Consider the following 115343-nt stretch of genomic DNA (forward strand, 5'->3'; position numbering starts at 1 on the left):
TGCCGAGGCTTCTCAGAAGACGACGTCGGCGACCAACGGGAACTCGGTGATCGGGTCGTCGCCGAACGGGGCGAGCTCCAGGTAGGTCGGGCGGTCGTCATCGATGAACACCAGGAGGAACGCGTCCGCGGTACTCGCCTCAAGCACCGTCCGACGGCCCGGGCTCGCACTGTCGGCCTCGGCGCTCGGAGCCAGATCGATCGAGGGGCAACTGCCGCACCCGCAGGTGCCGTGCACCATGGCCGCGGCGGCCTGCTCCGCCCACCGCTCCCGGTCTGACACGGCGATGGACTCGTCTGATCCGAACGCCGTGCCGCGAGTGAGCAGGGCGAGGAGGACGTCTCGCTCGCGAGCGGTCAATGGGCGCACCCATCGAGTGTAGGCGAGCGACCCGTGCTCCCCTCGACGTCGGTGGATGCGTCCCGTCGGCCTGGCAGCCCTGCACGGAGACGACACTTGTTGTCTAAAAGGCCCAGGTCAGCGCCATATTCGGCCGGAAGTCGAATGTCAGTGGCTCATGTTTGGATGTACCCATGTCCAGCAGCCCACGCGTTCCCCTCGGCCCGGTCTCGGCCGACCCCATGGGCGCGCTGAGCGAGACGATGTCGGACCTCCTCCGCACTTGGTCCGGGGCACTCGACCCCATCCGCCCGGGCGACGACGCCGTCGAACAACTCGCGGGCATGAACGACGCCGGCGTGGTCCGCGTGCTCGACCAACTCGGTGCGATGCAGCACCTGGTGGAGGTGCTGGCAACGCGGGTGATGGGATCGGTCGCCGAGCGCTCCCGCGGCGGCATCGTCGGACACGACCCACTGGCCCGTAGCCACGGATACGCTTCGCCCGCGGTCATGCTCTCCGAGCGTTGGCGCATCCCTCGCGGACGCGCCGCCACGATCACCGCGGTCGCCCAGGCCATCACCTCGAAGCGCGCCCTCACCGGCGACGTGATCGAATGCGACCGCCCGGAAATCGCCGCAGCCATCGAACCCCGGCCCGCCGTCGCTGGCGCCAACGCCTGCGAGCAGTTGTCGCCGTTCGACACCCCGACGTGCACGGTCGACCACGACGGCATCGACCCGACGGACCACCCGCGTCTCGTCCGCTCCGCACTCAGCGTGGACGGCGCAGGCGCACTCCTCCGCGAACTGCGGCTTGTCAGCTCAGGGGTCGACGCCGACCGGGTGCACATGGCCGTGAGCGCAGGCATCGAACACTGCGACGGTGCACCGCTCGCCGAGGTCAACAGCCTCGCGAGGCTCGTCCGCACCAGCCTCGACCAGGACGGCCCCGTGCCCCGCGAGATCGCCCTCCGCCGGCAGCAGCGCTGCACCCTGCGGGAGTTGCCGGACGGCATGACCGAGCTTCGCGCGTTCCTCGCTCCCGAGGCTGCCGGGTGGGTCCGTGCGACCATGGACGCCGTCGTCGGCAAGCAGCTCCGGCAGGTCCGGTTCGCCGACCAGAGCGCGATCGAGGCGGGCACGGAAGACCCGAGCGCAGTGCAGCCGTCGGCGGACCCGTTCGACGATGCCTACGTTCCGGCCGCAGAGATGCCCGACACCCGCACCATGGACGAACGACGCGTCGAAGCCCTCGTGGAGGTGTTCCGCCACGCAGCGGGCTGCGAGACCGCCGTCACCGAACTCGCGCCGGTCTCCCTCATCATCCGCATGGACGACGAAGACCTCGTCGACGACAGTCCGTGGTCCGACGGCAAGGCCTACATCGACGGGGTCTCCGAGCCCATCACCGCCGGAACCGCCCGCCGCATGGCTGCGGACGGCCGCATCATCCCCATGGTGCTCGGCGGGCCGTCCCAGGTCCTCGACCTCGGCGTCGGCACGCGGCTGTTCAGCAAGGCACAGAAGGTCGCACTGGCCGAACGCGACGGTGGCTGCGCCTGGACCGGCTGCACCCATCCACCGTCGTACACGGAAGCACATCACCTGCAGTGGTGGTCACGCGGCGGCCCGACCGACCTCAGCAACGGCATCCTCCTCTGCGGGTTCCATCACCATCGCATCCACAACGACGGATGGGAGGTCACCGTGCGCGACCACGTGCCCTGGTTCATCCCGCCTGACCACGTCGATCCCCACCGCATCCCGCGGCGGGGCGGTAAGCCGCGACTGCGGGTCGCGTAGAGCGCTCGTGCACGTGCACGTGCACGTGCACGTGCACGTGACCGTACGTACTGCGCGCGGTGAGATGTCTGGGGGAACGACGATGAGAACCCGACGACCAATCCACTCGGGAGAGCGCTCCGAAGCATCTATTCCGGTCGTTTTCGTCACCCGAATGCGCGAACGGCCGGTTGCATCACCCGATCCACCCCGATCGCGGTCGATGCGGCAGGGCGGAAGGCAGCAACGGAGCTGCACTCCGCCCGCCACACCTCGCGTGATACGGCTCACACGGACGTCGGGCCCTTCGGCAGGCTCAGGGACCGGAGATGGTCGCGACGCCCTTCGACAAGCTCAGGAACCGAGAGTGGTCGCAAGCCCTTCGACAAGCTCAGGGACCGGAGATGGTCGCGACGCCCTTCGACAAGCTCAGGGACCGGAGATGGTCGCGACGCCCTTCGACAAGCTCAGGAACCGAGAGTGGTCGCAAGCCCTTCGACAAGCTCAGGGACCGGAGATGGTCGCGACGCCCTTCGACAAGCTCAGGGACCGAGGGTGGTCACCGGGCTCTTCGACAAGCTCAGGGGTCGGGTACAGCACGAAGCCCCGCCGTCGACCGGAGTCGAGGACGGGGCTTCGCAGGGAGTAACTAGGCCGTGACTAGGCCGTGACCTGCCCGCCCTTGCGGCGAGCGGCAGCGAACAGCATGCCGGCAGCACCGAGGAGCAGCAGCGCAGCAGCGCCACCGACCAGGACACCCGAATCCGAACCGGTGTCAGCGAGCGTCGGAACAACCGGAGCACCAGCAGCGACCGGGTCAGCGATGACCGCGATCGAGTCAGCAGCGACCCGACCAGCGGTGTCCGTCACCGAGAAGGTGTACGTACCGACCTGGATGCCTTCACCCTCGAGGGTCAGACCCTCAGCGACGAAGCCACCGTTCTCGTCGGCGATGACCGTGTTGGCACCGTCAGCCGAACCGAAGATCTCACCGTTCGGGTCCGTCACCGCGATCGACAGGGTGTCGCCAGGCGTGAAGCCAGCAGCCGTGACACCGAAGCCGGCGCCACCGGGACGCACGTCGGAGAAGAAGATCGTGTCCGGGGTGACCTGGACGCTCGGGACTGCAGCGACGGGAGCCACGAAGGAGTACGTGTCGTTGAGGTAGGTGATCGACTGGACGACGTCGTCGCTGCCAGCAGTGGCCTTCACACCGAACCCGAGGATCTCGTAGTCGTTGCCGATCGCGGCGCTGATCTCTTCGATCGAAACGGGCGTGTTCGCGGGGATGCCCGGCAGGTCATCCGTGCTCGCCTGCCACGGCGGTCCGGGGATGTTCGCCGGGCCCGCGAGCGAAGCGCTCACGGTCGTGGTCGAGTCCACGTCACCGGGAATGACACGGACCTGAACCTGGAAGTACGCAGCCTTGAGCGACGAGACGAAGTCCGCGGACGTCAAGAGCGTCTGGAACGAGATCGTGGCGGGCTCCGGAGCGTCGTACGCGTACATGATCTGCGAGTCGCCGGTGAGCACGAGGCCGGCGTCGGTGATCTGGGCAGGCGCGCCAACCTGGTCGGCCGGCAGGGCCTCGTACCAGCCGGTGGCGGTAGCGGGGTCGATGCTGCCCTGGAGCTCGTCCGGGGTCACCTGGTAGTCGAACGCAGAGGCAGAGCCCGCGACGAGGAGGGTGGATCCGGCGACAACTGCGAAGCCGGTGGCGAGAGCCGCGATGCGGCGTGACGTCGTGATTTTCACTGAGAGGAGAACCTTCGTTTAGGGGTCCGATAGGCGCGATGCACCTGTTGGTTCTCTGAGACTAAGGGAACTCACAGAGAAACTGAATTAGGGGAACCACTGATTTTTGCGCAGGGTGGCGTGGAGTGCGCGGGAACCTGGTTTTGCAACCTTTCGACAGACTCAGGGACCGAGGTGGTTGCGACGCCCTTCGACAGGCTCAGGGACCAAGGTGGTCGCGCGCCCTTCGACAGGCTCAGGGACCGAGGTGGTTACGACGCCCTTCGACAAGCTCAGGGACCGAGGGTGGTCGCGACGCCCTTCGTCGAGCTCAGGGACCGGGGTGGCCGGGTGCAGCACGAAGCCCCGCCGTCGACCGGAGTCGAGGACGGGGCTTCGAAGAAGCGGAACGAGGCGGTGACTAGGCCGTGACCTGCGCGCCCTTACGGCGAGCAGCAGCTACCAGCATGCCGGCAGCACCCAGGAGCAGCAGCGCAGCAGCGCCACCGACGAGGACGCCGGAGTCCGAACCGGTGTCAGCCAGCGTCGGAACAACCGGAGCACCAGCAGCGACCGGGTCAGCGATGACCGCGATCGAGTCAGCGCGAGCGATGCCGGCACTGTCGGTCACGGTGAACGTGTAGGTACCGACCTGGATGCCCTCGCCCTGCAGGGTGAGGCCCGCAGCGGCGAAGCCACCGGTCTCATCGGCGATGACCGTGTTGGCACCGTCGACGGAGCCGAAGATCTCACCGTTCGGGTCGGTCACGGCGAACGACAGGGTGTCGCCCGGGTTGAAGCCCGTGACGGTCACGCTGAAGCCGGCGCCGCCGGGGCGGACGTCGGAGAAGTAGATCGTGTCGGGGTCGACGACAACCAGCGGGTTGAAGACCGGTGCGACAACAGGAGCGGCGAAGTTGTACGTGTCAGCACCGAACGTGATGGTCTGCAGCGTGTCGACCGTGCCTGCGTTGGCGAAGACACCGAACGCGAGGAGGTTGAAGTCTCCGAGCGCAGCGTCGACCTCGGCGACCGTGTAGTTCGTGTCGACGTCGAGGCCAGGAACGGCCTGGCTCACAACCCAGTCACCACCGAGGTTCTCGACACCGGGAAGCGCAGGACGCAGGGTGGTGAACGTCGCGTCCGTGCCGTCGGCGAAGACCGGGATCTGCGCGTAGAGGTCGTCCTCGACCGAGGTGTACGTGAGGCCGCCGGCGACGGTCGTGAAGCCGCCAGCCTGGATCGGCACGCCGGCGTCTTCGTTGAACCCGTAGATGATCTGCGAGTCACCGGTCATGGTGAGGCCGGCGTCGCTCAGGACGGCCGGAGCACCGGGAGCGGCAACGCCCTCGTGCCAGCCGGTGTAGTTCGTCTCGTCGGGCGCGATCTGGTCTGCGGTGACCTGGATCTCAGCTGCGGAAGCAGGGCCGGCGATGAGGAGGGTGGATCCGGCGACAACGGCGAGGCCGGTGGCGAGAGCCGCAGCGCGGCGTGATGACGTCTTCAATTTCACTGAGGTGAGTACTTTCGTCTAGGGGTCCGACAGGCGCGACGTACCTGTTGGTTTTCCGAGACTAAGGGAATTCTCAGGGAAAGTTAATAGGGGGAACCACTGATTCCTGTGTCCTCCGCTCGGGGGACATGCGCGGGTAGCGCGTCGGCAGGGTCAGTGACCGGTGCCGACAGCTAGGCCAGGGCGGCGACCGTCTGGCGGGCGATCTCGAGCTCCTCGTTCGTCGGGACGACGAGCACCGTGACCGGCGAGTCGTCCGTCGAGATGACCCGGATGCCACGCACACGCTCCGCGTTGCGCTCTTCGTCGAGGACGATGCCGAGCCCCTCGAGCCCCTGCACCGCACCGGCACGGATCTGCGGCGCGTTCTCGCCCACGCCGGCCGTGAACACGACGACGTCGAGCCCACCGAGCACCGCGAGGTACGCGCCCAGGTAGTGCCGCAGCCGGTGGACGGTCACGTCGAGCGCGAGCTGCGCCGCCTCGTCACAGTTCGACGCCGCATCCGAGACGTCGCGCATGTCGCCCGTGCCCGACAGGCCGAGCAAGCCGCTGCGACGGTTGAGCAGCGTGTCGAGCTCGTCGAACCCGAGCCCTGCCTTCCGATGCAGGTGGAACAGCACCGCCGGGTCGATGTCGCCCGAGCGCGTGCCCATCACGAGGCCTTCGAGCGGGGTCATGCCCATCGACGTGTCGACGGAACGGCCGCCGTCGACCGCGCACACCGACGCGCCGTTGCCGAGGTGGAAGACGATCTGCTTCAACTCACCCAGCGGGCGATCGAGGTAAGCGGCTGCCGCCTCCGACACGAACTTGTGCGAGGTGCCGTGGAACCCGTACCGACGGACCCGGTGCTTCGCCGCGAGCTCGGCGTCGATCGCGTACGTGTACGCCGCGGCCGGGATCGTCTGGTGGAACGCCGTGTCGAACACGGCCACGTGCGGGACGTCAGGGAACGCGGCCTGTGCGGCGGTGATGCCCTGCAGGTTCGCGGGGTTGTGCAGCGGGGCGAGTTCCGAGATGTCCTCGATGTTGATCTTCACGAGATCCGTGACGACCGTCGGCTCGAAGAAGCGCTTGCCGCCGTGCACGACGCGATGCCCGACCGCGATCGGTGCGTGCTCCTCGAGCGAAGGACCGTGCTCGGCGAAGGCGTCGAGCATGACGCGGAACCCGGCCGTGTGGTCGGGGATCGCCCGCTCGATGATCCATCGTTCCTCGATGGGCGTCGCGTCAGTGTCGGTCGCGTCGTCCTCGGTCTCGTCGGCCTCGCCCGAGTTCGTGTCCTCGTAGGTCATCGCGCGGTGCTCGGCCGCGCCCGTCGCATCGCCGATCCGTTCGACGAGCCCGCTAGCGAGCGTCCGCTCCGTCTCGACATCGATGAGCTGGTACTTGAACGACGAGGAACCGGAGTTCACGACGAGGACGGTGGGCATGTGCGTGTGGACCTATTCCTGCTCTTGCGCCTGGATGGCGGTGATGGCGACCGTGTTGACGATGTCCTGCACGAGCGCGCCGCGCGACAGGTCGTTGATCGGCTTGTTCAACCCCTGCAGCACCGGCCCGATGGCGACGGCACCGGCCGAACGCTGCACCGCCTTGTACGTGTTGTTGCCGGTGTTGAGGTCGGGGAAGATGAACACCGTCGCGCGGCCGGCGACCTGCGAGTCGGGCATCTTCGTCGCGGCGACCGCGGCGTCGGCGGCAGCGTCGTACTGGATCGGCCCCTCCACGAGGAGGTCGGGGCGACGCTCCCGCACCTGCCGTGTGGCCGAACGGACCTTCTCGACGTCGGCACCGGCACCGGAGTCGCCCGTGGAGTACGACAGCATCGCGATCCGCTGCTCGATCCCGAACTGCTCGGCCGTCTCGGCCGAGGAGATCGCGATGTCGGCAAGCTGGGCGTCCGTCGGGTCGGGGTTGACCGCGCAGTCGCCGTAGACGAGCACGCGGTCGGCGAGCGCCATGAGGAACACGCTCGACACGACGGAGACGCCGGGCTTCGTCTTGATGATCTCGAACGACGGGCGGATGGTGTGCGCCGTCGTGTGCGCGGCACCGGAGACCATGCCGTCGGCGAGGCCGAGGTGCACCATCATCGTGCCGAAGTAGGAGACGTCGGTGACGGCATCGTTCGCCATGTCGATCGTGACGCCCTTGTGCGCCCGCAAGCGTGCGTACTCCTGCGCGAACTTGAACCGCAGGACCGCGTCGAACGGGCTGACGATCGTCGCCTTACTGAGGTCGATGCCGAGCTCGATCGCCCGCGACCGGACCTCGATCTCCTCGCCGAGGATGGTGAGGTCGGCGACCTCGCGGGCGAGCAGGGTGCCGGCGGCGCGCAGGATGCGGTCGTCGTCGCCCTCCGGCAGGACGATGTGCTTGCGGTTCGACCGGGCCCGCTCGAGCAGGCCGTACTCGAACATGAGCGGGGTGACGACGTCGGCACGCGCGACGTTGAGCAGCTCGAGCAGCAGCGGAGCGTCGACGTTCTGCTCGAACAGGGCCAGCGCGGTGTCGTACTTGCGCTGCGAGTCGGCGGCGAGGCGTCCGCGGGTGTTCATGACGCGGACCGCGGTGTCGTACGTGCCGAGGTCGGTGCTGACGATCGGCGGGATCTCACCGAGACCCGAGATGAGCTCCTCGACGGCCGCCGGAAGGGGGAACCCGCCGTTCAGGACGATGCCGGCGATCGACGGGAAGGTGTCGGAGGCGTTCGCCATGAGCGCGGCCAGCAGGACCTCGGTGCGGTCGGCGGGGATCACGATGACCGCGCCCTCCGTCAGCCGCGGCAGCACGTTGACCATCGACATGCCGGCCACGACGACGCCGAGCGCCTCACGGGTGAGGAGTTCGGCGCTGCCCTTCACGAGGGTGCCGTCGACGGCCTCGAGGATGCTGTCCATCGTCGGTGCGATGAGGAAGGTGTCCTCCGGGATGGCCCAGACGGGCACCATCGCGGCGCCGGCCGCGTGCCCGGCCGGGGCGACGACGGACGCACCCGAGGAACCGTTGGGGTGGATCGCGTCGCTGATCGCCGCCGTGATCTCGAGCAGCTTGTCGGGGTCGGCGCGATTCGCGACGACGGCCAGCAGCTGGGCGTGGGCGTCGGCCAGCTCGCCGAGTGCGAGTTCTGCGATGTTGCGCATGTCGTCGGGCGTGCGCGCGAGCGACTGACCGAGCTGCTCCCCCGAACCCTGGCCGGCGCGTCCGCCGAGCACGAGGAGGACGGGCGCACCGAGGTTCGTGGCGATCCGGGCGTTGTAGCCGAGCTCCGTCGGGCTGCCGACGTCGGTGTAGTCCGAGCCGAGGATGACGACGGCGTCGCACTGCGCCTCGACGTGCTTGTAGCGCTGGACGATCCGCGAGAGCGCCGCCTCGGGGTCGGCGTGCACGTCGTCGTAGCTGACGCCGATGCAGTCCTCGTAGGAGAGGTCGACGCCGTCGTGCTCGAGCAACAGCTGCAGCACGTAGTCGGGTTTCGTCGTCGAGCGCGCGATGGGCCGGAACACCCCGATCCGCTCGATCTGATGACTCAGGGTGTCGAGGACCCCGAGGGCCACCGTCGACTTCCCGGAGTGTCCTTCGGCAGAGATGATGTAGATGCTTCGCGCCACGCGTTCCAGCCTACGGGGACGGGGTCCGTGGGGGCTGGGTAACCGCACAATGTCGGGTTGCACGGGGGCCGGGTAGCACGGGGGCGGGTTGCACGGAGGGCCGGGTCGCACGGGGTCGGGTCGCACGGGGTCGGGTCGCACGGAGGGCCGGGTTGCACCGGCGTGAGGCTGCCGGACGCACGAAAAGACTCCCCGCGCACCCGCCAGAGCCCGGTTACCCTTGCTGCGTTTCCGCCCTGGGGGAGTTGGCCTGGATGGCGCCACGCGGGGAGCCGTCACCCAGTGTACCCGAGCCGCGACCGGGTTGCGTACGCTCCGTCGGAGGCGTTGACTGGCGGATCTGGGGCCACCGGCCGCAGACCCTCGATCGACCGCCGCTCCCACGAACGGGCGGCGCGAGGATCGACACCGCATCGAACGAGAGGACTCACATGACCGACGTCGTCATCGCCGGAGGACACGGACAGATCGCGCTGCACCTGCAGCGTCTGCTCGCCGAAGCAGGCCACACCCCCGCGGGCATCATCCGCAACCCCGAGCAGGTGGGCGAGCTCCAGGGCATCGGCTCCCGCGCCATCGTCCTCGACCTCGAGCACTCCTCGTCGGCCGAACTCGCCGACGAGCTCGCCGGAACCGACGTCGTCGTGTTCGCCGCCGGGGCCGGCCCGAACAGCGGCGCCGACCGCAAGCTCTCCCTCGACCGCGACGGAGCCGTCCTCCTCGCCGAGGCCGCCGAACTCGCCAAAGTCCCGCGCTACATCATGGTGTCCGCGATGGGCACCGACGACTTCGACCCCGAGTCGGACGACGTCTTCCAGGTGTACTTGCGGGCGAAGTCCGAGGCGGACGCCGACCTGCGCGGCCGCGACCTGGACTGGACCATCGTCCGTCCGGGCGGCCTGACCGACGACGCCCCCGCCGGCACGATCACCGCCGCGACGACCACCGACCGCGGCTCGATCCCGCGCGCCGACGTCGCCGCCGTGCTGTTCGCGCTCATCGAGTCCGGTGCGGCCTCCCGCACCCAGTTCGAGGTCATCGGCGGCGAGACCCCGATCCGCGAGGCGCTCTCGGCTCTGTAACACATCTGCACCTCGACAGGCTCGGTGAACGGATCCCCGTTCCCGGGCCTGTCGTGGTTTCCGGCGCGACCGGTCCGCGTCCCGGTCCCTGAGCCCGTCGAAGGCTGGGCACCGCTGCAGCCTCGACCGTGTGCGATCGACCCCGAGCACATATGAAGCTCCTGTGCGGCATCGCCTAGGGGTGTTACCTGTTCGTTATCAGTCTTAGGATCGGGCAGACGGGTTCCGGCCCGGACGATGCACGCAGCGCGACGGAGGCCGACGATGGACCAACGCTACGACCCCGCGTTCCAGCGCGGACACACCGACCAGCGCTCCCGCCCGAACGCCGTCGACTCCTCAGGCCGTCGGAGCCGCCTCGCCTCCCTCGATGAGGTGGCACCGCAGCTCATCCAGCCGCCGACCGACGGGCGCCCGGTCCGTCCGCCCACCGACGACCGCTTCGACGACGGCCCGCGCGCCCGCGTCGAACCCTTCCGCCAGGGAACACCGACCGGCGCCGCGCCGGAAGCCGGCCCGTCCGCCGAGGACCTCGCCCGCTGGGCCGACGAGGACGAGGAGGCCCGCGGCGCCGCATCGGCCCGAGCCGCGCAACTGGAACGCGCACTGTGGGCGGTCGGTCTCGTCCTCGCGGTCGGCGGTGGCCTCGCCATCTGGTTCGCCACGAGCAACGGCTACCGCGGTTGGAACGGCACCGGCGACGGCCCGCCGATGGCGTTCCTCGTCTTCCAGACCATCCTGGCGATCGGTCCGTGTCTCGTGACCGTCGGGCTCGCCACCATCGTCGCGCTGCTGTTCAGGCGTTTGCACGACCACGACCGCAGGAGCCGACCATGACCGAGCAGAGCAGCCTGGGCCGCGCGACGAGGGACTCTGTCGCCGAACTGAACCCCGCGTTGACCGCCGTGGAGTTCCAACTCCTCGCCGAACGGATCCTCGACAACGTCGAACGTGTCATCGACGGCAAGCCGTTCGCCGCCCGCATGGCGCTCATCGTGATGCTCGCCGAAGGGCACCTGCTCATCGAGGACGTCCCCGGCGTCGGCAAGACGGTCCTCGCGAAGGCCCTCGCGGCCTCCGTCGGCAGCTCCGTCCGCCGCATCCAGTTCACGCCCGACCTGCTCCCCTCCGACGTCACCGGCGTCTCGATCTTCAACCAGGTGGACCGCGAGTTCGAGTTCAAGCCGGGCGCCGTGTTCGCGAACATCGTCATCGCGGACGAGATCAACCGCTCCTCCCCGAAGACGCAGTCGGCGCTCCTCGAATCGATGGAGGAGGGCCAGGTCACCGTCGACGGCGAGACCCACGCGCTGCCGTCACCGTTCACCGTCGTCGCTACGCAGAACCCGCTCGAGATGGAGGGCACCTACGCGCTGCCGGAAGCCCAGCGGGACCGGTTCATGGCGCGCATCTCCATGGGTTACCCCGACCCCGACGCCGAACTCGCGATGCTGCGCCAACGCGACACGGTGAATCCACTGGACACAATCGGTCCGGTCGCCTCGCGCGGCGACGTCGAGAGGCTCATCGCCTGGGCGCGAGGCGTGTTCGTGTCGCCCATCGTGGAGCAGTACTGCGTGTCGCTCGTGCAGGCGACGCGGGTGCACCCGGAGCTCCGCCTCGGCGCGAGCCCCCGTGCCACGCTGCAACTCATCCGCGCCGCGAAGGTCCTGGCGGCGCTCGACGGCCGCGAATTCGTCCTCCCCGACGACATCGACCAGCTGCTCGCGCCGGTGCTCGCGCATCGCCTCATCCCGACGCGCCGTGCGGTGAGCGCCCACGACCGCTCGGGCGTGCAGGCGGTCGCCGAGGTGCTCGTCGAACTCCTCGAACGGACCCCGGTACCGCACTCCGGCCGAGCCGAGGCGAGGTCCTGATCGTGCGTCCGCACGGCGAACGTCCGGCCCTTGGGACGCGTCAGGCGGTTCCGGGCCCATGAAGCGCCGGATCCCGCTGACGAGACGCGCCGTCGGCGTGCTCATCGCGGCCGGCGTGTGCCTCGTCTTCGCCCGCGGGATAGGGTCGCCCGAGCTGCTCGCCGCCGCGGGACTGCTCGTCGCCCTTGTGGCCGCCAGCTTCGGCGCCGTCTACCTGGAACGCCCCTCGCTCCGGGTCGACCGCACCACGAGGCCGGACCTCGTGGCCGTCGGCGGTCGGATCTCGGTCGAGGTCTCCATCGCGGAGACGAGCGCCCTGCCGCACGTGCACACGGAGTGGAAGGACCGCATCCCGTCCGGGCTCGACGGCGACGCGAGCGGGACACTCCCGAGCACCGGCGTCGCCGGCATCGGCTCCCGCAAGCGGACCGCCGACTACACGGTGACGGCGCTGCGCCGCGGCCAGCACGAGCTCGGTCCGCTCGGCCTGGCGGTCAGCGACCCGTTCGGGCTGGTCGTCCGCCGACGGAGCGTCGGTGGCACCCACGCGGTGGTCGTCCTGCCGGAGGTCGTGGTCCTCCCGGAGATCCCCGCGCTGACCGCCAGCCGCGACGGTTCCACCCGCCCGTCCTCCCTCCGCGCCGGTGCCGGAGAGGACGACGTCATCGCCCGCCCCTACCTCCCCGGCGACGCGATCCGACGCCTGCACTGGCGAGCGAGCGCGCACCACGGTGAGCTCATGGTCCGGCAGGAGGAGCAACGCAACGACCCCGAGGCGACCGTGCTCCTCGACACCGCGGCCGCCCACTGGGCCTGGCCCGACGACGACCCGTCCCACCTGCCGGCGTTCGAGCAGGCCGTCTCCCTCGCCGCGTCGATCACCGCCCACCTCGTCGACGCCGAGTACCGGGTGAACCTCGTCGGCGCCGGGAGCGAGGCCCTCGCCCGCGAGGTCGGAGCCGGCTCGGCGGCGAACGGCCTGCGCTCCAGTCCCGTCGGCGGCATGGGCGACGCGCTCGAGCGCGGCGGGCAGCACCTCGAGGACGACGACCTCGACGCCGCGCTGCTCGACCTCGCGCTCCTGCGTCCGTCGCACGAGCCGACCCGGTTCCTCGACCTCTCCCCCGTCATCGCGGCACGTCGCTCGCAGCCCGTCATCGCGATCCTCGGCGATGTGGAGGAGGGCGACCTCGGCGAGCTGACGGCGGTCGCGCGTCTCTCCCCGCTGCCCATCGCGCTGCTCCCGGCCGGCGCGCGACGCCGGACCGTCGAGCTCCTGGAACTCGCCGGGTGGCGGTGCCACGTCGGCGAACGCGGGGCGTCGTTCGCGGCGCTGTGGCTCGACAGCAGCGGCCCGGCGACCACCGCCGGGTCGTCCCGGTCGACGGGTCGGAACAGTCGTCGTGGGGGTGCGGATGTCCGTCACTGAGGGACGTCGCGCGGCCGAGACCGCCAGCGCCAGACGACGGGCGGTCGGCTCCGCCTCGCGCGGTCGGGCTCGCCCGACCGGACCCGGGCCCAGAGGCGGATCGTGGTCCGGCGTCGGCGGCGGTCGACCGGAAGATCCACGTGCCAACGCGACCACCGGAGACCTCCGACTCGCCCTCGCCGCGTTCGCCCTCCTCGTGACCGGCGGCCTCGGGTTCGGCCGCGTGCTCGACACGCTCGACTGGTGGGTCGTGGCGAACGTCGTCATCGCGATCGTCCTCGCCAGCGCCGTGCTGCTCCGACGCACCAGGCTGCCGGCGGTGTTCGTGTGGATCGGTTCCGCGATCACCTGGCTGCTCACCATCACCATCGGCTTCGCCAGCGGGACCGCCATCCTCGGCATCGTACCGACACCGACCACCCTCGCCACGTTCGAACGCCTCCGTGACGCCGGGTTCCAGACCTTCCACGACGGGTCCGCCCCGCTCGACACGGACGCCGGTGTCGTCTTCGTGATGGCCGCCGGCGGTGGCCTGGTCGCTCTCGCGGTCGCCTGGCTCGTCCTCGGCCGACATGCGCCGGTCCTCGCGGGCGTCCTCGTCTTCGCGGTCTACGCCGGCCCGACGGTCGCCGTGTCGTTCCCGCTCGACCCCTGGGTGTTCGCCGCCGTCGCGCTCGCCTTCCTCTGGCTGCTCCGCGAGGACGTGCGACGCCGGGAACGGTTGCGAGAGGCCGCCTCGGCCCGTGCGACCGGAACCACCCGGCGGACGGGATCGACGGCGCTTGCCGGGCGCTTCGGCAGTGTCGGCCCCGCGGTCCTCGTCGGCGCGGTCGCCGTCGTCGTCGCCCTCCTGACCCCGGCCGCGCTCCCCGACCTCGCCGTCCGCGACGTGACCGCCGGCGCCCGCGGCAACGGCCCCTTCGCCAACGGCATCAACCCGCTCATCTCCCTCGGCCAGAGCCTGCGGCGCCCGGCGAATACGACCGCGCTCGAATACACGACCACCGCCGACGACGCGCCCTACCTCAAGGTCACCGACCTCAGCGACTTCACGGGCAACGTCTGGGGTCCAGACAACTCCGGCTACAGCGACGGCAACTCGCTCGACGCCTTCCCGGCGCCGGCCGGGCTCAGCGAGGTGATCCCCGTGGAGACCTTCGAGACCACCGTCACGGTGGACTCCCTGTCGAGCCCGTGGCTGCCCCTGCCGTATCCGACGCAGAAGGTCGACGGGCTGCGCGGTGACTGGCGGTTCGAAGCCGCCGGGCTGACGGCGATGGCGGAGCGCGGGTCCACCCGTGGCCAGACGTACACCGCGACGAGCACCGCGATCCTGCCGACGGCGCAGCAGATGCGCGACGTGCCACCCGTCGCCGACCCGGCGTCCGCCGCCCCCTACCTCGAGCTGCCCGACGAGCTCCCGCAGATCATCCGTGACACGGCGGCGGAGGTCACGGCGACCGCCTCCACCGACTACGACCGGGCGATCGCCCTGCAACGGTACTTCCGTAGCTCGTTCGAGTACTCCGAATCGGCGCCCGTCGAGGAGGGCTTCGACGGCAGCGGCGCGGAGGTCATCGCGACGTTCCTCGAGCGCAAGGCCGGGTACTGCATCCACTTCTCCTCTGCGATGGCCGTGATGTCGCGCGTCCTCGGCATCCCTGCGCGCATCGCGATCGGCTATCTGCCCGGCACGACCATCGACAACACGCCATCGAACCGCGGCACCTACATCGTGACCTCCGACCAGCTGCACGCGTGGCCGGAGCTGTACTTCGAGGGCGTCGGCTGGGTGCCGTTCGAACCGACCGCGAGCCGTGGCGTCGTGACGCAGTTCACCGACACGAGCGCTGCGACACCGGGAAGTGGATCGGTGAGTCCCGACAGCCGTCCGGCTCCGACCGCGGCATCGACGCCGACGCCGACTGCTGGAGCCCTCGGTGGGCCGACGGCCACCCAGACCGGCGGCGGACTGCCCGCCGCGCTCGTGCCGCTCGCGATCCTGCTCGGCGTCCTCGTGCTCCTCGCCACCCCGTCGATCGCGCGTGGCCTTCGGCGGACGGCCGGACGCCGACGGGCGCACGCCGCAGGGACCTCGTCCGGCTGGGCGTGGGCGGAGTTCGTCGACAGCGCCAGAGACCTCGGGTTCCCGGTGACGGCGTCGGAGTCGCCGCGCGGCTTCGCGGCGAGACTGCGCGGCCAGTTCCAGATCGACTCGCCCGCGATCGAACGGCTCGTCACCGCCGTCGAACGGGAGAGTTATGCGCGGGCCGACACCGACCCGGCGTCCGGCGGCGAACCTCCGGCGAGCGCCGACTCCGTCGAGGCCGCGCTCGGCGAGGCGAAGGCTGCCCTGCGTGCCGTGAGCCCGCCGATCGAACGGATCCTGTCGGTGGTGTTCCCGCGGTCGCTCGTGTCGCATCGGGACCAACGCGTCGACTGGCGGCCCCCTGCCGCGAGCTGATCTGCCGGTCGCGACCGGTGCGTGGTTCCGGCAGGTGGCGCGCGGGAGTCCGCGAACCAGGTATGCTGCTATCTGGCCGTTTTTCACAAACAGCCGAGGAGAATTCGCCTAGTGGCCTATGGCGCACGCTTGGAAAGCGTGTTGGGTTAACGCCCTCGGGGGTTCGAATCCCCCATTCTCCGCCAGTTGATCAGAACGCCCCACGCTCTTCGCGTGGGGCGTTCTGTGTTTCGGGGGTTTGTGGCTCCGGATCCACCCCCTCTCCCAGCGCGGTGCGCTGACGTGAGCGCGAGTCATGCGCGTGAGCGCGGGTCTCCGGAGGGGCGCGCCCGCGGCTCCAACCCGCGCCCAGGCCGAACTGTCGCCTTTCGCGTCAGCGCACCGCGCTGGCAAGAACAGACCATTCGCGGGTTGACGGTTAGAGATCAAAGCGTTAGTGTTCTAACCATGAACGACGAGACACCCGCCTTCACCAGCACCCTGCAGATGGTCCGTTGGATCGGGTGGGCACAACGCAAGGCCGGCGAGGACTGGATCCGCGCCCGTGAACTCAGTCATGAACAAGCCTTCGTCCTGGGCTACCTCGTCCAACATCCAGGCTCGATCCAACGCGACATCGCCGAGGTGAGCCGGACGAGCGCCGCCAGCGTCTCGAGCCTCCTGCAGGGGCTCGAGCGCCGGGACCTCGTCGAACGCCGTGCGGAGGACGGGAACGCGCGCACCAAGCGCGTCTTCGCCACCCAGCTCGGCGCCGACCTCATCGACGGGTTCGAAACCGCGATGGCCGACGCCGACGACACCATCCTCACCCCGCTGGACCAGAGCGAACGCGACACGCTCCACGCTCTGCTCACGAAGCTCACGGCGAACCTGCCGCAGCCGACCCGCTGATCACCGCTCGGGCGACCGAGCTCCCAGACCGCCCGGCGAGACCACTCGCCACGCGCCTCACCCACCGCCGACGGCGATCGCGACCGCCACCACGCTCGCCATCGCCACGACGGCGCTGTCCGTCGCGCCCGGACGCCCGCTGAGTTCGTCCGCCCAGCCCGCGACCGTTCCTCTCCTCACCACTCGCCCCTCGCCGCGCCGGCGCTCATCGTCGCGCCCGGAACCTGCCCGAAACGGAGCCTCCCATGCACCCCGAACACCGCACCGATCACGAAACCGACGCGTCCATCGCTGGCAACGCCGGTTCCCCGACCGCCGCAACCGTCGAGCCCGGCGCTTCGCCCGACGACACCTCGACCGCCCCGTCCGCGGCGGACACGGTCGGCGGCAACCGCTGGTACCTGTCGACCGCCCCGATCGTCCGAGCCCTGCTCCACCTGTGCGTCCCGATGGCGGCCGCTCTCGTCGTCAGCGCCGTCTACAACCTCATCAACGCCGGCGTCGTCGGTTCGCTCCACGACACCACCCTGCTCGCCGCGATCACGCTCGGAGCCCCGATCCTCGGACTGATCCTCGCCATCGGCGACCTGTTCGGTGTGGGCGGCGGCGCGCTCATCTCAAGGCTCCTCGGCGCCTCGGAACGCGACCCCGCGCAAGCCGGTGACATCAAACGCGCCGCCACGTTCGCCGTCTGGGGAGCCTTCTTCACCGGTGCCGTCCTGGGCGGAATCGGTCTCCTGTTCCTCGGCCCACTGGTGTCCCTGCTCGGTGCGGATGCGGTCACCGCGCCGGCGACCTCGGCGTTCATCGGCGTGATGCTCGCGTTCGTCCCCGTCATGGCGACCGCGTTCTGCCTGGAACAGCTCGTCCGAGCCGAGGGCGCCGCGCGCCAGGTGATGGTCGCCCTGATCGCCTCCGCGGTGGCCAACCTCGTCCTCGACCTCGTCTTCATCCTCGGGTTCGGCTGGGGTGTCGCCGGTGCGGCACTCGCGATGGGCCTCGCCAACCTCGGCGTCCTCGTCTACTTCGTCGCGTGGTTGCAGCGCAACAGCGAGTACGTGAGCCTGGCGCCCCGCTGGTTCACGCTCTCATCGACCATCCTCAAGCCGATCCTCAGCGTCGGCGTCAGCACGCTGCTCCAGTCGGGGTTCCTCATCGTCACCGCGCTCGTACTGAACACGCTGGCCGCGGGCTACGGAGACGCGCCGCTCGCCGCCATGGGCGTCGCGGTCCGGATCGCCCAGGTGCCCGAGTTCCTCGTCATGGGGGTGACGTTCGGTGTGCTCCCCCTCCTCGCCTACTCGTTCGGCAAGGGTGACGGCGCGCGCCTCCGTTCGGCTCTCCGAGCTTCGGCCCTCACGGTCGGGGGCATCTCGGTGCTCTTCGCCGGCGTCGTCTTCGTCCTGCGTGAACCGATCGTCTCCGCGTTCATCGCCGATCCGGCCGTCCTCGGGCTCGGCGTCACGATCCTCGTCGCGCAGCTCACCGCGATGATCGCCAACGGCGTCACCGGGCTGATCACCTCCCTGTTCCAGGCGACCGGGCGGGCACTCGCTGCGACGGTCATGGCCGTCACCCAGGGGGTGTTGTTCGTCCCGATCGTGCTCCTCGGCAACCTGTGGTTCGGACTCGGCGGCATCGTCTGGTCGCTGACCGTCACGGAGGTCATCGTGTTCCTGGTGGGCGTGCTCCTGTGGCTCGGCTCGCGGGCGGCCATCGACCGAGGGCTCGCAGCCGGCTCCCCGGAGCGAGCCGACGCGCAACTCGCCGACGCCTGACCGGCCGCCAGCGCGATGCGCTGACGTGAGCGCGGGTCACCCGCGTGGGCGCGGGTCTCCAGAGGGGCGCGCCCATGCGTGTGACCCGCGCTCACGCCGGATGTGCGCCGCTCGCGTCAGCGCACCGCGCTGGGGATCTCCGCGAGCTCGGTGTAGACGGGTATCCCACGCTCGCGGGCGATCGCGACGTCGGTGTCGGCACCGGAGGACTCCCCCGGCAACCGGAGGACCGCGTCACAGTGCTGGAGCAGGCGCCTCGCCGTCTCGTACATGACGTCTCCGTCGCCGGCCGTGGCTCCCGTGTCGATTCCGCGGAGGATCGGCAGGGCGACCCACTCACCGATCATCGGGACATGACCGAGGGCGTAGATCGGCGCGGCAGCGGCCTCGAGTCGTTCGAGGTTGCGGGCGATGGCGGCGGGGTCACCACCGGTTCCGGAACGGTAGGGGCCGGCGATGAGGATGAGGAGTGGTGTGTTCATGCCCAGCACTGTAGCGTTAACCATGCACAAACGTGCAACATCATGAAGGAGTACGCATGCTGAGCGCACAACGTCGAACGCACCTCCTCGACCTCCTCGAGCGCGACGGCCGGATCGTCGCCAAGGAGGCCGCGGCCTCGCTGGGGGTGTCTGAGGACTCGATCCGCCGCGACCTCCGCGACCTCGCCGACGCCGGCCAGTGCATCCGCGTCTACGGCGGAGCACTGCCGGTGCCTGCGGCCGACCGCCCCTTCGCGGAACGGCTGTCGCTCGAGACGGACAGCAAGGAGCGCGTCGCCCGGGCCGCCGCCGCACGCATCCGCCCGGGCAGCACCGTCATCATCGACGCCGGCACCACCGCCCTCGCCCTCGCCCGCCTGCTCCCCGACGACCCCACGCTGACCGTCATCACCCCGAGCCCCGCGGTCGCCCTCGCCGTCGCGGAGCATTCGCCGGCCCGCGTGATCATGATCGGCGGCGAACTGGGACGGCACTCGATGGTCGCCAACGGAGCCCTGGCAGCCGAGGCGATCCGGCGACTCAGCGCAGACGCCTGCTTCCTCGGCGTCACCGGGGTGCACCCCGAGCACGGCCTCACCACGGGGGAACTCGACGACGCCGCGACGAAACGCGCCCTCGCCGAACGCAGCACCGAGGTCTACGTGCTCGCGAGCGAGGAGAAGCTCGGCGCCGTCTCCCGGTACCCGGTGCTCGACCTCGACGAGGTCACCGAGGTCATCGTCGACCCGGAGCGTTCAGCCACGACGCTGTGAGGTTGCGTCAGGCGATCAGGCGTCAGGCACCCCGGCACGTCAGACGATCCGCGAGCTCAGACGATCGGGTACGTCTCCGCCAGGAACGCCGCGTACCCACCCGGCGTGCGACCACGGCGGCGCCCCGAGGTCTCGACCGCGCCGTCCAGCGTGGGCACGACCCGGAACCCGGCCGCACGCGCCCGCTCGACGACGTCGACGTCCTCATGCTCGGCCAGCTCACGGAACCCACCGATCGCCTCGAGCCGGTCGGCCCGGACCCCGAGGTTCGCCCCGTGGACGTTCCCCGGCAGATGCCCGGCAGAATGCGTCTCCAGCCACCGCTCCACGTCGGGCTCGGAGAAGTCGTCGAAGTCGGGACGGACGGTGCCGAGCAGGACATCCACGTCGGCGTCGAAGGCGGCGGCATGCCCGGACAACCAGTCCGCGGGGACTCGGGAGTCGGCGTCGGTGTTCGCGATCCACCGCTCGGTCGGGCCCGCCTCGCCGAATCCGGCGGCGGTCTCGACACCGGCACGGCGGGCCGCTCCGACGCTGCGCTCCTCGACGACCACCACCGCCGCGGTGGGCCCGCCGTCGTGGTCGGGCCCGGCGACACGGCCGAGGCCGTCGAGGCGCTCCATGACGATCCGGGCCGTGTCGTCACGGCAGTCGTCGAGCACCACCACCAGGCCGACCTGCAGGCCGGGGCGACGACGCAGCACCTCGGCACGTGCGACGAGCAGGGCGTCCAGACAGGCGCCGATGAGCTCCTCCTCGTCGTGGGCCGGCACGACGACGTCGATCCGTCGCAGCATCAGGACGTCAGACCGTCCACCGCGGCGACACTCGCCTCACCGGCCGGCACGAGCACGTCGAGGAGGAAGTCGTCCTCGACGTGCTGGACCGAGCGGCGGCCCGGCCAGCGTTCGAGCAATCGACGATGGACGATCTCGGCGGAGGTCGCCGCGTGGTCGTCGGGATGCCGCCAGTGGCACGCCACGATGCTGCCGTCAGGGGTGAGCGATCCGAGGATCCGGTCGATGACGCGGTCGAGGTCCGCCTCGGACAGGTAGTAGCCGACCTCGGACAGCACTACCAGGTCGAACTCCCCGGCCGGCCACTCGTCCGGCACGCTCCGGCGTTCGAACCGGGCCGTCGGGGCGTGCCGTCGGGCGAGCTGCAACGGCGCCTCGGCGATGTCGACACCGAGCACCTGGTCGCTGCGTTCCGCGAGCCGGGCCGTGAGCACGCCCGTGGCACAGCCCAACTCGAGCACCGAGCGGTACCGCTGGCGCGGTAGCGCGGCCAGCAACACCTGGCGCTTCCGCGCCTCGTACCAGGAGCCGAAGTCCCACCCGTCGGGGCGCTCGCGGTAGTGATCCTCGAAGGACTCCTGCGAACGCGAGCCGTCGGCCTGCCCGACCGCCGGTCTGAGCACGTCAGGCTCCGCGGCGAGGTCGAGCGCCAGCTGGTTCGGGAAGAGCACTTCGAAGCGACGCGCGTAGTGCTGCAGGTGGTGGTGGTCGACGATGGCCTCGTCGCCGGGGGCGTCCGAGAGCGGCTCCGTCTGCGACGGGTAGGCGTCCATCGCGGCGATCTTGGCCCCGTGCGCCGCGGCGTCGAGCGGCACGATGCGTGCCTCGGTCCACGGCAGCGTGTCGTCGTCGATCTCAGCCCAGTGCCACAGCCAGATCGGATACTCGGCGAGCGCCAGGTCCCGCTCGGTCGCGAGTGCTGCGGCGAGCTCACCGGCGATGCGGTGGTCGCGGTGACCGTCGCCGCGCCAGGGGGCGACGATGAGCGGCTGCGTTCCGGCAGCATCGACCGCCGAGCGCAGAGACGCGGCGAGGCCGGAGCGTTCCGCGTCGAGCCCGCCGTCGGGGACCCGCAGGACCTCGTGGGCGACGCCGGTGCCGAGTCGGGTGACCGCCTCGACGAACTCCGCCTCACGGCGCGGAGCGAGCTCCCCCGGGGTGGTCGTCGGCGAATCGGGGTGCGAACCCTCGCCGAGCGTCATGAGGAGGACGGTGACGGGGATGCCGGCGGCTGCGGCGGCGGCGATCAGCCCGCCGACGCCGAGCGACTCGTCGTCGGGATGCGGCGAGAGGACGACGAGGCCGGTCACCTGCCGCCAGCCGTCCCACGCGGGCAGGTCGAGCTCGTGCAGACGCGTGCCCCAGGCAGCTGCAGAGGTGCCGGGGTCGCGGTGGTCGAAGGCGGGCATCAGTCGGCCTCCACCAGCATGCGGCCGTAGCGAGCGAGGTCGCGGTCGCCGTGGTCCTGCTGCACGTACAGCTCGAGATCGGACATGCGGTCGAGGTAGGCCGGTTCCGCGGTGAGTGGGCCCGGTCCGAGTGCCCCGAGGACACCGGACCGGATCGCGTCCACGCGCGCCCGGACCGTCGACCGGACGCGCTGCGCGAGACGCGGGCCGGCGGCACCGTCGGCATGGCCGCGCTCGATGGCCGACGCCGCGTCCGCGATCGCCTGTTCCGCGATCGAGAGGTCGACGGCGGCGGAACCGAGCGTGCGGAGCAGGAGTTCGGCGTCGGGTCGTGCACGTGCCGCGGTGAGCAACCGCTCGACGAGGGTGCTCGCGCCGCCCCACCAGCAGGCCGCGACGCCGATGCCGCCCCAGGAGAAGCCGGGCCGCCGGAGGTACCAGCCGTCGTCGCCGACGGGTGCTGCGGGAACCACGTCGAAGCCGACCGGGGCACTGGGGACGAGCGGCAGTCCGCGGGCGAGCCAGGCGCTGTCGTCGGTCGTGACCCCGGGCGCGGACAGCGCGACGGCGAAGAGGCGTCGCTCGTTCGGCCCGGTGTGGGCGGTGACGAGGGCGTCGCTGAGGCTGGAGGCGAGCGAGCACCACGGCTTCGTCCCGCTGAGGACCCAGCCGGTCTCGACGCGGACGGCGTCGAGCCGGACACCGGGTGCTTCGGCGGCGAAGACCCCCCACGTGGAGTCGGGCGAGGGCTCGAGCTCCGCCTGTCGCAGGATGGCGAGCGCGTCGAGGTGCGGTTCGACGACGCGCGCGAGCATGATATCGACGGCGGCGATCGCACCGAGGCCGGCGAAGACGCGCCCCGCGGTGTGCTGTTCGAGCGGACCGACGAGCTCGACCGCCTGCCGGGTGAAGGCGAGGCGCGACGCGAGGTCGGTGATCGAGCCCGTCGCCGCAGCGCCGAGGGCCGGGAGGTCGAGGGTGGTGCCGCTGGCCGGCCAGGCGGTCGGCTGCAGACGGATCATGCGATCCACAGCTGATGTCGGGCTTCCATCGGGACGCGCATGCGACCTCCTCGCGTCGTCGATGCGTCCAGTGTCGCAGCACTCCTTGCCGATCCCCCCGGGTGGACCAGGGCGGTCGTCCCTGCTAGGGCGACCACTCGGACCACCCGCGAGGTGAGTCGGTGGGCGTGCGTCCGGTCGCCGTTCGACGCGCCCGCCGGATCAGTCGCGGAAGAGGGCGCTGTACGCGTTGATCGCCGGCTGCCCACCGAGGTGCGCGTAGAGCACGTTGCTCGACGCCGGGATGTCACCGCTCGTCACGAGGTCGATGAGCCCCGCCATCGACTTCCCCTCGTAGACCGGGTCGATGATGACGCCCTCGAGTCGACCGGTCAGCCGGATCGCCTCCATCGTCGACTCGACCGGGATCCCGTAGAGGTCGCCGGCCCAGCCCTCGAGCACGGTGATCTCGTCGTCCCGCAGCTCGCGGTCGAGCCCGATGAGCGCCGCCGTGTTGCGGGCGATGCGCGCCACCTGGTCGCGGGTCTCCTGGATCTTCGCGGACGCGTCGATCCCGATCACCCGGCGGGGTCGATCCTGCCCGGCGAACCCGGCGATCATGCCCGCGTGCGTCGAGCCGGTGACGCTGCAGACCACGATGGTGTCGAAGAACACGCCCAGCTCGCGCTCCTGCTGCTCGACCTCCGCCGCCCAGTTCGCGAACCCGAGCCCGCCGAGCCGGTGGTCCGATGCACCCGCCGGGATCGCGTACGGGACGCCTCCGCGGTCGCGCACGTCGTCGAGGGCGCGCTCCCAGCTCGATTTGAAGCCGATGCCGAAGCCGGCGGGGTCGAGGCGCACCTCGGCGCCCATGATCCGCGACAGCATGATGTTGCCGACGCGGTCGTTGACCGAGTCGGGCCAGTCCACCCAGTTCTCCTGGACGAGCACCGCTCGCATGCCGAGCTTCGCCGCAACCGCAGCGACCTGCCGCGTGTGGTTCGACTGGTACCCGCCGATCGAGACGAGGGTGTCGGCTCCCTGGGCGATGGCCTCGGGGATGAGGTACTCCAACTTGCGGGTCTTGTTGCCGCCGTAGGCGAGACCGCTGTTGACGTCCTCGCGCTTGGCCCAGATCGTCGCGCCACCGAGGTGGGCGGTCAGGCGGTTGAGCTCGTGGACAGGGCTCGGTCCGAAGGTGAGCGGGTAGCGGGCGAAGTCGCTGAGGGACATGGTGCTCCTGGAGGTCGGTGGTGCGGCGGGAGTGCGGGTGGCGGTACGGTGTGGCAGTTCGGCGGGCGGCGGAGGGGAAGGGGCGGCGCCCTCGGAGTGAGCTCGTCAGTCCTCGTCGAGGTGGGCGACGACGAGGTCGGCGAGCGTCGTCCAATTGCCCCGGACGAGTGCTGCTGCGGCGTCGACGTCTCCCTCGGCGCACCGATCGACGAGCGCGTCGTGCTGCGCGATCGACCCCCGGGCGGCGACGGAGGAGAACCGGAGGCGTTCGACCCGGCGTAGCAGGGGCGTGACGGCTTCGAGCGCGTCGCGGACGAACGGGTTGCCGGCGACGTCGACGGCGACGGCATGGAACGCGTCGTCAGCCTCGAGTGCGGCGTCGGTGTCGTCCCGCTGGAGGGCTGCCTCGAAGTCGCGGTTGGCCGCGCGCATGCGGTCGAGGTCGGCGTCGGTCAGGTGCGGCACCGCCTCGCGGACGGCGAGTTCGTGCATGGCCGCGGCGACCGCCTGCGCCTGGAGCGTCGCCCTCGTGTCGAGCGGGGCGACGACGGTCGACCGGCCGGGTTTGGCGACCACGAGCCCGCTGCGGGCCAGCCGGAGGACCGCCTCCCGGATGGGCGTCCGGCTCACGCCGAGCCAGCGTTCGAGTTCCGTGTCGACGAGCTTCTCGCCGGGTGTGAACGTGCCGTCGACGATGGCGTTCCGCAGGGAGCGGTAGACGTCGTCCCGGAGGAGGGCTCGGCGGTGCGGCTGGGCTTCGGCGGGAGCGGGCATGCAATATATTGCACATCGCAGACGGTCGAAGTCAAGGCTCCGATCGCCTCCCGCCGGCGACTGGGCCCTCGACATCCGACCGAAGTGGGACATTCGTCCTACTTGTCCCCCAGATGGCGGATTGTCGCACCAGGGAAAGCACGCCACGATGGTTGGCGGGGAAAGAGGTGCGCGTGGTGCAACGGGGGGACGAACCGCTCACGGTCCGACCGCATCCCCGCATCCTGTTCAGCACCCTCCTGAGCGCCGCCATCGTCATCCTGCCCGTCTGGGGCGTCTCGCTCTGGCTCGTCGGCCCCGCCCCGAGCATGGCGCGCACCTGGGTGGTCTTCCTCGGCATCGTCGGCATGATCGCCCTGCTGGTCCTCGCGACCCTCTCGCGTCGCCGTCGCATCGTCGTGTGCCACGACGGCTTCATCGAGCAGCCCGCTCTCGGACGCCAACGGTTCGTGCCCCGTCAGGCGATCGGCCGCAGCCTGCTGTTCGAGTTCGGTGGGCGCGGCCAGCGGACGACGTCGCAGTTCTTCGTCTGCGACACCGAGAACCGGCCCCTCCTCCGCATGCGCAGCAGTCGCTGGGGCAACGACAGCATCGCGGCCGTCGTCGCCGCCTACGAGGGTCCGGTGGAGCGGCCTCGGCAGCCCGTGTCACTCGACGACCTCCGGGAGGACCACCCCGGTCTCCTCACGCCCCTCGAGCGCCTGCGCTGGGCGCGCGCCGAACTGCTCTAGCCCGCACCCGCGGACGGTCTCGCGTCAGAGCGCCTTCGCGTACCAGTGCGCGCCGGGATCGCCGTCGACGCGGGTGAAGCCCGTCCGCTCGTAGAACCGCTGTGCACCCGTGTTCGAGACGCCGACCCCGAGGTGGACCCCCGGCACACCGCGTTCCGCGAGCAAGCCGCAGAACGCGTCGATGAGCCGCCTCCCGAGCCCCATCCCCTGTGTCTCCGGGAGGAGGTCGATGTGCAGATGCGCCGGGTACTGCGCGAGGAGCTCCGGCGCCAGGCCGATCCGTTCCGTCGCCGAACGGACGATGCCTCGCTCCTGCTCGGAGGCGGCACCGGAAGACGCGGCCTCCTCATACTTCCCGACGACCGTCGGCCACCAGCGTTCGACGAACCACTGGTCGAAGGCGACGGTGTCGGCCGTCCCGAGGATGTAGCCGATCGGGCCGGCACCCGCATCCACGAGGAGCGCCAGCTCCGGCTCGTGGACGACGTAGGGCAGCGCGTAGACGTCCGGCAGCAGCTCGTCCGTACTGAAGTGCCCGGTCGCGTCCGCGCCGGAGTCGCCGGTGCGGGTGCAGATGGACGCGACGGCGGAACGGTCGGTGGGGCGATACGCGCGGATCTCGGTCACCGCGCCAGCCTAAACCCCTGCCCGGCTGTCTAGGCTGGCTCCCATGGAGTGGCGAGCGGGGACGGTCGACGCCGCCGTCGAGCAGTGGGGCCTCGTCCGCGACGGCGACCCGATCGTCACGCCGTCGAGCCGCTTGCTCCCGGTGACGCACCGAGGTCGGCCGGCGATGCTCAAGGTCCCACTCGTCCACGAGGAGGCGCTCGGTGGTCGTCTCCTCGCCGCCTGGCGTGGCATCGGGTGCGCGGCGGTGTTCGCCGGCGACGAACACTCGGTCGTCCTCGAACGAGCGGTGGGTGGGCACGACCTCACCTCGCTGACCCGGGCGGGTGACGATCTCGGGGCGATCGCCGTGCTCGGCTCGGTGCTCGGCGTCCTGCACGGGGCGCTCGCGGCACCGACGCCCACGGACGCCGGAGCGGCCCCCGCGACGGCGGCCCCCGCGACGGCGGCGCACGACGCGGGTGACGTCGTCGCCGAGCTCCCGTCGCTCGACGAGTGGTTCCGGGCGCTGCTGTTCGCGGACGCGACGTCACTCGCCACGCTGACGGATGACCCGGCGAGCGCCACGTTCCTCGCACGCGGACGAACCCTTGCACGTCGCCTCCTCGACGACACGACGCGCGCCGACACCGTGGTCCTCCACGGCGACCTGCACCACGAGAACGTACTCGAGTTCGCCCCCGGTGACTGGCGGGCGATCGACCCGAAGGGCATCGTCGGCCATCGCGCGTTCGACGCGACGGCGATGCTCGCGAATCCGGACCGGTCGACGGCGCAGGACCCGCGGCTCCTCGAGCAGCGGGTGGAGCTGCTGCGACACTCGCTCGGGGTCGACCGGAGCACGATCCTCGCGTGGTCGGTCGCCCGGTCCGCGCTGTCCGCCGTCTGGTCGCTCCAGGACGGGTCTGTCGAGGACGCCCGCGACACCATCGAGGTTGGTCTCCTCGCGGAACGCGCCCTCGGTGCAGCTCGCTGAGGTCCTGGCTCAGCGGCGGCGGCGCGTCCCGAAGATCCCCTCGACCACGCCGGTGAGGATCGAGCGTGTCGCCTTCGACCCGAGGATCTCCTCGAGCGGGCTCTTCGACGAACTCGACGTCGACCTCGTGGACGTCCGCCTCGTCGTCCCGGCGGTCTTGCGGAGCAACCGCTCGTATTCGGCGTCCGCCTTCCGCTGGGCGGCGGCCTGCGCCTTGTCCGCCGTGGCCTGCTGTTTCGCGAGCTCGGCGGCGATGCGCTGCCGTTCGAGCTCGGCCTCCGCGGCGAGTGCTGCCTGGTTCGCCTCCTCGAGCTTCGCGGTCAGGATCTCCCGTGCCGACTCCCGGTCGACGGGGGTCCCGTACCTCGCGAGCAGCGGTGATGCCGCGATGGTCGCGTCGATCGCGGCGTCGGGCGTCGGCGACATGAGTCCCTCCGGCGCGCGCAGTCTCGTCCAGGCGACCGGCGACGGCGCACCCTTCTCGTTCATCACCGTCACGACCGCCTCGCCCGTACCCAGGGAGGTGAGCACTTCGCCGAGGTCGTACCCGGACGTCGGGTAGGTCGACACCGTCGCCTTGAGAGCCTTCGCGTCGTCCGGCGTGAACGCGCGGAGAGCGTGCTGCACCCGCGAACCGAGCTGCGCGAGCACCTCCCCCGGCACGTCCTTCGGCGTCTGCGTGACGAAGAAGATCCCGACGCCCTTCGAACGGATGAGCCGGACCGTCTGGGTGATCTGCGCGAGGAAGTCCTTCGACGCGTCGCGAAAGAGCAGGTGCGCCTCGTCGAAGAAGAACACGAGCTTCGGTTTCTCGGGGTCGCCCACCTCGGGCAGGGTGTTGAAGAGGTCGGCGAGCAACCACATGAGGAACGTGGAGTAGAGCGCCGGCTGGTCCTGCACCCCGGGCACCTCCAGGAGGCTGACGATGCCCCGACCGCTCGGGTCGAGGCGGATGAAGTCCGCGGTGTTGATCTCGGGTTCCCCGAAGAAGACGTCCGCGCCCTGGTCCGCGAAGGTGATGAGTTCGCGGAGGATCACGCCGACGGTCGCGCCCGACAGTCCTCCGAGGTCCTTCAGCTCGCTCTTGCCGTCGTCGCTCGCCAGGTAGGTGAGCACGGCGCGCAGGTCGCTGAGGTCGAGCAGCGGGAGGCCGGCCTGGTCGGCGTAGTGGAAGACGAGACCGAGGCTCGACTCCTGGGTGGCGTTCAGCCCGAGCACCTTGCTGAGCAGCAGTGGACCGAAGGCGGCGATGGTCGCCCGGATCGGGACGCCCTTGCCCACCCCGCCGAGCGCGAAGTACTCCGTGGGCGTGGCGGCCGGGGTCCAGTCCTGGCCGATGCCGCGGGTGCGGTCGAGGAGCTTGGGGCTCGACTCCCCCGGTGTCGCGATGCCGGAGAGGTCGCCCTTGATGTCGGCGGCGAACACCGGGACACCCGCCGCTGAGAGCTGCTCGACGAGCCCCTGGAGGGTGCGGGTCTTGCCGGTGCCGGTGGCACCGGCGACGAGGCCGTGCCGGTTCATGACGCTGAGGGGGATGCGGACCTGCACGCCGGGAAGCGGATCCCCGTTGACGAGCGCACCCATCTCAAGCGCCGGGCCGTGCACGACGTAGCCGTCGCGGATCCGCACCACGTCGTCGAGACCGAGCGGGCCGGGGCCGATCGTGTCGGTGGTGAGGCCATCGGCGGGGAGCGGCTCTGTGGCGAGCGGATCGGTGGCCGGCTCGACCGGCTCCGAGGGGGTGACGGTGGCGGGCGCCTGGCCCGGCGCGGTGGCTGGTGCGGTGGCCGGTGCAGTTCCCGGTGCGCTGGCCGACGCCGTGATCCCGGCCCCGGCGAGCGCCGCTGCCGCCTCGGCCGCCTTCACCTTCGCCGCGGCGAGCGCCGCCTGCGCCTGGGCGGCTTCGAGTTCAGCCTGGGCCTGCTCGGCGGCGGCCTGGAGTGCGGCGATCTGCGGGTCGGATGCTGCATCGCTGGGCGTCATGTGCCGAGCCTAGCGACGCGCTCCCCACCGGTCGAGGGGTCGCGCGAGGGCGGGCCGGCCGCTCCGCTCACCACTGTTCGCGCGTGCGTTCCTGGTCGACGACGGCGGCCAGGTCCGAGAGGCGACGCATCCCGGCGAGCGGCTGCGCCATGCGCGTGTTGTGTCGGATGCGGGGTTCGACGCGATCGAGGAAGGCCCAGTACCCGGCGGTGAACGGACAGGCGTCGTCACCCAGCCGCACCTTCGGGTTGAAGACGCAGCCCCCGCAGTAGTCGGACATGTTGTCGATGTACGCACCACCTGATGCGTAGGGCTTCGTCGCGACGATCCCGCCGTCCGCGTGCTGCGACATCCCGATGACGTTCGCCGGCATGACCCAGGGGGTGCCGTCGACGAACATGTCGATGAACCAGTCGTTGAGCGCGACCGGGTCGTACCCGTGCTGCAGGGCCCAGTTGCCGAGCACCATGAGCCGCTGGATGTGGTGCGCCCACCCGTGGCGACGCATGCCGTCGATCGTCTCGCGCAGACAGTTCGACTGGATGGCCGTCGCGTCCAGTTCGCGGAAGGCGGCGGGCAGTGGCTCGTGGGCGCCGAGCGCGTTGTGGCTTGTGCGATATGGCTCGCCGAGGTGCCAGTAGAGGTGCCAGACGTAGTCCCGCCAGCCGATGATCTGCCGGGTGAATCCCTCGACGCTCGTCAAGGGTGCGCGCCCGGCGTGGTACTCGGCGACGACCGCCTCGACGGCGTCCCGCGGGTCGAGCAGGCCCAGGTTGAGCGGCGCGCTCAGCAGGGAGTGCGCCATCGTCCAGTCACCGCCGAGCATCGCGTCCTCGAACGGCCCGAAGTCGCCGAGCCTCGTCTCGATAAAGTCCGCGAGCGCCGCTTCCGCCTCGGCCGCGGTGGCCGCGAAGCGTCGGGGCCCGTCGTCGCCGACCAGCTGGACCAGCCCGTCGCGCTGCCACCGGTCGAGATCCTCCCGGACCTCCGCGTCGATGTCGTCCTCCTCCGGCCAGAGCGGCTCCGGCAGGCCGAGCCGGGCGGCTCCCTTCGGCGGCGGGTTCCGGTTGTCGTGGTCGTAGTTCCAGCGGCCACCCTCGGGCTGATCGCCGCGCATGAGGATGCCGGTGCGCTCACGGACGGTGCGGTAGAAGTCCTCGAGGAGGAGTCGCTTGCCGTCCCGCGTCGACGCCCACACCGCGAAGTCCTGCTCCGAGGTCACGAAGCCGCGACTCGGCAGCACCCGCAGACCGCGCTCGCGGACGAACCGCCGAGCCGTCCACGAGGGCGGATCGAGCACCTCGAGGTCCGCACCGACGTCGATGACGTCCTCGTACCGGTCGACCTGGTGGAACTCGGCCCGGTCGCCCAGCTCGGCGGCACGATGGCGGATCGCGGAGAGGAAGAGGTGGGCCTTCGCCCGGTGCATCGGTCGCTTGGAGAAGGTCGACCGTGACTCGACGAGCAGCACCGGCCCACCGTCGTCGAACGCCGGGCCGAGTTGGCCGGTGAGGATCCATCGGCGGCGCCCGGCCGTCACCGGGGACTGCGGCCGGTCGCCCTCGGTCCCGCCGGTGGTGTCCATCGCCTCAGGCTAGCTGTGACGGCGGACACCACCGGGGGCTTGCCCACCCCGCACGACCGGTGCTCTTCCTCAGAGGGTCGCGGCGATCGGGTCCCAGTCCTCGGCCACGAGTGGCACCGGTGCGACCCGGCTCTCCACCTGGACGGTCTCGCCCGACACGACGGACTCGTCGATCGACACGAGCGTGTCGAGCACGTGGTATCCGAGCGCTCCCGAGGCGAGCGGCTGACCGCCCGAGCGGATGGCGCGCGCGAGGTCGAGCACGCCCGTGCCCCGGCCGGCGAGCACGCCCTCGGTCGGCACGACCTCCCACTCCGGTTCCTGCTGCATGCGCTCCATCGGCGCCGCCCGGGTGATCCGCACCTCACCGGTGAACATGTTCGGGTCGGGGATCACGAGGGTCCCCTCGGTGCCGGTGATCTCGACGACGCCCATCTTGGCGAGCGGCGACTCGAAGCTGAACACGCTCTGACTCACCCCGCCGTCGACGAAGCGGGCGATGGCGCTGACGTGCGTCGGCACCTCGACGGCGAACTCCGTACCGATTCGATCACCCTGCTGGATCGTGCGCGTCGCCCGCCCACGGGACCCCGCGGCGGAGACCGACGCGACCGATCCGAACACCTGCACGAGCGTCGTGAGGTAGTACGGCCCCATGTCGAACAGGGGTCCGCCGCCCTTCGCGAACAGGAACTCCGGGTTCGGGTGGAAGATGTCCGGGCCCGCGTACTGCATGACGGTCTGCGCCGTGAGCGGCTGCCCGATGTCACCCCGGGCGATCGCGCGACGGGCGGACTGCACGCCAGGGCCGAGCACGGTGTCGGGGGCGATGCCGACGAGGAGGCCTGCCGCGTCCGCCTGCTCGAGCAGTGCGAGGCCGCTCGCCCGGTCGACGCTGATCGGCTTCTCGGTCCAGACGTGCTTGCCCGCGGCGATCACCTGGGAGGCGACCTGCGCGTGGACGGCCGGGATCGTGAGGTTGACGACGAGTTCGACGTCCGGGTGGGCGATGACGTCGGCCGCGGTCCCCCAGGCACCGACACCCCACTTCTCGGCCTGCGCCTTCGCCCGGTCGACGTCGAGGTCGCCGAGGATGACGACGGTGACGTCGGGGAACGCGGTGAGGTGCTCGAGGTAGGTGTCGCTGATCATGCCGGTGCCGATGAAGCCGACGCCGACGGGGCCGCTGCCCTGCGCCGCGCGGGGTGCCGACGCGGGCATCGTGCCGTCTGCTGCCGCGGGCATCGCGCCGTCCGCTGCCGCGGGCATCAGCGGGCCACCGCTTCGGTCGAGACGAGCTGTTCGGCGACCAGCGCGTCCACGCTCGCCTGGATGCCGTCGAAGATGTCGCCGGCGCCGTAGTGGTCGAACTCGATGATCGCGAAGCGTGCCGACGGAGCCGCGGCGAGGGATTCGCGCAGCGGCACCTCGCCCTGACCGAACGGGCGCTGGTCGAGACTCGTCGGCGCGAACGGTGCCGCACCCGGCGCGAAGGGGTCCGCCGGGAGCAGGCCGTCCTTCACGTGGAGCGCCTGCACGCGGTCGCCGAGCCTGGTGAGCAGCGCCGGGACGTCCTGCCCGGCGGTCGCCGCCCAGAACAGGTCGACCTCGAGTGCGACGTCGTCACGCAACTGCTCGGCGAAGACCTCGAAGGCGCTCCGGCCGCCGAACGACGCGACGAACTCCTGCGAGTGGTTGTGGTACCCGACGCGGAGACCGTGGTCGGCTGCGCGCTCAGCGGCGGCGTTCAGACGTGCGGCGGTGTCCGCGACCGCGGCCTCGTCAAGCCAGCGGTCGGGGCTCACGAAGGCGTCGATGACGATCTCGAGGCCGAGCGCCGTTGCGGCGGCGAAGACGTCCTCCTGCGAGGAGACCGGCATCACCTGGTCGCCGAACCGGATCTCGTCGGAGAGGAGGGTGGCGTGTCCGGTGCGGGCGGCGAGCCCGTGGCGGTCGAACGCCTCGCGGAGTTCGGGCGCCCGGGAGACGAAGTCGAAGGCCTCGACGTCGCGGAGGCCCATCCCGGCCAGGCGGGCGAGCGCGTCGTCGAGTCCCTGGTCGAGGTGCTCCTTGATGCTGTAGAGCTGCACGGAGAGCGCTGGTGCGGTCATGGTGTTGCCGTCCGTTCCGGCGCCGACGTTGGCGCCTGTGGTGATGGTGGTGGTGTCGCAGGAGTGCTGTCGCAGGAGTGCTGTCTCGGGGCAGGCTGGTGGCGGTGGCTCAGCCGCGGGTCGCAATGGACCCGGTCACCGTGCCGTCGGCGTTGCGGATCATGCGGTGCCGGACCGGGAGGATCGTCAGCGCGCCGAACACGCAGATGACCCCGGCGCCCCAGAACAGCGCCGTGTAGTTGTTGCCGAGCCCGCCCAGACCGAGCAGGACCGCGCCGACGGCTCCGGCGAGCGATTGCGGGAGGGCGTTCGCGATGTTCAGCACACCGAGGTCCTTGGCCGCGTCGTCGGGGTTCGGGAGCACGTCCACGACGAGCGCCGTGTCGACCGCGACGTACACGCCGTAGGCCGCACCCATGATCGCCTCGACCACGTAGAACATCGGCACCGTCGTCGTGTGAGCCAGCAGCACGAGCCCCAGCGCGAAGACGACCGTCGAGCCGATGACGAAGACCTTGCGGTTGAGCAGGCGGTCGGAGAGCCAGCCGCCGACCTTCGCGAGCACGACGAGCGCGATCGTGTAGATGAGGACGCCCAGGGTCAGCGTGTTGACCGCCTCCTGCTCGGTCAACCCGACCTCCTCCTGCAGGAAGAACAGCCGGAACGCGACGAAGAGGAAGGACGCGAGCGTGAGCAGGAACCGCGAAAGCCAGACCCAACCGAAGTCGGGGTGCTTGAGCGGGTTCACCCAGAAGGTGAAGAGCAGTCCCTTCCAACCGCCGACGTCGGGACGCTTGGTGATGGGCCGGTCGGGCAGCACGAAGCAGTAGAGCCAGACGGTGATCAGGGCGAACACGGCGGGTGCGACGAAGAGGAGCACCATGTTCGTGACGAACCAGCTGGCGACGAACGCTGCGGCGAGGATACCGAGGTTCTGCATGACGCCGACGTTCGCCGAGACGCTGCCGCGCTGTTCCGGCGGCACCTGGTCGGCGATCGTGGTGAGCAGCGGGCCGAGGATGGCGTTGCCCGTGAGCTGCGCGAGACACCAGCCGACGATGAGCACCGGCACGCTGGGCGCGAGCGCGACGATGGTGAGCGAGACGACGAAGCCGATCGCACCGAGGAACATCCACGGACGACGACGCCCGAATCGCGAGAGGGTCAGGTCGGAGAGGCGACCGATGACGGGGTTCGCGACGAGGGCGAACAGGGCGGCGATCGAGAGGACGTTGCCGTTGACGACGGCGGCCTGATCGCCCGGGACGAGCTGCTGCGTCTTCAGCGCGAGGCTGACCGTGACCGGGGCGAGCAGGGCGACGAACAGGCCGAACTGGGCGAGGGCCATCGTGCCGACGACCCGCTTCGACGCCCGCTCCGTGGGGCCGCTCGGTCCGGTGACGAGGCTGATGTAGGGGCCGCTCGAAGCTCGCTGGCCGGTGGGTTTGGGGGCGCGGGGGGTGGTGGACATCCGGATTCCTCTCAACGCTGAGCTGCTGCGGACCGGCTCTGGTCCACGGATGAAGCGGTGCTGGCGCGATCTCGTAAACCGATCACTGCACGGATTTGAGTATATCCGCGAAACCCGAGTGGTCAATAGGTTTTCGTGGATCTACCCGACACCCGTGGTGGAGCGCCAGCGCGGTGCGCTGACGCGAGCGCGGGTCATGGAGGTGAGCGCGCCCCTCCGGAGACCCGCGCCCACGCGCCCGGGGCGCGCCCACGCCGATTCCCGGGCGCTCGCGTCACCGCACCGCGCCGGGCCCCACAGACCCGCGCTCGGGTCGGCGCGCCGCGCCGGCGTCGTCCCGGACGAGGAGGGCCCAGGCGCGCTCGAGGTCGCCACCCATGTCGACCGACGGGTCGAGACTCCACTGCACCTGCAGGCCGTCGGCGAGCGCGACCATGACGCGCGCGACGTGCTCGGGGTCGAGGTCCACAGCGACCCGCCCGGAGGCCTGACGATCCCGAACGACATCGGCGATGCTCCGTCGCACCCCGGCGATGTGCTCGACGAAGAAGTCCCTGGCCGGGTGGGCCGGATCACCCGCCGCAGCGGCCATCGTCAGGTACAGCTCCACGAGCCCCGGGACGTCGCTGTTGTGCCGCATGACGGCGACGAGCCCTTCGATCGCGTCCTGCGACCCGGTCGCCGCGAACTCCTCCGAATCGACGGCGTCGCGGACGCGCAGGATCGCGGCGAACAGGTGCTCCTTCGATGCGAAGTAGTGCATGAGCCCGGGCAGGCTGACCCCCACCTCGCGGGCGACCTCGCGCAACGACGTGCCCCGGTACCCCTCGCGCGCGAAGACGGCGAGGGCCACGCGCAGGATCTCCTCGCGCCGCGCGACGCCCTTCGCGTAGGATCCCCGAGCCGTCATGAGCTGATTGTAGGGCTGCACGACGAGGGCGACGAGGGGTTCTCCCCTCGCCGCCCTCGGCTGCACGGAACGCGTCAGGCGCCGAGCGCGACCGCCGTCCACGACACCGGCGGCAGCGTGATCGTCAGCGTGCCGTCGGCGAGGGCGGTGGACTCGTTGGCGACGAGGCCGACGCGTTCGCGGTCGTCGATCGTGTTCTTCGCGTACACGTCGTCGTCATGGATGCCGTTCGCCTCGACGACGGACCCGACACCGAGGGCGGAGACGTCCACCGTCACCGTGATCGCCTCGTCCTGGCTGCGGTTCACCAGGAAGACGGCAGCGGTCCCCGCCTCGGCGTCGTACGTCGCGACCGAGTCGACGAGCGGTGCGTCACCGTGCACCTTCGTCGCGTAGCTGGCGACCTCGATGCGCGGTGCGATGACCACGCCGGAGGCGAGCCTGCTCGTGACCGAGAACGGGAAGAAGGTGGCCTGCCGCCACGCCTCCCCGCCCGGCTCCGTCATGATGGGGGCGATGACGTTCACGAGCTGCGCCAGGCTCGCCGAACCGACCCGGTCGCTGTGCTTCAGGAGCGTGATGAGCAGGTTGCCGAACACGACCGCGTCGGCGACGGAGTACACGTCCTCGATGAGCCGGGGCGCGTAGGCCCACTCCTCGATCGTGCCCTCGATGGCGTTCCACTGGTCGAGGTACCAGACGTTCCACTCGTCGAAGGAGAGCTGGATCTGCTTGTCGGAGTGGCGCTTGTGCTGCACGTGGTCGGCGGCAGCGACGACGGTGCGGATGAAGTACTCCATGTTCAGCGACGAGGCGAGGAACGAGCCGAGGTCGCCGTCGCGCTCCTGGTAGTAGGCGTGGCAGGAGATGTAGTCGACCGAGTCGAAGCTGTGCTCGAGCACGGTGCGCTCCCAGTCGCCGAAGGTCGGCATGGAGGAGCTGGACGAGCCGCAGACGACGAGCTCGAGCTTTGGGTCCACCATCTTCATCGCCGACGCGGTGCGGGCGGCGAGCTTGCCGTAGTCGTCGGCGGACATCGCTCCGACCTGCCACGGGCCGTCCATCTCGTTGCCGAGGCACCACATGCGGATGCCGTACGGCTCCTGCGCACCGTTGGCGATGCGCTGATCCGACAGGGCCGTGCCACTCGGGTGGTTCGTGTACTCGAGGAGGTCGAGCGCTTCGAGCACCCCGCGGGTACCGAGGTTGACGGCCATCATCATCTCGCTGCCGGTGAGCTTGCACCACTTGGCGAACTCGTCGACGCCCACCTGGTTCGTCTCGAGCGAGTGCCAGGCGAGGTCGCGCCGCACGGGCCGATTCTCGCGGGGGCCGACGCCGTCCTCCCAGCGGTAGCCGGAGACGAAGTTGCCGCCCGGGTAGCGGATGGTGCTCGTGCCGAGTTCCTTGACGAGCTCCACCACGTCGCCGCGGAAGCCGTCGGCATCCGCCGTGGGGTGGCCGGGCTCGTAGATGCCGTCGTAGACGCACCGACCGAGGTGCTCGACGAACGAGCCGAAGATCCGGCGGTTGACGGGGGCGACCGTGGCGGTCGGGTCGATCGCGAGGCGTGCGGTTGTCATGACGGGGAGTGTCCTTCGTTCGGGCCGGAGCGGGCCGTGGCGTGCAATACGTCGATGCTGGTCGTGATGGTGTCGATGATGTCGTGGTGCCGGTGGAGTCCGCCGGACGTGCGCGGGGTGTCGCCGGGCGTGCTCACTTGACGCTGCCCAAGGAGAGCCCACCCTGCCAGTAGCGCTGGAGCGACAGGAACGCGATGATGAGCGGCACGATCGAGATGAACGCCCCCGTGACGATGAGGTTCCACACTTGCTCGCCGCCGGCGCCCGCATTCGACAGCGCGGTCCAGTTGTTCAGACCGACCGTCACCGGGAGGAGGTTCGGGTCGCTGAGCACCGCCAGCGGGAGGAAGAAGTTGTTCCAGGTGCCCACGATGGAGAGGAGCAGCACGGTCACGATCGCCGGACGCAGGAGCGGCAGCGCGACCTGGAAGAACGTGCGCAACTCCCCCGCGCCATCGACTCGGGCGGCGTCGAGGATCTCGTCCGGGATCGCATCCTGGGTGTAGATGCGCATGAGGTAGACACCGAACGGGCTGAGCAGGGACGGCAGGATCACAGCCCATACGGTGTTGACGAGACCGACCTGGCTGAGGAGGACGAACGTCGGGATCACGAGCGCGGTGAGCGGGACCATGACGGCGCCGAGCAGCAGGTTGAAGAACACCGTCCGCCCACGGAACCGGTACTTCGCGAAGCCGTAGCCCGCGAGCACCGCCAGGATCGTGGCGCCGATACCGCCGGAGAACGCGTAGAGGAACGAATTTCCGAGCCAGCGCCAGTAGATCCCGCCCTGGTGGGTGGAGAGCTCCGCGAGGTTGTCGAAGAAGTTGAAGTCGCTGTCGAACCAGAGCGGCCCGCCCGAGCCCGTGAAGAGTCCGGAGGTGTCCTTCGTGGCCGCGACGATCAACCACCACAGCGGGAGGATGAAGTAGATGACGAGGGCGAGGAGGAAGAGGTGCGAGCCGACGCGTCTGCCGCCCGTCCGCGCTTCGGGGCCCTGGCGTCGTCGCCCGGCCTTCGGGTTGACGGCCGGGATGGCGGTGGTGGCGCTCATCATTTCAGTCCGCTCTGCTTGCGCGTGAGGAAGAGGAAGACGTACGAGCCGATGAACACGATGATCCCGAGCGCGAACGAGATCGCGGAGGCGTAGTTGAACTGGCTGTACGAGAAGGCGAGGGAGTAGGCGTACATGTTGGGCGTGTACGAGATGGGTATCGCGCCCTGAGCCACTCCTCGCAACACCTGGGGTTCGGTGAAGAACTGCAGGGTGCCGATCATCGCGAAGATGAGCACCATCACCATGGACGAGGAGATCATCGGCACCTTGATGCGGAGCGCCGTCTGGAACCCGTTGGCGCCGTCGATGCGCGCGGCCTCGTAGATGGACGGGTCGATACCGCGGAGCGCAGCGTAGATGATGATCATGTAGTAGCCCGACCACTGCCAGGTGACGATGTTCACGAGGCTGCCGAAGATGCTGCTCTGGTCGAGGAACGACGGCGCCGTCGCGCCGAACAGCGCGAAGACGTCCGTGGCCGGGCCGAAGCGCGGGCTGTACAGGAAGCCCCACATGAGGGCTCCGATGACCACCGGGATGGCGTACGGCACGAAGATCATGAGGCGCGAGAACTTGGACAGGGCCGTCGCGAGGTTGTCGAGCACGAGGGCTGCGACGAGCGCGACGAGCATCTGCGCCGGGATCATGACGAGCGCGAACATCGCGACCCGGGCCAGACCACCGAGGAAGATCGGGTCGGTGAACGCCTTCGCGTAGTTCGCGAGCCCGGTGAACTCGGTGCCCGTGGCGAGCGTCGAGGTCTGCAGGCTCATCCAGAAGGCGTAGCAGAGGGGGAAGATGAGGAAGGCCGCGAAGACCACGGCGAAGGGGGCGACGAAGAGCCAGCCCCAGCGTTGCCGTCTCCGGTCGATCGCGCCGATGCCGCTTCGTCGCGGTCGGACGATCCTGGCGGCCGATGCGGCCGCGGGGGCCGATCCGGTGGTGAGTGCCATGATGCTGCTTTCGAGTCGTTGGGACCACCGGGGCGGCGTGGTCGCCGCCCCGGTGGAGGACGTGGCGGGACGGCGGTGACGCCGCCCCGGCAGGGTCACTTGGTGGTGAAACCCTGCTCCGTGGCGTACTTCTCGAGGCTCGCCTGGAGGTCGTCGAGGGCCTCGTCCGCGGTCTTCTCCCCCTGCACCATCGCGTACTGCTGCTCGGTCAACTGGTCGAACGCGTAGTTCTGGAACGGACTGAACGTGAAGCCGCTGTAGCCGGCCGCCGCGTTCAGGAACACGTCCTTGTTGATCTGCTGGCCGCCGAAGAACGGGTACTCGAGGTTCGTGAAGTAGTCGGACTCGAGGATCGGCTTGTACGTCGGGAAGAGCGCGCCCTGCTCGATGCCGATCTTCCAGGCCTCGTCCGTGCCGAAGATCTCCTTCGCGACCGTGGCCGCGAGCTCCTTGTCCTTCGCCTGCTCGGTCACCGCGAAGGTCGATCCGCCCCAGTTCACCTGGACGGGGTTCGCCGCGTCCCACTGCGGGAGCGGAGCCGCACGCCAGACCGCGGTGTCGTCGGCGTCGGAGAGCCCTTGCAGGTAGCCCGGTCCCCATGCTGCTGCGAGGTAGACGGCGTAGGTGCCGTCGACGAGGCTCGTGTTGTAGTCGGCGGTGAACGCGTCGTCGGTGGTGACGAGTCCCTCCTTCACGAGGCCGTCCCAGTAGTTGAGCACCTTCTTGGACGCGTCGTCGTTGACGTCGATCGACACCTCGGTGGGCTTCGTCTTGTCGTACTCGAACGGCTTCGACCCCGCTTGCGCGAAGAGCGCCTGGTTGAAGGCCCGGCCGTTGGTCGGGAAGTTGGCGAGCACGCCGGTCCCGGCGGCCTTCAACTGCTTCGCGGCGGCCGCGAACTCGTCCCAGGTGGTCGGGACGGCGATGCCGGCCTTGTCGAACAGATCCTGGCGGTAGAGCATGCCCATCGGGCCGCTGTCGACCGGGATGGCGTAGACGGCGTCGCCGCTCGTCACGTCGTTCCAGGCGCCCTCGGTGTACTTGTCCTTGACGTCGGCGGCCCCGAATTCGCCGATGTCGACGAGCGCCTTCCGAATCGTGAAGCTGGAGATGACCTCCGACTCGAGCATGATCACGTCCGGTGCACCGGACTTCGCCTCGATCGCGGTGGAGAACTTCGTGTACTCGTCGTTGCCCTGGCCGGCGTTCGTCCAGCAGACCTGGACGTCGTCGTGGGTCTCGTTGAACAGGTCGACGACCTGTTCGAAGGCGGGGAACCAGGCCCAGACGGTGACCTGGGGGACGTCCTTCTTGGCGATCGTGTTGGTGCAGGAGGCTTCGCCGCCTCCGGATGCGCCACCGGTGGAGCAGCCGGTGAGGGCCATCGCGGCGACGGCTACAGTGCCGACTGCTGCGAGAACTCGTGACTTCATGTGGGTGCTGTCCTCTCGGAGATGGAACTTCGTTGTCATCGTGCCGGGTTTTACAACGTTGAAGGTAAACGTTGTAAAAGCATGATGCCCGGCGCCTTCCCCGATGTCAAGGACGAATCAAAGGGGGCGTCAGACGGCCGGGAGCGCGGTCGACTCGCGCTCCACGAGCTCGAAGTCCGCGAGGACCAGGCGCGGCGGGACGTCCGCGTCGCGGTGGTCGATGCGGTCGAGCAGGAGGTCCACGGCGGTCTCGGCGATCTGGTCGCGGCCGGGTGCGACGGTCGAGAGGGACGGCAATGAATACCTGCCCTCGTCGATGTCGTCGAACCCGATGATGGCGACCTCGTCCGGCATCCTGATCCCTCGCTCACTCAGCACGCGCATCGCCCCGAGCGCCAGCGCGTCGTTGAAGGCCACGATCCCGTCGAAGGTGATCCCCGCGTCGAGCATCTCCCGCATCGCGACGGCCCCGTCGTAGCGGTGCCAGACCCCGACCTCGCGGACGAGCGTCGGGTCGTACGCCATCCCGGCGGCGTCCAGGGCGTCCCGATACCCCACGAGACGGAGACCCGCCGAACCGATGTCCTCACCCGGGTGCGCCCCGAATGCGACGATCCGGCGGCGCCCGAGGCCGAGGAGGTGTTCCGTCGCCGCCCGTACGCCCTCGGTGTTCCGCATGGTCACGTGGTCGTTCGGCGCATTGAAGATCCGCTCGCCGAGCAACACCATCGGCGTGCGCACCTCGGCCAGGATGTCCACGTCCTCCTCGCCGAGTTCGAGTGCCGAGTACAGGATCCCGTCGACCAGCTGGGTCCGAGGCCCACGCACGAGCGCGACCTCGCGGTCGCGGTCGCCACCCGTCTGCTCGATGAGCACGTACAACCCGCGCTGGGCGGCGGCGTGCATCACCGCGTCGGCCAACTCGGCGAAGTACGAGTTACGCAGGTCGGGGATGATCAGACTGATGACGCCGGAGCGACCGGAGCGGAGCCCACGGGCGGAGAGGTTCGGCCGGTAGCCGAGTTCCGCGATCGCGGCGAGCACCCGCTCCTTCGTCGCCGCCTTGATGTGCGGGTAGTCGTTGACGACGTTCGAGACGGTCTTGGCGGACACACCGGCGAGCTTCGCGACGTCGTGCAGGGTGGTCGCCATGATCCTCCTCGGCGGCGACCGCATCGGCCGCCCTCTACGCACTCTACAACGTTGAAGGGATCTTGCTCCGTCCGCTGGCCGCGTCCGTCGAGGCCGTCATCGCCCCGCCCTTCGGCGCCGTCGACTCACGCGGCACCACGCGGAAGCCGCTGACGATCGAGCGCGGTGCCTGCGGCTCCCCCGCCTCAGCGATCCGCTCGATGAGCAGCTCGACCGCGCGCTCGGCGATCTCCTCACGGCCGATGTCGACCGTGGACAGCGCAGGCAGGGCGTAGCGCGTCTCGTCGAGGTCGTCGAACCCAATGATCGCGACGTCCTCGGGGATCCGCCGCCCGGCGTCCTGCAGCACCCGCATCGCACCGAGCGCCATCGCGTCGTTGAACGCCACGACCCCGTCGAACGGGATGCCCGAGGCGATCACCTCGCGCATCGCGTTCGCCCCGTCGCTCCGGTGCCAGCTGACGACGGTGCTGACGTAGTCCGGGTCGGCCTCGATACCGGCCGCGGCGAGCGCCTCCCGGTAGCCCTGGAGTCGCAGCTCCGCGGGTCCGAGCGTGTCGTGGGGGTCGGTGCCGAGCGCGACGATCCGACGCCTACCCAGCGCGAGCAGGTGTTCCGTCGCCGCCCGGGCACCGTCGACGTTCGCCATCGTCACGTGGTCGCGCTCGCCGTCGAAGACCTGCTCGCCGAGCACCACCATCGGCCCGTCGGGAAGGAGCGCGCTGTCCTCGCGGTCGAGGCTGAGCGGGCTGTAGAGGATGCCGTCCACGAGCTGCATGCGGGGTCCGCGGAGGATCTCGAGTTCGACGTCGCGACCGCCGGCGACCTGCTCGATGAGGACGGAGAGCCCGCGCGCTCGCGCCTGGCGCATGACCGCGTCCGCGAGCTCTGCGAAGTAGGCGTTGCGGAGGTCGGGGATGATGAGGCTGATGACGCCCGAGCGCCCGGATCGCAGGCTGCGGGCGGAGAGGTTCGGGCGGTAGCCGAGTTCGGCGATCGCCTGCTCCACCTTGGAGCGGGTCGCGTCGCTGACGTATGGGTAGTCGTTGACGACGTTCGAGACGGTCTTGATGGAGACACCGGCCCGCGCGGCGACGTCATGCATCGTGATCGACACGCGTCTCCTCCCGGCCCGGCTCAGCTGTGAGCAGACTACCCGTCCAGCGTCGCCCCGGCGTGACCTGCTGGTGGCGGTGGCCGTCGCCAGCGCGGTGCGCTGGACCGAGCGCGGGCCGGTGGCGTGAGCGCGACCCTCCGGAGGGGTGCGCTTACGCCACAGCACCGCACTCGCGCCGGTACGGTCGGTTTGGGGCCGGCGCACCGCGCTGACCCGACCGCGAGCGCGCAGATAGGGGACCTTCAGGCGTCGGCCAGCGGGACGCGTTTCTTCGGTTCCGCCGACATCCGCTGGAGCAACGGGACCGCGACGATGAGCGCGACGCCGGCACCGAGCAGGAGCCCGCCGACCGTGTCGCTCACCCAGTGCGCGCCGAGGTAGGTCCGCGACAGCATCATGAGCAGCGTGTAGGCGACACCGATCAGCCACACCCACACGCGCGGGAAGATGATGCCGAACGCGACCGCGATGGTCGCCGCATTGGCACTGTGGCCCGAGGGGAACGATCCGAAGTCGGCGTGCACGAGGATGTCCTCCGGCCTCGACCGCCCGACGATGTTCTTGATGACCTGCACGGCCCCGGCGCTCAGCGCGGAGACGAGTCCGAAGTACAACGCGGCCCAAGGGCGACGCAGCAGCAGGAGCACGGCGATCCCGAGCAGCGGCACGACGAAGATCGCCACGACCCCGCCTCCCAACCAGTTCATGACGAGCGCGGCCTGGACGAGCCACGGGGAACGCTCCTCGAGCACCTCCTGCATCCACTCCTCGTCGAACCCGAACGGGGCGTTCGGCCCGCGCTGGAAGAGGAGGACGCCGAGCAGGAGGACGAGCACCACGGCGATCGCACCGCTGATGAGCGGCCACCGCAGCGACACCTTCGCGGCGAGCTTCGGGTCGGGCCGGATCGACGAAGGATCGGGGTCCATCGCGAGTGCACCCTGCTCGTCGAGCGTCGGCGGGACGCTCTCGTGGAGCTCCGGAGCCGGTCCGGCTGCGGGGTCGTCGTGGTCGTCAGGTGCCGTCATCGTCCCATCATGCCGGGTCGGGAATGGATCGCGCGGAGGCTTGCGCCCAGCGGACGGAGCCGCACGGCCACGGCGGTCCGGGGCTCGCGAGCGACCACGACCCGGCTGCGGACAGGGGCGATACTGGGACGATGACCGCCGACGACCCGACCATCCGCCTCGCCGACGACGCCCGATGCCCGTGCCTCTCCGGCGAGACCTACGGCGCATGCTGCGGACGCCTGCACCGCGGTGAGGCTGCGGCCGCCACGGCGGAGGCGCTCATGCGGTCACGCTTCTCGGCGTTCGCGGTCGGCGACGCCGGCTACCTCCTCCGCACGTGGCACCCGAGCACGCTACCGGCTGCGCTCGACCTCGACGACTCGCTCCGCTGGTACCGACTCGACATCCTCGCCACGGCACGCGGCGGTCTGCTCGACACCGAGGGCATGGTCGAGTTCGTCGCACACCACAAGATCCCGGGCGTCCGCGGCTCCGCCGGGAGCCAGCACGAGCGGAGCCGGTTCTCCAAGGACACCGGCGTCTGGACCTACGTGGACGGCGTCGACCCCGGAGTGTGAGTCCGGGGTCGCGCGCGGTCTCGCGGTCGTGCCCCGGACCCCAGCGCGGTGCGCTCGCACGAGCACACCGGAACCGGCGTCAGCGCGGTGCGGTGACGCGAGCACACCCGGATCGGCGCCGGCGCGGGTCAGCGCGGCGAGCGCGGTCCTCCGGAGCACCGCGCTCGAGCCGTAGCACCGCGCTCACGTCAGCGCACCGCGCTGGCGCAGCACGAAGGATGCGTCAGCCGGCGAGCGCCGGGACCTTCTTCGGCTGGACGATGAACCAGAGGGCGCACACCGAGACGACCGAGGTGGCGGCCATGACGGTGCCCATCGGGATCGCCGTGCCGATGCCGAACACCCCGACGATGGGCGAGATGATCCCGGCGAGACCGAAGTTGAGCGCGCCGAGGAGCGACGCCGCCGTGCCTGCCTCGTGTCCGTGGTTCGCCAGCGCGAGGACCTGGACCGCCGGGAAGCCGAACCCGCACGACAGGATGAAGAAGAACAGGGGCACGAGCACCCCGAACAACCCGACGTCCGCCATGGTGAGCGCGACGATCGTCAGCGCGGAGATGAGCTGGACGATCGTGGTGCAGGCGAGGATCCACTGCGGCCCGTACCAGCGCATGAGGCGCGAGGAGATCTGCACACCGGCCACGATCCCGAGTGAGTTCACGGCGAACAGGAGGCCGTACTCCTGCGCATCGAAGTCGTAGACCTCCTGGAACAGGAAGGAGGAGCTCGACAGGTAGGCGAAGAGGCCGGAGAAGCTCATGCCACCGATGAGGGCGACGCCGACGAAGACGCGGTCGCTGAACACCGAACGGTAGCGGTCGCGCACGGTGCTGTGACCGGCGTCGCGACGCCGTGCGGGCGGCAGGGTCTCGACGATCCACAGCGACACGGCGACGACGACGAACAGGCCGTACGCGGCGAGGAAGACGAACAGCCCCCGCCAGTCCAGGACGAGCAACAGCTGCGATCCGATGACCGGGGCGGCGATCGGCGCGAGGCCGTTCACGAGCGCGAGGCGTGACAGCATCCGGACGAGGGGCTTCCCGCCGAAGAGGTCGCGGACCATCGCCATCGCGACGACACCGCCGGCGGCGGCACCGGCCCCCTGCAGCACCCGGAACACCATGAGCCAGCCGATGTCGGGCGCGAAGGCCGCTCCGACCGAGGCGAGGATGTGGATGCTCGTCGCCAGGATGAGCGGCAGGCGACGACCGACCTTGTCACTCCACGGGCCCATGAAGAGCTGCCCCACGGCGAAGCCGATCGTCGTGCCCGTGAGGGTCAGCTGGATGAGGCTGACCGGAACGTCGAGGTCCTGCTCGAGGATGGGGAACGCGGGCAGGTAGAGGTCGATCGTGAACGGGCCGAGCGCGGTGAGCGCGCCGAGCACGAGGATGTAGACGAGCCGCTGCCGGCCTGAGAGGGAGTCGCCCGGGTGGACGACGGTGATTCCTGCGGTGTGCACGGGTGTACGGATTCCTAGCGAGGTGTGGACGGACGGGGCGGCGGTGCGGAACCGATGTCGAATCGATTCGAGAACGAGGGTCAAGATTAGCAGTCGGAGGTACCGTTCCGCGACGACATCTGGAGCCGGATCCGTCGTGACGCCGCTCCACCGCTGTTGTGAGGCGCGGTGGCCACGCGTTTCCCGCAGGATGGGCCCAGCGTCCGTTTCGCGACGCCCGCTAGGCTGTTCCGGCTGCAGGTGACCGCGGTCGAGACGTCCGCCGAGCCGCCTGACCGGAACCGGTGGCCCGCCGGTCTCCGACGCAGCAGCCGCCGACGGAAGAGAGCCATGCCAGACGACGCCCGAGCCCCGCTGCCGTTCCAGGTCGACCTCCGCGGAGTCGTCGACCTGCTGAGTCGGCACATCTACTCCGGCCCGCGCGTCTACCTGCGCGAACTCCTGCAGAACGGTCGCGACGCGGTCGCCGCCCGCCGCTCCGAGGACCCGGCGGCCCCGTCCGGCGCCCTCCTCATCACCCCCCACGTGGCAGGCTCGCCCGACGGCGCCGATTCCCCCTTCCGCTTCCAGGACAACGGGATCGGGCTCACCCGCGACGAAGCGGCCGAACTCCTGGCGACGGTCGGGCGCAGCTCGAAACGCGGCGACCTCGACGAGCTCCAGCGCGGCGACTACCTCGGCCGGTTCGGCATCGGACTCCTCAGCTGCTTCATGGTCGCCGACACCATCACCGTCCGCAGCCGCTCGGCCCGCGGCGGACCGGCCATCGAGTGGATCGGCCACACCGACGGCACGTTCACCATCCGGGAACTCGACGAGCAGACGACGGCAGCACGACCGATCGGCTCGGAGGTGCTGCTGGAGCCGCGGCTCGACGGCCCGCTGCACGACGGCGGGCTCCTCGGGCACGGGGCGGTCCTCGGCCTGGCGACGAGCTTCGGGCGGTACCTCGACCTCGACGTCGACGTGGTCGACCCGACGACGGCGACGCCCACGCGCGTGAACGTCGAGCCGGTGTTCCGCACCCCGGCGACCACCCCACGGGAGGAGCTGCTCGCATTCGGCGAGGAGCTCCTCGGCACGCGCCCCTTCGACGCCGTCGAGATCGTGGTGCCCGGCACCGACACCCGCGGCACCGCCTTCGTCCTGCCCTCGCCACCTCCGCCGGGCGCGCGGCAGGCGAGCCGGGTCTACCTGGGCGGCATGCTGCTCAGCGAGCAGGTCGACGACCTCCTGCCGGACTGGGCGTTCTTCGTGCGCTGCATCGTCGACACCACCGGTCTCCGCCCGACGGCCTCGCGAGAGCAACTCGTCCAGGACGACGCCCTGGAGTTCACCCGTGAGGCCATCGGTTCCGCGCTCCGACGCTGGATCCTCGACCTCGCCCGCCAGCGCCCGCACCGCCTGCAGGAGTTCATCGGCGTCCATCAGCTGGGGATCAAGGCCATCGCCGCACACGACGTCGACCTCGCCACCGCGGTGGTCCGATGGCTGCCGATCGAGACCTCCGCCGGCACCATGACCATCGACGAGCACCTCTCGCAGGCCGGGGTCATCCGGTACACGGCCACGCGGGACGAGTTCCGGCAGATCGCCTCGGTCGTCGACCCGGCCTCACCGATCGTCAACGGTGGGTACGTCTACGACCAGGAGATCCTCGAGCGCCTGCCGTCGTTGATCGAGGGCGTCCGCGTCGAACGGGTGACGGTCGCCGACGAGCTCGACAACCTCGAGCCACCCCACCTCGACGACCTCGCCGCGACGACCGCGCTGGAAGACCGCGCCAGCCGCGTGCTCGACGAGGTCGAGTGCCGGGTGTCCGTCAGGCGGTACCGCCCCGACGACCTCGCGGCCCTGTACGTCGCCGACCCCTCCGTGCTCCGCCGCCTCGAACGCCACCGTGCGGCCGCCGTCGCCCCCGGCATCTGGTCCCAGGTCGTCGGCGCGGTCGACTCCTTCCTCGCCGAGGCGAAACCGGACGACGGCGACGCGACGACCGCGGCACGCCTCTGCCTGAACTGGAACGCGGCACTCGTGCGACGGCTGGCCACGCTCGACGACGACCTCGTGTTCGAGCGCAGCATCCAACTCCTCTACGTGCAAGCGCTCCTCGCCGGCCACCGCCCCCTGGAGGCCCGCGACCGCCGCATGCTCGACGCAGCCATGACCGACCTGATCGGCCTCAGTGTCGGTCTCGACGACAAGGAACTCCGATGAACGACGCAGCAAGCACCCCCGTCTCCACGGACCTCGACCCCGACGCGAGTGTCGACGACCTCCTCGCGGAGGCCGACACCCTGCCGTGCGGCCCAGCCGAGCGCGCGCTCCTCGACGAGGCGCTGCGACGCGCCGACGCGGCCGGCGACGAGGAGGCCGCGTACGCGACCCGGATGCGGCTGACCCAGTCCGCCCACATGACGGGCGACACCGACACCATGTTCAGCTCCTTCGGGTGGTGCGTCGGCAAGCACGACGCCGACCCGCAGCGGTTCCCGATCACGGTCGACGGCTGCGACCTCCTCTTCCAGTACAAGTGGATGGCCGGACGACTGTCGACGAACCCGACCTTCTCGCTCGCGCAGATCGAGGCGATGCACCAGGACATGCAGGCCAGGTACGCGGCGGCCGGCGCCACGATGAGCGGCGTCGTGCAGTCGCAGTTCCACATCGCGACGGTCACCGGACGGCTCGACGAGGCGGCGGCGCTCCTCGAACGCCGGTCGAGCATCGAGGACGACCGGTACAGCCACTGCGAAGCCTGCGTCCGCAACGAGGACGCTTGGTTCCACCAGCTCCGCGGGCACGACGACGAGGCGATCCGGATCTACGACGAGATGTTCGAGAACCGGATGAGCTGCGGTGAGGAGCCGGAGACGAGCGAGGCCCAGGCGCTGCTCCCCTACCTGCGCGCCGGCCGACTCGACGACGCCAAGGCGGCGCACCAGCGCAGCTACCGCGTGGCGCGTTCGAACGCGGACGGTTTCGGCATCATCGCCGACCACCTGATCTTCTGCGCGGTCACCGGCAACGAGGCGCGTGGCCTCGCGATGCTCGAGCGTCACCTCCCGACGCTCGTCAACGACCCCATCAACCTGTCCGGGCACACCGACGGCCTCACCGCGGTCGGCGTGCTCCTCGACGCGGTCGCCCGCGCCGGCCACGGTGGGCTGCCGGTGCGCGGCGCCGACGCCCCCGAGCTCGCGCGCTACCTCGGGGTGACGCCGGCCGGCGGCACCGACCATGCGCCCCATGGCGACGCGGACTGGACCGTGGCCGCGGTCGCCGAGCGGGCGTGGGCCTCGGCCGAACGGCTCGCGCGGGCGTTCGACGAACGGAACGGCAACGACTTCCGCACGACACGGCTCGAGGCGGCACGCGCGCTCGCGACGGAGCATTGGGACCTCCCGCTCTCCGTCGAGGGCTTCGCCGCACCCGTCGTCGAACCGGAGCCGGCCGCGACCGCCGCCGAGTGGCGTGAGCGCACCTCGGCCCTCCTGCAGAGCGCCGACACGACGGGGGCGATCGTCGCGGCCGAACAGGGCCTCGCCCTGCTCGCCGACGAGTCGAGCCCCGACGAGAACCTCCGCGCCGGACTCTTCGGCGTGATCACGCAGGCGGCCGTCATCCAGGGCGACGAGGAACGCGCGGGTGCCGCGTGGACCGACCGCGGCGCCGCCCTCCGTGCCGCCGGCCGCAGCGCCGTCGCCGAGCTCGAGGGCCGCTTCGGTCCGGCCCTCCTCGGCACGGCCACGGAGGACCGACTCACCGCGCTGCTCGCGGAACTCGACGAGGCCCGCCTCGTCCCGGTCGATCCCGACCGACTCATCCACACCCTGGTCATCACCGCACGGCACGCCTTCGAGCTCGCCGGCCAGCAGACCGAGCAGGAGGCGGCGGAGCGCTTCATGGGGATCGCCGACCGACTCGCCGGCGAGGCCGTCCTCGCGGCGGCCGTCGACGATCCCGGGGAGGCCGGTCCCCCGGCGCGGCTGCTGCACGCCCACCTCTTCGCGGTGACCGGACGGATCCAGGAGGCCGAGGAACTCCTCGACCCGCTCCTCGAGCCCGAGCAGCGGGCGTCCGTCCGGCTCCCGGCGCTGACCCTCCGCACCCGCATGCTCGGGGGCGCCGGGGCGTTCGCCGAAGGGGTCGCCCTCGCCGACGAGCTCGTCGGCCTCCAGACGACGCTCGGCAACCGACTCGGCATCATCCAGGCCTGCACCCTCTCGGCCGCGCTCCTCAGCGACGCCGACCGCGACCGCGAGGCGGCGGCCAGGATGCGGCTCGCGATCACGCATGCACGGCGGGCCGAGGTCGAGGACGTCGATTCGCTCACCCTGCAGTTGGCCCGGTATCTCCAGTTCGCCGGCGATGCCGCCACGGCCCTCGAACACTACGACGAGGTCTACCAGGCGCGGCGCGAGCAGGCGGCCCCCGGTGAGCTCGCCGACCTCCTCGCGAACATGGGTGAGGCCGCGCGCATGATCGGCGAACACGGCATGGCGTACGGGGTGTGGCGTGCTGCGCTCGACGACGCCGCCGCGGTCGGCAACGACCAGGTCGTCATCCGCACGGGGTTCGGTCTGAGCACCCTGCTCCTCCAGTTCGAGGACGACGACGCGGTCGAGGTCGTCGACCAGGCCCTCGCGGCAGCGCGTCGTCTGGAGGATCCGCAGCTGCTCGTCCAGGCGCTGCAGCGGGCGGCGAGCGCACGCGCGGCGTTCGGTGACGACACCGGGCTCCCGTTGTTCGAGGAGGCCCGCGAGCTCGCGACCGCGCACGAGGCGGCCTGGCTCGTCGCGGACATCACCGACTCGGAAGCCAGGGCCCTCGGCGCGCTCGGACGGACCGACGACGCGACGGCGACCGCCCGTCGCGCGGCGGCGGGATTCGTGGCGGCCGGCGACGAGAACGGTGCCGCGGTCGCCGAGGTGTTCGCCGCACGATCGCGGGTGGCGGTCGACGACCACCTCGGCGCGGTCGAGCTGTTCCGTTCCGCTCGCGGACGGCTGCCGGCAGGTTCGCCGGACTGGACGACGGTCACGGCCGAACTCGCCGACGCACACGAGCGGTTGGAGCAGCACACCGACGCCGCGCTCCTGCGCGCCGAGATCGAGGAGTGACGGGCGCCGTCGGACGGGTGCCCACAGCGCCCGTCCGGCGGCGACGGTTCCGGGCCTAGGGCAGGCGGGCGAAGGCGCGCACCGGGAAGGTCGCGAAGCCCTCGACGAGCGGTGGGGTGGCGGTGAACGTCGCGCCGCTCGCGGGCAGCTGCTCGAGGCCGGTCAGGTGCTCGACCACCTGGATCCCGGCGTCGAGCAGGAGGGAGTGCGCCGGACGCGCTCCGCCGGACCCCGGCTCGGTGTCGTCGATGTTGATGGAGTCGATCCCGACGAGGACCACGCCCTGCTCGACGAGGTGACGGACACCGTCCTCCGCGAGGTAGGGCGCGTTCGATCGGTACGCGTCGGTCTCGAAGTGGCGGTCCCAGCCGGTGTGCAGCAGCACGGCGGTCCCGCGCAGTTCACGGTCGAGGAAGACGTTCGCGCCGATGCCGCGCTCGGACGAGTCCTGCAGGTGGAAGACCTCGGCGGGGAGGTCGACCAACCGGTCGAGCGTCAGGCTCGCGAGGTCGCCGCCGCCCGCATAGCGGTGGAAGGGGCTGTCGAGGTAGGTCCCGGTGTTGCCGATCATCTCGATGACGTCCATCGCGAACTCGGTCCCCTCCGCGTAGTTCGCGCGCGAGTCCTCGCGGGTGAGGAAGGGACGGATCACCGGCTCCGGCAAGCCCGGGTAGGTGCGGAGTCCGGCGCGGATCGGGTGGCTCAGCTCCACGAGCCGTCCCTCGGGGCGCGGCCGCCGCTCTATGTCGGCCGTCTCGGTGGGGAGCTCGAGCCCCGCGGCCGCCGCTGCGGCGAGGATCCCGCGGGAACCCTTGTGCTGTTCGCGCACGATCTCGAGCTTCGTGATGCGGATCTCACCGACCATGGCGAGACCGAGATGCGTGACGAGTAGCCGGCCGATCTCTTGCTGCTGCGCCTTCCCCTTCGCCTGGGCGATGGCGGGTGGGAGGTCGAGGCGGAAGTCCTCGACGGCGAGGCCACCACCGTTCAGGAAACTGACGGAGGCATCGAGGACGGCGCGTTGTTCGGTCATGCCTTCATTCTGGCGCGTGGCCTGAGCCGCGCCGAGGGATTCCCGGCCATGCGTCACCGATATCCGGCCACGAGCGCGGAAGTAGGCTGAACGGCGTGCAGGCGCTTCCCGAACCACTCGACACGAGTGCGCTCACCCGACCGCTTCCCGGTCACGAGGTCCGAGCGCAGTGGCCGGCCTTCGTGGCGGAGGACCGCGACGCACGCGATCGCATGGGGCGAGCCCGACGACTCACCACCACCCTCGGCGCGTTGGGCGGGCTCTTCGGCATCTTCTTCTTCGGGCTCGTCGGCCTGCTCGCCTATGCGCAAGGCGGTCGGAACGCCGGCGGGATCGCCTTCGGCATGGGCACCCTCGTGGTGGTCATGATCCTCCTCGCCGTGATCCTCGTCCGGATGACGATCCGGGTCTGGTCGCGCAGGACCCTGAAGCGCACGCACCTCCGTCTCGCCGCCTTCGCCGAGGCGAACGGGTTCGACTACCGGGTCGGTCCCATCGCCCTGCAACGCGACATGCCTTGGCGGAGCCGCGGGTCGGCGAACCTGCACCGGGTGTTCCGGAGCCGGGAGCCGCGCGGCATCGAGATCGCGAACTACGAGGTCATCGGCAACCGCAAGAACCTCGCGGCCCCCTTCGGTGGCTACTGCGCGCTCCGGATACCCGTCGCGCTCCCCCACATCCTGCTCCGCGCCCAGGACGTCCGCCGCCGAGGCATGACCGGTGCCGGCGCCCCGGTCGATGCGCAACGCCTCAGCCTCGAGGGCGGGTTCGACCGCCACTTCCAGCTGTACTGCCCGATCGGCTACGAGGCCGACGCGCTCTACCTGTTCACGCCCGACGTGATGGCGCGCCTGCTCGACCACGTGCGGGGCTTCGACGTGGAGATCGTCGACGACTGGCTCCTCCTCGTGACCACCAAGGACCTCGTCACGACCAGACCGGAGGACTGGAGCGACATCGCGGACGCCGTCGATGCGCTCGACGACCGCGTCGAACGCTGGGCCCGGTGGCGCGAGACCCGAGGTGACCGACGGAGCGTCACGGCGGACGCCTCGGCCTCGACGACGGCGGCCGGCCGGGTCAGCACCCGTGGTCGGCGCCTCGCCGTCCGGATGAGCCTCGACGACATCCTCATGTGGAGCGCGCTCGCGCTCTTCGTCGTCGGCACGGTCGTCGGGCTCATGCGCTGAGCTGCCCGAGCGGTCGTGGTCAGTCGCCGTACTCGTCGAGGAAGGTGTCCGACTCGGCGTCGAGCGCGCAGCCCTCCGCCGCGGCCTCCTCCGGCGTGCGGTCGCCGGCGTCGACGATCCGGCTCGCCTGCTCCTCGATGCAGCGTTCCATCGCCCGCTCGGCGGCGGCCGGGTCCGCGGCGGCGAATCCGCCCGTGGCCGCGACGATCGCGAGGACCGCGCCGACACCGGCGACGAGGACGGTCCCGCCGATCGCGAGCCTCCAGCCGAGCCCGGTCCGTCCGGTCGCCGCTTCCTCGTCCTGCCCCGGTGCCCCGGCCTGCTCGAACACGTCCGTCATCGGTCGACCCCCGTCGTTCCACGCGCCACCCCCGGCGCCTCGCCCCAGGCTAGCAAGCGCCGACGTCGCACCGCACGGTCGGCGAATCCGGAACGCAGGACGGCCTCCCACCGTCCGGTGGGAGGCCGTCCTCATGGGACTGCTGGGTGCTTAGAAGCCCTGGGCCAGACGGTAGTACGCGTTGTTCCAGCGCACCTCGCGCTGGAAGTCTCGCGTGGTCGTCGACTCGTCGATCACGAGGAGCTCGGTCTTGGCGATCTCGGCGAAGTCGGCGAAGACCTCGACCCCGACGGCCGTCGACATCACCGTGTGGTGCGCCGCACCCGCGGTGAGCCAGGCGGCGGCCGACGTCGCGAAGTCGGGAGCCGGCTTCCACACGGCACGACCGACGGGCAGCTTCGGCAGCGCCTCGATGGGCTGGACCACCTCGACGACGTTGGCCGTCAGGCGGAAGCGGTCGCGCATGTCGCTCATGGCGACCACCACGGCCGGGCCGGAGTCGGCCGTGAAGACCAAGCGCACCGGGTCCTCCTTGCCGCCGATGCCGAGCGGGTGCACCTCGAGCGTGGCGCGCGCGGAGGACAGCGTCGGGCTGACCTCGAGCATGTGCGCCCCGAGGATGAGCTCGTTGCCGGGCTCCATGTGGTACGTGTAGTCCTCCATGAGCGAGGCGCCGCCGGGCAGCCCGGCTCCCATGACGGACGCGGCGCGCACGAGGACGGCCGTCTTCCAGTCACCCTCGGCACCGAAGCCGTAACCGTCGGCCATGAGGCGCTGGACCGCGAGACCGGGCAGCTGACGCAGCTCGCCGAGGTCCTCGAAGCTCGTCGTGAACGCGGCGAAGTCGCCGGCCTCGAGGAACGAGCGCAGGCCGAGCTCGATCGCGGCGCCGTAGCGGAGCGACTCGTGACGCTCGCCGCCCTTCCGCAGCTCGGGGACGACGTCGTACAGCTCCTCGTACTCGGCGACGAGCGCGTCGATGTCGGCGTCCGTCGAGGCGTGCACGGCCTCGGCGAGTTCGTTGACGCTCCAGGTGTTCACCTGCACGCCGAACCGCAGCTCGGCCTCCGTCTTGTCACCCTCGGTGACGGCGACGTAGCGCATGTTGTCGCCGAAGCGGGCGAGCTTCAGCTCGTGGGTGGCGGCCCAACCGGCTGCGGCGCGCTGCCAGGTGCCGACCTCGCGCTGCACCCGCGGGTCCGACACGTGGCCGACGACCGTCTTGCGAGCGACGCCGAGCCGGGTCTGGATGTAGCCGAACTCGCGGTCGCCGTGGGCGGCCTGGTTGAGGTTCATGAAGTCGAAGTCGATCTCCGACCACGGCAGCTCGACGTTCGCCTGCGTGTGCAGGTGCAGGAGCGGCTTCTGGAGGGCGTCGAGGCCGGCGATCCACATCTTCGCGGGGCTGAAGGTGTGCATCCAGGTGACGAGGCCGATGACGCTGTCGTCGGCGTTCGCGTCGAGCATGGCGCGACGGATGGACTCGGAGTCCTTGAGGACGGGCTTCCACTCGATCCGGACCGGGACGTCGGCGGCGGCACCGAGCTCGGCGGCGATGGCCTGCGACTGCTCGGCGACCTGGCGGAGGGTCTCCTCGCCGTAGAGGTTCTGGCTGCCGGTGAGGAACCAGACGGTGTAGTGGTCGAGGGTGGTGGTGGGCTTCGGCATGGGTGCTGTTCTTTCTGAAGGTCGTTTCGGTCCCTGAGCCTGTCGAAGGGCGGGACCTGCGTGAGGGTGGCCCTTCGACAAGCTCAGGGACCGGAGGGGGTGAGGTCAGCTCGGTCCCTGAGCCTGTCGAAGGGCGGGACCGGGGTGCGGCGGCTGTCTAGAGCGCGCCCTGGGGCGCCTGGCCGTAGACGTTCTGGTAGCGGTCGAACAGGGCGTCGATCGCCTCGGTCGGCATCGGCTTCGGCTCACCCAGCTGCCGCGAGATGTGCACGGTCCGGGCGACGTCCTCGACCATGACCGCCGCCTTCACGGCGTCGCGCGCGTCCTTGCCGATCGTGAACGGGCCGTGGTTCTGCATCAGCACGGCGCGCGACCGGTGGCCGGTCAGCGTCTCGACGATGCCGCGACCGATCGAGTCGTCACCGATGATCGAGAACGGTCCGACGGGGATCTCCCCGCCGAACTCGTCGGCCATCGCGGTGATGACGCACGGGATCGGCTCGGCGCGTGCGGCCCAGGCGACGGCGTAGGTGGAGTGCGTGTGCACGACCCCACCGACCTCGGGCATGTGCCGGTACACGTAGGCGTGCGCGGCCGTGTCGCTCGAGGGCGACCGGTCGGAGCCGGGCGTGCCCGGGATGACGTTGCCGTCGAGGTCGCAGAGGATCATGTTCTCCGGCGCGAGGTCGTCGTAGTCGACGCCCGACGGCTTGATCACGAACAGCTCGGCGCCGGGCACTCGACCGGAGACGTTGCCGCCGGTCCAGATGACGAGGCCGTAGCGCACGAGCTCGCCGTGGAGCTTCGCGACGTCGGCGCGGACGCGGGCGATCGCGACCTCGATCTCCGGTGAGTAGGTGTTCACGAGGTTGCTCCTTCGAGGGCGGTGGTCTCGGTGTCGGTCGGCAGGCTGTCGGAGCCGCCACCGAGGGCGGCCCGGCGCAGGCGCTTCAGCCGCTTCATGACGTCGTTGGCTCCCCGACCGAAGTAGTCGTGGAGGGTGGCGTACTCGGCGTAGAGCAGGTCGTACGCGTCGGCCGCGGCCTCGTTCGGCGTGTAGACGGCGCGGTCGACCTTGCCCATCGCGGCGCTGGCCGCTGGGACGTCCGGGTAGGCGCCGGCCGCGACGGCCGCGTGGATGGCGGAGCCGAGCGCCGGACCCTGGGCGCTCGCGGTGATCGAGATCGGCAGGCGCAGGATGTCGGAGTAGGTCTGCATGAGGAACGGGTTCCGCTGCAGGCCGCCGGCGACGATGAACTCGGTCACCGGCACGCCGGAGGCGTTGAACGTCTCGACGATCTTGCGCGTGCCGAAGGCAGTCGCCTCGAACAGCGCCCGGTACACCTCTTCGGTGCGCGTGGTGAGCGTCAGGCCGAGGACCGTGCCGGAGAGTTCGTGGTCGACGAGCACCGAGCGGTTGCCGGAGTGCCAGTCGAGCGCGACGAGCCCGTGGGCGCCGACCGGCTGGTCCTGGATGAGGGACGTCAGGTACTCGTGGATGCTGACGCCGCGTGCGGCCGCCTCCTCCGTGTACCGGGCGGGGACCTGGTTCTCGACGTACCAGGCGAAGATGTCGCCGACGCCGGACTGGCCCGCCTCGTAGCCGTACAGGCCGGCGATGATGCCACCGTCGACGACGCCGCACATGCCCGGGACCTCGCGGAGGACGTCGCCGTTCATGACGTGGCAGGTGGACGTGCCCATGATCGCGACCATCTGACCGGGCGAGACCGCCTGCGCTGCGGGGGCGGCGACGTGCGCGTCGACGTTCCCGACCGCGACGGCGATGCCCTCGCGGAGCCCGGTCCACGCGGCGGCTTCGGCCGAGAGCGTGCCGGCGGCAGCGCCCAGCTCACCGATCTCGTGCTCGACCTTGTCGTCGGCGAAGCGTTCGAACGCAGGGTTGAGGGCGGCGAGGAACTCGTGGCTCGGGTAGGCGCCGTCCTGGTAGATGCCCTTGTACCCGGCGGTGCAGGCGTTCCGGACATAGCGTCCGGTCAGCTGCCAGATGATCCAGTCGGCGGCCTCGACCCAGTGGTCCATGCGCTCGTAGAGCTCCGGGTCCTCCTCGAGCAGCTGGAGCCCCTTGGCGAACTCCCACTCGCTGGAGATGAGCCCGCCGTAGCGCGGCAGCCACGACTCGCCCCGCTCGGCGGCGAGCTCGTTGATGCGGTCGGCCTGCGGCTGAGCGGAGTGGTGCTTCCACAGCTTCACGTAGGCGTGCGGGCGGTCGGCGTACTCGGGCAGCTCGTTGAGCGGGGTGCCGTCAGCGATGACGGGGACCATCGTGCAGGCCGTGAAGTCGGTGCCGATGCCGATGACCGCTGCCGGGTCGATCCCGGCGGCCTCGACGGCGCGGGGCACGGCGGACTTGATGACCGCGACGTAGTCGGCCGGGACCTGCAGCGCCCAGTCGGGCGGGAGGGTGGCGCCGGTCGAGGCGAGCTCACGGTCCATGACGGCGTGCGGGTAGTCGAGGACGGCGGAACCGAGTTCCGCGCCGTCGGACACGCGGACGACGACGGCCCGGCCGGACAGCGTGCCGAAGTCGACACCGATCGTGTAGGTCTCGGCGGGGTCCGTCTGCGACTGCGCGCCGGACGCGCTGGGGGATGCTGCGGTGTGCTCGGTATTCACCGGCTGGACTCCTTCGTCTGGTGGTGCTGGTTCGTCGGGTGGTACGGAAGCCTGCGGCGTCTCGGGGACGCTCGGGGTTGGTGGGCCGGGGTCGGGTGGAGGTTCGACGGCGTCCGGGCCCGCCTCAGTGTACAACGTTGTACATCGGCCTGGCCAGCGCCGGTCATGCGAGGCCGCCCATCGCGTCGAGGACCGCGAGGACCGCGTCCCGATGCCCCCTGGCGTCGCGGTCGGGACGGGTCTCCCCCACCGCCCGGCCGTGGCGGACCGCGATGACCCGGTCCGAGACCTCGACGAGCGCCGAGGGGTCGTCACCGGCCACCACGACCGCGCGTCCGGAGGCGGCGATGGCGCGGATGAGGTCGACGCGTTCGGCCGCATCGGCGCCGCGGCGGTCCCCGAACGGTTCGGCTAGGAGCACCACCCGGGCCGGTGTGTCGAGGAGCGACCGGAGCGACTCGGTGAACTGCTCGGCGGTCGGGCCGCGATGCGCACCGGGCAGCACCGCGGCCAGACCGCTCGCCCCGGTGGTCGCCGGATACGCCCGACGGCCGTCCGCGAGCCCGGTCGAGACCATGCGGGTGAGCGACGTCGGCGACACGCTCGAGGGCACACCGCCGAGGAACGCGAGGTCGTAGCGGATCGGATGTTCCGTCGTGTAGAGCAGTCCGGCGTCACGTGCGCGGTCCATGGTCGAGAGGTCGACGGTCTGGCCGTCGATGGCGACCGTTCCACTCACCATGGCGCCGTACGAGCGGCCGAACAGGCTGAGGAGCACCTCGCCGGCACCGGAGTCGAGGGGGCCGAAGAGGCCGAGGACCTCGCCGGGAGCGCACGCGAAGCTCAGCCCGTCGACGACGGTCCTGGTTGCGTCGGCGGGATGGCTCGCGTGCCACCGCTCGACGACCAGCCCGCTGGCGCGTTCCGCAGGACGGGCGTCGCGATCCGGGCAGGACCGTCCGCTGTCGCTCGCCCGGTCCGTGCCGCGGAGGGCCGCGGCGCTCCCGAGGCCAGCTGCCAAGGCGTCGAGCACCCGCCGCTCGTCGGCCGCGTCCGACACCGGGAGCGTGCGGGGGCCGTTCGCGCCGGATCCGGTGCCGAGCAGGGTGACCGCCGAGGCGACGGCGGCGAGGCCGGTGACCGTCCCCGTGACGAGCAGCACCACCGGTGCGGTCCCGGTCAGCCGCGGTGTGGCGGCGACGGCCCGCAGGGCGGCCTGCCAATGCTCGCGTTCCGGTGCACACAGCCCGGCTCCGGGCTCGTCGACGATCACGACGGCCGCCCCGGCTGCGACCGCCCTCGCCAGCTCGACGAGTCGGCGTTCCAGGGTGGTCAACTCCGCGACCGCCGTGGTCGGCTCGGTCGTGAGGCCCACGGTCGCGAGCGCTCGGACCACGCGATCCCGGTCGGTCCCGCGCGCCTCGCCGCCGGAACGGCCGAGGCGGAGGGCGGCACGGACCGCGGCACTGAAGCCGTCGCCACGCGAGCCGTGCTCGTTGCCGAGCAGGACGTTGTCGCCGACGTCCTGCGTCCAGCTGATCGCCTGGCCGCCGGTCACCACGGCGATCCCGGCCGCACTCGACGCCGCACGCGAGGCGAGGGTGACGACCTTCCCCTCGATGCGCACGACCTCGGCGGTCCTGCGTCGCCGCCGTCCGCCCGCGGCTCCCGCGAGGGCGTCGACGAACCGCCGCGTCGCCGACCGGGCCCCGACGACCGCGTGGACGACGCCGGCCGCGACGGCGAGCACCGTCTCGTCACCGTCGAGCACCTCGAGCGCCGGTAGCGACGAGGCCGTCGGACCGCCGCCCGGACCACGCACGGAGGCGAGCGCCCCGGCCTGTTCGCCGGTGCGCTCGCCTCCGTGGTTCGCGGTCATCGCTGAGGGTGACTGGTCGTTCGTGCTGGACAGCTCGCCGCCTGAGCGGGGCCGCGGATCAGCGTCCGCCGCTGCGGCGCTTGTTGTAGACGTCGAAGGCGACGGCGAGCAGGAGCACGAGGCCCTTGACGGCCTGCTGCCATTCGATGCCGAGGCCGATGATCGACATACCGTTGTTCAGGACGCCGATGATGAGACCACCGATGATCGCCCCACCGATGGTGCCGACACCACCCTGCACCGCGGCTCCACCGATGAACGCCGCGGAGATCGCCTCGAGCTCGAAGCCGTCACCGGCCTTCGGGCCCGCGAGGTTCAGGCGGGCCGTGAAGATGAGGCCGGCGAGCGCCGCGAGGAAGCCCATGTTGACGAACAGGAAGAAGTCGACCTTGCGGGTCTTGATGCCGGACAGCTCGGCCGCGTGGCGGTTTCCACCGATCGCGTAGATGTGGCGACCGAAGACCGAGCGGTTCATGACGATGCCGTAGACGAGCACCAGGACGGCGAGCACGATGAGCGTGACCGGGATGCCCTTGTACGCGGCGAGGGCGTAGACGAAGAAGCCGATACCGGCGGTGATCAGGACGAGCTTGGCGACGAACCACGGGAAGGGCTCGGTCTCCTGGCCGTACTTCTGTCGGCCGAGGCGCGTGCGGACCTGCTGCACGACGAGGCCGATGACGGCGATGACGCCGATCCCCAGCGTGAGCGGGTCGATCGGGAAGTCGCCGAACACGTCGTTGAGGAAGCCGTTGCCGAGGGCGCGGTACTCGGCCGGGAAGGAACCGATGTTCGCGTTGCCGAGGACCACGAGCGCGAGGCCACGGAAGATGAGCATGCCCGCGAGCGTCACGATGAAGGCCGGGATGCCGACGTAGGCGATCCAGAAGCCCTGCCAGACGCCGACGAGGGCACCGATGGCGAGCGAGAGGATGACCGCGATCCACCACGGCATCTGCATCTGCACGGCGAAGACACCGGAGACGGCGCCGACGAAGGCCGCGACGGAACCGACCGACAGGTCGATGTGGCCGGCGATGATGACCATCACCATGCCGATCGCGAGGACGAGGATGTACCCGTTCTGCACGATCAGGTTGGAGATGTTCTGCGGCCGCAGGAGGATGCCGTCGGTGATGACGGCGAAGAACACGACGACGAGCAGGAGGGCGATGAAGATGCCGTTCTTGCCGAGGTCGCTGAGGATGTGGGTCAGCCAGCTCGTGAACCGGTTCGTGGCCGGGTTGACGAGGCCGCCGGCAGCGGTGCCGTCCCCTGCCGGGACGGTGGGTTTGGTGTCCAGATCGGACATGGTGGTTCTCCTTCGATCCGTCCGCGCCCGCTTAGCGGGGCTTCTCCATGGTCATGAGCTTGAGGAGCGCTTCGGGGTTCGCTTCCTCGATCGGCAGTTCGCCGGTGATGCGGCCCTCGCTGAGGGCGTAGATGCGGTCGCAGATGCCGATGAGCTCGGGGAGCTCGGAGGAGATGACGATGACGCCCTTCCCCTCGGCGGCGAGGCGGTTGATGATCGTGTAGATCTCGTACTTCGCGCCGACGTCGATCCCACGGGTGGGCTCATCGAGGATGAGGACGTCGGGGTCGGAGTAGATCCACTTCGACAGCACGACCTTCTGCTGGTTGCCGCCCGAGAGCTTGCCGGTCTTCGCGAGCACGTTGGGAGCCTTGATGTTCATGCTCTTGCGGTACTCCTCGGCGACCTTGTACTCCTCGTTGTCGTTCACGAGTCCGCCGCGTTCGAGCTTCTTCAGCGAGGCCATCGAGATGTTGCGCTTGATGTCCTCGATGAGGTTGAGACCGTAGTACTTGCGGTCCTCGGTGGCGTACGCGAGGCCGTTCGCGATGGCCTCCGACACGGTGCGCGTGCGGATCTCGGAGCCGTTCTTGAAGACCTTGCCGCTGATCCGGCTGCCGTACGACTGGCCGAACAGGCTCATCGCGAACTCGGTGCGTCCCGCGCCCATGAGGCCGGCGATGCCGACGATCTCACCGGCGCGCACGTTGAGGTTCACGGCGTCCACCATCACGCGGGTCGGGTCCTGCGGGTGGTGGGCGGTCCAGTCCTCGACGCGCAGGATCTCGGCGCCGATGTTCGGCGTGTGGTCCGGGTAGCGGTGCTCGAGGTCGCGACCGACCATGTCCTTGATGATGCGCTCTTCGGTGACGTCGTTCTTCACGATCGTCTCGATCGTCTTGCCGTCGCGGATGACCGTGACGGTGTCGGCGACCTTCTTGATCTCGTTGAGCTTGTGGCTGATGATGATCGACGTGATGCCCTGCTCCTTGAGGTGCAGGATGAGGTCGAGCAGGTGGTCGGAGTCCTCGTCGTTCAGGGCGGCGGTCGGCTCGTCGAGGATGAGGAGCTTCACGCGCTTCGAGAGGGCCTTCGCGATCTCGACGAGCTGCTGCTTGCCGACACCGATCTCGAGGATCTTCGTCGTCGGGTTCTCCCGCAGACCGACCCGGGCGAGCAGTGCTGCCGCCTCCTGGTTGGTGCGGTTCCAGTCGATGAGGCCGAGCGGCCCCTTCAGCTCGTTGTTGAGGAAGATGTTCTCCGCGATGGAGAGGTAGGGGCTGAGCGCCAGCTCCTGGTGGATGATGACGATGCCCTTGGACTCCGAGTCACGGATGTCCTTGAACTCCATCGTCTCGCCCTCGAACACGATGTCGCCCTCGTAGGTCCCGAACGGGTACACGCCCGACAGCACCTTCATGAGGGTGGACTTGCCGGCACCGTTCTCGCCGCAGATGGCGTGCACGGTACCGCGCTGCACATCGAGGGTGACGTTCGAGAGGGCTTTGACGCCGGGGAAGGTCTTGATGATGTTGCGCATCTCGAGGATGCTCGTCGTCTCGGCTGACACCTGAGTCTCCTTACTGGTGGTCGTCGTTGAGCCTGGCCGGTGACCTCAGGCACGTCGTCCGACTCAGGGACCGGACATGGTCACTGAGGTGGTCGAAGCGTCGAGGTGCTGACCCGGGCCCCGAGACAGGCTCGGAGAGCGGAATCCGCTCCCCGAGCCCGACTGGGGACTTCGGTGGGTGTTAGCCCTTGATCTCGTCTTCGGTCCAGTACCCGGAGTCCACGAGGACCTCCTGGATGTTGTCCTTGACGACGATCTGCGACTCGAGGAGGAAGGACGGGACGACCTTCTTGCCGTTGTCGTAGTCCTCGGTGTTGTTGACCTCGGGCTTCTCACCGTTCAGGACGGCGACGGCCATCTTGACGGCTTCGCTCGCCAGCTGGCGGGTGTCCTTGAAGATGGTCGCGTACTGCTCACCGGACTCGATGGCCTTGACCGAGTCGAGCTCGGCGTCCTGGCCGGAGATGACGGGCCAGCCGTCGCCCACCGAGTAGCCGGCGTCCGTCAGCGCCGAGATGATGCCTCGCGAGATGCCGTCGTAGGGCGACAGGACCGCGTTGACCTTGGAACCGTCGGAGTAGGTCGACGTGAGGATGTTCTCCATACGCTTCTGCGCGGTCTCGCCGTCCCAACGGAGCGTTGCAGCCTGCTCGAAGGAGGTCTGGCCGCTGGCGACCGTGAGGGTGCCCGCGTCGATGAACGGCTTCAGGGTGTCCTGCGCGCCGTCCCAGAAGAACGTGGCGTTGTTGTCGTCGGGCGAGCCGGCGAACATCTCGATGTTGAACGGACCGGCGGGTGCGCCCTCGGTGGGCTTGCCCTCGAGGTCGACGAGGCCGAGGCCGTTGAGGACCGAGTTGGCCTGCTGCACGCCGACCTTGTAGTTGTCGAACGACGCGTAGTAGTCGACGTTCTCGCTGTCGCGGATGAGGCGGTCGTAGGCGATGACGGGGATGTCGCCGTCCTTGGCCTCCTGCAGCACGCTCGTGAGCGTGGTGCCGTCGATCGACGCGATGATCAGGACGGAGGCGCCCTTGGTGATCATGTTCTCGATCTGCGAGACCTGGGTGGGGATGTCGTCCTCGGCGTACTGCAGGTCGACCTTGAAGCCCTCCTTCTCGAGCTGCTCCTTGACGGCGTTGCCGTCCTGGATCCAGCGCTCGGAGCTCTTGGTGGGCATCGCGACGCCGACGAGCTTGCCGTCGCCTTCGCCGCTGCCCGATCCGCCGCTTGCGCCGCCGGAGCAGCCGGCGAGCGACACGACCATCGTGCCTGCGGCCAGCGTGGCGAGGAGCATTCTCTTCTTCACTGTGTGGTTCCTTCCCTAGGGGGTTGCTTGGACGTCGTTGTCATGCGCAGGTCGAACGGCGTCGATGTGTCCAGCTCATCGAGGCCGCTCGTCGGCTACGTGGCGTTCGCGGGTGCGGGTGCGGACGCCTCGTCGTGGTGCCGGCGAGGGTGCAGGGAGAGGTGGCCGGCGGGAAGCCGTGCCGAGAGGGAGTCGTGGTCGGTTCGATCGGTGCCGCGGATCGGGAGGAGGCTCATCGCCCACCTGCTCGCTCCGTTGCGCTTCGTTCCCACGTCGACTTCCTCGTCACTCCGAATGTGACCGTTCACATTGTGTGTCACACGATAGCCCCAGACCTCCACCCGATGTCAAGTCGGGATGTGTCTCATTTTCATAACCGGCGATCGTCGGGGTATGGTCGCGCTCTCAGCGACCTGGTTCCGGGGTGCGTGCGGCGCGTGCGGAGGCCGTGCCGGATGCGGCCGGACACCGGGTACCGGCCGGGCCGATCCCAGTGGTGACGCGGGAGTCGCCTAGAGTTCTGCGTCGATCGCGCGGATGACGTCCCACGCGCCGTCCTCGGAGTTCGACAGCACGACGACGTCGATCGCGTCTGCCGCCGTCGGGCCGAAGTAGGTGCGGACGATGCCGCTGGCACCCGGGTTGACACCGTCGAGGTACATCGAACGCACCTGACCGTCCTCGTCGACGTCGAACTCGAATCCGAAGCCGTAGGAGATCTCCTCGTCGACCTCGATCTGCGGCGAGGTGAACTCCTCGGTGAGCTCGGCCGTGAGGAGCTTCGCGTCACGCGCGGCCCGCAGGAAGGTGATGAGGTCGGCCGCCGTGGACTGTGCGCCGGCGTCGGGGCCCCCGAGCGGCGGGAAGGCGTCGACGTTCGACCGCCAGACACCGTCATCGTCGACGTCGCCACCCTCGGCGAGGCCCGGCTCGCCCGTGCGGCGGTCGACGAACCCGGAGTGGTCCATGCCGAGCAGCGCGAACACCTGCTGCTCGATGAGCTCGCGGTACGGCAGGCCGGTCACGCCTTCGAGGGCGAGCCCGAGCAACACATAGCCGGCGTTGATGTAGTTCGCTTCCTCGCCCGGTGCCGCGAGCGGCGGCTTGTGGGCGAAGAGCGGCAGGAGGTCGGCGGTCTCGCGGATCGACGAGGCCGGGCGCTCGGCCCACAGCTCCTCGTAGCTCTCACCGGCCGTCTCGTCGGCGTCGTCGGCGATGCCGGAGGTGTGGGTCAGCAGGTGGATCAGCTGCACGTCGCGACGGATGGTGGTGCCGTCGAGGTCGACGTACTCGTGGATCGACTCGTCGAGGTCGATGTGGCCCGCGTCGACCTGCTGCAGCACGGCCGCGGCGGTGAACAGCTTCGTGATCGACGCCGTGTCGAAGCGGGTGTCGAGGGTGATGGCCTCGTCGCGCTCCCGGGAGGCGAGCCCTCGTGCGACCTCGAAGAGCGTCTCGTCTCCGCGCTTGACGAGCACGACGCCCGAGAAGTCGGTGGCTTCGATGACGCGGGCGACGCTTGCGGTGTCCATCCTCCAACGGTACCGTCGCCAGCTGCTCGACGGCTGCACGGAGGCCGACGGAGCCGATCCTTCGGCGGCCTGAGGCGTGTGCATAATGGGTGCAGCACGAAATGTGACCGTGCACATCGAGGTCCGAGGAATCCGTGAGCGACGACGCCGAACGGGGGCGAGCCCCCAATATCCGCGATGTCGCGCGCCTGGCCGGGGTCTCCCACCAGACCGTGTCCCGGGTCCTCAACAACCACCCGAGCATCCGCGACTCCACGCGCGATCGTGTGCTCGCCGTCATGGACGAGGTCAACTACCGCCCCAACCGGGCGGCCAGAGCCCTCGTGACGAGTCGGTCCCGGACGATCGGCGTCCTCGCGAGCCAGCGCTCCCAGTACGGTCCGGCGAGCATGATCCAGGCCATCGAGAACGCGAGCAAGGACGCCGGGTACCTCGTCAGCACGTCCAACCTGCCCGACACGAGCGAGGCGTCGATCGTCGCGGCCGTTGAGCACCTCCTCGCACAGTCGGTCGACGGCATCGTGGTCATCGCCCCGCAGGTCCGGGTGTTCCGCGCCATCGAGGAACTGCAGGTGCGGGTGCCGTTCGTGGCCGTGCAGTCCGGCGGTGACCTCGACGACCACTCGATCGGGGTCGACCAGGTCGCCGGTGGGCGCTTGGCGACGCGTCACCTCATCGAGCTCGGGCATCGGAACATCTACCACCTCGCCGGTCCGCAGGACTGGATCGAGGCCGAGGCACGGATGCGCGGGTTCCTCGCGGAGATGAGCGCGCAGGACGTGCCGACGACGGCGCCGATCCTCGGCGACTGGACGGCGGACTTCGGGTATCGCGCCGGCATCGAACTCATGCGGGTGCGCGACTTCACGGCGATCTTCTCCTCGAACGACCAGATGGCCCTCGGGCTGATCCACGCGATCCGGGACGAGGGGTACGACGTACCGCGGGACGTGTCGATCGTGGGCTTCGACGACATCCCGGAGGCGTCGCACTTCTGGCCGCCGCTCACGACGGTGCGCCAGGACTTCGACGAGCTGGGGCGGCGCTGCGTCGCACACCTGCTCGGCAACCTTGAGGTCGACGCCGTCGGCTATCGCGGCACGATCGAGCCTGAGCTCATCGTGCGGAAGTCCGCGGGTCCTCCGGCCTTCTGATCCCGTAGTGGCGGTGGTGCCTGGAGCCAGCGCGGTGCGCTGACGCGAGCGCGGGTCGGACGCGTGAGCGCACCCCTCCGGAGACCCGCGCTCACGTCCGCGCCCCGCGTCCATGCCGATTCGGGAACATACGCGTCAGCGCACCGCGCCGGCACCGAGTGACGACGTCTCACGCCAGCGCACCGCGCTGACGCGAGCGCGGGTCACACGCGTGGGCGCTCCCCTCTGGAGACCCGCGCTCGCGTGCCAGACCCGCACTCACGCCGATCGGGTCACGTTCGCGTCAGCGCGGTGCGCTGACGACCAGACCGACAGCACCCGGGGACGGTCAGCGGGCGGCACAGATCACCAGACGGCGGGGTCCGCGATGAGACGGTCGAAAGCGAGTTCCGCCGCACCGATGAGGAGGAGGTCCTGACCGAGTTCCGCCCGCACGATGGCGACGTCCTCGAAGGGCGGGACCAGCGCCCGCTCACGGACCGCGTCGTGCAGCTCCTCCGACGCCAGTTCGAGCACGATCCCGAGATGCCCGCCGAGCACGACGAGCTCGGGGTCGAGGATGTTCACCGTCCCCGCGAGCGCCCGTCCGAGCGTCCTGGCCTGCCGCACGACCTCCTCGTGCATCTGCCCGGACGGATCCGACGCGATGCCGGCGGCGAGTGCCGCTTCGAGGACCGCGTCGTCGCCCGCGACGAGCCCGGCGACGCGGAGCAACTCGCTGCGTCGGACGGCGTCTTCGAGCGCGTTGCCCGCGGCCGTCGCCGAGGTGTGCCCGAACTCCCCCGCGTAGCCACGAGCGCCACCGACGGGGCGCCCTCCGGCGATGATGCCGCCGCCGATGCCGCTCGCACCGCCGTTCAGGTAGACGAGGTCGTCGATGCCCCGGCCGGCGCCGAAGGTCCGCTCCGCGCGGGCGCCGAGACTCGCGTCGTTCGCGGCGAACACCGCCCGCCCGGTCGCGGCACGCAGCCGTTCGACGAGGGGTTCGTCGACCCAGCCGAGGTGCGGTGCGAGTCGGACGACCCCGTCGGCGTCGCGCACGAGTCCGGGGACCGCGAGCCCGATCCCGCCGCCGCCCTGCGCGTCGTCGGGCAGGCGTGCGGCCAGCTCGGCGACCAGCTCCGCGATGATCGCCGTCGCCTCGCCTGCCGTCGGGCTCGTGTCGACGTCGCGACGCACGCGCTCGACGACCTCGCCTCCGAGCCGGACGGCCGCGACGGTGATCGCGTCGAGTTCCGGGTTCGCCGCGAAGGCGACGGCTCGGGGACCGGCCGAGACGAGCGGCGACGGGCGACCGACGCCCTGCCCGCCGACCGGTACCGACTCCGTGACGACGCCCGACACTGCGAGTTCCGCGACGAGCGCCGCGACCGTCGAGCGGTTGAGCCCGGTCGCCCGCGTGAGTGCGGACCGCGACTGCACCCCGCCCTGGTGGACGAGTTCGACGATCCGTCCGAGGTTGCGACGGCGCACCGAGTCGAGTCCGCTCCCCGCGCCGGACCCACCCGTCGGAGTCGCCCCGGCCGTCGTCGCCTCACCCACACGCCCACCTCTGCTCGATCCCTCCAGTGTCCCCTACCGGCGCGTCCGCCGGCACCTGCGCGCGCGAACGCCCGGCACGGATGGTTGACTGGACGGATGCCCACCGCCTGGACGCTCCGATCAGCCACCCTCGACGATGCGGCGTGGATGGCCGAGCTGCGCGCCGTCGTGATGCGGCCCGACCTCGAGCGCCTCGGCCGCTACGACGAGACCCGCGTGCGTCGACGGTTCCTCGACGCGTACCGGCCGGAGCACACTTCGGTGATCGTCGTCGACGGCGTCGCGGCCGGGTTGTTCGCGGTCCGCGTGGAGCCCGAGGAACGGTGGCTGGAACACTTCTACCTGGCCCCCGAGCACCAGGGAGCCGGCCTCGGTACCGCGGTCCTCACGCAGGTGCTGCGCGACGGCGACCCTCGCCCGTTCCGCCTGAACGTGCTCCATGGCAGCCCGGCCCGTCGCCTCTACGAACGCCACGGCTTCACCCTCGAACGCGAGGACGACGTCGACGTGTGGATGGTCCGCCGGGGCTGACCACCGCGCGGCGCGGCAGCAGGAGATCGGCACCACAGCAGGACGTCACGGCGCTGAGGGTTCCGCCGCCACGCGGATCTCCCGCTGCCGCGCGACCGCGGAGCAGCTCAGGCGGGTTGGCGGACCGTCGTGACGATGTCGACGAGATGTGGGTCGGCGGGGGCCGAACCGAAACCGAACCGCACGGGCGGGGCGAGCGGCGCGAGGGTTCCGAGGTCTGAGCCCGACCAGCTCGCCGTCGCCGCGGTGATGCGGCGAGCGCCGGTCACCCCGTAGTACTCACGTCGTCCGTTGCCGGCAGAGCCAGCCGTGCGTGCGCCGGGTTGCAGCACCCGGGCGACAGGGTCGATCGTCTGCAGCCAGAGCGGGTTGACCGCGAGCGGCTTGGGGACCGCGCGGAGTGCCCGCCCGAGGGGAGAACTGCCGCCGATCCGCAGGGTCGTGTCGAGTGGGCCACCCACGAACCGGAGGCCGGTGGGGAGGCGCGTCCACCCGACCGTGCCGATCTCGATGTCGTCGAAGGTGTAGGTGGTGGCGATGAAGTCGGCGATCTCCTGCGTGGGTGCGAGGAGGAGCCGCTTGCCTCGGGAGTCCTCGATCATCGCGTCGGCGAAGGAGCCGAAAGGTGACGTCGACCAGAGCCCGAGGACGATGCGGACGCCGCCCGTGGTGCCGTAGCCGGCGATCCTCCCGGAGAAGCGCAGGTCGGTTGCGGGCATGCGGACCACTGTAGTCCGCCCGTCTGGGTACGGGCTCGGTTCGGCGCCTGAGCCGGTCGACGGGTGGCGGACCGAGCCCGGCACGGTGGTCGGTGTGGGTCCCTGAGCCGGTCGACGGGCGCAGGAGCACCACCCGGTTGACGCGGCCGGGACGATCCGCTTGCGTTGAGGCATGCCGACCTCGCTCCTGCTCATCTCCGACACCCACCTGCCGAAGCGCGCGAAGGCCCTGCCCGACGCCGTGTGGGCCGCGGTCGACGCGGCCGATCTCGTCGTCCACGCGGGCGACTGGGTCGACGAGGCGACGCTCGACGCCCTCGAGGAGCGCGCCACCCGCCTCGTCGGCGTCTTCGGCAACAACGATGGGCCGGAGCTGCGCGCTCGCCTCCCCGAGGTCGCACGGTTCGAGGTCGACGGGGTCCGCTTCGCCGTCGTCCACGAGACCGGTGCAGCCACCGGACGCGAACGGCGCGCCGACGAGGCCTACCCCGACACCGACGTGCTCGTCTTCGGGCACAGCCACATCCCCTGGGACACCGTCTCCCCCGCCGGGCTCCGGCTGCTCAACCCCGGCTCGCCGACGGACCGCCGTCGTCAGCCGCAGTGCACGATGATGACCGCGCGGGTGGCGGACGGTGCGCTCGCGGACGTCATGGTCGTGCCCGTGGCCCGCTGAGGCGGGATCAGCCGCAGTACTCGCTGTCGATCTTCGCTTCGTCACGCACGACGATCGCGTCCACGACGTCGTCCATCACGGAGAAGTTGATCCAGTGCCCGGCGTCGTCGGTGACGGCGGAGAAGACGGCGTACTTGCCCTGCTGCTCGGTGAGCGTCGGGTAGGCGGCCCGGAGCTCCTCGAGGGTCGAGCCGACGCCGACACCCGCATCCGTCTCCGGCGACGACGCGGCGACGGCGGCCGGTCCGCTCCACGCCTGCAGCACGATCTGGCCGACCACGCCCGTGTCCTGCGGATCGGGCAGCCACACCGACGGCAGGCCTTCGGCGGCGTAGGCGGTGACCCACGGGCAGGCCTCCTGGGTCGCCACGGTGAACGCGGTCATGAGCGACGCCGTCCCGAGGATCGGGGCGCCGAGCTCGACCGGTCCGACGCCGGTGAAGTCGACGGTCCAGGACGACGGGTCCGCGAGATCGGGGCCCGTGCGCGTCGGTGTGGGTGTGGCGGTCGGCGTGACCGTCACGGTCTCGGTCGGCCCTGTCGTCGAGGCTCCGGCACCGCTCGAGCAGCCGGCCAGGGCCAGGGCTGCAGCGATCGCCAGGACGGTGACGACCGGTCGTCGGCGTGCTCGCGTGAACGACATCATTCCCCCGAATATGTGCTCGGATCAGCGCATCCTCGCACAAGCCCCGGTCCCCGAGCCGCCCTTCGACAGGCTCAGGGACCGAGGTGATGGGTTCCTGGGACCGCCCTTCGACAAGCTCAGGGACCGGAGTGACGGGTTCCTGGGACCGCCCTTCGACAGGCTCAGGGACCGAGGTGACGGGCTCCTGGGACCGCCCTTCGACAGGCTCAGGGACCGAGGTGACGGGCTCCTGGGACCGCCCTTCGACAAGCTCAGGGACCGGAGTGACGGGTTCCCGGGATCGCCCTTCGACAAGCTCAGGGACCGGAGTGACGGGTTCCCGGGACCGCCCTTCGACAGGCTCAGGGACCGAGGTGGTGGGTTCCCGGGACCGCCCTTCGACAAGCGCAGGGACCGGAGTGACGGGTTCCCGGGACCGCCCTTCGACAGGCTCAGGGACCGGAGTGACGGGTTCCCGGGACCGCCCTTCGACAGGCTCAGGGACCGAGGTGGTGGGTTCCCGGGACCGCCCTTCGACAAGCGCAGGGACCGGAGTGACGGGTTCCCGGGACCGCCCTTCGACAGGCTCAGGGACCGGAGTGGTGGACTCAGGGACCGGGGTGGTGGACTCAGGGACCAGGCGTCAGCCGACGGCGACCGTCTGCTGCACGGGTGCCGGGCGCTCCACGGTGCTCGTCAGCTCCACGACCCGGTGCTCACGACCGGCGACGATGATCGCCTCCATGATCTCCAGCACGTGGAACGCGAGCTCCCCCGAGGCGCGATGCGGCCGGTCCTGCTCGATCGCCTCGGCGAGGTCCGACAGCCCGACCCCACGTCCGGCGTCGACGAAGCCGGCGCTGTCGGGCACGGCACGCCAGGTGCGGTCGTCCGCAGTCGAGATCTCCACGGGATCGGAGAACCGGTTCGGGTCGGGCACCGCGACGGTCCCCGCGGTGCCGTACACCTCGAACAGCGGCACCCGGCTGGCCCACACCTCGAAGGACACGGTCACCGTCGAGACGACGCCGTTCGCGTGCTCGAGGATCGCCGTCACGTGGGTGTCGACCTCCTCATGCACCGGGATCGGCGTGCCGGCGAGCGCACCCGTCGCCACCGTCCGCTCCCGGTCCGACCGCGCGACCGCGCCCGACACCCGCACGACGGGACCGAAGAACGACACGAGGCTCGTCAGGTAGTACGGCCCCATGTCGAGCAGCGGCCCGCCGCCCGGCTGGTAGTAGAACGCGGGCGCCGGGTGCCACAGCTCGTGACCCGGCGCACTCCACGCCACCGCCGCCGCGATCGGCCGACCGATGGCGCCGGCGTCGAGCATGGCGAGCGCCGTCTGGACACCGGACCCGAGGACGGTGTCGGGCGCACTGCCGACCCGCAGCCCCTTCGCCTGCGCGAGCTCGAGCACCGGTCGTGCCTCGGCGGTGGAGAGTGCGAGCGGCTTCTCGCCGTAGACGTGCTTCCCCGCCTCCAGCGCTCGGCGGGCGACCTCCGCGTGGGCTGCCGGGATGGTGAGGTTCAGGACGACGTCGACCTCAGGGTCGGCGAGCAACTCGTCGACGCTCGACGACCGGATCCCCTGTTCGGCAGCGACCTCGGCGGCCCGTGCGAGGTCGAGGTCGGCGACGACGACGAGCCGGAGGTTCGGCAACTTGGGGAACTCGGCGAAGTACTGGCGCGAGATGTTGCCGACCCCGATGACGCCGACCCGGAGGACCGATCCCCCGGTGGTCACGGACGTGTCGTTCAGCGCGCTGCCCACAGCAGTCCCCGTTCGATGATGGTGCGGACGTTCGGATCTTCGACGATCTCGATGCGGTGGCCGGGCGCGGACACGAAGATCCGGCCCTTCCCCCACTGGCGCGTCCAGATCGCGGGAGCCGTGACGGGACGGTTCCACGCGTCCCACGGCCGTACCTCTTGCGTCGTCGTCGCGAGGACGTCGTTGTACTCGTCGCTGAGCACCCAGTACTGCTCGGTGACGAGGTCGAAGTCCTCGATTCCCTCGGTGATCGGGTGCTGCCTGCCGTACTCGGTGATGTGCACGGTGTACGGGATGTAGTTGTCGGACTGCTCGCCCGTGCGCTCCGCCGGATCCTTCCCGGCGTGGTGCGCGAACTGCCCGCCGATCATGTGGAGGTAGTCGGCGTTGTTCCGGTACGAGTCCGCGATCCCGCCGTGCCAGCCGGCCATCCCCGTGCCGTTCAGGACGGCGCGCTGGAGGCCGGCGAACTCCTCGGGCTCGATGGTGTTCATGGTGTTGATCTGGACGATGAGGTCGACGGTGTCGAGGTAGTCCGCATCGGTGTAGACGGCGGTCCCGTCCTCGACGCGCACGGTGAACCCGTTCGCCTCCAGGAAGGGGATGAAGGCCGCGGTGGTCTCGACGGGCATGTGCCCGTCCCAACCGCCTCGGACCACGAGCGCCTGCTTGTCAGTCATGTATTCCTCTCGGGGGATATGTCGGATTCGGTGTCGGTCGACCGGGCGTCACTTGCTGAAGCCGGCGGTCATGCCGCTGATCAGCTGCCGTCTGCCGAACAGGTACAGGATGAAGATGGGGAGCGTCGACAGCACCACGGCGGCGAGCACCGCCGGGACGTTCACGCTGAACGAGCCCTGGAACGTCCACAGCGACAGCGGCAGCACCCGATTGCTCGGCGACTGCGTCAGCACGAGCGGGAACAGGAAGCCGTTCCACACGTTGAGCGCGTTGTAGAGCGCCACGGTGACGATCGCGGGGCGGGCCAGCGGGAGCACGAGTGACACGAGGGTGCGCCAGCTCGACGCACCGTCCACCGTCATCGACTCGAACAGTTCTTTCGGGATGTCCCGGATGAAGTTCGAGAGGATGAGGACGGTCACCGGCACCGCGAACCCGATGGAGGGCAGGATGAGCGCCAGGAGGGTGTCGTAGAGTCCCGCCTTACTGAGCATGTAGAACAACGGGATGATCGTCGCCTGCAACGGGATCGCGAGCCCCAGCAGGAAGAACGAGAACGCTCCCCGCGTGAACCGCGAGTTGGTGCGCACGATCGCGTACGAGGCCATGAGGCAGACGAACACGGTGACCGCGACACTCGCGACGGTGATGATGACACTGTTCCCGAGGTACAGGAAGAAGTCGCTCTGCAGGACGAGGGCGTAGCCGTCGAGGGTCGGATCGGTCGGTGGGATGAGCTGATTGCTCGAGAAGAACCCGGCCTGCGGACGCACACTCGTGATGACGATGTAGTAGATCGGCAGCACGATGATGAGCAGCCAGATCCAGGCACCGATGCCGCCGAGGATGTTCGGTTTCCGTCGGGCGCCGCGAGGACGCCGTCCCCTGGTCTCGTGCTCGGCCGGACGGCCGCGTCGTGAACCGGCGGTGGAGACGCTGACGGTGTCGAGGCTCCCCGTCGGCAGGGCGCCGGGCTTCGTGAGTGGGTTGGTGGCTGACATCAGAGGCCCTCCTGCTGACTGTCCATCTTGGCGAAACCGCTCAGCTTGGTGAGGAGCAGCGCGATGGCGAGACCGATGACGGCCAGGATGATCGCCATGACACTCGCCTGCCCGAACTGGCTCGCGGAGAAGCCCGTCACGTACATGAGGATCGGGAGGATGCGGGTGCCGGCGCTCGGGACCCCGCCCGTGAGCACGAAGATCACGTCGAAGTAGGTGAGCGAACCGATAATCATGAGCGTCGACGACGTCACGAGCGTGTACCGCAGCTGCGGGAGCGTGATGTGGAAGAACTGCTTGATCGTGCCGGCCCCGTCGATCTCCGCCGCCTCGTAGAGCGACGCGGGGATCTGCCGGACACCGCCCTGGAAGAGGAGCGTGTGGAACGGCACGAACTGCCACGCGATGATGAAGATCACCACGAAGAGCACGAGCTGCTGGTTGCCGAGCCAGTCCTGCTTGAGGAACGGGATGCCGAGCGACGCCGACAGGCCGAAGTTCGGGTCGAGGATCGCCTTGAACGCGATGGCGGTCGCGGCGGAGGACAGCAGGAGCGGCAGGAAGAAGATCGCGCCGAGCACCGCCCGGTTGCGCTGCTTCCCCGCCGTCCACGTGCCGAGCAGCAGGCTGATGGGCGTCTGGACGACCCAGGAGATCACGATGACCTTGAGCGTCAGGACGAGCGCGTCGACCGCGACCGGGTCGACGAGGACGGAGGCCCAGTTGTCGAGACCGACCCACGCGGGATCCGTGATGGCGTCCCAGCGGGTGAAGCTCAGGTACAGGGCGACGATGAGCGGGATGATCGCGAAGACGAGGAAGAAGCCCAGCGCCGGCGCGACCATCCAGCCACTGGGGCCGGTGCGGCGGCGCATCGCTGCCGCCCCGGCCCCTCCGGCCCCGTGCAGTTGACGGGTTGCAGTCATCGGAGGATCACTGCCCGATCGTCTTGTTCATGTTGTCGGAGAACTCCTGGGGGGTGATCTGCAGGTTGAACAGCTGGTCGAGGTTCGTCAGCAGCGCGGTCGCCTGTGCGGGCGGGAGGGCCTGGTCCCACGACATCTGGAAGTTCTTGGCGTTCTTCGTGAGGTCGTACACGGTCGTGCCGAAGTCGCCGCCGGCGTCCGCGATCTCCGCGTCGATGTCCGTGATCGGCGGCACCTGACCGGCCTTCACCATGCGGTCGATGTAGCCCTTGTCGAACACGCCGTCGGTGAGGTACTTGAGCGCGCTGGCCTTCTGCTCCTTCGTCGCCGACGCGGAGATGGAGAAGTAGCCGGACGGGTTGCCGACGATGTTCGACGGGTCGCCCTTGCCACCGGTCACGGCGGGGAAGGTCGTGTAGCCGAGCCCCTTCTCGGCGAACTCCGCGGCCTGCTGCTTGAAGGTCGTCATGACCCAGGCGCCCTGCAGCATCATGGCCGCCTTGCCCGTGTAGAGGAGCGCGACGTCGGCGTTGCTGTCGGCGGTGACCGAGGCGTAGCCGTCGACGAACGCGCCGGCCTTCACGAGCTCCTGGATCTTCTCGTTCGCCTCGATGATGCCGGGATCGCTCCAGGCGTCGGCCTCTCCGGCCATGATCTTGTTGAACGCCTCGGGGCCCGCGACGCGGTCGACGAGGTACTCCTCCCACATGAGCGACGGCCACTTGGAGGCACCGGCGAGGGAGAACGGCGCGACACCGGCCGCCTTGAGCTTCGGGATCGCGTCGACGATCTCGTCGAAGGTGGTCGGGACCTCGACGCCGGCCGACTTCAGCACGTCCTTGTTGTAATAGAACATGATCGGCGTGGTCGCGTTCATGGGCACCGCGTAGACCTTGTCGTCGATGACGCCCTGGTTCCAGACGGACTCCAGGAACTTGCCCTTCGCATCCGCGGTCTCCGAGGTGATGTCGGCGACCTTGCCGGCGTCCACGTAGGAGTTCAGGGTGCCGCCCGCCCAGCTGTAGATGATGGTCGGGGCGCTCCCGGCACCGACCGCGGTACGGATCTTGGTCTTGTAGGCGTCGTTCTGGAAGTAGGTCGCCGCGACCTGGCCGTCGGCGTTGGCGGCGTTCCACTCCTTGAGCGACGGGCCGAGGACGGTGTCCTCGTCGGTGCCGGTGAGGCCCCAGAGCGTGGCACTGCCGCTCGGCGCGCCACCGCCGCTCGAGCAGGCGGTCGCGCCGAGCATGAGGGCCGAGACGCCGAGGGCGACTGCGGCCATCCGGGTCCGACGGCGGGGTGAAGTACGAAGCGTCATTGCGTTCTCTCCTTGGTGGGTGCTGCTGCTGGTGGTGCGATGGGGTCGGATCAGTTCGTGGGCGTCCAGGCGCTGCCGTTCCCGGCACTGCGCTCGACGGCGCGGAGGACGCGCTGGACCTGCAGGCCCTCGGCGAAGGACGGTTCGGGGTCGGTGCCGGCGGTGATGGCCTGGACGAGGTCGCGCACCTGGTGCGAGAAGGGGTGCTCGTAGCCGATGCCGTGACCGGTCGGCCACCACGCGGCCATGTACGGATGCTCCGGCTCCGTGACGACGATGCGGGTGAAGCCCTGCTTCCCGGCGGGGGCGGTCGCGTCGTACACCTCGAGTTCGTTCATCCGCTCGAGGTCGAACGCGATGGCGCCACGGGAGCCGCTCAGCTCGATGCGGAGCGCGTTCTTGCGGCCGGTCGCGTACCGGGTCGCCTCGAACGCCCCGATGGCGCCGTCCGCGAGGCCGCCGACGAGCTTCGCCGTGAACCAGGCGGCGTCGTCGACCGTCACCGCGCCGCGCTCGTCGGAGGCGGTCCCGCTGAGGCCCACCGTCTCACCGAGGAGGGGCCGTTCCGTCACGAAGGTGGCGAGCGTCCCGCTGACCGTGTCGAGCTGCGCACCGGTCAGGTGCTGCACGAGGTCGATGGCGTGGGCGCCGATGTCGCCGAGGGAACCGGAACCGGCCTGGTCCTTGTCGAGGCGCCAGGTCATCGGGCCCTCCGCGTCGGTCAACCAGTCCTGGAGGTACAGGGCACGGATCTGGCGGACGTCGCCGAGTGCGCCCTCGGCGATGAGCTGCCGGGCGTAGCCGATGGCGGGCACACGACGGTAGCTGAAGCCGACCATGGAGCGGACGCCGCGGGCCTTGGCGGCCTCGGCGGCTGCGACCATGAGCTCGGCCTCCTCGACGCTGTTGGCCAGGGGCTTCTCGCAGAGCACGTGCTTCCCGGCTTCGAGGGCGGCGATGGCGATCTCGACGTGCGAGGATCCCGGGGTGCAGACGTCGACGATGTCGATGGACGGGTCCTCGACGACGCTGCGCCAATCGGTCGAGGCCGACTGCCAGCCGAACTTCACCCTGGCCGCCTCCAGCGCCTCCGGGTTGCGGCCGACGATCGTGGCCATGACGGGCTCGGCGTCGAGGTCGAAGAAGCGTGGTGCGGTTCGCCAGGCCTGCGAGTGCGCGGCCCCCATGAAGCCGTAGCCGATCATCGCGACCCGGAGTTCCGGCTGTCCGCTTCCGCCCATGTGTGACGCTCCCGAGCTGTTCGCGCAGCCGCGGCCCCGGTGTTCCGGATCGCGTCGCTGCGGTGACCCTGAAGCTAGCCCCGGCTCTCGATCGCCCGCAAGTTCTCCCTGACCCATTGGAAACTTTTCGCGAGCGAGCCCGAGGCAGGCCGGGCGGCACCGGGCAGCGGACCGGCGGACGGGCGAGTGACCCAGCGGGCTAGGCGGCCGGTGGCGCGGTGGACCCGCGGACGACGAGGGAGGTCGCGAGGTCGAGGCGGATGTTGTCGACCGTCTCCGACCGGAGCTTCAGCACCAGCCGTGTCGCCTCCTCCGCCATCTCGATGAGCGGCTGTCGGATCGTCGTGAGCGCGGGCCCGACCCACTTCGCCGGCGGGACGTCGTCGTAGCCGACGACCGACAGCTCCTCGGGGATCGAGATGCCGAGGGAGCGCGCCGCCTCGTACACGCCGAAGGCCTGCATGTCGTTGCCGGCGAAGATGGCGGTCGGGCGGTCGTCCAGTTGCAGCAGTTCGAGGGCCAACAGGCGCCCGGCCTCCGGGACGAACTCCCCGCGCCGGAGGATCGACTCGTCGAGGGGGATGCCGGCCTCCTCGAGTGCCGAGCGGTAGCCGGACACCCTGGCCCGCGAGCACATGAGGTCCTGGGGCCCCGAGATCAGGCCGATCCTGCGGTGCCCGAGCTCGATCAGGTGACGGGTGGCCGCCATGCCGCCGGACCAGTTGGTGGAGCCGATCGCCGCGACCTCCGGGCCCGGGTCGCCCGCCGGGTCGACGACGACCACCGGGATGTTCCTCGTGTGCAGCTGGCGGCGGTAGGCGGGCTCGATGTCGGAGAACACGAGGATGACGCCGACGGGCTTCCGCGAGATGATGCTCTCCACCCATCCCTCGCCCGTGGACCGCCTGGCGCCCGTCTCGGTGAGGGTGACGCTCATCCCGTGTTGCCGCGCCACCTTCTCGACGCCGCGGATGATCTCGAGCGACCACGAGCTGTCGATGTACTCGAAGACGAGCTCGATGAGCGAACCCTGGGCGAGTTCGGCGCCGCGCCGGCTGTAGCCGTGGCGGTCGAGGAGGCGCTCCACGATCTCGCGGGTGTCCGGCGACACCCCTGGGCGCCCGTTGAGCACCTTCGAGGCCGTCGACACCGACACGGACGCCTCGCGGGCGATGCGCGACAGGGTGGCGCGGCCGCCGGCTCCTCCGAGCTGCATCGCGATGTCGTCACTCATCCGGATCCTCCGATCCCTCGCCGTCGGGCCGGGCGGCCATCGCGTCGTCGAGAAGTTCACGCCATGCTAACGAAATATTTCTCGACGGACGAGCAGTGACGTCCTGAGTGCGATCTGCTATTCTGGACGATAAGTTGTGGTTAACAACAAATCATCCGCTCGCCAACGACGCTGAAGGATCATCCGCATGCCTCTCACCCCCACCAAAGCCGACCGCTTCTCGTTCGGCCTCTGGACGATCGGCTACAACGGGACCGACCCGTTCGGTGGCCCCACCCGCCCCGACCTCGACGTGGTCGAAGCCGTCACCCGCCTGAACGAACTCGGCGCCTACGGCCTCACCTTCCACGACGACGACCTCTTCGCCTTCGGCTCGACCGACGCGGAGCGGCAGAAGCAGATCGACCGCCTCAAGCAGGCCCTCGCCGACACGGGCGTCATCGTCCCGATGGTCACCACCAACCTCTTCAGCGCACCCGTCTTCAAGGACGGCGGCTTCACCTCGAACGACCGGGCCGTGCGTCGCTTCGCCCTCCGCAAGGTGCTCCGCAACCTCGACCTCGCCGCAGAGCTCGGGGCCAAGACCTTCGTCATGTGGGGTGGCCGCGAGGGCGCCGAGTACGACTCCGCGAAGGACGTGCAGGCGGCGCTCGAGCGCTACCGCGAGGCCGTCAACCTCCTCGGCGACTACGTGACCGACAAGGGCTACGACATCCGCTTCGCGATCGAGCCGAAGCCCAACGAGCCACGCGGCGACATCCTGCTCCCGACCCTCGGCCACGCGATGGCGTTCATCGAGACGCTCGAACGCCCCGAACTCGTCGGCATCAACCCCGAGGTCGGCCACGAGCAGATGGCGGGCCTCAACTTCACGGCCGGCATCGCCCAAGCGCTCTACCAGGGCAAGCTCTTCCACATCGACCTGAACGGCCAGCGCGGCATCAAGTACGACCAGGACCTCGTGTTCGGCCACGGCGACCTCCAGAACGCGTTCTCACTCGTCGACCTCCTCGAGCACGGCGGGGCGGACGGCGGACCGGCCTACGACGGCCCCCGCCACTTCGACTACAAGCCGAGCCGCACCGAGGACATCACGGGCGTCTGGGACTCCGCGGCGGCCAACATGCGCATGTACCTCCTGCTCAAGGAGCGGGCCGAGGCGTTCCGCGCCGACCCCGAGGTCCAGGAGGCACTCGCAGCCTCGCGCGTCCCCGAGCTGCGCGAGCCGACGCTCAACCCGGGCGAGACGGTCGAGCAGCTGCTCGCCGACCGCTCCGCCTCGGAGGACTTCGACGCCGACGCGTACTTCGGCGGCAAGGGCTTCGGGTTCGTCCGCCTGCAGCAGCTCGCGGTCGAGCACCTCATGGGCGCGCGCTAGACGGGAACCCCACCAGGATGGCGTTCCGTCCTCCGGTCCGAGAGGATCAGGGGACGGGACGCCGTCCGCGTCTCCACCGACACCAGCCCAGGCGGTCGCCCGACCGCCCCACCACCGAGAACAGGGAGAGCGATGACGCTCGTCGCCGGCATCGATTCATCCACCCAGAGCTGCAAGATCGTCATCCGTGACGCCGACACCGGAGCGCTCGTCCGCGAAGGACGGGCCTCGCACCCGGCCGGCACCGAGGTCGACCCGGCCGCGTGGTGGGCGGCGTTGCAGGAAGCGTCCGCCGCAGCCGGCGGCTTCGACGACGTCGCCGCCGTGTCCGTCGCCGCCCAGCAGCACGGCATGGTCGCGCTCGACGTCGACGGCCGCGTCATCCGCCCGGCGCTGCTCTGGAACGACACGAGGAGCGCATCGGCCGCCACCGACCTCATCGCCGAGTTCGGCGCGGACGAGCTCGCCCGGCGCACCGGCTGCGTCCCCGTCGCCTCCTTCACGATCACGAAGCTGCGCTGGTTGCGCGACGCCGAGCCGGCCAACGCGACCGAGGTGGCCGCCGTCGCCCTCCCCCACGACTGGCTGAGCTGGCGGCTTCGCGGCTTCGGCCCGGCCGAGGAGAGCCCGCTCGGAGCGGACCTCACCGAGCTGACGACCGACCGCTCCGACGCCTCCGGTACCGGCTACTGGTCCCCCGCCGACGGCGAGTACGACCGCGAGCTGCTCATCGCGGCACTCGGACACGACGCGATCCTCCCGCGCGTGCTCGGGCCGGACGAGTCGGCCGGGACCGGGATCGACGGTGGCCTGGTCGGCGCCGACACGATCATCGGCCCAGGTGCCGGCGACAACGCGGGCGCCGCACTCGGGCTCGGAGCCACGGCCGGCGACGTCGTCGTGTCGATCGGCACGAGCGGGACCGTGTTCGCCGTGACCCCCGCCGTCGTGCGCGACCCCTCCGGGACCGTTGCGGGCTTCGCCTCGGCGGACGGCGCGTTCCTGCCGCTCATCGCGACGCTCAACGCCGCCCGGATCCTCGACGCCGTCGCTGCACTGCTCGGGGTCGACCACGCCGAGCTCGGCCGACTCGCGCTCGACGCCCCCGCCGGCGCCCGGGGACTCGTGCTGCAGCCGTACTTCGAGGGGGAACGGACACCCAACCGTCCCGACGCGACGGCGACGCTCTTCGGCATGACCCTCGAGTCGACGACGCGCGAGGGGCTCGCCCGGGCGGCGATCGAAGGGCTCCTCTGCGGGCTCGCCGACGGCCTCGACGCGGTGCTCTCGCAGGGCGTCACCGCCGAGCGGGTCCTCCTCATCGGCGGCGCCGCGCAGAACCCCGCGGTGCAGGCGATCGCCCGCGAGGTGTTCGACGTGCCGGTCGTGGTGCCCGCCCCCGGCGAGTACGTCGCCGACGGCGCGGCCGTGCAGGCGGCCTGGGCGCTGACGGGCGCCCGCCCGGCGTGGCCGATGGCCGGTACGGATGACGTCGCCGGTGCGCCGGCGGGCGCGGTCGACACCTCGGGGGTCGCGCGCGCGCAGTACGCCGCCCGCGCCTGAGGCGGCCGCCCTTCGACAAGCTCAGGGACCAGGGGGTTCGGTCACTGAGCCTGTCGACGTGCCACACCGCGAGCCGCCCGGACCGCAACGTCACCCGTGTGCCCTTCGACAAGCTCAGGGACCGAAGGGGCTTGGTCACCGAAGCGGCCCGCCCTTCGACAGGCTCAGGGACCAGGGGGTTCGGTCACTGAGCCTGTCGAAGTGCCACACCGCGAGCCGCCCGGACCGCGACGTCACCCGTGTGCCCTTCGACAGGCTCAGGGACCAGGTGGGCTCGGTCACCGAGGCAGGCCGCCCTTCGACAGGCTCAGGGACCGAAGGGGCTTGGTCACTGAGGCGGGTCGCCCTTCGACAAGCTCAGGGACCAGGCGGGGTCGGTTCCTGAGGCAGCGCCGCCCTTCGACAGGCTCAGGGACCGGGGGTCCGTCACTGAGCCTGTCGAAGTGCGTGGAATCTTCCGCTCGGCGGAGGCGTTGGGCCGGGTATGCGATCCATCATCTACTCCACCAACGGTGACCCGTCCGTCCTCCAGCTCGTCGAGCGCGAGATCCCGGAACCCGGCCCAGGCGAGGTGCGTGTCAAGCTCGCGTTCTCCGGCGTCAACCCGACCGACTGGAAGACCCGGCGCGGCGGCGGCCCCTCCGGCGCGATGCCCTTCCCGGAGGTCGTCCCCAACCTCGACGGCGCCGGCGTCATCGACGCTGTCGGCCCCACCGCCGAGGACGCGAGTTCCACGACCTTCGCCGTCGGCGACCGCGTCTGGGTGTTCCTCGCAGCCCACGAGAGCCCCCTCGGCACCGCCCAGGAGTTCACGGTCCAGCCCGTCGCCCGGGTGGTCCCGCTGCCCGACGCCGCCTCCTTCGAACTCGGCGCGAGCCTCGGTGTCCCGGCGATGACCGCGCACCGCGCGCTCACGGTGGCGCAGGACGGCCCGACCCGGCTCTCCCCCGGCGCCCTCGACGGCCGGACGGTCCTCGTCCAGGGCGGCGCGGGTGCCGTCGGCAACGCGGCGATCCAGCTCGCGCGCTGGGCGGGTGCGACGGTCGTCACCACCATCAGCAGTGACGAGAAGGCACAACTCGCGACCGCCGCCGGAGCCCACCACGTCGTCAACTACCGCGAGGGCGACACCGCCGCGGCCATCCGTGAGGTCGCACCGCAGGGCGTCGACCTCGTCGTGGAGGTCGCCATCGCGCAGAACCTCGAACTCGACCAGGCCGTCCTCGCCCCGCGCGGCACGGTGGTCAGCTACGCCAACAACGGCGGCGACCAGGTCACGCTCGACATCCGGCCGCACATGGGGCTCAACACCCGGCTCCAGTTCATGCTGCTCTACACCGTCGGCGACGCGGCGCTCCAGGCCGCTGCCGAGGACGTCACGGCGGCGATCGAGGCCGGTGCGCTCGACGTGGGCCGCGACCACGGCCTGCCGCTGACGGTGTTCCCGCTCGCCGACACGGCCGGTGCCCACGCCGCCGTCGAGGACGACACGGTCGGGAAGGTCCTCATCGACGTCAGCGCGTGACGCCGCTCGCGAACGAGGTGATCAGGGGCGGACCTGCGCGGCCAGTGCCGCCCCTGCCGCACGCAGGTGCACGAGCGGCTCGGCCATCGCGGCCTCGACCCCGCCGGCGAGCTCGGTGAGCGAGACGGCGTCGACGAAGAGCCCCTCCGTCGGTGCCTGCACCGCGCCGGCGACGAGCATGGTCCGGCCGCGAGCGAGGCCGGCGACATGGGAGGCGACCTTGCCGTCGGCCGTCTGGTCGTCGAAGCGCCCCTCGCCGGTGATGACGACCGAGGCCGTCGCCGCTGCGGCGGGGAGGCCGATCGCGTCACCGACGCCGGTCGCACCCGAGGTGGCCGTCGCGCCCCAGAGCAACAGGCCGTAGCCCGCTCCGCCGGCCGCGCCCGCGCCGGGTTCGACCGCGGCACGTTCCGCCCGCTCCGGCCCGAACGCCGTGGCGGCTCGGTTCGCGAACCGTGCGAGGTTCGCGTCGAGCATCGCGACGTCCTCGGCGGTGGCGCCCTTCTGCGGTCCGAAGACGGCGGCGGCCCCGCGGTCGCCGAGCAGCGGGTTGGTGACGTCGCTGAGGATGACCGCCCCGCCCTCCGGCAGTGGCCGCAGGCCGCCGATGTCGAGGTGGTCCAGCGTCGCGAGTCCGGCGTTGCCCGGCACCGCCTCGCTGCCGTCCGCATCCTGGAGCCGCACCCCGAGCGCGGTGAGGAGTCCGGCGCCGCCGTCCGTGCTGGAGCTGCCGCCGATCGCGAGGAGCAGGCGACGGGCACCGTGATCGAGCGCCGCCGCGATGGCCTCCCCGAAGCCGGTGGTGTGGGCCGCGAACGGCTGCAGCGGGTCGAGCAGGGTCAGCCCGCTCGTCTGGGCGAGCTCCACGACCGCGGAGCCGTCCGGTAGTTCGAGCCACTCGGCCTGCACGTCCTCGCCGACCGGACCGGTGACCGTGATCGGGTGTCGGCGCGCTCCGGGCACGGCGGCCGCGAAGGCGTCGAGCGTGCCCTCGCCGCCGTCGGCCATCGGCAGGAGCTGCACGGTGTCGTCGGGCCGGACCGTGCGCCAGCCGTCGGCGATCGACGCAGCGACCTCGGCGGCGGTCGCAGTGCCTTTGAACGAGTCCGGGGCGATGACGATGTGCGGTGCCATGCCCTCAGCCTCCCATGAGGGAGCTGCCGGCAGCGGCGGAGCCGGCCCCGGCGTCCGTCAGCACCTCGATACCGTCCGGCGTGACCACCACGGTGTCCTCCACCTTGACGCCGGGAGCGGTCGGGTTCCAGGCGAACGCCTGCCACGGCTGCACGACGTCGGTCGTGTCGGGGGTGGCGCGCGGGTCGCGTCCCGCGTAACCCGCGGCGCCGCCCTGGTGGTGCCGGGTCCACTCCTCGGGGTCGAACCCCTGCGCCGCGTAGGCCGCGGTGCCCGCCCGGAAGACGTCGGCGAGGGTCGCGCCAGGCACCGTCGCGTCGAGGTAGGCGCGCTCGACCGCCCGGATCCGCAGCATGTCGGTGGCGAAGGGTTCCGGTGCGGTGCCGCCCTCGTCGAACCACCGCGTGAGGTTGACGATGAGCCCGTCCCGGCGCCCGCAGGCGACGACCATCGCGCGGGAGCCCAGCTGCCCGTCGGTCGGGAGCGGGTGCCGGTGCGCGAGTCGGTCCGTCCCGGCGACGAGGAGCACGAGCGGATCGATCCCGGCGGCGACCAGGCTGGCGGCGAGGTCAGCCGCCACTGCGCGTTCCGTCCAGCTCGGATCGAGCCGTCCGATGAGCGCCTCGAGCGCGGCGGTCGTCTCCCGGCCGAGCGAGCGGAACCGCTCGAGTTCGGCGGGCAGGAGCGATGCCCGCGCCGCCCGCAGTTCGGCCAGGACGTCCGACTCCTGGAGCACCCCGGCGCCGCTCGGCAGCACCGTGTCGATCGGGGTGGGCCAGGGCACGGTCGTGACCCGGATGTCGGGCAGTTCCTCGGCCTGCAGGCGGTCGGCCTCGTTCGAGGTCGCCACCAGCCACGCGTCGTCATGCGAGACGACGACCGCGACGATCGGATCGGCCGCGAGGCTCACATGGACGCGGGCGCCGTCGAGGTACCAGCCGATCGCCGCTGCCGATCGCAGCACGATCGTCCGGGCGCCCTGCGACTCGAGTAGCGCCGCCAGGCGGACGTGCTTGCGTCGGCGGTCGTCCTCGTCGGGGCCGCGCCGCGCGACGCTCATCGCCGCGCCCAGGCCGTGCCGAGCTCCGCGAAGGTCCTCCCGGTGGTGGCCGCCTCGGCGACGAAGCGCTCGATCCCGGGGATGACGGGCCGACGGTCCTCACCCGTCCCGCGCCAGTCGACGAGTTGCTCGGGGATGGGGCGCGGGGCGGGTGCCGAGCGCACGGCGTCGAGGACCGCGGTGAACGCGGAGGCGTCGGCGAGCGAGCTGACGAGCGCCGCCACACCACCTGCGCGCACATCGGCCCTGGCTCGGAGGAGGTCGGGCAGCAGCGCGGTGCGGTCGGTCGTCCACTGGCGGACGGGTCGGCCCTCGAGGACCACCTCGACGACGTCCTTCGTGTAGAAGAACCGGATCGCCCCGTGCTCGCCACGGACCGTGACGACCGGGTCGGTGGTGTCCTCGGCGCAGAGCGTGAGCGCCGCCGTCATGGTCGGACCGCTGCGCGGCGTGACGCGGACGACGGAGGTGTCGTCGGCCTCGATGTCGTTCGCCCGGTACTGGTCGAGCTCGATGGTCGCGATCGCGGCGCGGTCCGTGACCCCACCGAGTCGGAGCATGGTCTGGACCGCGTGTGCGAGCGGGTTCGTCACGACCCCGTCCACGACGGGCACGTCGTTCAGGGTGCGCCGACCCGACCACGCGGCGCGGGTCCAGTACCCGACCGTGCGGACCCAGGTCCCGGTCGCCTCGAGCCCCGTGACCTCGCCGATCTCCCCGGCCGTGACGAGCTCGGCGATCTGGCCGATGGCGTGCGATCCGAGACTCTGGAACCCGACCTGCACGAGTCCGCCGGTCCGTGCCGCGACGGCCTGCAGGTGGTCGAGTTCGTCGTTCGAGGTCACCGGCGGCTTCTCGAGCAGGACGTCGGCTCCGTGCTCGAGCGCCGCGACGGCGAGGTCGAGGTGGGTGTGGATCGGCGTGGAGAGGATGACGACGTCCACCTGCCCGGCGGCGAAGCAGTCGTCGAGCGACTCGTACAGTGGGGCGTCGCCGGCCGCGTGGTCCTCCGGCGTGAAGGCGCGGTCGACGAGCCCGACCAGGCGGATCGCCCCGGTCTCGGCGAGCGCCCTGGCCGCGTCGACGTGGCTGGCGCCGTGGCCGTGGATGCCGACCACCACGACGGTGGGGACGGACTGCTGGTTCGAGGTCGTCATGTGTCACTCCCGGTGGTGGGTCGCTGGGTGGCGGGCTGGTCCTCGGCGGCGAGGAGCGCCCGGTGGATGGCCGCGGCCTGCCCGGCGTCGAGCGCGGCGTCGACGACGACCGCCTCCAGGCCGGTGGTCAGCGGGGTCTCGGCGGTGATGGTGGTGCGTGTGGCGGCGGCGAGCGAGACGCCGACACCGGGGTACTCGGCAGCGCGGAGGAACCAGGGGAAGGGCTGTTCGCCCGGCTGTCGGAAGAGCACGGTGACCGGTCGCCCGGAGGTGTCCGCGTCATCGGCGGCGGCGTCGAGGACGAACGCGACCCAGGCCGCGCGGGAACCGTGAGCGGTCGCCTCGCCGGGCCCGTCGGCGCTCAGCACCGATCGTCGCGCGCCGGCCGGCAGCCGCCAGAACCAGCCGCCGTAGCCGGCACCCTCGCGTCCGTTCGTGGCCGGTGATCCGATGGTCACGACCCCGTCGGCGCCGCTGAGGGTGCTCGAGACCAGGACGCGCAGGGCGGAGCGGGGTGCGGTGTCGTCCGCGCCGTCGGCGCCGTCGTCGGTGGTCGGGGTCGGGAGTGCGACCTCCTCGACGACCGTGAGGCGGGACTCCCGCAGCTGGGTCGTCCCGTCGCGCCCGATCCAGTCCACGGCCTGCCGCAGGGTGCCCTGGTCCTGCTGCGTGCCGACTTCGACCTCGACCACGCGTTGGACCCCGTGGTTGTCGAGCATCGTCGAGCCCTGCCCGGCGACGTAGGTGCGTCCGCCCCAGTAGGAGACGCCGTCCACGTCGGCGACGGCCATCGAGAGCCCGAAGTGGTGCAGGTGGTCGTCGGGGGCCGACTCCGTGACGACGGTTCCGGCCAGGGAGGTGACGGGGTGCGCGAACGGCCTCGGGGCGTCCTCCCGGGCGAGCCCGCCACCGTCGTGCAGGACGAGGAGTTCGCGAGCGCCGAGCCGGGCGACGAGGCCGTTCGGCTCCTCGGCGGCGACCCAGGCGACCTCGCCGACGCTTCGCGGCACCGCGGTGCTCTCCCGGGCGACGAACCGCGGGCGGAAGACGAGCGGATGACCACCCGCCGCACCCCCGATCGTGTCGCGGAGGCGGGTCCAGGCTTCCGCTCCGAGCTCGCGGCGCGGGACGGACACCGTGCTCAGCGCGGGCACCGCGAAGGCGGCGAAGGGGATGTCGTCGAACCCGACCAGGCTCAGGTCGGCTGGCACGGACACGCCGGCCTGGCGCAGCGCCGACACGAGCCCGAGGGCGACGAGGTCGTTGAAGGCGACCACGGCGGTCGCGTCCAGCGCCAGCACGGCGTCCACGGCAGCGGCGCCGTCGACGAGCGCGGAGCCCGCGGCGACGACGTCGACCGTGAGTTCCCGGTGTGCGGAGATGGCACGCGTGATGCCGACCCGGCGCAGGCGGTCGCCCTGGCTGGCGGCCGGCCCCGCCAGGTACACGACCCGCCGGTGCCCGAGGGCCGACAGTTCGGCGAGCACCTGCTCCATCCCGCTCGCGTAGTCGATCGACACCGACGGCACCGGCGAATCGGCGAGCTCGCGGTTGACGAGGACCACCGGGTGCAGCTCGGCGAGCAGGGCGCGCAGTTCCGGTTCAGCCAGGCGCGGTGAGCACAGGACGATCGCGTCGCACCGTCGGCGGGCCTCCCGGGCGGCGGCCGCCTCATCGCTCGGGTCCTCCTCCGTGTCGGTCACGAGGACGCGGTAGCCGTCGGCAGCTGCCGCCCGGGTCACGCCGCGCAGGATCTCCTGGAACATCGGGTTCTCGAGGTCGGGCACGACGACGCCGACGGTGTTCGTGCGCCCGAGCGACAGATTCCTGGCGAGCATGCTCGGCTGGTATCCGAGGGCGTCCACCGCGGCGACGACCCGTCCGGCGATCTCGGCGTCGACGGTCGCCTTCCCGTTGAGCACCCGCGAGACCGTCGCCTTCGACACCTCGGCCCACCTGGCCACGTCGGAGATGGTCGGCGTGGCCCCAGCTGTGGGTAACCGGTTGCTCATGCGTCCTCGCTCGGATCGTTCCGGGTGGTGCGGGTCGCAATCATCATATAGGGTTCCACTGAGAAACCGGTTTCTCGGTTTCGGCGTCGAACGCCTCGACGCAGGCGTTGTCAGAGAGGACACCGATGCGCATCATCGTCACCGGCGGTGCCGGACGACTCGGGCGGAGTGTCGCCGCCGAACTGGTCACCGCAGGCCACGACGTCGTCTCCGTCGACCGCTCCGACCCAGGACTCCCCGGCGTCGAGGGCGTGGTGGCCGACCTGCTCGACCACGTCGCCACCCACGAGCGCTTCGCCGCCCTGCAGCCGGACGCCGTGGTGCACCTGGCCGCGATCGCCGTGCCGTTCAGCGCTCCCGAGCACGTCATCCTGTCGGTGAACCAGTCCCTGGCCTTCACCGTCCTCACCGCCGGGATCGCCGCCGGAGCCGGGAAGGTCCTGGCCGCGAGCAGCCCGACCGTCATCGGCTACGGGGCCCCGCACGGCTGGGCACCCGAGGCCCTCCCCCTCACCGAGACCCACCCCGTCGCCCCGTGGAACGCCTACGCCCTGTCGAAGGTGGCCATCGAGTCGACGGTCGCGATGCTCGCCCGAGCACACGGCGACGCGGTCGTGACCGGTGCGTTCCGCCCGTGCTTCGTCGTCTCACCCGAGGAATGGGAGGGTGCACCGACGCAACAGGGGCACACGATCGTCGACCGGCTCGCCGATCCCGCGCTCGCAGCCGTGTCCCTGTACAACTACGTCGACGCCCGCGACGCCGGTCGCTTCGTCGCCGCCTGGATCGAGCACGCCGCAGCCCCGCACTCCGGCGGCGTGTACTTCGTCGGAGCCGACGACGCCCTCGCCCTCGAACCGCTCTCCAGGCTGCTGCCAGCCATGGTGCCGAGCACCGCCGGCTTCGCCGAGACGCTCGTCGACCGCAGCGCCGCGTTCAGCAGCGCGAAGGCGACCGCCGACCTCGGCTGGCGGCCTCGACACGACTGGCGGTCGGCCCTCAGCCGCGCGGAGTGGGCCCGCCTCGACGGCCTGCTCGCCGCCGACGGTCGCCCACGGCACCACGCTCCGACCGACGCCCAGACCCCGAGCCCGACGCACACGCCGACGACGACCCCCACATGACGAGGACCACCACCATGCCAGCACCGCTCGCCTTCGACGGCGTCCTGTACTTCCCGATCACCCCCTTCGACGCGGCGGGCGAGGTCGACCTCGGCCTCCTCGGCACCCACCTGGAGTCGCGACTCGAACACCGGCCCGGCGGCGTGTTCCCCGCCTGCGGGACGGGCGAACTGCACGCGATGTCGCCCTCGGAGGCCGCACGCGTGGTCCGTCGGACGGTCGAGGTCGTCGACGGGTCCGTGCCGGTCATCGCGGGGGCCGGCGGTGGTGTGGCGATCGCGAAGGACCTCGCCGTCGCGGCCGAGGATGCGGGAGCCGACGCGATCCTCCTCATGCCGCCGTACCTCGTGACGGGCCCGGCGCGCGGGCTGCAGGGGTACGTCGAGGACGTCCTCTCGGCGACGAGCCTCCCGGCGATCGTGTACCACCGCAACAACGCCCGGTACACCACCGAGACGATGCGTCACCTGGCGCGCAACCCGCAGGTCGTGGGTTTCAAGGACGGCGTCGGCGACGTCGCCGCCGCGCAGGACATCGTGCTCGCCGTGCACGAGGAGGGGCGCGAGGACTTCGCCTTCTTCAACGGCCTGCTCACCGCGGAGCTCACCCAGGCGGCCTACCGGGGCATCGGCATCCCGCTGTACTCCTCCGCCGTGTTCGCGATGCTGCCCGAGCTCGCGACCCTGTTCTACCGGGCCTACACGGAGCACGACGAACCCCTGCGCGAACGGCTGCTGCGCGAGTTCTACCGTCCGCTCGTCGCCCTCCGCGACGAGACGCCCGGGTTCGCGGTGTCACTCATCAAGGCCGGTGTCCGACTGGGCGGCCTGCCCGTCGGCTCGGTGCGGTCGCCGTTCGTCGACCCGACCACGGCACAGACCGACCGGCTGGCGGCACTCCTCGCGACCGGCGCCGACCTCGTCGCCGAACACGCGACCCTCGCAACAGGGCGCTGACGATGCCGGCGATCGCCTCGATCACCACCACCCTGCAGCGGTTCACGATGCCGCGGCCCTGGGTGCCGGAAGCGCCGTGGCTGCACCTCATCCGGGTGGACGTCGTCGACGACGAGGGCGCGACCGGTTCCGGCTTCACGTGGACGCCGACCATCGGCGCGACCGCGGTCCGAGCCCTGCTCGACGACGACCTCACGTCCGCCGCCATCGGCTCCTCCACCGAACCCGAGGTGCTCTGGCCGCAGCTCTGGGCACACCTGCACGAGGCCGGCGGCGGCGGGATCACGACCATCGCCCTCGCCGGGCTCGACACGGCGCTCTGGGACCTCCGCGGGCGGCGGGCGGGCCTCGGGCTGGCCGAGCTGCTCGGTCGTCGCCGTGAGACCGTCCGCGCCTACGGGAGCGGCGTCAATCTGCACCTCGACGCCGACGCCCTCGCGGCGCAGGTCGGTCGATGGATCGCGGCGGGCCACGACGCGGTGAAGGTGAAGGTCGGCAAGCCCGACGTCGCCGAGGACCTCGACCGCCTCGCCATGGTGCGCGAGCTGCTCGGCCCCGACCGACGGCTCATGATCGACGCCAACCAGCGCTGGGACCTCGAGCGGGCGACCTCGGCACTCGAACGGCTGAGCGTCGTCGACCCCGCCTGGATCGAGGAACCGCTGCGCTCCGACGACACCGCCGGCTACGAACGGTTGCGCCAGGCGACGGACATCCCGATCGCGCTCGGCGAGAACGTGCACACGATCCATCGGTTCCGCGACCTCGTGGACCGCGGCGTGGCCGACGTCCTGCAACCGAACGTGGTCCGCGTCGGCGGCATCACCCCGTTCCTGCAGATCGCCGAGCTCGTCGAGGACGCCGGGCTGACCCTCGCGCCACACCTCCTCCCCGACCTCTCGGGGCAACTCGCGCTCGCCCTGCCCCAGACGGTCGAGATCGAGGACGTGGAGGACGCGGACTTCGTCGCGATCAGTGCCATCGACGCGCCAGGACCGGTCGCCATCACCGGCGGCCTCGTGCAGGTCGAGCAGCGGCCCGGCCTCGGCTTCACCATCCGCCAGCAGCCCACCGAGGCCGACACCGCCCGCTGAACCGCTCCGTCCGGTCGCCGGTCCGTTCCGCCGACACCACACCACTCCCGAGGAGTCATCATGACCACCAGCACCACCAACGCCACCATGACCGTCGACGAGGCCGCGTCACTCGCCGCCGCGGCAGCGCCCCACCTTGCCGCCTCCTCACCGTCGACGCGCGCCGCTTGGCTCGAGGCCGTCGCCGATGCCCTCGACCGCCGCGTCACCGAGCTCGTGGCGCTCGCCGACGAGGAGTCCCACCTCGGGACGACGCGGCTCACGGGCGAGGTCGCGCGCACGACCGGGCAGCTGCGACTGTTCGCCGCTGTCCTCGGCGACGGAGCATTCCTCGAGGTCGTCATCGACCACGCGGACGCCGCCGCCACCCCGCCCAAGCCGGAGCTGCGGCGGATGCTGCGCCCGACGGGTCCGGTCGCCGTGTTCAGCGCCTCGAACTTCCCGTTCGCGTTCTCCGTCGCGGGTGGTGACACCGCGTCGGCGCTGGCGGCCGGCTGCCCGGTGATCGTGAAGGCCCATTCGGCGCACCCACGACTCTCCCGGCTGACCGCGGAGATCGTCATCGAGGCGTTGCACGACGCCGGCGCCCCTGAGGGCTCGTTCGCGCTCGTCGAGGGCCGCGATCAGGGCACGGCGCTCGTCCAGCACCCGGCGATCACCGCGGTCGGGTTCACCGGCTCGCTCGCCGGCGGCCGCGCGCTGTTCGACCTCGCCTCTCGGCGGCCCGCGCCGATCCCGTTCTACGGGGAGCTCGGGAGCACGAACCCGGTCGTGATCACGGCGGCGGCGCTCCAGGGTGACCGTGCGGCGGTGCTCGCCCGCGGGCTGGCCGGATCGTTCACGCTCGGGGTCGGTCAGTTCTGCACGAACCCCGGCCTCGTCCTCGTGCCTGCGGGGAGCGGGTTCGCCGAACTCGTCGCGGAGGCAGCGAACGGCACAGCAGCGGGGCGCATGCTGACGCCGGGTATCGCCGACGCCTATCAGAGCGGTGCTGCCCGTGCCGCCGCGCACCCGGGTGTGCGCACGCTCCTCGGTGGTGACGCGGAAGCACCGCAGTCAGGCGTCGCGACCGTCCTCGCGACGACCGCCGCGACGGTGCTGGAGGACCCGGAGGTCCTGCTCGAGGAGATCTTCGGGCCGGCGACGCTCATCATCGAGTACGCCGACGAGTCGGAGCTGCATGCGGTCCTCGCCGCGGTGGGCGGCGCCCTGACCGCCACCGTGCACGCGGCTCCCGACGAGGATGTCACCGAGCTGGTGTCGCGGCTCGAACCGCTCGCCGGCCGGGTGCTCTTCGGCGGTTGGCCGACGGGCGTCGCGGTGGGCTGGGCGCAGCACCACGGTGGTCCGTGGCCGGCCACGACCTCGCTCCACACCTCCGTCGGGGCGACCGCCGTCCGTCGGTTCCAGCGTCCGATCGTCTACCAGGACACCCCCGAGCGCGTCCTCCCCGAGGCGCTCCACGAGTCGAACCCGCTCCGCCTCCCGCGCCGCATCGACGGCGTCCTGGAGCTCCCCGCCTGACCGGCGCTCCTCGCTTGCCCACCCGCCCAGTCCCTTTCTCAGGACTCCTCCGGTGTGTCGACCCCAGCCAGGGCCCGACACACCGCAACTCTCCTGAGTTAGGGACGAGATGAACGGCGGGTCGGGTCGGGTCGGGCCGGGGCAGGCCGGTCAGGCGAGGGCGGCGACCAGCCAGGCGCGCAGTTCGGCCTGCATGGCGACCGACCACCGGTGCGGTTCGTCGTGGAAGGTGCCGGTGTACGCGCCAGGACGAGCGCCGACCCGGTACCGCTCCGTGAGGATCGCGTGCGCGTCACGCATGCCCGCCAGCCCGAAGAGCTCGTCACGCTCGGCGTACTGCACGAGCAGCGGGAGCGCCGGGCGGAGGGCGGCGAGCGCCGGCCAGTCGCCGACGCGGGAGAGGCCGGGCGACAGGAACGACCAGGAGTGCTGATCGGCGTGCCCGTCGAGGACGCCGACGAACGTCGACATCATCGCAACGACGCCCGCGGCACGGATCCGGTCGTCCATGGCCGCCAGCAGGACCGCCCTCGCCCCACCGCCGGAGAGCCCGAAGCACCCGAGGGCGTCGGCACGGACACCCTGCGCGGCGGCGAGGTGGTCGATGGCGATGAGGTCGTCACGGAGGACGAGACCGGCGAGCGAGGTGCCGAGCACGCCGAGCTCCTTCGCGAGCTGCGGTTCGTTCGCGGCCGTGAGCAGCTCGGACCGCTGCCCTCGCGTCACCTCGGAAGGCTCTGCGCCGTCCCGGATCGTCTCGGCGCGGCGACCGGCGAGCTGCAGGTCGACGCTCCGATGGAACCGGTCGGCGATCGCGTCGTCGGGCGTCCGCCGGGATCCCCAGCCGAAGGCGTCGTGGACGAGGACGGTGAACCCGTCGCGGGCGAGGTCGGACGCGACGGCTCGACCGCCGTAGTAGCGGTCGCGGAACGCCTGTAGTTCCTCGCGCGAGACCGCCGGCGTGGCGGGCACCCCGTCGGGGCCGTCGGCGAGCTTCTCCCGCCCCACCCGGGTGAAGCCGCCGTGGTCGTGCAACGCCAGGACGCCGGGCAGGGCACCCGTCTCGCCGGCCGGCCGCAGGAGCCACGCCGAGGTCGGCGCACCGAAGCCCGTCGACCAGCGGAGTTCGATCCCGTCGACGCCGTCGCGGGTCCACGTCCCGAGCCGCTCGGCGGGTTCCGCGATCCGCGGGCGGGGCAGGAGCCCGAGGACCTCGGCGAGGTGACGACGCGTGGCGCTGAGTGACTCGATCCCGGAGTCGACCTGGCCGGCCGCCTCGCGGGACCGGGCCGCGAGCGCACGCAGCGCCGGGTCGCGGCCGGGCGCGAGAACTAGGCCAGCCACGTCCGGCCCGGCGCTCATGGCGCGATCGTCGCCACCGGACGACCGGTCAGCAGCGACTCGTTGCCGGCGATGCCGACGGAGATCGCCCGCACGCCGTCGTCGTAGCCGGCGGGGCGGCCCAGCTCGTCCTCGGTGATGCGGTCGAACAGGTGGCGCAGGAGGTACGCGTCACCGCCACCGTGGCCGCCGACTCCCTCGGGGATCGGGATCTCCTCGGCCTCTTCCCAGTGCCGTTGGAGCACCAGGCGCTCGCCACGTGAACGCACCGGGCGGCCCTCACCGGTTCCCGTCCCCGCCCCGGCGCCATCCCCATGCAGGCTCGGGTCGAGGACGACGCGACCGTCGCTCCCCACGAGCACCGCGGCGCGTTCGACCACCTCGAGTTCGGCGCGACCCTCCGTCCCGTTGATCGCGACGCGATACCCCTCCCACGGCGCGTGCGCGTTCAGGGAGTAGCTGAGCGAGGCGCCGCCGTCGTAGTCGACGAGGACGGACAGGTTGTCCTCGATGCTGATCCCGGGCGAGAAGACGTCGCGGTCGCGCAGGTAGCCGTCGTGCTGCTCGGCGTCGAGGTACAGCGACTCGAGTCGTGGGTCGTCCCGGAGGTCGAGGACGAACGGGTCGGACGACCGCCCACGAGCGGCCGCCTCGATGTCGTCGGGCACCGACCCGCGCTCCGGTCGCTGCCCGAGGCCCCGCTCGGCGGCATTGACGTCGCCGTAGAACCGCAGGCCGCCGGACGCGTACACGGAGGCCGGCCGCGCCCCGATCCACCAGTTGACGAGGTCGAAGTGGTGCGAGGCCTTGTGGATGAGCAGACCGCCGGAGTGCTCCTTCTCGCGGTGCCAGCGGCGGAAGTAGTCGGCCCCGTGGACGGTGTCGAGCACCCACTCGAAGTGCACGCTCGTCACCCGGCCGATCCGGCCGTCCTGCACGATCCGCCGCAGCTCCGAGTTGCGTGGGCTGTAGCGGTAGTTGAAGGTCGTCACGACATTTCGGCCGCTCTCGGCGACCGCCGCGGCGATCCGTTCAACGCCCTCGCGGTCGATCGTGAGGGGCTTCTCGACGATGACGTCGGCGCCGGCGAGGAGCGCCCGCGAGACGATCTCGGCGTGCGTGAAGTCCGGGGTCGTCACGATGACGCGGTCCACGCGCTGTTCGGTGATGAGCCGTTCGACGTCGTCCGGGCCGTAGCGCGCGGGCAGCGCCACGCCCTGCCCGGCGAGCAGGCGCTCGTAGTGGTCGATCCTGCCCGGGTTGCTGTCGCTCCAGGCGACGAGTTCCGCGACGTCGGCGTGCGGGCCGACGATGGCGTCGAGGTACATCTGGGACCGGTGTCCGGTGCCGATGAGGGCGTAGCGTTCGCGGGTCGTGGTCATGCGCGATGGTCCTTCCGGGTCGGTACTGCGGTGGCGGTGGCGGCGGGCGGAACGCGACCGTCTCCCACCACGGGTCAGGCGGGTGGGGTGCGGCGGAGCGCGTCGCGACCGGATCGGGCGAGTGATGCCGCCCGGCCGTCGGCGCCGTCTCCGTCGGCGATGACGACCGCATACCGGAACTCGAGGGTCTCCTCGTCACGGAACGGCAGCTCCTCGCTGAAGAACGGCGCGGGGCAGAGGCCTGCGAACTCCTCGGTCCTGGCGAACCACTGCGGTGGGTGCGCCGGGTTTCGTTCGTCGTCGACCATGACGACGCTCGAGGCCGCCGCGGTGCCGTCCTGCAGGCCGGTGAAGCCCATCCACGCGTGTCTCGTGCCGCGGAGTTCGTCGCCGCCGCTGCCGTCGGGGGTGTGGAGGGTCCCTCCGGTGAACGAGCGCGGACCCCGCCAGAAGAGGCCGCCGTAGCCGGCGTTCTCCCGCCCCTTCGTCGTGGGCGAGCCGATCGACAGGTCGCGGCCGGAGACGTTGCGCATCCGGGTCTCGAACGTCAGCGACCAGGCGTCGGCGACCGGTCGCACGGTGAGCGCGCGCTCCTCGTCGACGACGCGCCGACCGTCTTCGGTGATCCACCCGAGGGTGTGCGAGAACGTCACTTCGTCCGGCTCGGCCGTGACGGCCGTGACCGCGACGTGCTCGGAGCGGCCGTTGTTCTGAAGCTGTTCATAGGCGGTGCCGGTGAACGTCGGCCCGCCCCAGAAGTTGTCCTCGCCGACGTGGGGCAGCGCCCAGGCGAACCCGGTGTGCCACACGTGGTCGTGCGGTCGTGCCAGCGTCACGAGGGCGCCGCCGGCGGTCCGCACCGGGTGGAGGTACGGCTTCGGCGACTCGCGCTGGACGGTGTCCGGACGGTAGGTGTACCGCAGGATCTCGACGTCGTCCAGGTGGACGGTGACGGCCGAACCGACCTCGTGGGTGAGGGCGAGGCCCGTCGACGGGTGGTGCTCGGTCACGGCGGTGTCCTCAGCTCGGTCGGATGCTGGGCCGTCGACGGGCTCGGGGACGAGGTTCCGTTCCCCGAGCCCGTCGATGGATGGGCTGGTGCCGGGTCAGCCCGCGGCGACCGCGGCCTTCAGGTCCTTGATGAACCCCTCGGCAGCCTGGTCGGGCGTGTTCTTCCCGAACAACACCTGCTCGGTGTACTGCTTCACGAGCGCCTCGATCGCGCTGCCACCGGCGGGCGTGACGGTCGGCGGCTCACCGATGTCGTCGGCGAGGCCGTCGAGGAACTCCACGACCGCCTGGTCCGTCTCGGCCAGCTTCGGCGTGATGTACTCGCGGATCTTCGTGTTCGCCGGGACACCGCGCTCGGTGAGGAGCGAGTCGGCGGCCGTCTCGCTGTTCGCGAGGAAGTCGATGAACAGTGCGGCTTCGGCCGGGTGGGCCGTCCGGGCGGACGCCGACCAGTACATCGACGGCTTGTAGTAGGCGGAGCCGTCGGCGCCACCGTCCACGGTCGGGATGCGCAGGAGCTCGAGCGGCGAACCGCTCGCCTCGGTGAGTGCCGTCAGCTGGCTGTTCCACCAGGGGGCGAACGCCGCGGCGTTGGTCGCGGTGAAGGACTCCGCCAGACCGCCGGCCTGCTTCTCGACGATCGCCGAGGCGGACGGCGTCGCGCCGTCGTTCACCAGCTCGAGGAGGTAGCTCCACCAGGACGCGAGCGTCTCCGGCTTGATGGAGACCTCGCCCTTGTCGTTGTAGAGCTCGTCGCCGTGCTGGCGTGCCCAGTTGTTCAGGCCGCCGTCCTCGAAGCCGAAGGGCTGGAACCCGTAGATCGATCCGCCACCGGCAGCCGAGACCTGCTTGCTCAGCGCGGTGAAGTCGTCCCAGGTCCAGGTCTCGTCGTCGGGCATCTCGATGCCGGCCGAGGCCAGCAGGGTCGGGTTCACCACGATGGAGTAGCTCGTGATGCCGGAGGGCACGCCGTAGAGCGAGTCGTTCACGGTCCCCGAGGTCAGCGTCTCCTTGGGGAAGTCGCTGAGGTCGAGCTGGTCGCCGACGGTCTTGAGGTCGAGCAGTGCACCCCGGTCGCCGTAAGTGGCGATGTACTTCTCGTCCATTTGGATGATGTCGGGGGTGTCGTTCGCCGCCGTCTCGGTGGCGAGCTTGTCCCAGTACCCGGCCCAGTCCGTGAACTGGGGCTCGATGGTGATGTTCGGGTACTCCTTCTCGAAGGCCGCGATGACCTCCTGGGTGGCCGCCGTGCGGGCATCGTTGCCCCACCAGGTGAACCGGAGGGTGACGGGCTCGTCGGACAGTTCGGTCGCGGCGTCGCCTCCGGCGCTGCAACCGGCGAGGAGGAGCGCGGCGACGGCTCCCGTCGCGATGAAGCCGGCGGCTCTGCCGTGCTTGCTGATGCTCATGCTGTTCCCTTTCGAATCGATCGATGCGGATCCGGTGTCGCTGGATCCGGTGCTGCTGGGTCTGGTGCTGGTCGGGCTGGTACAGGTGTTCCGGTGCCGTCGGTCGATGAGGACCGCGTCACTTGCCGCCGGTCGTCGCGATGCCCTTGAGGAGGAACCGCTGACCGAAGAGGAAGACGAGGAAGATCGGCAGGAGCGACACGACACTCATCGCGAACATCGGCCCCCACGAGGTCGACGATTGCGCGTCCATGAAGGCCCGCAACGCGAGCGGCACCGTGTACATCTCGGGCTTCGTCAGGTACAGGAGCTGGCTGAAGAAGTCGTTCCACGTCCAGATGAAGGTGAAGATCGCGGTGGTCGCGAGCGCCGGGACCATGAGGGGCAGGATGATGACGCCGAAGATGCGGGGATGTCCGCAGCCGTCGATGCGGGCGGCCTCGTCGAGCTCTTTCGGGATGCCGCGGATGAACTGCACCATGAGGAAGACGAAGAACGCGTCGGTCGCGAGGATCTTCGGCAGGATGAGCGGCAGGTACGTGTTCACGAAGCCGAGCTGGGAGAACATGATGTACTGCGGCACGATGATGACGTGGATCGGCAGCATCAGCGTCATGAGCATCGCCGCGAACCACCACCGCTTGCCGCTGAACTTCAGCCGGGCGAAGGCGTACGCCGCCATCGAGCAGGACACGAGGTTGCCGACGATGCAGCCGAGGACGATGAGGACCGAGTTCAGCAGGAACACGTGGAACGGCTCCGAGAGGGTGTTCCAGCCCTCGCTGTAGTTGCTCACCTCGAAGCTGTCGAGGACGATCCCGGGGTTCCGGAAGATCTCCTCCGTGGGGCGGAGCGAGGAGACGACGAGCCAGATCACCGGGTAGAGCATGATGAACCCGACGAGGATGAGCCCGACGTGCTTCAGCACGGACTTCCAGGGCGACCACCCGCGTGCGCGGCGGTACTGGCGTTCGGCCTGCTTGGCCTCGCGACTGCGGTTCTTGCTGTCCGTCGTGATGGACCGTGTGGTCAGCGTGTCAGTCATCGTAGTTCACCCAGTATTTCGAGGCCCAGAAGTTGATCGCGGTGAAGACTCCGATGATGAGGAGCAGGAACCAGGCCATGGCCGAGGCGTAGCCCATGTCGAAGTTCGAGAAGCCGCGGTTGTAGAGGTACAGCGTGTAGAACAGCGTCGAGTCGGCTGGGCCGCCCGTTCCGCCCGACACGATGAAGGCCTGCGTGAAGGCCTGGAACGCGTGGATGATCTGCAGCACGAGGTTGAAGAAGATGATCGGGGTGAGCAGCGGCAGGGTGATCTTGGTGAAGCGCTGCCACTTCGTCGCCCCGTCCATCTGCGCTGCCTCGTGGTACATGACGGGGATCTGCCGGAGGCCGGCGAGGAAGATCACCATCGGCGCACCGAAGGTCCACACGTTGAGCGTGATGAGGGTGGAGAGGGCCGTCGACGGGTCGGCGATCCAGCTGCGTCCTTCGATGCCGAAGATCGCGATGAACTGGTTGACGAGGCCCTCGCCGCCGAACACCTGCTTCCACAGCACGGCGATCGCGACGGAGGAGCCGAGGAGCGACGGCAGGTAGTAGACGGACCGGTAGATCGCGAGGCCGCGGAGCCCGCGGTCGAGGAGCGCCGCGAGCGCCAGTGCCGCCGCGAGTTGGAGCGGCACCGAGACGAAGACGTAGACGAAGGTCACGCCGAGCGAGTTGTGGAGTCGCTCGTCGCTCATCATCCGGATGAAGTTGTCGAACCCGATGAAGGTCGGCGCCTGCAGCAGGTTGTACTTGGTGAAGGACAGGGCGAGCGAGGCGACCATGGGGCCGACGGTGATGACCGCGAGGCCGATGAGCCAGGGCAGCAGGAACAGGTACGCCGCCTTGTTGTCCCGGCGGTTGTCCTTCTTGATGAAGGCCTTCTCGGCCGCGGTCTGTGGGCGCTTACCTGCGCTGAGCTTGCGGAGCTCGCCGAGCGCGCTCACCGAGTGCCCCTCGTGAACGTCGTCCTGGGCGCCGTTGCAACTGCACGGTACACGTCGGACCTCCTTGTCGATCGTCGTTGATGACACTGCCGGAAAGCGTTTCCCGGCTGAGCTGCATCAAGTTCTATCACGGCCCCGACGACCGATGCAACGATTCATCCGGCATCGTTACGCGAATCCAGATCGGTTCCGCGGCGATCGCAGGAATCCCTTGCCAGGTCGTCGCCTCTCGTTCTACAGTGACCGGTAAACGCTTTCCTGACGGCATCGTCGCCGCAGGGCTACAACGCGATCGAGAGAAAGAGCCACCGTGTCAGAGCAGACCATCGGGATCATCGTCAACGGCGCCACCGGGCGCATGGGCTACCGGCAGCACCTCGTGCGCTCGCTGCTCGCGATCCAGGAGCAGGGCGGCGTCCAGCTCTCCGACGGCAGCCGTCGTCAGATCGAACTCATCCTCGTCGGCCGCAACCAGGCGACCCTCGACGAACTCGCCGCGAAGCACGGTGTCGAGCACACCTCCACCGACCTCGACGCGGTCCTCGCCGACCCGCGGTGGGACATCTACGCCGACTTCCTCGTCACCAAGGCCCGCGCGACGGCGCTCCGGAAGGCGATCGCCGCCGGCAAGACGATCTACACCGAGAAGCCGACGGCCGAGACCTTCGAGGAGGCCCTCGAACTCGCCCGCCTCGCGGCCGAGGCGGGCGTCAAGAACGGCGTCGTGCACGACAAGTTGTACCTGCCCGGCCTCCGGAAGCTCAAGCGGCTCATCGACTCCGGCTTCTTCGGCCGCATCCTGTCCGTGCGTGGCGAGTTCGGCTACTGGGTGTTCGAGGGCGACTGGCAGCCGGCCCAGCGCCCCAGCTGGAACTACCGCTCCGAGGACGGCGGCGGGATCGTCGTCGACATGTTCCCGCACTGGAGCTACGTGCTCGAGAACCTCTTCGGCCGGGTCGAGTCCGTCTACGCGAAGGCGACGACCCACATCCCGGAACGCTTCGACGAGCACGGCTCGGCCTACGCGGCGACCGCCGACGACGCCGCCTACGGCATCTTCGAGCTGGAGGGCGGCGTCGTGGCCCAGCTCAACTCCAGCTGGACGGTGCGCGTCGACCGCGACGAGCTCGTCCAGTTCCAGGTGGACGGCACCCACGGTTCCGCCGTCGCCGGGTTGTTCGGGTGCAAGGTGCAGCCGCGGAACGTCACCCCGAAGCCGGTGTGGAACCCGGACCTCGCCGACGACCACGACTACGCGGCCGACTGGCAGGGCGTCCCGACGAACGACGTGTTCGAGAACGGCTTCAAGACGCAGTGGGAGGAGTTCCTCCGCCACGTCGTCGAGGACGGCCCGTACGAGTTCGACCTGCTCGCCGGCGCACGCGGCGTGCTGCTCGCGGAGCTGGGGCTCGAGAGTTCACGCACCGGTCGTCGTCTCGACCTCCCCGAGGTCACGCTCGCAGCGCGCGACGGCGCGGCCGACGAGCTCGCGTCCCTCGAAGCGTCGGTCGCCCGATGACCAGCGTCCGCCTGCTCTCGGCGGAGGGCGAGGTCACCTCCCTCGACCTCCGCGAACCGGTCGCCGCCTCGCGTCCCACCGCCCCGCTCTCGAGTCGGACGGCGTACGCCGCCGCGCACGTCGTGCCGAAGGCCTGGGGCGACAACGTCCCCGGTGCGCCGGCGGACCTCGACTGGGATGCGACCCTCGCCTACCGGCACCACGTCTGGTCCTTCGGTCTCGGCGTCGCCGACGCGATGGACACCGCCCAACGCAACATGGGGCTCGACACGGCCGCCACCCGTGAGCTCATCACCCGGAGCGCGGCGGAAGCCGCATCGGTGGGCGGGGCGCTCGTCGTCGGCGTGAACACCGACCACCTCGCCGAGGAGCAGGTCTCGCTCGACGCGGTCGCCGACGCCTATCTCGAACAGCTCGCCTTCGCGGAGGACGCCGGGGCCGGGACGGTCCTCATGGCGAGCCGGCACCTCGCCCGGGCAGCCCAGGGTGCCGACGACTACCGACGCGTCTACGACCGCGTCCTGTCCGCGGCGCAGTCGCCGGTGGTCCTCCACTGGCTCGGCACCGCGTTCGATCCGAGCCTCGCCGGGTACTTCGGGTCCACGGACGTCGCAGCCGCCTCCGACACCCTCCTGCGGATCATGGCCGACAACGCGGGCCACCTCGCCGGGGTCAAGATGAGCCTGCTCGACGCGGATGCGGAGATCGCCGTCCGGCGCCGACTGCCCTCGGGGACCACGATGTTCACGGGCGACGACTTCAACTACGTCGACCTCATCGCCGGCGACGAGCAGGGCCACTCCGACGCCTTGCTCGGCGCGTTCACCGCGATCGCGCCGGCGGCTTCGGCGGCGATCCAGGCCCTCGACGCGGGCGACACCGCCGGCTACGAGCGGATCCTCCGGCCGACCGAGGCCTTGTCCCGCCAGATCTTCGCCGCACCCACCTACTACTACAAGACGGGCATCGCCTTCCTCAGCTGGCTGAACGGGCACCAGCCGGCGTTCTCGATGGTCGGCGGTCTGCACGCGGCGCGGAGTCTCCCGCACCTGTCCGAGATCGTCCGTCTGGCCGACGCCGCCGGCGCACTCGAGCACCCGGAGCTCGCCGCCGAGCGCTGGACGGGCCTGCTGCGGACGGCCGGTGTCGTCGACGCCTCGCCCCTCCGGGCCCCGAGCTTGTCGAGGGGCACCCGATGAGCACCAGCACCCTTCGACAGGCTCAGGGACCGGAGGGACAGGCCCAGGGACCGGAGGGACAGGCCCAGGGACCGGAGGGACAGGCCCAGGGACCGGTGGGCGGCAGCACCGCCCCGCACCCGCGACTCTCGATCAACCAGGCGACCATCAAGTACGCGACCCTGCCCGAGGCCGTCGCGGCCGTCGCGGCCGCCGGCGTCACGAGCTTCGGCGCCTGGCGGGAGCCGGTGCAGGAGTTCGGCGTCGCCGCGTCAGCCCGGCTCCTCGCCGACGCGGGGCTGCGCGTGTCGAGCCTCTGCCGCGGTGGGTTCTTCACCATGCCGGAGGGCCCGGCCCGTCGGGCCTCGATCGACGACAACCGCACGGCGGTCGACGAGGCCGCAGCCCTCGGCGCCCCGGCGTTGGTCCTCGTCGTCGGCGGCCTCCCCGAGGGCTCCCGCGACATCCTCGGCGCCCGCGAGCTCGTCCGCGACGCGATCGGCGAACTCGCCGACCATGCCCTCGAGTCCGGGGTCCAGCTCGCCATCGAACCGTTGCACCCCATGTACGCGTCGGATCGCGCCGTGGTCTCGACGCTCGGTCAGGCGCTCGACATCGCCGAGCAGTTCGCGCCGGAGGCCGTCGGCGTCGTCGTCGACACCTTCCACCTCTGGTGGGATCCGCAGGTCCTGGAGCAGATCGCCCGCGCGGGCGCGACCGGCCGGATCTCCAGCTATCAGGCCTGCGACTGGGCGACGCCACTGCCCGCGGACGTCCTGCTGGCCAGGCACTACCCGGGCGACGGCGTCGTCGACTTCGCCTCGCTCACCCGCGCCGTCGAGGCGGCCGGGTACACCGGTGATGTCGAGGTCGAGCTCTTCAACCAGGAGATCTGGGACGCCCCGTTCGACGCGGTCGTCGCGCGCACCGTCGAGACCTTCCGGTCGGCGGTCGTCCCGCACCTCGATCCCCCGGATGCCGCGGATCTCCAGCCCTGATCCCCACGGTCGCCCTGTGGCAGAGTGTGTCTCAGCAGCCGCCAGTACGAAGGAGCACCATGACGGTCGACGACCACCGTGCGACGCCGGTCCCGCCGACGCTGCACGACGTCGCCCGTGAGGCGGGGGTCTCCCTCGCCACCGCGTCGCGCGCCCTGAACGGCAGCACCCGCACGGTCAACGAGTCCTTCCGCCGCCGCGTGCTCGATGCCGCGCTCCGGCTGAACTACACGCCGAACCTCTCCGCCCAGGCGGTCGCGAAGGGACTGTCGACGACGATCTCGCTGCTCGTGAGCGACATCGCCGACCCGTACTTCTCGTCGATCGCGGCCGGGGCGATCCGCGCGGCCGACGAACAGCGCATCGCCACCACGATGGCCGTCACGCATCGCGACGCGGAGCGGGAGCTCGAACTCGTGCGGGTGCTCCGGGGGCAGCGACCTCGGGCGATCATCCTCACCGGCAGCCGGTGGGACGGCGTCGCCTCCGAACATCGGCTGGCCGAGGAGCTCGCGGCATACGAGTCCACGGGCGGCCGGGTCGTGCTCGTCTCGCAGCGGACCCTGCCGTTCGCCACGGTGCAGCTCGGCAACGCCACCGGCGCCCGTGAGCTGGCGCGCGCCCTCGTCGCCTCCGGGTACCGCCGGTTCGCGGTCATCGCGGGTGACGACCGGCTCCTCACCGCCCGCGAACGCGTGCGCGGCTTCGCCGACGGCCTGGCCGAGCACGGGATCGCGATCCACCCGTCGAGGATCGTCCGGGCGGACTTCAGCCGCGACGGCGGGCGCGACGGCGCCGAGCAACTCCTGCAGCAGGGGCTCGACGGCGTCGAGCTGGTCTTCGCCGTCAGCGACGTCATGGCCATCGGGGCGATGTCCGCGTTCCGCGCGGCGGGGCTCTCGCTGCCGGCGGATCTCGCGGTCGCGGGCTACGACGACATCGCCACCTCACGCGACGTGACGCCCGCCCTCACCACGGTCGCGGTGCCGCTCGAGGCGGTCGGCGAGCACGCGGTCCGGCTCGCGCTCGACCCGGCGACGGACAGCACCACGGTCGAACCGGTCGGCGCGACCGTCCTGCTCCGAGAGAGCACCCCGCCCCGCGCCTGAGCGGACAGTCCCCCCGACGTTCATCCGTGCACAACTCCTGCAGCTCGCCCCGATCCGGCCTTGCAGCGTCCGACTCGGTAGTCCTGGGGCCATGCAGCAGGAGTGGCGTCCGGCAGCGAGCCCGGAGTGCGGTGCCCTGGGGACGGGACGCGTTCGCCTCCGCCCGGCCGAGGTGCGCACTCGTTCCCGCTCACAACTCCTGCTGCGGGCGGCTGGAGCGCCCGACACGGCCCGGGCAGCTGGTTCCGGCGCCGTACAGCAGGAGTTGTGACCGTGAGACCGTGCCTACTCGGCGACGTGCTCCTGGAACCAGGGCGTGTAGGCGGCGACCTTCGTGCGGAGCCCGGCGGCGGCGACGAGCCGCTTGACGTGTTCGCGGACGTTGACGGTCGCGACGCCGATCACGGTGACGCGGTCGAACGGGACGGCGTCCTCGATGAGCACCTCGGCCCGGCGGAGCGCGCCAGGGTCTTCGTCGGTGGCGAAGCGCTGCACCATGCGGTCGGCGGTCATCGCGTTGGCGCCGATGCTCGTGAGCACGTGGGACGCGTCGCCGTCGGCGACCACGACCCGTGCGCGGGACGGCCGGCCGGTGTCGGCGTCGAACTCGCCGGGGTGCACCGAGGCGCCGTCGATCGTGGTGACGAGCACGACGTAGTCGTTCACGGCGGAGGCGAGCGCGTCGGCGGACAGGCGGATGTCGCCCTCGCCGGCGCGGATGCCGGCCCAGAGGTCGGCGTCCGGCGTGAGGAAGAAGGGGACGAAGTCGGCCGGGGTCAGGCCGACCGTGCCCGCCAGGACCATGGTGCGACGCGCGTCGCGGTGGCTGGGCGCGGCGATGTCGACGACGGGGCCGTCGGGGAGGGCCGCGGAGGCGACGGGGAGGATGCTCCCGGTCTCGAGGATGCGCTCGAGGTTGCGGATGTGGGTGACGTGGTACAGGCGCTGCTCACCGACGCGGACGACCGGCAACGCGGCCGCGGCACGGGTGGCCGTCTTCGTGGTCGCGGCCGCGCGGACGCGGGTCGGGGCCGGCTCGCGTAGGGAGGGTGCGACGGTCGACCGACGGACCTTGGGCGCCGGCGCTTCGGCGACCGGCACCTCACGGGGCGGGGGTGGGAAGCAGGTCGCGCAGAGGCCGTTGCCGAAACCGTGTTTGCATTCGTCGCTCAAGAGAGTCCTTCTGCAGTCTCCGGCTCCGAGACACGAGGAGCGGTCACTGGGGGGACGAGCCGAGACGTACGCATCAAGGGTACGCGGCTTCGGGAGTCCTCGCGCACGCGAACGCCACCGAAGTGGGTCCGACCGGAGTCCCCTGGGCACTGCAGCGATGCGTGGGCGACGCTACCCCCCACGCACCGCAGCACTACCCAGGCGACGGCGGTCCGACTCACCCGTCCGCGCGGGACGGCTCCGGCCGACGCACGCGTCGCGCGACGACGACGGCCGCGACACCGGCGAGCAGCGCGATCGCGAAGCATCCGGAGAATTCGACCCCACCCGAGGCGACCCACCCCGCACCCGCGAGGCCGACGGAGCCGTCGAGCGCGGTGAACGCCAGCCCGGTCGCTGCGAGGGCGAGTGCACCGCCGATCGCATCGCCGATCGACATGGCCGCGCTGTTGAACCCCTGCGAGCGCTCGTCCGAATACGCGAGCGTCATGACGCTGAGCCGCGGGAACATGAGTCCCATCCCGCCACCGCTCACCACCCAGGCGGCGATCGGCACCACCGGCGGCAGGCCGAGGAGCGCCGCGAGCAGGGCGACCGCGACGGCGACCGTCACGAGCGACGAGCCGATCTGCACGGCGTTCGCGTTCGACAACCGGTCTCCGAGGCGTCCCTGCAACCAGGACGACACCGACCACGCGATGGCCCCGCCGGTCAGCGCGAGTCCGGCGAGCGCCGGGGTGAGCCCGTGCTCGCGGGTCAGCAGGTACGGCACGTAGACCTCGGCGCCGAAGAACGCGGCGGAGGTGAGGCCGCGGACGAGGATGACGGTGGGCAGTCCGCGCCGGGCGGTCAGCGTGCCGAGCGGGACGAGCGGACGGAGGGCGAGGAGCGCGACGACCGCGCCGACGATCGGGAGGAGCCACGCGGTCCAGCCGGAGAACTCGGTCGAGACGTTGACCGTGAGCACCGCCGCGGCGACGAGCACGGCCCAGCCGAGCCGGCGGACGTCGGCCCCGGTCGTCGATCCGGGTGCCATCGTCTGGCCGCCGGTCGCTGCTGCTTCCGCCGCCTGCCGATCGGCGCGTTCGACCGCCGCCGCGCGGAGCATCCGCAAGGCCGGGAGGAGCAGGACGGTCGCGATCACGACGAGCCCGACCACGCCGAGGAACACCCAGTGCCAGGTGAACTGCTCGGTGACGACGCCGGCGAGGAACGGTCCGATGAGCGAGGGGACGACCCAGGCGGCGGCGAACCCGGCGAAGATCCGGGGGTGGAGCGCGGGCGGGTAGATGCGTGCGACGAGGACGTAGAGCGCGACCGTCATCGCGCCGGAGCCGAGGCTCTGCACGAGTCGCCCGGCGACGAGCGTCCACATGGTCGTCGCCGTCCCCGCGAGCAGCAGCCCCACGATGAACAGGGCGACCGAGGCGAGGAGCGGCTGGACCGGTCCGATGCGGTCGGCGACGGAGCCGGCCGCGACCATGCCGATGACGCTCACGGCGAGCGGGCCGGCGAAGGCGAGCGCGTAGAGCTGCTCACCGTCGAGCTCGGCGCTCACGAGCGGCATGATCGTCGTGACGGCGAGCGATTCGAACGCGCCGAGGAAGACGAGCGCACACGCGCCGATGGTGATCAAGAGGAACCGGCGTCCGAAGACGCCGTCGTCGGTGGTCTCCGTCGACACGCGTGTCGGGGAGGTCTGCGGGGAGGCTGCGGTCACGGATCCGAGCCTAGAACCTCAAGTCGAGTTGAGGTCAAGCGCGGGCACGAAGCAGCCCGTCCGCACCGCATGTCGCGCTGCGCGGTGTGGACGGGCTGGGACGACGACTAGTGCTTGGCGCTCGCCTTGACGACCTTGGCGAGCGCGCGGTCGAGGTCGGCGATGAGGTCGGAGACGTCCTCGATGCCCACCGACAGCCGGACGACGTTCTCCGGCACGGCCAGCTCGGTGCCCTTGACCGAGGCGTGGGTCATCTGCGCCGGCAGTCCGATGAGGGATTCGACACCACCGAGCGACTCCGCAAGCGCGAACAGCTTCGTCTTCTCGACGAGCCGCTTCGCCGCCGCCGGGCCACCGACGAGCGCGAGCGACAGCATGCCACCGAACCCGGACATCTGCTTGGCGGCGAGCTCGTGGCCGATGTGGCTCGGAAGACCCGGGTAGTACACGCGCTCCACGGCCGGGTGGCCCTCGAGGTACTCAGCGATCGCCTGCGCGTTTGCGCTGTGCTGGCGCATGCGGACTGCGAGCGTCTTGATGCCGCGGGTCGTGAGCCAGGCGTCGAGCGGCGCCGAGACGGCACCGGCGGCGAACTGCACGAAGCCGAGCTGTTCGGCGAGCTCGTCATCGTTCATGATGATGGCGCCGCCGAGGACGTCGGAGTGTCCGCCGAGGTACTTGGTGGTGGAGTGCACGACGATGTCCGCGCCGAGGGAGAGCGGCTGCTGGAGGGCCGGGGACGCGAAGGTGTTGTCGACCACCGAGAGCACCTCGTGGCGGTGGGCGAGGGCCGCGAGGGCCGCGATGTCGCTGATCTTCATGAGCGGGTTGCTCGGCGTCTCGACCCACAGCAGCTTCGTGCGGCCCGGGATGATCGCCGCTTCGACGGCCGCGAGGTCGCCGAGGTCGACGACGGTGTGCTCGATCCCCCACGCGCCGTGCACGCGGTTGATGAGGCGGTAGGTGCCGCCGTAGACGTCGTTGCCGATGACGATGTGGTCGCCCGGGCGGAGCGCGGTGCGGATGAGGGCGTCCTCCGCCGCGAGGCCGGAGGCGAACGAGAAGCCGTGCTTGGCGCCCTCCAGGGCGGCGAGCTGCGTCTCCAGAGCCGAGCGGGTGGGGTTCGCGGAGCGGCTGTACTCGTAGCCGCCACGGAGCCCGCCGACGCCGTCCTGCACGAAGGTGGAGGTCTGGTAGATCGGCGGGATGATCGCCCCGGTGGTGGGGTCGAACTCCTGGCCGGCGTGGATGCTGCGGGTGGCGAAGCCGTGGTCGTGCTTGCTCATGGGTGACTCTTTCGGTTCAGGATGCTGGGGTGTCGGATGGTGCCGTCGGATGGTCCGGGGTCAGGCGCGGGCCCGACATCGTCCGGCGTCAGGCAGGCGGCGTGGCATGCCGTCCATCGTCAGCCCGCCAGGTAGGTGAGCAGGTCGTGCCGCGTGATGACGCCGACGGGCTTGCCGCCGTCGGTGACGAGGAACGCGGGCGCGGAGCCGAGGGCCGTGCGGGCCGCTGGGATGGACGCACCGACGCCGATGAGCGGCAACGGGTCGCCGACGAAGCCGCTGACCGCGTCCGTCATCGAGGCGGTGCCACTGAACACGGCGGCCATGAGGCTGGCCTCGTCGATCGCGCCGGCGACCTCACCCATCACGACGGGTGGTTCGGCGCTCAGGACGGGCAGCTGGGAGACGCCGTACTCGGTCATGATGTCGATGACGTCGCGCACGGTGTCGCTCGGGTGCACGTGCACGAGACCGGGCATCGCGTCGCCCTTGCCACGGAGGATGTCGCCCACGGTGCGGTCGTCCGCGACCTCGCTGAAGCCGTAGGACTCCAGCCACGAGTCGTTGAAGATCTTGCCGAGGTAGCCGCGGCCACCGTCGGGCAGGAGCACCACGACCACGGCGGACGCCGGGAGCTCACGTGCGGCGACGAGCGCCGCCTGCACGGCCATGCCGCTGGAGCCACCGACGAGCAGCCCCTCCTCGCGGGCGAGGCGCCGCGTCATCGCGAACGACTCGGCGTCCGTGACGGCGATGATCTCGTCCGGGATGGACGGGTCGTAGGCCGACGGCCAGAAGTCCTCACCGACACCCTCGACGAGGTACGGGCGCCCGGTGCCACCCGAGTAGACCGAGCCCTCCGGGTCGGCGCCGATGATGCGCACGCCGCCCTCGGAGACCTCCTTGAGGTACTTGCCCGTCCCGGAGATGGTGCCGCCGGTGCCGACGCCGGCGACGAAGTGGGTGATCTCGCCCTCGGTGTCGCGCCAGATCTCGGGACCGGTGGACTCGTAGTGGCTGAGCGGCCCGTTCGGGTTCGCGTACTGGTTGGGCTTGAACGCGCCCGGGATCTCGGCCGTCAGGCGGTCGGAGACGCTGTAGTAGGAGTCGGGGCTGTCCGGTGCGACGGACGTCGGGGTGACGACGATCTCGGCGCCGTAGGCGGTCAGCACGTTGCGCTTGTCCTCGCCCACCTTGTCCGGCAGCACGAACACGCACCGGTACCCGCGCTGCTGGGCGACGAGGGCGAGGCCGACGCCCGTATTGCCGGAGGTCGGCTCGACGATCGTGCCGCCCGGCTGCAACTGTCCGGAGGCCTCGGCGGCGTCGATGATGCGCGTCGCGATGCGGTCCTTCGAGGAACCACCGGGGTTGAGGTACTCGACCTTGACGAGCACCGTGGCGGCGATGCCCTCGGTGACCCGGTTGAGCTTCACGAGTGGGGTGTTCCCGATGAGATCGAGGACGGAGTCTGCGTAGTTCATGTCTGCAATCTGTTCCTGTGGTGCGTCACCGCACGACTCTCGCGTGCGTCACCGGATGGCTGGGACGGCTGAGGCGGCATCCCGGAAGGGACGGTTCAGCGGGGACAGCAGGAACACGACAGGCGGAGACGCATGACGCCCAGCCTACCCGGAGCGCCTGCGGAGTGCAGCCCGATGACGCGGCCGACGCCGGGAGCCGGCGGAGGCGTCAGCGGAGGGCGACGAGGTGGGGCCGCGGGCCGACCGCCGCGACACCGGCGGCGAGCACGCGCACGACGAGCGAGAGCACGACGAGGACGCCGATGACCGCGAGGATCACGGCGGCCAGCAGCAGCACCGCGACGATCGCCGGCAAGCGGCGGAGGGTGAGTTCCATCGGACGACGGGTGGGCGTGCCGTCCTGCTCGGCCGGTGTCCGGTGCCCGTCCCCGGCCATCGCCGCCGCGACGAGTTCGAGCGTCGCACGCGCACCGGATCCGAGTCGTGCGGTCGAGCTGCTGAGCGCCTGAGGCATCGCATGGCCCTTCTCGTCGAGTGGATCGGTGTGCGGGTTGCTCGGGAACTCGACCGTAGCAGTCGGGTGCCCCGTTCGGGGGTGTCGGCGACCATTCTGCCAGGCCCGTCTGAACGGCCGGTGACCCGCTGACGGCCGCCCGGTGGACCGCCGCCGCCTCCGTAGACTGGACGCATGTCCGTCTCCGGCCTCTCCTCCGTCTCCCAGGACTACCTCAAGACGATCTGGACGACCTCGGAATGGGCGGACGAGTCGGCCACCGTCAAGCTGCTCGCGGACCGCATGGGCGTCCGCCCGGCGACCGCCTCCGACGCGGTGAAGCGCTTGGCCGCTCAGGGGCTCGTGGTGCACGAACCCTACGGCAGCATCGAGCTCACGCCGGCCGGCCAGGCGCACGCGGTCGCGATGGTCCGTCGGCACCGGCTGATCGAGACCTTCCTCGTCGAGATGCTCGGCTACGGATGGGACGAGGTGCACGACGAGGCTGAGATCCTCGAGCACGCGGCGAGCGACACCATGATCGAGCGCATCGACGCGGCGCTCGGTCACCCGATCCGCGATCCACATGGCGATCCGATCCCCTCAGCCGACGGCACCCCGCACCGGCCGGACGCCGTCCGGTTGAACGAGGCCCCGTCGGACAGCGCCCTGACGGTGTGCCGCATCTCGGACGCCGACCCGGAGACGCTCCGCCACCTGAGCACGCTCGGCATCGTCCTCGACACCGCGCTCACCGTCGACGACCACCGCGCCTTCGCGGGCGAACTCGAACTCCGCCTGACCGCGACCGGCACGCGTCTCACGCTCGGTCGCCTCGCCGCCGACGCCGTCTGGGTCACCGTCGGCGCCTGACCGTCAGCCACTCCGTTCGCCCGTCTTCGGGCGAATGATCCTCCCTACGGATCAGCCGAAGAACGTCAGCACGATGAGGGCGACGTTCAACGCGACGATGAGCCCGACGACGACCCAGGCGAACACCCTTGTGACGAGCTGGTCGACGTGGACGCCCATGATGCGCCGGTCGCCGGTGTAGCGCACGAGCGGGATGAGCGCGAACGGGATCCCGAGGCTGAGGAACACCTGGCTGAGCACGAGGGCCGTGGTCGGGTCGATGCCCGCCGCCAGGATGGCGAGTGCCGGGATGAGGGTGATCACCCGTCGAGCGAGCAAGGGGATGCGCACCTTGAGGAGCCCTCCCATGATCGACGCTCCCGCGTAGGCGCCCACCGAGGTCGAGGCGAGCCCCGAGGCGAGCAGGCCGATGGCGAAGATCACGCCGATCACCGGTCCGAGTGCGGCGGTGATCGCGGCGTGCGCGCCCTCGATGGAGTCCGTCCCCCCGACCCCACCGAGCGACGCTGCCGCGAGCAGCAGCATCGCGATGTTGACCGCTCCGGCCAGGACGAGCGCCGAGGCGACGTCCCAGCGGGTGGCGACGATGAGCCGCCGGATGGCGCCGTCGCTCGTCTGGACGCCGTGGCGGTCCCGGCTGAGTGAGGAGTGGAGGTAGATCGCGTGCGGCATGACCGTCGCCCCCAGCATGCTCGCGGCGAGCAGCACCGTCGCCGTGCCCTCGAACCGGGGCACCAGGCCACCGGCCGCAGCACCCCAGTCGACGGGACTGACGAAGAGACCGGCGAGGAACCCGACGGCGATCACGGCGAGGAGCGTCAGGATCGCGAACTCGAAATGCCGCTGGCCGTACCAGTTCTGCACGGCGAGGAGCACGATCGAGAAGACCCCGACGATGACGCCGCCGAGCACGAGCGGGATCCCGAAGAGCAGGTACAGCGCCACCGCGCCACCGATCACCTCGGCGAGGTCGGTCGCGGCGGCGACGAGTTCCGCCTGCACCCAGTAGAGCCGACGCGGACCGGTGCGCAGTCGTGAGCCGAGGAGCTCCGGCAGGCTCTTGCCGGTGACGAGTCCGAGCTTCGCCGAGAGGTACTGGACGAGGACGGCCATGGCGTTCGCGGCGACGAGCACCCACACGAGCAGGTAGCCGTACTGCGCACCCGCCGTGAGGTTGGCAGCCACGTTGCCGGGGTCGACGTAGGCGATCGCGGCGACGAAGGCGGGGCCGAGGAGGAAGAGCAACCTCGGCCCACGGGGGGCGCGGGTCTTCGGAGCGGTGAGGTCGGTGGTCACACGGGCCATGTTAGCAACGACGAGCTACATTTGTTAGACCGCCCTAACACTGGGATTCCTCCAGCGTCTGCTTGGATGAGGCTGAGAATCGACTGCGCATCATCGGGCGCCCGGACGGCGCCGAGAACGCCGTCTGGTTCGATAGTTACGCATACAACTTTTCGAGAGGCCCCCGTGACCCCCGCATCAGACCGTCCCAAGAACGCTCCCGTCCCGCCCGCCGTCAAGCAGCAGAGCGCGAAACAGGAACGCGAAGTCCAGCGCCAGGCGAAGGTCGCCGCGTTCAAGCAGGCGCAGAAGCGCAAGAACCGCAACCGTCGCATCGGGATCTGGGCCGGCGTCGTCGGCGGCGTGGCCGTGATCGCGGTCCTCATCACGAGCGTCATCCTCACGCTGCCGAAGAACGCCAGCTACCCCGGCGGTGGCACCGGTACGGGAGCCGACATCGCCGGCGTCGAACTGTTCACGAACACCTCCGAGCACGTCGAAGGCACCGTCGACTACCCGCAGAACCCGCCGGCCGGTGGCCCCCACAACCAGTACTGGTTGAACTGCGGCATCTACACCGAGGAGCAGACCAACGAGAACGCGGTCCACTCCCTCGAACACGGCGCGATCTGGGTGACCTACGACCCGTCCATCAGCGACGCCGAGCTCACGAAGCTCAAGGAGCTGCTCCCGACCACGTACGTCGTGCTGTCGCCGAAGTCGGACCTCCCCTCGCCGATCGTCCTGAGCGGCTGGAACTCGCAGCTGCAGGTGAACAACGCGAGCGACTCGCGCATCGCCGACTTCTTCGAGGAGTTCTGGAAGAGCAACAATGTGCCCGAGCCCGGCGCGGCCTGCACGGGCGCGATCGACGGCCCCGGCAAGGTCTGATCCGGTGACGACCGAGCCCCCCGCAGCAGCCCCGCCGGACGAGATCGCGGACGACGGCGGCGTCAGCGACGAGGAGCTCGCGGCGTTCGACGCCGAGCAGGCCTCGGAGGGCTCGAGCCGCACCCGCATCGTCATCGCGGCGATGGCGATCATCGCGATCGTGGTCGCCGCGGCCATCGGGTTCTCCGTCGGTCGTCTGAGCACCCTCGTCGACCCGACCCCGACGACCACGAGCGCTGAGGCGGGGTTCTCGCGCGACATGCAGGTGCACCACAACCAGGGCGTCGAGCTCGCGATGATCATCCGCGATCGGACGGATGCGGTGGACGTCCGCACCCTCGCTTACGACATCGCGACCACGCAGGCCCAGCAGTCCGGGCAGCTCTACGACTGGCTCGTGCAGTGGAACCTGCCGCAGGGTTCGCGCCAGCCGGACATGACTTGGATGACGCTCCCCACCCTCGCGGGCGCCAGCGGGCACGCCCACGGCGGCGACTCGTCGACGCCCGGCACGAGTCACACCCCTGGCGACCCGATGCCCGGCCTCGCCACACCGGCACAGATCGACCAGCTCACGGCGTCGTCGGGGCTCGAGGCCGAGCGGCTGTTCCTCACCCTGATGATCGCCCACCACCGGGGTGCGGTGGAGATGGCGGAGGCACTGCAGCCGCGGACCACGAACGCGACCGCCCTCGCGTTCGCCAGTGCGGTCATCGCGAGTCAGCAGGCCGAGATCGACCTCATGACCCGCATGCTCGACGACCGCGGAGGCCCGGTCCCCCTCGCCGACTGACCCTGCGCGGGAGCGATGGAGGTCCTGGGAGCTCTCCGACGAGGTCTAGCCAGAATCCGCCCGAGGGCCGAGAATGAGCGGTACGCCCGAGTGGGCCCGACGAACAGGAGCGACGCATGGGAATCGAAGACATCACCAAGAAGG

At 70.6% G+C, this 115343-nt stretch carries 97 protein-coding genes, 1 tRNA gene and 1 other RNA gene (1 of these 99 running past the window's edge); 34 read left to right on the top strand and 65 right to left on the bottom strand.

Annotation, left to right across the window (positions count from 1 at the left end):
• Positions 1 to 12 precede the first annotated feature (12 nt).
• Entirely contained in the window at positions 13 to 369 is a 357-nt protein-coding gene (locus ITJ57_RS15515; RefSeq protein ID WP_194670949.1) for a hypothetical protein, read from the bottom strand.
• Positions 370 to 533: 164 nt separating this feature from the next.
• Between ITJ57_RS15515 and ITJ57_RS15520 the strand changes: the two genes are divergently transcribed.
• Positions 534 to 2144, top strand: a complete 1611-nt coding sequence (locus tag ITJ57_RS15520) for an HNH endonuclease signature motif containing protein (protein WP_194670950.1) — start codon at positions 534 to 536, stop codon at positions 2142 to 2144.
• Between the two features lie 639 nt (positions 2145 to 2783).
• On the opposite strand, the gene ITJ57_RS15525 is transcribed toward ITJ57_RS15520, so the two are convergent.
• The 5 genes from ITJ57_RS15525 to ffs form a co-directional block, all read right to left on the bottom strand.
• Positions 2784 to 3878 carry a hypothetical protein gene (locus tag ITJ57_RS15525; protein WP_194670951.1) on the bottom strand — a complete coding sequence of 365 codons (1095 nt, stop codon included), beginning with the start codon at positions 3876 to 3878 and terminating at the stop codon, positions 2784 to 2786.
• Positions 3879 to 4278: 400 nt separating this feature from the next.
• Positions 4279 to 5370, bottom strand: coding sequence for a hypothetical protein (locus tag ITJ57_RS15530; RefSeq protein ID WP_194670952.1), 1092 nt, complete (start codon positions 5368 to 5370; stop codon positions 4279 to 4281).
• 173 nt (positions 5371 to 5543) lie between these two features.
• Positions 5544 to 6806, bottom strand: a complete 1263-nt coding sequence (locus ITJ57_RS15535; RefSeq protein WP_194670953.1) for an acetate/propionate family kinase — start codon at positions 6804 to 6806, stop codon at positions 5544 to 5546.
• A gap of 12 nt (positions 6807 to 6818) precedes the next feature.
• Positions 6819 to 8987 carry a phosphate acetyltransferase gene (pta, locus tag ITJ57_RS15540; RefSeq protein WP_194670954.1) on the bottom strand — a complete coding sequence of 723 codons (2169 nt, stop codon included), beginning with the start codon at positions 8985 to 8987 and terminating at the stop codon, positions 6819 to 6821.
• 180 nt (positions 8988 to 9167) lie between these two features.
• An RNA gene (ffs, locus tag ITJ57_RS15545) (signal recognition particle sRNA small type) lies at positions 9168 to 9264 on the bottom strand.
• Between the two features lie 154 nt (positions 9265 to 9418).
• On the opposite strand from ffs, the gene ITJ57_RS15550 reads away from it, so the two are divergent.
• The 7 genes from ITJ57_RS15550 (at position 9419) to ITJ57_RS15580 (ending at position 16730) form a co-directional block, all read left to right on the top strand.
• The gene (locus tag ITJ57_RS15550; protein WP_194670955.1) at positions 9419 to 10069 is read left to right on the top strand and encodes an SDR family oxidoreductase; all 651 of its coding nucleotides are present in this window, start codon (positions 9419 to 9421) and stop codon (positions 10067 to 10069) included.
• A gap of 264 nt (positions 10070 to 10333) precedes the next feature.
• Positions 10334 to 10906: a hypothetical protein gene (locus ITJ57_RS15555; protein WP_194670956.1), complete on the top strand. Its 573-nt coding sequence runs from the start codon at positions 10334 to 10336 to the stop codon at positions 10904 to 10906.
• Positions 10903 to 11946 carry a MoxR family ATPase gene (locus ITJ57_RS15560; protein ID WP_194670957.1) on the top strand — a complete coding sequence of 348 codons (1044 nt, stop codon included), beginning with the start codon at positions 10903 to 10905 and terminating at the stop codon, positions 11944 to 11946. The genes ITJ57_RS15555 and ITJ57_RS15560 overlap by 4 nt, the downstream gene beginning before the upstream one ends.
• Positions 11947 to 12004: 58 nt before the next feature.
• Positions 12005 to 13375, top strand: coding sequence for a DUF58 domain-containing protein (locus ITJ57_RS15565; protein WP_194670958.1), 1371 nt, complete (start codon positions 12005 to 12007; stop codon positions 13373 to 13375).
• Positions 13362 to 15839, top strand: coding sequence for a DUF3488 and transglutaminase-like domain-containing protein (locus ITJ57_RS15570; RefSeq protein WP_194670959.1), 2478 nt, complete (start codon positions 13362 to 13364; stop codon positions 15837 to 15839). The genes ITJ57_RS15565 and ITJ57_RS15570 overlap by 14 nt, the downstream gene beginning before the upstream one ends.
• Before the next feature lie 97 nt (positions 15840 to 15936).
• Positions 15937 to 16024: transfer RNA gene (locus tag ITJ57_RS15575), tRNA-Ser, on the top strand.
• 262 nt (positions 16025 to 16286) lie between these two features.
• The gene (locus ITJ57_RS15580) at positions 16287 to 16730 is read left to right on the top strand and encodes a MarR family winged helix-turn-helix transcriptional regulator (protein ID WP_194670960.1); all 444 of its coding nucleotides are present in this window, start codon (positions 16287 to 16289) and stop codon (positions 16728 to 16730) included.
• 57 nt (positions 16731 to 16787) lie between these two features.
• Here the strand turns inward: ITJ57_RS15580 and ITJ57_RS19640 are convergent, their stop codons facing one another.
• Positions 16788 to 16910: a hypothetical protein gene (locus ITJ57_RS19640; protein WP_255515367.1), complete on the bottom strand. Its 123-nt coding sequence runs from the start codon at positions 16908 to 16910 to the stop codon at positions 16788 to 16790.
• 65 nt (positions 16911 to 16975) lie between these two features.
• On the opposite strand from ITJ57_RS19640, the gene ITJ57_RS15585 reads away from it, so the two are divergent.
• A complete protein-coding gene (locus ITJ57_RS15585) occupies positions 16976 to 18508 on the top strand; it encodes an MATE family efflux transporter (protein ID WP_194670961.1) in 1533 nt (510 codons plus the stop codon).
• Positions 18509 to 18624: 116 nt separating this feature from the next.
• Here ITJ57_RS15585 and ITJ57_RS15590 read toward each other — a convergent pair whose 3' ends face one another.
• Positions 18625 to 18990: a DUF4406 domain-containing protein gene (locus ITJ57_RS15590; RefSeq protein ID WP_194670962.1), complete on the bottom strand. Its 366-nt coding sequence runs from the start codon at positions 18988 to 18990 to the stop codon at positions 18625 to 18627.
• 56 nt (positions 18991 to 19046) lie between these two features.
• On the opposite strand from ITJ57_RS15590, the gene ITJ57_RS15595 reads away from it, so the two are divergent.
• Complete coding sequence (locus tag ITJ57_RS15595) at positions 19047 to 19763, top strand: DeoR/GlpR family DNA-binding transcription regulator (protein ID WP_194670963.1); 717 nt, start codon at positions 19047 to 19049, stop codon at positions 19761 to 19763.
• A 56-nt stretch (positions 19764 to 19819) separates the two neighbouring features.
• On the opposite strand, the gene ITJ57_RS15600 is transcribed toward ITJ57_RS15595, so the two are convergent.
• The 5 genes from ITJ57_RS15600 to ITJ57_RS15620 form a co-directional block, all read right to left on the bottom strand.
• Positions 19820 to 20560 carry a glycosyltransferase family 2 protein gene (locus ITJ57_RS15600; protein WP_194670964.1) on the bottom strand — a complete coding sequence of 247 codons (741 nt, stop codon included), beginning with the start codon at positions 20558 to 20560 and terminating at the stop codon, positions 19820 to 19822.
• Positions 20560 to 21969, bottom strand: a complete 1410-nt coding sequence (locus ITJ57_RS15605; RefSeq protein ID WP_194670965.1) for a bifunctional PIG-L family deacetylase/class I SAM-dependent methyltransferase — start codon at positions 21967 to 21969, stop codon at positions 20560 to 20562. The genes ITJ57_RS15600 and ITJ57_RS15605 overlap by 1 nt, the downstream gene beginning before the upstream one ends.
• Positions 21969 to 22991 (bottom strand): acyl-CoA dehydrogenase family protein, encoded by a 1023-nt coding sequence (locus tag ITJ57_RS15610; RefSeq protein ID WP_194670966.1) that lies wholly within the window; start codon positions 22989 to 22991, stop codon positions 21969 to 21971. The genes ITJ57_RS15605 and ITJ57_RS15610 overlap by 1 nt, the downstream gene beginning before the upstream one ends.
• A 201-nt stretch (positions 22992 to 23192) precedes the next feature.
• Complete coding sequence (locus ITJ57_RS15615) at positions 23193 to 24203, bottom strand: 1-aminocyclopropane-1-carboxylate deaminase (protein WP_194670967.1); 1011 nt, start codon at positions 24201 to 24203, stop codon at positions 23193 to 23195.
• A gap of 105 nt (positions 24204 to 24308) precedes the next feature.
• Positions 24309 to 24977, bottom strand: coding sequence for a GntR family transcriptional regulator (locus ITJ57_RS15620; RefSeq protein WP_194670968.1), 669 nt, complete (start codon positions 24975 to 24977; stop codon positions 24309 to 24311).
• 173 nt (positions 24978 to 25150) lie between these two features.
• Here ITJ57_RS15620 and ITJ57_RS15625 point away from each other — a divergent pair, with 173 nt between their 5' ends.
• Complete coding sequence (locus ITJ57_RS15625) at positions 25151 to 25708, top strand: hypothetical protein (protein ID WP_194670969.1); 558 nt, start codon at positions 25151 to 25153, stop codon at positions 25706 to 25708.
• A 24-nt stretch (positions 25709 to 25732) separates the two neighbouring features.
• Here ITJ57_RS15625 and ITJ57_RS15630 read toward each other — a convergent pair whose 3' ends face one another.
• Positions 25733 to 26335, bottom strand: a complete 603-nt coding sequence (locus tag ITJ57_RS15630) for a GNAT family N-acetyltransferase (protein WP_194670970.1) — start codon at positions 26333 to 26335, stop codon at positions 25733 to 25735.
• Positions 26336 to 26378: 43 nt separating this feature from the next.
• Between ITJ57_RS15630 and ITJ57_RS15635 the strand changes: the two genes are divergently transcribed.
• Positions 26379 to 27311 carry an aminoglycoside phosphotransferase family protein gene (locus tag ITJ57_RS15635; protein WP_194670971.1) on the top strand — a complete coding sequence of 311 codons (933 nt, stop codon included), beginning with the start codon at positions 26379 to 26381 and terminating at the stop codon, positions 27309 to 27311.
• A gap of 9 nt (positions 27312 to 27320) precedes the next feature.
• Here ITJ57_RS15635 and ITJ57_RS15640 read toward each other — a convergent pair whose 3' ends face one another.
• The 13 genes from ITJ57_RS15640 to ITJ57_RS15700 form a co-directional block, all read right to left on the bottom strand.
• Complete coding sequence (locus ITJ57_RS15640; protein WP_194670972.1) at positions 27321 to 29294, bottom strand: helicase HerA-like domain-containing protein; 1974 nt, start codon at positions 29292 to 29294, stop codon at positions 27321 to 27323.
• A gap of 67 nt (positions 29295 to 29361) precedes the next feature.
• Positions 29362 to 30879 (bottom strand): cryptochrome/photolyase family protein, encoded by a 1518-nt coding sequence (locus ITJ57_RS15645; RefSeq protein ID WP_194670973.1) that lies wholly within the window; start codon positions 30877 to 30879, stop codon positions 29362 to 29364.
• Between the two features lie 69 nt (positions 30880 to 30948).
• Positions 30949 to 32100 carry a Gfo/Idh/MocA family protein gene (locus ITJ57_RS15650; protein ID WP_194671492.1) on the bottom strand — a complete coding sequence of 384 codons (1152 nt, stop codon included), beginning with the start codon at positions 32098 to 32100 and terminating at the stop codon, positions 30949 to 30951.
• A 47-nt stretch (positions 32101 to 32147) separates the two neighbouring features.
• Positions 32148 to 32990 (bottom strand): sugar phosphate isomerase/epimerase, encoded by an 843-nt coding sequence (locus tag ITJ57_RS15655; RefSeq protein ID WP_194670974.1) that lies wholly within the window; start codon positions 32988 to 32990, stop codon positions 32148 to 32150.
• A 109-nt stretch (positions 32991 to 33099) separates the two neighbouring features.
• The gene (locus ITJ57_RS15660; protein WP_194670975.1) at positions 33100 to 34461 is read right to left on the bottom strand and encodes an MFS transporter; all 1362 of its coding nucleotides are present in this window, start codon (positions 34459 to 34461) and stop codon (positions 33100 to 33102) included.
• A 274-nt stretch (positions 34462 to 34735) separates the two neighbouring features.
• Positions 34736 to 35371: a TetR/AcrR family transcriptional regulator gene (locus tag ITJ57_RS15665; RefSeq protein WP_194670976.1), complete on the bottom strand. Its 636-nt coding sequence runs from the start codon at positions 35369 to 35371 to the stop codon at positions 34736 to 34738.
• A gap of 74 nt (positions 35372 to 35445) precedes the next feature.
• Positions 35446 to 36954, bottom strand: coding sequence for an alpha-N-arabinofuranosidase (locus tag ITJ57_RS15670; protein ID WP_194670977.1), 1509 nt, complete (start codon positions 36952 to 36954; stop codon positions 35446 to 35448).
• Between the two features lie 133 nt (positions 36955 to 37087).
• Complete coding sequence (locus ITJ57_RS15675) at positions 37088 to 38008, bottom strand: carbohydrate ABC transporter permease (protein WP_194670978.1); 921 nt, start codon at positions 38006 to 38008, stop codon at positions 37088 to 37090.
• Entirely contained in the window at positions 38008 to 38964 is a 957-nt protein-coding gene (locus ITJ57_RS15680; protein ID WP_194670979.1) for a carbohydrate ABC transporter permease, read from the bottom strand. Before ITJ57_RS15680 ends, ITJ57_RS15675 begins: the two co-directional genes overlap by 1 nt.
• Before the next feature lie 95 nt (positions 38965 to 39059).
• Entirely contained in the window at positions 39060 to 40397 is a 1338-nt protein-coding gene (locus ITJ57_RS15685; RefSeq protein ID WP_194670980.1) for an extracellular solute-binding protein, read from the bottom strand.
• A 129-nt stretch (positions 40398 to 40526) separates the two neighbouring features.
• Positions 40527 to 41549, bottom strand: coding sequence for a LacI family DNA-binding transcriptional regulator (locus ITJ57_RS15690; protein ID WP_194670981.1), 1023 nt, complete (start codon positions 41547 to 41549; stop codon positions 40527 to 40529).
• 43 nt (positions 41550 to 41592) lie between these two features.
• Positions 41593 to 42666, bottom strand: a complete 1074-nt coding sequence (locus ITJ57_RS15695; RefSeq protein WP_194670982.1) for a LacI family DNA-binding transcriptional regulator — start codon at positions 42664 to 42666, stop codon at positions 41593 to 41595.
• A 242-nt stretch (positions 42667 to 42908) separates the two neighbouring features.
• A complete protein-coding gene (locus ITJ57_RS15700) occupies positions 42909 to 43694 on the bottom strand; it encodes a phosphatase PAP2 family protein (RefSeq protein WP_228507287.1) in 786 nt (261 codons plus the stop codon).
• Positions 43695 to 43825: 131 nt separating this feature from the next.
• On the opposite strand from ITJ57_RS15700, the gene ITJ57_RS15705 reads away from it, so the two are divergent.
• Positions 43826 to 44254 (top strand): YchJ family protein, encoded by a 429-nt coding sequence (locus tag ITJ57_RS15705; protein ID WP_194670983.1) that lies wholly within the window; start codon positions 43826 to 43828, stop codon positions 44252 to 44254.
• A 223-nt stretch (positions 44255 to 44477) separates the two neighbouring features.
• Here ITJ57_RS15705 and ITJ57_RS15710 read toward each other — a convergent pair whose 3' ends face one another.
• Positions 44478 to 45719, bottom strand: a complete 1242-nt coding sequence (locus tag ITJ57_RS15710) for a multidrug effflux MFS transporter (protein WP_235526870.1) — start codon at positions 45717 to 45719, stop codon at positions 44478 to 44480.
• A 330-nt stretch (positions 45720 to 46049) separates the two neighbouring features.
• On the opposite strand from ITJ57_RS15710, the gene ITJ57_RS15715 reads away from it, so the two are divergent.
• Complete coding sequence (locus tag ITJ57_RS15715) at positions 46050 to 47936, top strand: HSP90 family protein (RefSeq protein ID WP_194670984.1); 1887 nt, start codon at positions 46050 to 46052, stop codon at positions 47934 to 47936.
• On the top strand, positions 47933 to 50842 hold the full coding sequence (locus ITJ57_RS15720) for a hypothetical protein (protein ID WP_194670985.1): 2910 nt from the start codon (positions 47933 to 47935) through the stop codon (positions 50840 to 50842). The genes ITJ57_RS15715 and ITJ57_RS15720 overlap by 4 nt, the downstream gene beginning before the upstream one ends.
• A gap of 55 nt (positions 50843 to 50897) precedes the next feature.
• Here ITJ57_RS15720 and ITJ57_RS15725 read toward each other — a convergent pair whose 3' ends face one another.
• Complete coding sequence (locus tag ITJ57_RS15725) at positions 50898 to 51875, bottom strand: cyclase family protein (protein WP_194670986.1); 978 nt, start codon at positions 51873 to 51875, stop codon at positions 50898 to 50900.
• A 95-nt stretch (positions 51876 to 51970) separates the two neighbouring features.
• Here ITJ57_RS15725 and ITJ57_RS15730 point away from each other — a divergent pair, with 95 nt between their 5' ends.
• The gene (locus ITJ57_RS15730) at positions 51971 to 53065 is read left to right on the top strand and encodes a hypothetical protein (RefSeq protein WP_194670987.1); all 1095 of its coding nucleotides are present in this window, start codon (positions 51971 to 51973) and stop codon (positions 53063 to 53065) included.
• A gap of 19 nt (positions 53066 to 53084) precedes the next feature.
• Here the strand turns inward: ITJ57_RS15730 and ITJ57_RS15735 are convergent, their stop codons facing one another.
• From ITJ57_RS15735 to ITJ57_RS15780, 10 genes are all read right to left on the bottom strand, one after another.
• Entirely contained in the window at positions 53085 to 53405 is a 321-nt protein-coding gene (locus ITJ57_RS15735; RefSeq protein WP_194670988.1) for a hypothetical protein, read from the bottom strand.
• Between the two features lie 150 nt (positions 53406 to 53555).
• Positions 53556 to 55073, bottom strand: a complete 1518-nt coding sequence (gene araA, locus ITJ57_RS15740; RefSeq protein ID WP_056014267.1) for an L-arabinose isomerase — start codon at positions 55071 to 55073, stop codon at positions 53556 to 53558.
• 157 nt (positions 55074 to 55230) lie between these two features.
• Complete coding sequence (locus ITJ57_RS15745; RefSeq protein WP_194670989.1) at positions 55231 to 55938, bottom strand: L-ribulose-5-phosphate 4-epimerase; 708 nt, start codon at positions 55936 to 55938, stop codon at positions 55231 to 55233.
• Entirely contained in the window at positions 55935 to 57632 is a 1698-nt protein-coding gene (gene araB, locus ITJ57_RS15750; protein ID WP_370582504.1) for a ribulokinase, read from the bottom strand. The genes ITJ57_RS15745 and araB overlap by 4 nt, the downstream gene beginning before the upstream one ends.
• A gap of 241 nt (positions 57633 to 57873) precedes the next feature.
• A complete protein-coding gene (locus tag ITJ57_RS15755) occupies positions 57874 to 59589 on the bottom strand; it encodes a hypothetical protein (protein WP_194670991.1) in 1716 nt (571 codons plus the stop codon).
• Between the two features lie 58 nt (positions 59590 to 59647).
• Positions 59648 to 60901, bottom strand: a complete 1254-nt coding sequence (gene mmsB, locus ITJ57_RS15760) for a multiple monosaccharide ABC transporter permease (RefSeq protein WP_194670992.1) — start codon at positions 60899 to 60901, stop codon at positions 59648 to 59650.
• A gap of 31 nt (positions 60902 to 60932) precedes the next feature.
• Positions 60933 to 62441: a multiple monosaccharide ABC transporter ATP-binding protein gene (gene mmsA, locus ITJ57_RS15765; RefSeq protein ID WP_056014741.1), complete on the bottom strand. Its 1509-nt coding sequence runs from the start codon at positions 62439 to 62441 to the stop codon at positions 60933 to 60935.
• Positions 62442 to 62652: 211 nt separating this feature from the next.
• Positions 62653 to 63765, bottom strand: a complete 1113-nt coding sequence (chvE, locus tag ITJ57_RS15770; protein WP_194671494.1) for a multiple monosaccharide ABC transporter substrate-binding protein — start codon at positions 63763 to 63765, stop codon at positions 62653 to 62655.
• 107 nt (positions 63766 to 63872) lie between these two features.
• Positions 63873 to 64013: a hypothetical protein gene (locus tag ITJ57_RS15775; RefSeq protein WP_194670993.1), complete on the bottom strand. Its 141-nt coding sequence runs from the start codon at positions 64011 to 64013 to the stop codon at positions 63873 to 63875.
• Positions 64014 to 64289: 276 nt separating this feature from the next.
• Complete coding sequence (locus ITJ57_RS15780; protein ID WP_194670994.1) at positions 64290 to 65309, bottom strand: serine hydrolase; 1020 nt, start codon at positions 65307 to 65309, stop codon at positions 64290 to 64292.
• A 134-nt stretch (positions 65310 to 65443) separates the two neighbouring features.
• On the opposite strand from ITJ57_RS15780, the gene ITJ57_RS15785 reads away from it, so the two are divergent.
• Positions 65444 to 66463, top strand: a complete 1020-nt coding sequence (locus ITJ57_RS15785) for a LacI family DNA-binding transcriptional regulator (RefSeq protein WP_194670995.1) — start codon at positions 65444 to 65446, stop codon at positions 66461 to 66463.
• Positions 66464 to 66808: 345 nt separating this feature from the next.
• Here the strand turns inward: ITJ57_RS15785 and ITJ57_RS15790 are convergent, their stop codons facing one another.
• A complete protein-coding gene (locus tag ITJ57_RS15790; protein WP_194670996.1) occupies positions 66809 to 68005 on the bottom strand; it encodes an ROK family protein in 1197 nt (398 codons plus the stop codon).
• Between the two features lie 96 nt (positions 68006 to 68101).
• Between ITJ57_RS15790 and ITJ57_RS15795 the strand changes: the two genes are divergently transcribed.
• The gene (locus ITJ57_RS15795; protein WP_194670997.1) at positions 68102 to 68536 is read left to right on the top strand and encodes a GNAT family N-acetyltransferase; all 435 of its coding nucleotides are present in this window, start codon (positions 68102 to 68104) and stop codon (positions 68534 to 68536) included.
• 107 nt (positions 68537 to 68643) lie between these two features.
• Here ITJ57_RS15795 and ITJ57_RS15800 read toward each other — a convergent pair whose 3' ends face one another.
• Positions 68644 to 69255 carry a hypothetical protein gene (locus ITJ57_RS15800; protein ID WP_194670998.1) on the bottom strand — a complete coding sequence of 204 codons (612 nt, stop codon included), beginning with the start codon at positions 69253 to 69255 and terminating at the stop codon, positions 68644 to 68646.
• Between the two features lie 172 nt (positions 69256 to 69427).
• Here ITJ57_RS15800 and ITJ57_RS15805 point away from each other — a divergent pair, with 172 nt between their 5' ends.
• Positions 69428 to 69931 carry a metallophosphoesterase gene (locus ITJ57_RS15805; RefSeq protein WP_194670999.1) on the top strand — a complete coding sequence of 168 codons (504 nt, stop codon included), beginning with the start codon at positions 69428 to 69430 and terminating at the stop codon, positions 69929 to 69931.
• A gap of 7 nt (positions 69932 to 69938) precedes the next feature.
• Here ITJ57_RS15805 and ITJ57_RS15810 read toward each other — a convergent pair whose 3' ends face one another.
• The 8 genes from ITJ57_RS15810 to ITJ57_RS15845 all read right to left on the bottom strand — a co-directional run bounded on the left by ITJ57_RS15810 (position 69939) and on the right by ITJ57_RS15845 (position 78734).
• Positions 69939 to 70577 (bottom strand): hypothetical protein, encoded by a 639-nt coding sequence (locus tag ITJ57_RS15810; protein ID WP_194671000.1) that lies wholly within the window; start codon positions 70575 to 70577, stop codon positions 69939 to 69941.
• 622 nt (positions 70578 to 71199) lie between these two features.
• Positions 71200 to 72306: a Gfo/Idh/MocA family protein gene (locus ITJ57_RS15815; protein ID WP_194671001.1), complete on the bottom strand. Its 1107-nt coding sequence runs from the start codon at positions 72304 to 72306 to the stop codon at positions 71200 to 71202.
• 11 nt (positions 72307 to 72317) lie between these two features.
• Positions 72318 to 73013: a ThuA domain-containing protein gene (locus tag ITJ57_RS15820; RefSeq protein ID WP_194671002.1), complete on the bottom strand. Its 696-nt coding sequence runs from the start codon at positions 73011 to 73013 to the stop codon at positions 72318 to 72320.
• A gap of 48 nt (positions 73014 to 73061) precedes the next feature.
• Positions 73062 to 74015 (bottom strand): carbohydrate ABC transporter permease, encoded by a 954-nt coding sequence (locus tag ITJ57_RS15825; protein ID WP_082498793.1) that lies wholly within the window; start codon positions 74013 to 74015, stop codon positions 73062 to 73064.
• On the bottom strand, positions 74015 to 74941 hold the full coding sequence (locus tag ITJ57_RS15830; RefSeq protein ID WP_370582454.1) for a carbohydrate ABC transporter permease: 927 nt from the start codon (positions 74939 to 74941) through the stop codon (positions 74015 to 74017). The genes ITJ57_RS15825 and ITJ57_RS15830 overlap by 1 nt, the downstream gene beginning before the upstream one ends.
• A gap of 7 nt (positions 74942 to 74948) precedes the next feature.
• Entirely contained in the window at positions 74949 to 76259 is a 1311-nt protein-coding gene (locus ITJ57_RS15835) for an extracellular solute-binding protein (protein ID WP_194671003.1), read from the bottom strand.
• 50 nt (positions 76260 to 76309) lie between these two features.
• On the bottom strand, positions 76310 to 77500 hold the full coding sequence (locus ITJ57_RS15840; RefSeq protein WP_228507289.1) for a Gfo/Idh/MocA family protein: 1191 nt from the start codon (positions 77498 to 77500) through the stop codon (positions 76310 to 76312).
• A 199-nt stretch (positions 77501 to 77699) separates the two neighbouring features.
• A complete protein-coding gene (locus ITJ57_RS15845) occupies positions 77700 to 78734 on the bottom strand; it encodes a LacI family DNA-binding transcriptional regulator (RefSeq protein ID WP_228507291.1) in 1035 nt (344 codons plus the stop codon).
• A gap of 187 nt (positions 78735 to 78921) precedes the next feature.
• Here ITJ57_RS15845 and xylA point away from each other — a divergent pair, with 187 nt between their 5' ends.
• The 3 genes from xylA (at position 78922) to ITJ57_RS15860 (ending at position 83200) form a co-directional block, all read left to right on the top strand.
• Positions 78922 to 80112: a xylose isomerase gene (gene xylA / locus ITJ57_RS15850; RefSeq protein ID WP_056776530.1), complete on the top strand. Its 1191-nt coding sequence runs from the start codon at positions 78922 to 78924 to the stop codon at positions 80110 to 80112.
• 132 nt (positions 80113 to 80244) lie between these two features.
• The gene (locus ITJ57_RS15855) at positions 80245 to 81675 is read left to right on the top strand and encodes a xylulokinase (RefSeq protein ID WP_194671004.1); all 1431 of its coding nucleotides are present in this window, start codon (positions 80245 to 80247) and stop codon (positions 81673 to 81675) included.
• Positions 81676 to 82159: 484 nt separating this feature from the next.
• Positions 82160 to 83200: an NADPH:quinone reductase gene (locus ITJ57_RS15860; RefSeq protein ID WP_194671005.1), complete on the top strand. Its 1041-nt coding sequence runs from the start codon at positions 82160 to 82162 to the stop codon at positions 83198 to 83200.
• A gap of 21 nt (positions 83201 to 83221) precedes the next feature.
• Here ITJ57_RS15860 and ITJ57_RS15865 read toward each other — a convergent pair whose 3' ends face one another.
• From ITJ57_RS15865 to ITJ57_RS15880, 4 genes are read right to left on the bottom strand one after another with little or no spacing between them, the layout of a single operon-like run.
• Positions 83222 to 84334 (bottom strand): glycerate kinase, encoded by a 1113-nt coding sequence (locus ITJ57_RS15865; RefSeq protein WP_194671006.1) that lies wholly within the window; start codon positions 84332 to 84334, stop codon positions 83222 to 83224.
• 4 nt (positions 84335 to 84338) lie between these two features.
• Positions 84339 to 85394: a Xaa-Pro peptidase family protein gene (locus ITJ57_RS15870; protein ID WP_228507293.1), complete on the bottom strand. Its 1056-nt coding sequence runs from the start codon at positions 85392 to 85394 to the stop codon at positions 84339 to 84341.
• On the bottom strand, positions 85391 to 86551 hold the full coding sequence (locus tag ITJ57_RS15875; protein ID WP_194671007.1) for a Gfo/Idh/MocA family protein: 1161 nt from the start codon (positions 86549 to 86551) through the stop codon (positions 85391 to 85393). Before ITJ57_RS15875 ends, ITJ57_RS15870 begins: the two co-directional genes overlap by 4 nt.
• Complete coding sequence (locus ITJ57_RS15880; RefSeq protein WP_194671008.1) at positions 86548 to 88563, bottom strand: DUF6807 family protein; 2016 nt, start codon at positions 88561 to 88563, stop codon at positions 86548 to 86550. Before ITJ57_RS15880 ends, ITJ57_RS15875 begins: the two co-directional genes overlap by 4 nt.
• Positions 88564 to 88688: 125 nt before the next feature.
• Between ITJ57_RS15880 and ITJ57_RS15885 the strand changes: the two genes are divergently transcribed.
• The 4 genes from ITJ57_RS15885 to ITJ57_RS15900 are packed head-to-tail and all read left to right on the top strand — an operon-like array spanning position 88689 to position 93261.
• Positions 88689 to 89687 carry an NAD(P)-dependent oxidoreductase gene (locus ITJ57_RS15885; RefSeq protein ID WP_194671009.1) on the top strand — a complete coding sequence of 333 codons (999 nt, stop codon included), beginning with the start codon at positions 88689 to 88691 and terminating at the stop codon, positions 89685 to 89687.
• Positions 89684 to 90643 (top strand): 5-dehydro-4-deoxyglucarate dehydratase, encoded by a 960-nt coding sequence (locus tag ITJ57_RS15890; RefSeq protein WP_228507295.1) that lies wholly within the window; start codon positions 89684 to 89686, stop codon positions 90641 to 90643. The genes ITJ57_RS15885 and ITJ57_RS15890 overlap by 4 nt, the downstream gene beginning before the upstream one ends.
• A gap of 2 nt (positions 90644 to 90645) precedes the next feature.
• Positions 90646 to 91737: a mandelate racemase/muconate lactonizing enzyme family protein gene (locus ITJ57_RS15895; protein WP_194671010.1), complete on the top strand. Its 1092-nt coding sequence runs from the start codon at positions 90646 to 90648 to the stop codon at positions 91735 to 91737.
• A gap of 57 nt (positions 91738 to 91794) precedes the next feature.
• The gene (locus ITJ57_RS15900; RefSeq protein ID WP_370582505.1) at positions 91795 to 93261 is read left to right on the top strand and encodes an aldehyde dehydrogenase (NADP(+)); all 1467 of its coding nucleotides are present in this window, start codon (positions 91795 to 91797) and stop codon (positions 93259 to 93261) included.
• Positions 93262 to 93411: 150 nt separating this feature from the next.
• Here ITJ57_RS15900 and ITJ57_RS15905 read toward each other — a convergent pair whose 3' ends face one another.
• From ITJ57_RS15905 to ITJ57_RS15930, 6 genes are all read right to left on the bottom strand, one after another.
• Positions 93412 to 94623: a hypothetical protein gene (locus tag ITJ57_RS15905; RefSeq protein ID WP_194671012.1), complete on the bottom strand. Its 1212-nt coding sequence runs from the start codon at positions 94621 to 94623 to the stop codon at positions 93412 to 93414.
• A complete protein-coding gene (locus ITJ57_RS15910) occupies positions 94620 to 95984 on the bottom strand; it encodes a Gfo/Idh/MocA family protein (RefSeq protein WP_194671013.1) in 1365 nt (454 codons plus the stop codon). Before ITJ57_RS15910 ends, ITJ57_RS15905 begins: the two co-directional genes overlap by 4 nt.
• A 74-nt stretch (positions 95985 to 96058) precedes the next feature.
• A complete protein-coding gene (locus tag ITJ57_RS15915) occupies positions 96059 to 96994 on the bottom strand; it encodes a PmoA family protein (protein WP_194671014.1) in 936 nt (311 codons plus the stop codon).
• A gap of 96 nt (positions 96995 to 97090) precedes the next feature.
• On the bottom strand, positions 97091 to 98404 hold the full coding sequence (locus ITJ57_RS15920) for an ABC transporter substrate-binding protein (RefSeq protein WP_194671015.1): 1314 nt from the start codon (positions 98402 to 98404) through the stop codon (positions 97091 to 97093).
• Between the two features lie 118 nt (positions 98405 to 98522).
• A complete protein-coding gene (locus ITJ57_RS15925; protein ID WP_082455582.1) occupies positions 98523 to 99449 on the bottom strand; it encodes a carbohydrate ABC transporter permease in 927 nt (308 codons plus the stop codon).
• Complete coding sequence (locus ITJ57_RS15930; RefSeq protein ID WP_370582455.1) at positions 99442 to 100398, bottom strand: carbohydrate ABC transporter permease; 957 nt, start codon at positions 100396 to 100398, stop codon at positions 99442 to 99444. The genes ITJ57_RS15925 and ITJ57_RS15930 overlap by 8 nt, the downstream gene beginning before the upstream one ends.
• A 358-nt stretch (positions 100399 to 100756) precedes the next feature.
• Between ITJ57_RS15930 and ITJ57_RS15935 the strand changes: the two genes are divergently transcribed.
• The 4 genes from ITJ57_RS15935 to ITJ57_RS15950 are packed head-to-tail and all read left to right on the top strand — an operon-like array spanning position 100757 to position 105202.
• Complete coding sequence (locus ITJ57_RS15935; protein ID WP_194671501.1) at positions 100757 to 101917, top strand: Gfo/Idh/MocA family protein; 1161 nt, start codon at positions 100757 to 100759, stop codon at positions 101915 to 101917.
• Positions 101914 to 103116 (top strand): dihydrodipicolinate synthase family protein, encoded by a 1203-nt coding sequence (locus tag ITJ57_RS15940; RefSeq protein ID WP_194671016.1) that lies wholly within the window; start codon positions 101914 to 101916, stop codon positions 103114 to 103116. Before ITJ57_RS15935 ends, ITJ57_RS15940 begins: the two co-directional genes overlap by 4 nt.
• On the top strand, positions 103113 to 104093 hold the full coding sequence (locus tag ITJ57_RS15945; protein ID WP_194671017.1) for a sugar phosphate isomerase/epimerase: 981 nt from the start codon (positions 103113 to 103115) through the stop codon (positions 104091 to 104093). The genes ITJ57_RS15940 and ITJ57_RS15945 overlap by 4 nt, the downstream gene beginning before the upstream one ends.
• A 59-nt stretch (positions 104094 to 104152) precedes the next feature.
• Entirely contained in the window at positions 104153 to 105202 is a 1050-nt protein-coding gene (locus ITJ57_RS15950) for a LacI family DNA-binding transcriptional regulator (RefSeq protein WP_194671018.1), read from the top strand.
• Positions 105203 to 105487: 285 nt separating this feature from the next.
• On the opposite strand, the gene ITJ57_RS15955 is transcribed toward ITJ57_RS15950, so the two are convergent.
• The 5 genes from ITJ57_RS15955 to ITJ57_RS15975 form a co-directional block, all read right to left on the bottom strand.
• Positions 105488 to 106375, bottom strand: a complete 888-nt coding sequence (locus ITJ57_RS15955; RefSeq protein WP_194671019.1) for a DarT ssDNA thymidine ADP-ribosyltransferase family protein — start codon at positions 106373 to 106375, stop codon at positions 105488 to 105490.
• 217 nt (positions 106376 to 106592) lie between these two features.
• The gene (locus tag ITJ57_RS15960) at positions 106593 to 108095 is read right to left on the bottom strand and encodes an MFS transporter (RefSeq protein ID WP_370582456.1); all 1503 of its coding nucleotides are present in this window, start codon (positions 108093 to 108095) and stop codon (positions 106593 to 106595) included.
• Positions 108096 to 108202: 107 nt separating this feature from the next.
• Complete coding sequence (locus tag ITJ57_RS15965; protein WP_194671020.1) at positions 108203 to 109381, bottom strand: cystathionine gamma-synthase; 1179 nt, start codon at positions 109379 to 109381, stop codon at positions 108203 to 108205.
• Positions 109382 to 109500: 119 nt separating this feature from the next.
• A complete protein-coding gene (locus ITJ57_RS15970) occupies positions 109501 to 110865 on the bottom strand; it encodes a cystathionine beta-synthase (protein WP_194671021.1) in 1365 nt (454 codons plus the stop codon).
• Between the two features lie 208 nt (positions 110866 to 111073).
• Entirely contained in the window at positions 111074 to 111379 is a 306-nt protein-coding gene (locus ITJ57_RS15975; protein WP_194671022.1) for a hypothetical protein, read from the bottom strand.
• 174 nt (positions 111380 to 111553) lie between these two features.
• Between ITJ57_RS15975 and ITJ57_RS15980 the strand changes: the two genes are divergently transcribed.
• The gene (locus ITJ57_RS15980; RefSeq protein ID WP_194671023.1) at positions 111554 to 112231 is read left to right on the top strand and encodes a metal-dependent transcriptional regulator; all 678 of its coding nucleotides are present in this window, start codon (positions 111554 to 111556) and stop codon (positions 112229 to 112231) included.
• A 51-nt stretch (positions 112232 to 112282) separates the two neighbouring features.
• On the opposite strand, the gene ITJ57_RS15985 is transcribed toward ITJ57_RS15980, so the two are convergent.
• On the bottom strand, positions 112283 to 113536 hold the full coding sequence (locus ITJ57_RS15985; protein WP_194671024.1) for an Nramp family divalent metal transporter: 1254 nt from the start codon (positions 113534 to 113536) through the stop codon (positions 112283 to 112285).
• A gap of 165 nt (positions 113537 to 113701) precedes the next feature.
• Between ITJ57_RS15985 and ITJ57_RS15990 the strand changes: the two genes are divergently transcribed.
• The 3 genes from ITJ57_RS15990 to ITJ57_RS16000 form a co-directional block, all read left to right on the top strand.
• Positions 113702 to 114406, top strand: coding sequence for a DUF3105 domain-containing protein (locus tag ITJ57_RS15990; protein ID WP_370582457.1), 705 nt, complete (start codon positions 113702 to 113704; stop codon positions 114404 to 114406).
• A 4-nt stretch (positions 114407 to 114410) separates the two neighbouring features.
• Complete coding sequence (locus ITJ57_RS15995; RefSeq protein ID WP_370582458.1) at positions 114411 to 115199, top strand: DUF305 domain-containing protein; 789 nt, start codon at positions 114411 to 114413, stop codon at positions 115197 to 115199.
• Positions 115200 to 115315: 116 nt separating this feature from the next.
• Positions 115316 to 115343: the beginning of an antitoxin gene (locus tag ITJ57_RS16000; RefSeq protein ID WP_194671026.1), read on the top strand. It continues 182 nt past the right edge of the window; only the first 28 of its 210 coding nucleotides appear in the window; it begins with the start codon at positions 115316 to 115318; the stop codon falls past the right edge of the window.

Source organism: Plantibacter sp. VKM Ac-2880, assembly GCF_015351235.1.
Classification (GTDB): Bacteria; Actinomycetota; Actinomycetes; order Actinomycetales; family Microbacteriaceae; genus Plantibacter.

What these genes read in the sequence shown, in the direction of transcription:
- ITJ57_RS15590 (WP_194670962.1), bottom strand. Translation starts at nt 18,990, where the DNA reads ATGAACACACCACTCCTCATCCTCATCGCCGGCCCCTACCGTTCCGGA.
- ITJ57_RS15780 (WP_194670994.1), bottom strand. Translation starts at nt 65,309, where the DNA reads ATGGACACCGCAAGCGTCGCCCGCGTCATCGAAGCCACCGACTTCTCG.
- ITJ57_RS15945 (WP_194671017.1), top strand. Translation starts at nt 103,113, where the DNA reads ATGAGCACCAGCACCCTTCGACAGGCTCAGGGACCGGAGGGACAGGCC.
- ITJ57_RS15895 (WP_194671010.1), top strand. Translation starts at nt 90,646, where the DNA reads ATGCCGGCGATCGCCTCGATCACCACCACCCTGCAGCGGTTCACGATG.
- ITJ57_RS15905 (WP_194671012.1), bottom strand. Translation starts at nt 94,623, where the DNA reads ATGAGCGCCGGGCCGGACGTGGCTGGCCTAGTTCTCGCGCCCGGCCGC.
- ITJ57_RS15645 (WP_194670973.1), bottom strand. Translation starts at nt 30,879, where the DNA reads ATGGACACCACCGGCGGGACCGAGGGCGACCGGCCGCAGTCCCCGGTG.
- ITJ57_RS15685 (WP_194670980.1), bottom strand. Translation starts at nt 40,397, where the DNA reads ATGAAGTCACGAGTTCTCGCAGCAGTCGGCACTGTAGCCGTCGCCGCG.
- ITJ57_RS15880 (WP_194671008.1), bottom strand. Translation starts at nt 88,563, where the DNA reads ATGAGCAACCGGTTACCCACAGCTGGGGCCACGCCGACCATCTCCGAC.
- ITJ57_RS15670 (WP_194670977.1), bottom strand. Translation starts at nt 36,954, where the DNA reads ATGACAACCGCACGCCTCGCGATCGACCCGACCGCCACGGTCGCCCCC.
- ITJ57_RS15535 (WP_194670953.1), bottom strand. Translation starts at nt 6,806, where the DNA reads ATGCCCACCGTCCTCGTCGTGAACTCCGGTTCCTCGTCGTTCAAGTAC.
- ITJ57_RS15585 (WP_194670961.1), top strand. Translation starts at nt 16,976, where the DNA reads ATGCACCCCGAACACCGCACCGATCACGAAACCGACGCGTCCATCGCT.
- ITJ57_RS15605 (WP_194670965.1), bottom strand. Translation starts at nt 21,969, where the DNA reads ATGCCCGCCTTCGACCACCGCGACCCCGGCACCTCTGCAGCTGCCTGG.
- ITJ57_RS15840 (WP_228507289.1), bottom strand. Translation starts at nt 77,500, where the DNA reads ATGGGCGGAAGCGGACAGCCGGAACTCCGGGTCGCGATGATCGGCTAC.
- ITJ57_RS15890 (WP_228507295.1), top strand. Translation starts at nt 89,684, where the DNA reads ATGACGAGGACCACCACCATGCCAGCACCGCTCGCCTTCGACGGCGTC.
- ITJ57_RS15715 (WP_194670984.1), top strand. Translation starts at nt 46,050, where the DNA reads ATGCCAGACGACGCCCGAGCCCCGCTGCCGTTCCAGGTCGACCTCCGC.
- araA (WP_056014267.1), bottom strand. Translation starts at nt 55,073, where the DNA reads ATGCCGAAGCCCACCACCACCCTCGACCACTACACCGTCTGGTTCCTC.
- ITJ57_RS15600 (WP_194670964.1), bottom strand. Translation starts at nt 20,560, where the DNA reads ATGCTGCGACGGATCGACGTCGTCGTGCCGGCCCACGACGAGGAGGAG.
- ITJ57_RS15675 (WP_194670978.1), bottom strand. Translation starts at nt 38,008, where the DNA reads ATGAGCGCCACCACCGCCATCCCGGCCGTCAACCCGAAGGCCGGGCGA.
- ITJ57_RS15705 (WP_194670983.1), top strand. Translation starts at nt 43,826, where the DNA reads ATGACCGCCGACGACCCGACCATCCGCCTCGCCGACGACGCCCGATGC.
- ITJ57_RS15520 (WP_194670950.1), top strand. Translation starts at nt 534, where the DNA reads ATGTCCAGCAGCCCACGCGTTCCCCTCGGCCCGGTCTCGGCCGACCCC.
- ITJ57_RS15610 (WP_194670966.1), bottom strand. Translation starts at nt 22,991, where the DNA reads ATGATCCGTCTGCAGCCGACCGCCTGGCCGGCCAGCGGCACCACCCTC.
- ITJ57_RS15550 (WP_194670955.1), top strand. Translation starts at nt 9,419, where the DNA reads ATGACCGACGTCGTCATCGCCGGAGGACACGGACAGATCGCGCTGCAC.
- ITJ57_RS15560 (WP_194670957.1), top strand. Translation starts at nt 10,903, where the DNA reads ATGACCGAGCAGAGCAGCCTGGGCCGCGCGACGAGGGACTCTGTCGCC.
- ITJ57_RS15980 (WP_194671023.1), top strand. Translation starts at nt 111,554, where the DNA reads ATGTCCGTCTCCGGCCTCTCCTCCGTCTCCCAGGACTACCTCAAGACG.
- ITJ57_RS15580 (WP_194670960.1), top strand. Translation starts at nt 16,287, where the DNA reads ATGAACGACGAGACACCCGCCTTCACCAGCACCCTGCAGATGGTCCGT.
- ITJ57_RS15680 (WP_194670979.1), bottom strand. Translation starts at nt 38,964, where the DNA reads ATGGCACTCACCACCGGATCGGCCCCCGCGGCCGCATCGGCCGCCAGG.
- ITJ57_RS15965 (WP_194671020.1), bottom strand. Translation starts at nt 109,381, where the DNA reads ATGAGCAAGCACGACCACGGCTTCGCCACCCGCAGCATCCACGCCGGC.
- ITJ57_RS15660 (WP_194670975.1), bottom strand. Translation starts at nt 34,461, where the DNA reads ATGTCCACCACCCCCCGCGCCCCCAAACCCACCGGCCAGCGAGCTTCG.
- ITJ57_RS15870 (WP_228507293.1), bottom strand. Translation starts at nt 85,394, where the DNA reads ATGAGCGTCGCGCGGCGCGGCCCCGACGAGGACGACCGCCGACGCAAG.
- ITJ57_RS15565 (WP_194670958.1), top strand. Translation starts at nt 12,005, where the DNA reads ATGAAGCGCCGGATCCCGCTGACGAGACGCGCCGTCGGCGTGCTCATC.
- ITJ57_RS15735 (WP_194670988.1), bottom strand. Translation starts at nt 53,405, where the DNA reads ATGACGGACGTGTTCGAGCAGGCCGGGGCACCGGGGCAGGACGAGGAA.
- ITJ57_RS15860 (WP_194671005.1), top strand. Translation starts at nt 82,160, where the DNA reads ATGCGATCCATCATCTACTCCACCAACGGTGACCCGTCCGTCCTCCAG.
- chvE (WP_194671494.1), bottom strand. Translation starts at nt 63,765, where the DNA reads ATGCTCCTCGCCACGCTGGCCGCAGGCACGATGGTCGTGTCGCTCGCC.
- ITJ57_RS15795 (WP_194670997.1), top strand. Translation starts at nt 68,102, where the DNA reads ATGCCCACCGCCTGGACGCTCCGATCAGCCACCCTCGACGATGCGGCG.
- ITJ57_RS15935 (WP_194671501.1), top strand. Translation starts at nt 100,757, where the DNA reads ATGGGCTACCGGCAGCACCTCGTGCGCTCGCTGCTCGCGATCCAGGAG.
- ITJ57_RS15920 (WP_194671015.1), bottom strand. Translation starts at nt 98,404, where the DNA reads ATGAGCATCAGCAAGCACGGCAGAGCCGCCGGCTTCATCGCGACGGGA.
- ITJ57_RS15865 (WP_194671006.1), bottom strand. Translation starts at nt 84,334, where the DNA reads ATGGCACCGCACATCGTCATCGCCCCGGACTCGTTCAAAGGCACTGCG.
- ITJ57_RS15985 (WP_194671024.1), bottom strand. Translation starts at nt 113,536, where the DNA reads ATGGCCCGTGTGACCACCGACCTCACCGCTCCGAAGACCCGCGCCCCC.
- ITJ57_RS15875 (WP_194671007.1), bottom strand. Translation starts at nt 86,551, where the DNA reads ATGACGACCTCGAACCAGCAGTCCGTCCCCACCGTCGTGGTGGTCGGC.
- ITJ57_RS15800 (WP_194670998.1), bottom strand. Translation starts at nt 69,255, where the DNA reads ATGCCCGCAACCGACCTGCGCTTCTCCGGGAGGATCGCCGGCTACGGC.
- ITJ57_RS15620 (WP_194670968.1), bottom strand. Translation starts at nt 24,977, where the DNA reads ATGCCCGCTCCCGCCGAAGCCCAGCCGCACCGCCGAGCCCTCCTCCGG.
- ITJ57_RS15825 (WP_082498793.1), bottom strand. Translation starts at nt 74,015, where the DNA reads ATGTCAGCCACCAACCCACTCACGAAGCCCGGCGCCCTGCCGACGGGG.
- ITJ57_RS15665 (WP_194670976.1), bottom strand. Translation starts at nt 35,371, where the DNA reads ATGACGGCTCGGGGATCCTACGCGAAGGGCGTCGCGCGGCGCGAGGAG.
- ITJ57_RS15805 (WP_194670999.1), top strand. Translation starts at nt 69,428, where the DNA reads ATGCCGACCTCGCTCCTGCTCATCTCCGACACCCACCTGCCGAAGCGC.
- ITJ57_RS15925 (WP_082455582.1), bottom strand. Translation starts at nt 99,449, where the DNA reads ATGACTGACACGCTGACCACACGGTCCATCACGACGGACAGCAAGAAC.
- ITJ57_RS15655 (WP_194670974.1), bottom strand. Translation starts at nt 32,990, where the DNA reads ATGACCGCACCAGCGCTCTCCGTGCAGCTCTACAGCATCAAGGAGCAC.
- ITJ57_RS15810 (WP_194671000.1), bottom strand. Translation starts at nt 70,577, where the DNA reads ATGATGTCGTTCACGCGAGCACGCCGACGACCGGTCGTCACCGTCCTG.
- ITJ57_RS15640 (WP_194670972.1), bottom strand. Translation starts at nt 29,294, where the DNA reads ATGACGCCCAGCGATGCAGCATCCGACCCGCAGATCGCCGCACTCCAG.
- ITJ57_RS15615 (WP_194670967.1), bottom strand. Translation starts at nt 24,203, where the DNA reads ATGTCCCTCAGCGACTTCGCCCGCTACCCGCTCACCTTCGGACCGAGC.
- ITJ57_RS15690 (WP_194670981.1), bottom strand. Translation starts at nt 41,549, where the DNA reads ATGGCGACCACCCTGCACGACGTCGCGAAGCTCGCCGGTGTGTCCGCC.
- xylA (WP_056776530.1), top strand. Translation starts at nt 78,922, where the DNA reads ATGCCTCTCACCCCCACCAAAGCCGACCGCTTCTCGTTCGGCCTCTGG.
- ITJ57_RS15650 (WP_194671492.1), bottom strand. Translation starts at nt 32,100, where the DNA reads ATGCCCGCGTCGGCACCCCGCGCGGCGCAGGGCAGCGGCCCCGTCGGC.
- ITJ57_RS15910 (WP_194671013.1), bottom strand. Translation starts at nt 95,984, where the DNA reads ATGACCACGACCCGCGAACGCTACGCCCTCATCGGCACCGGACACCGG.
- ITJ57_RS15845 (WP_228507291.1), bottom strand. Translation starts at nt 78,734, where the DNA reads ATGAGTGACGACATCGCGATGCAGCTCGGAGGAGCCGGCGGCCGCGCC.
- ITJ57_RS15635 (WP_194670971.1), top strand. Translation starts at nt 26,379, where the DNA reads ATGGAGTGGCGAGCGGGGACGGTCGACGCCGCCGTCGAGCAGTGGGGC.
- ITJ57_RS15885 (WP_194671009.1), top strand. Translation starts at nt 88,689, where the DNA reads ATGCGCATCATCGTCACCGGCGGTGCCGGACGACTCGGGCGGAGTGTC.
- ITJ57_RS15755 (WP_194670991.1), bottom strand. Translation starts at nt 59,589, where the DNA reads ATGACCGCGAACCACGGAGGCGAGCGCACCGGCGAACAGGCCGGGGCG.
- ITJ57_RS15725 (WP_194670986.1), bottom strand. Translation starts at nt 51,875, where the DNA reads ATGACCGAACAACGCGCCGTCCTCGATGCCTCCGTCAGTTTCCTGAAC.
- ITJ57_RS15970 (WP_194671021.1), bottom strand. Translation starts at nt 110,865, where the DNA reads ATGAACTACGCAGACTCCGTCCTCGATCTCATCGGGAACACCCCACTC.
- ITJ57_RS15975 (WP_194671022.1), bottom strand. Translation starts at nt 111,379, where the DNA reads ATGCCTCAGGCGCTCAGCAGCTCGACCGCACGACTCGGATCCGGTGCG.
- mmsB (WP_194670992.1), bottom strand. Translation starts at nt 60,901, where the DNA reads ATGTCCGATCTGGACACCAAACCCACCGTCCCGGCAGGGGACGGCACC.
- ITJ57_RS15940 (WP_194671016.1), top strand. Translation starts at nt 101,914, where the DNA reads ATGACCAGCGTCCGCCTGCTCTCGGCGGAGGGCGAGGTCACCTCCCTC.
- ITJ57_RS15700 (WP_228507287.1), bottom strand. Translation starts at nt 43,694, where the DNA reads ATGACGGCACCTGACGACCACGACGACCCCGCAGCCGGACCGGCTCCG.
- ITJ57_RS15950 (WP_194671018.1), top strand. Translation starts at nt 104,153, where the DNA reads ATGACGGTCGACGACCACCGTGCGACGCCGGTCCCGCCGACGCTGCAC.
- ITJ57_RS15555 (WP_194670956.1), top strand. Translation starts at nt 10,334, where the DNA reads ATGGACCAACGCTACGACCCCGCGTTCCAGCGCGGACACACCGACCAG.
- ITJ57_RS15720 (WP_194670985.1), top strand. Translation starts at nt 47,933, where the DNA reads ATGAACGACGCAGCAAGCACCCCCGTCTCCACGGACCTCGACCCCGAC.
- ITJ57_RS15570 (WP_194670959.1), top strand. Translation starts at nt 13,362, where the DNA reads ATGTCCGTCACTGAGGGACGTCGCGCGGCCGAGACCGCCAGCGCCAGA.
- mmsA (WP_056014741.1), bottom strand. Translation starts at nt 62,441, where the DNA reads ATGCGCAACATCATCAAGACCTTCCCCGGCGTCAAAGCCCTCTCGAAC.
- ITJ57_RS15820 (WP_194671002.1), bottom strand. Translation starts at nt 73,013, where the DNA reads ATGACTGACAAGCAGGCGCTCGTGGTCCGAGGCGGTTGGGACGGGCAC.
- ITJ57_RS15595 (WP_194670963.1), top strand. Translation starts at nt 19,047, where the DNA reads ATGCTGAGCGCACAACGTCGAACGCACCTCCTCGACCTCCTCGAGCGC.
- ITJ57_RS15835 (WP_194671003.1), bottom strand. Translation starts at nt 76,259, where the DNA reads ATGACGCTTCGTACTTCACCCCGCCGTCGGACCCGGATGGCCGCAGTC.
- ITJ57_RS15830 (WP_370582454.1), bottom strand. Translation starts at nt 74,941, where the DNA reads ATGACTGCAACCCGTCAACTGCACGGGGCCGGAGGGGCCGGGGCGGCA.
- ITJ57_RS15775 (WP_194670993.1), bottom strand. Translation starts at nt 64,013, where the DNA reads ATGAGCCTCCTCCCGATCCGCGGCACCGATCGAACCGACCACGACTCC.
- ITJ57_RS15855 (WP_194671004.1), top strand. Translation starts at nt 80,245, where the DNA reads ATGACGCTCGTCGCCGGCATCGATTCATCCACCCAGAGCTGCAAGATC.